The sequence below is a fragment of the Pantoea sp. RCC30.1 genome (assembly GCF_058148845.1).
In genome coordinates, this window is the sequence record NZ_JBXUHX010000014.1 from 45,404 (window position 1) to 129,279 (window position 83,876).

An 83,876-nucleotide genomic window follows, 5' to 3' on the forward strand; every position below is an offset into this window, starting at 1 on the left:
TACCGCCCGCGGATAATGCCTCTTTACGGATTTTCACACAGCCACTGGATCGTTCAACCGATCATTTCTGTCTTAACTGAGCCACCGTTTATCACCTGGCGCAGACCACAAAAAAACCTGCTGGTGAGGCTTAATGCTTGTCAGTTAAGCTTTTAAGAACGCCGCAGCGGGTAACACTGCGGTTTCTTTTTTACCGCCCGCGGATAATGCCTCTTTACGGATTTTCACACAGCCACTGGATCGTTCAACCGATCATTTCTGTCTTAACTGATCGGCATTACGCGAAAGCGGCCTTTTTAGTTGGCTAACCGCGCCAGCTCAGGGAGCATACGTTTATTAGCCGTCTGCGAATGACGGTTTCAGCGGCTTTTCTCTATTCCCACCGGCTTTTTATGCTTAACGCCGGATGGTCTCCTGGAGTGTCCTGATGAGTTGTTCTTTATTGAGTGCCACGCAATAGGCAGGCGTCGCACGCTCGAAACGCCAGCCTTCCGCTAACGCGCCCGCATCCACCGCATCAAACCCAAAGGCATCATAAAGTGACGTGACGATGGCCTTTCCTTCGCTGTCATCTCCCGCCAGAGGTAGCGCCTGACGATTCGCATCGCCCGGTGGCAGGCCCTGGGTTTCCAGATCGGTCATGCGGATGGCATTAAATGCCTTGGTGATGCGGCTGTCAGGAAGCAGGCCGGCAAGCCGTTCACTGGTACTGATGCCGCCACTGAGTAGCTCTTCGATGTCGCCATCGCGGTCGGGATAGTAATTGACCGCATCAAGCACGATTTTTCCCCGTAACTCCGCTGCCGGCAGTTGCTCAGTTGCCGTGAGCGGCACAGCGATCACGACCACTTCGCCGAAATTTGCAGCCTCGATGGTGGTACCGGTTTCGCAACCAATCATCGGTTTCAGACTGAACAGCGTTCGTGGATCGCGCGAGTTGCTGAGCATCGCCTCATGTCCCGCTTTAATTGCCAGTTTTGCAATCGCCCGGCCAACAAAGCCTGCGCCAATAATGCCTATTTTCATGGGTTGTTCCTCAATGAGTTTTCACGTCCTGACCTTAATTAAAAACAGGAGGTGAATAAATCGACAAACGGACGCAATATAAACAACCAACAGGAGGGAATAATGGATCGCCTTACCAGCATGAACGTATTTGTTACCGTCGCGGAATCAGGTTCGTTTGCCGCCGCCGCCGGACAACTGCTCATCTCACCGCAAATGGTGGCGAAGCATATCGCCGCGCTGGAGAGGCATCTCGGCACGCTACTTCTGCATCGCACCACGCGACGACAAAGCCTGACGGATGTGGGCCGCAACTATTACGAACGCTGCAAAATCGTGCTGGCAGAAGTGCAGGAAGCGGATGCGATCGCGCTGGATATGCAGCAGCGGCCGTCCGGTACGCTGAAGGTCAGCGCCCCGGTGACCTTTGGTTCTTTCAGCCTGGCGCCGTTTGTGACCCGCTATCTTGATCGGTTTCCTGAAACGCAGGTCGATCTTGAACTCAGCGATCGGCTGGTTGATCCATTTGAAGAGGGTTATGAGGTGGTGATCCGGATTGGTGCGCTGGCGGACAGTTCGATCATCGCCCATCCATTGCAGCCCTATGAGCTGATAGCCTGCGCGTCGCCCGCCTATCTGGCGCGGCGCGGCGTTCCAGCCACGCCAGCAGATCTGGAGAACCACGCCTGTCTCGTTTATGGCATCTGGTCACCTTCAAAACCCTGCCGCTGGGTGTTTACCCGGGCGGGTAAGGTCGAAGAAGTACATCCGCAGGGGAGAATGCGATCGAATGACTGGAAAGCGCTCCTTCATGCGGCGCTGGAAGGCTATGGCATTACTCTGGGACCGGCCACCATTCTGGCTGAAGAGATCAGACAGGGACGGCTGGTCCAGGTGCTGCCCGATTATGCCGGGCCAGCACGTCCCATGCATGTGCTGATCCCGGCGGGCCGTCGCCAGACGGTGAAAATTCGCAGCTTCGTGAGCGCTATTGTCACCCGGTTTGGCCTCTATCCACCTGCATCAGACTAAACCAGGCGGTTAGCGGCTCAGCAGCGGGATTAACTGGGGCAGCTGCGACAGCAGATAGAGAATCAGCCCGATGGTGCCGCCTACCAGCGTGCCGTTGATGCGGATAAACTGCAGGTCTTTGCCGATATTAAGTTCGATCTGCTGCGACATGTCGCGCGCATCCCAGCTTTTCACCGTGTCGCTGATATGACGCGTCAGGAAGCTGGCGAACTCTGGCGCAACGCTGCGTGCGGCCTGTTCCAGATGCTGATTCATCGAGTCACGCAGCGCCGGATCGGCCGCCAGGGTTTCGCCCAGCCACAAGGCTGCACCACGCACCTTCTCCTGCACCCGTGAATCATCACTGCTGAGATCCGCCTTGAGCCAGTTGCGCATGTCATTCCACAGCTCGCCGATGTAGCGGTTGAATGAGGCATCCTCTTTCAGCCAGCCTTTGATCTCTTCGGCGCGTTCGGCCATTTCCGGGTCGTTCTGCAATTTAACGATCAGCTTATCGACCGCCCGGTTAAAGCCGAGGCGCAGCTCATGGCCCTGATCCAGCGCCACATCATCCAGCAGTGAATCGACCGCGTTCGACACCAGCTCGGCGCTGTGTTCGCCCAGCCACTCGGTCGGCAACATTTTGGCTTTGATCGGATGCTCGCGTTTCAGCCAGCGCACCAGTTGCAGGGCAATAAACTCGCGTGTACTGGGCTTATGCAGCAGCTTCAGCAGCTGTTCGATTGCCGCATCCAGCAGCGCCTGATGACGGTTGTTTTTCGTCAGGCTCTCCAGCAGCAGGGCGCTGGTCTGGCTGAGATCGACCTTGTCGATGGCACGATGCACGGCGCGGCGCATAAAGGTCTGGATTCGCGCATCATCGGTGAGATCGAGGAAGCCACGCATCACCTGCAACAGATGGTGGCCGATGCGGTCCGAGTTGCCCGGCGCATTCAGCCATTGCGCCAGCAGGTTTGAGGGATCGTGACGGCGAATCAGATTCAGCAGGGAATCGGTATCAAGAAACTTCTCCTGCACAAAGCGACCGAGGTTTTCACCGATACGATCTTTGTTGCGCGGAATGATGGCGGTATGGCGCGAGATAAAGGGCACCGGCACGCGCCGGAACAGCGCCACCACCGCGAACCAGTCCGCGAGTGCGCCGACCATCGCGGCCTCCGCAATCGCTTTTACGCCGCTGACCCAGAAGCCGGGCGGCAGGAAAAGGGTGACGATGAAAGTCGCGGCGGCGAGCAGCAACAGCAGCAGCGCCAGACGTTTGGTCCGTTTGAGTTCGTGTTGTTTATCCATAACCTGATCTTAGCAGAGAGCCGGGCTCATCGGCGACGGCCACCCAGCAGGCTGCCGAGTATCCCACGGATGATTTGATTCGTAATCTGACGGGTGGCGCTTTTGGCCATGGTCTGCACCACACCGTCGTGCTTGCCGCCGCGCGGCCCGGTGCGGCCAAACAAAATCTCTTTCAGCCCGCCGAGGATGCCATTGTCGACCGCGACATCGTCGCCTTTAGCCGTTGGCGCACTGGTCTCATCGCTGGCGGCCTGGAAGCCTTTTTGCAACGTCTCAAACGCCGATTCGCGATCGACTTCGGTGTCATATTTACCATACAGCGGGGAATGGTTGATCAGACCGTTACGTTCATCGCCGGTGACCGGACCCATGCGCGAGCCCGGTGCAATCACCATGGCGCGTTCCACTACCGACGGGCTGCCTTTGGCATCCAGGAAGGAGATCAGCGCTTCGCCGGTGCCCAGCGCCTGAATCGCCTCGACGCTGTCAAATGCCGGGTTGGCGCGCAGGGTATCGGCGGCCGTTTTCACCGCTTTCTGATCTTTGGGGGTGAAGGCGCGCAGGGCATGCTGGACGCGGTTGCCGAGCTGGCCCAGCACTCTATCCGGAATATCTGCCGGGTTCTGGGTGACGAACCAGACGCCGACGCCTTTAGAACGGATCAGCCGCATCACCTGTTCGATTTTTTCCAGCAGCACCGCGGGTGCGTCGGTAAACAGCAGGTGCGCCTCATCAAAGAAGAAGACCAGCTTTGGCTGATCGAGATCGCCTGCTTCCGGCAGATGTTCGTAAAGTTCCGACAGTAGCCACAGCAGGCTGGTGGCGTAGAGTTTGGGCATCTGGTAGAGCTTCCCGGCGGAGAGGATGTTGATCACACCTTTGCCGTTGCTGTCGACGCGCATCCAGTCGGCGATATCCAGCATCGGTTCACCAAAGAAATTTTCCGCACCCTGTTGCTCCAGCGTCAGTAAGCCGCGCTGGATCGCGCCGACCGAGGCGCTGTTGATGTTGCCGTAGTGGGTCTGGAAGCTTTTGGCGTTGTCACCGATGTACCGGGTCATGGCGCGCAGATCTTTGAAGTCCAGCAGCAACAAACCCTGATCATCGGCGATGCGAAAAATAATCTGCAGCACCCCGCTCTGCACCTCATTCAGGTTCAGCAGTCGCGCCAGCAGGAGCGGCCCGAGATCGGAGACGGTGGCGCGCACCGGATGGCCTTGCTCGCCAAAGATATCCCACAGCACCACCGGATTACTCTGGGGCTGCCAGTCGGTGACGCCGATTTTCGCCAGTCTCTCCTGCAGCTTTTCGCTGGACTGGCCCGCCATCGCCACGCCGGTCAAATCACCTTTAACGTCGGCCATAAAGACCGGCACGCCAATGTCGGAGAACGATTCTGCCAGCTTCTGCAGCGTGACGGTTTTACCGGTGCCGGTCGCGCCAGTGATGAGGCCGTGGCGGTTAGCCATTTGCGGTAACAGATGAAGTTCGACGTCTGGCGTACGAGCAATCAGTAGCGGGGAAGTCATGATTTTCCACTCTCAGGCTGAAGGTTATGCCTGAAGGATAGCAAGCCGGAGCGGCACAGGAGGAGAACAATTCGTGAAAAACGCGGCCGCTGCCCAGGAAGCAGCGGCCTGAACCAGAGTTATTTCTGCACCTCTTCAAAATTCAGCAGGGTGACACCAATGCCCTGCTGCAGATGGCTAAGGTTGCTACGCACTGCCACCTGGGTCGCACCCTGTAACAGCACGACAAACGGCGAATCCTGCTGGACGCGGGTTTGCAGCCCGGTGTAGAGGTTGCGGCGTTTCACGGCGTCGCTTTCACCAGCGGCGGCGCGGGTCTGGGCGCTGAGTTCCGGAATGGACCAGCCGACGCGCCACGCCAGGGTCTTGCCGCCGCCCGGAACATTGGAGGCAAAGGTACTGGCGTTGGTGTTGGGATCGATGTAGTCCGCACCCCAGTAGGAGAATATCGCCTGGAAGTTACGGCTGCGCATTTTGCTCCACAGCTCTGATTCTGCTACCGGCTGGATATCGAGCTGTACATCTGCTTTAGCGAAGCTCGCCTGCAGCGCCTGCGCCACGTCGATATAAGGCGGCTGATTCACCACCGTCAGCGCGATATGGGTACCCGGTTTGATGCCGCCTTTTTGCAGAATCTCCTGTGCTTTTTTCAGATCGTAATGGAACGGCGTAGTCTTCAGTGCGCCATCGAAGCCATCTGGCAGGAAGCTCTGATGGATGCGGTACTGACCTTTCAGCAGCTGGTTCGCCAGGCTGTCATAGTCGACCAGCCAGCGAGCCGCCTGCCACAGCGCCGGATTCCCCAGCGCCGGCTGCTGCGGGCTTTGGGTGTTAAAGCCGATGTAATAAACCAGGCTGGACGGGAAGGCGTCGACACGCACATTCGCCACATTTTTCAGTGCGGCAATCTGATCCGGGCCGAGCTGATAGGCGACATCCACATCCCCCTGCTGGATCAGCAGACGGCGGCTGCCGGGATCGGCCACGCCCTTGAGTAATACGCGCTTCAGATGCGGCTTCTGGCTGCTGTGGGGATTGGCCTCCAGCACCAGCGCCTGGAGCGGCACAAACTGTTTGATGGCATAAGCCGCACCGCCGGCGGAGTGAATCTTCAGCCAGGCATTGCCGTAATCGTTGCTGCTGGCGTGCTCCTGCGCCAGTTTGCTATCGACGATGGAGGCGACCGGTGCGGTCAGCAGGCGCAGCGCCAGATCGCTGCCGATTTCAGCGGGCCAGCGCAGCTCAAGCTGATGGTCGTTGATCACCCTGAACTGCTGCTCGATATTTTCCGGCGTCCAGCCAAACTCGCCCAGAATAAAAGAGGGTGCTTTATTGAGTTTTACCGCACGGGTTAAGGAGAAGACCACATCCTGCGCGGTCAGCGGGTTACCGCTGGCGAAACGGGCCTGCGGGTTGAGGTCAAACACCAGGCTGTGGGGCGTTTTTCCGGCCTGCCAGCGCGTGGCGGCCAGCGGCGAGAGTTGCTGAGGATTCTGATGATCCGGCTCCAGCAGTGTCTGGTAGATATTGCGCAGGCTGCTAGTGCTGACCGTTTCAAAACTTTCCGCCGGATCGAAACTGATGATGCCATCGAGTGGCACGGCGACAACCAGCGTGTCGGCTGGCGTAGCGGCGTGTGCCAGGTGAACCAGTGCCAGAGCAGTGAATAAAGAGAGTGAGAGTCGCGTTTTGCGCATCGAGAGTTATCCTGAGTCGTTGATAGCTCTACTCTATCGGGCGCCGGATAATCTCAAAATGCCGGTTTGTTATGAGCTTTGCACAATTATTAGCGTAGAGATTCAGGCAAAGAGACAAAATAAGATAATGACGCTCAGTAATTATTTCATGATCATTTTACAAGGAGCGGAATAAAGCCGGTTTTACTCAGCCGATCACAAATTGCGCATAGTCTGATTGTATGACTATCAAAGTCACTATAGTGTTAACAATGAGAATGATTCTCTTGTATGGAAGTATGATATTTTTTTATCGGTTATTCGGCGTGATGATGACAGGGTGAAAATAATAACCTTCATTCCTGCGTCAGAATGGCTAAATACCCGATGTTTATGCGGTTTTACCCCCGATTTACGCGCTGTAAAGCTTTTACCTCTCCGTAACCCTTTCGCAACACCATGATAAACTTTCACTAAGACACATCTTAAATTCAATTTTTACATTCAGACATATCTATATCCCTAAGATTGCCAGGTTATTAACCGATAAGTTCCGTTAGTCACCGAACCATAATTCTACCTGCCCTTGTCTGTTCTGCCGTCGTCTGTGCTGCGTGCATTAATCTCTGCGGGGAGTTTTCCGCCTGCACTCAGCCTTTCAGCTTCATAACAAATAAAGCGGGTATTTAGCAGATGAGAGTCGTGCGGATATGCTGTTAGAAAAACCCACCACCAGGCGTAAATTTTTGCTCGGTTCACTGCTGGCGTTGCCATTAAGTGAACTGGTCTTCAAAGGCATTACTGCGGCACAGGCGGCAGAGATGGCCGCACCGGAGTTAGCCGATTACAAACCGATCTTTTTTAGTGCCTATGAGTGGCAGTTTATCCTGGCTGCCACTGACCGTTTAATTCCGGCAGGCGGCAAAGGCAAAGCGCCAGGCGCGCTGGAAACTAACGTGCCGATCTTTATCGATCAGCAGCTGCACAGCGAAGCGTTTGGCAGCGAAATCTACATGCAGGGGCCTTTCAATACGCAGGCCCCTGCGACCATGGGTTACCAGATCCCGTTCCGCCCACAGAAGATGTATCAGACCGGCATCCGGCTGATTAACGAGTGGTCGCAGAACACCCATCAGAAAGCGTTTCATGCGCTGACGCTGGAAGAGAAAGATGCGGTGCTGACCCAGGTTAACAAAAACGAGATCGACTTTGCCGCGCTGGGCGAAGCCGATCTTAAGCCTGCCCATTTCTTCAGCCAGCTGCTTTCAGATACCAAGCATGGCTACCTGGCCGACCCGATGTACGGCGGTAATAAAGGCATGAAAGCCTGGATCGCCATCGGATTCCCGGGCGCGCGTGCCAGCTTCACCGAGTGGGTGAAACAGCACAACGTTCCTTATCCGTTGGGTCCGGTCAGCATCAAAGGTGAACGCGCATAAAGCGCTTCCACATCAGGTATTTGAAACAGGATTATCATGGCACAGGTTACTAAAAAAGAAGTCGACGTCGTGGTCTGCGGCCTCGGCTGGGCAGGCTCGCTGATGAGCATCGAGCTGGCGCTGGCCGGTCTGGACGTGCGCGCACTGGAGCGCGGCGGCGATCGTGATTATGACGAATTCGCCTACCCGAAACCGGCAGATGAATACGCTTATGCGGTGCGCAACAAAGTGTTTGCAACGCCCGCCGAAGTGGCGGTCACCGTACGCTACAACAGCAGCCAGACGGCATTACCCACCCGTAAATGGGGCGCATTTGCACCGGGCACCGGCGTAGGGGGTTCCGGCCTGCACTGGACGGCGGTATTGATCCGCCCGACGCCGACCGATATCAAACTGAAGACCTATGTCGACGAGGCTTATAAGCCGGGCATTCTGCAGGATGACATGCGGGTAATGGACTTCCCGTTCAGCTGGGAAGAGATCGAACCTTACTACTACAAATTCGAACTGATTTGCGGCCAGTCGGGCAATACTGGCAACCTGCGCGGCAAAATCCTGGAAGGCGGCGATCCGTTTGAAGGCCCGCGTTCTGAGCCTTATCCGCTGCCTGCGCTGGATGACACACTGAACAACGTGATGTTCAAAGAGGTGGCGACCAAACTCGGTTACCATCCGTTCCCGAACCCGTCGGCTTGTGTGTCGCGTGCGTGGAAAAACCCGTACGGCAACCAGATTGCGCCGTGCAACTACTGCGGCTACTGCAGTAAATATCCCTGTCTGAACTATTCCAAAGCGTCGCCGCAGACCGCCGTAATGGATTCACTGAAGCGCATGCCGAACTTCTCCTATGAAGTGAACGCGGAAGTGATCAAGGTCGTGCTGAACGATGATAAGAAAACCGCGAAAGGCGTGATCTATATCGATGCACAGGGCAACGAATGCTTCCAGCCAGCGAAGATCGTAGTGCTGAGCAGCTTCCAGCTCTACAACGTGCGTCTGATGCTGCTCTCCGGCATCGGCAAGCCTTACAACCCGATTACCGAAGAGGGCGTGGTAGGGCGTAACTACGCATTTCTGTCCAACGGCGGCGCAACGTTGTTCTTCAAAGATAAAAACTTCAATCCGTACGCCACGGCGGGCGCCACCGGCCAGATGTTTAACGATATCTCGCCAGGCAACTTCGACGGCCCATCACTCGGTTTCCTCGGCGGCGCGAAGATCCACAGCTCACAGGCGACCGGTACGCCGATCAGCACCGCGCTGCCAAAAGGCACGCCGACCTGGGGCATGGGATACAAGGAAGGTCTGGAGGAGTGGTACGGTCATTCGATGAAGATCAGCATCACTACCACTTGCCAGTCTTACCGCGATATCTATCTGGATCTCGATCCGAACTACAACGATCACCGTGGCCTGCCACTGCTGCGCATGACCTTCAACTGGAAAGAGAATGAGCTGAAGCTGCAGCAGCACCTGAAAGGCATCGTCGGCAATATCGCGAAAGAGCTGAACCCTGACAGCATGAGCATGAGTTTCCTGCCAATGGGCGCGGATTTCGACCTGACCAAATATGTCTCTACCCACAACGTGGGCGGTGCCGTAATGGGCGATAACCCGAAAACCTCGGCGCTGAACAAGTATCTGCAGAGCTGGGATGTGCATAACGTCTTTGTGGCGGGCGGCAACGCTTTCCCGCAGAACTTCCAGGCGAACCCGACCGATACCATCGGTGCGATCACTCTGATGGCGGCACAGGCGATCAAAGATCAGTATCTGAAAAATCCCGGCCCACTGGTACAGGCATAAGCGCATGAATAAGCTGAAACTGAAGTCTTTTATTTTTGCCAACGCGGTGCTGTTAGCCAGCGGATTTGCGCTGCCGGTTCACGCCGAAGATGAAGCGCAACTCATCAGGCAGGGCGAATACCTCTCGCGGCTGGGTGACTGTATGGCGTGCCACTCGCTGCCTGGCAAGCCTGCCTATTCAGGTGGACTGGCGATTGAGTCGAACCTCGGCACCATCTTCTCCACTAACATCACGCCCGATAAGCAGCACGGTATCGGCAACTACAGCGAGCAGCAGTTCTCTGACGCGGTGCGTAAAGGGGTATTACCGGACGGTTCCCACCTCTATCCGGCGATGCCTTACCCTGATTACGCCAAAATCAGCGATGCCGATATCCACGCGCTCTACGTCTACTTCATGAAAGGCGTGCAGCCGAGTGCAGAACAGCCGCCGGAAACCGATCTGAGTTTCCCGTTCAGCCAGCGCTGGGGCATGCGCTTCTGGAACTGGGCGTTCGCGTCTGACAAGCCGTTCCAGCCGATTGGGGGCGCGTCAGCCGAAGTTAACCGCGGTGCCTATATCGTGGAGACTCTGGGCCACTGCGGCAGCTGTCATACGCCGCGCGGTCTGGGCATGAACGAGAAAGCGCTGGACAGCGGTGATGATAAATTCCTGGCAGGCGGCAGCCTGAACAACTGGGATGTGCCGTCGCTGCGTGGTCTGCCACGCTGGAGCGAGCAGGAAGTGGTCGATTACCTGCAGACCGGCCGTAACGATAAAGCGGCAGTAGGTGGTGAGATGACCTCGGTGATTGAGCACAGCAGCTCACACATGACCGACGCCGATCTGAAAGCCATCGCGGCCTACCTGAAGTTCCTGGGCGGTAACCCACCATTACAGGCGTACAACGTGCAGGCGCAGCGGGCCACTGAAGCCAAACTAACCGCCGCGAAGAACCTCAGCGAAGGTGAGCGTCTTTATCTGGATAACTGCGGTGCCTGTCACTTCGTGACCGGCAAAGGCGCCCCGGGGATCTTCCCGGAGCTGGATCAGGCGACGATCGTCAATGCCAACGATCCAACCGGATTGATCCACACCATCCTGGCCGGTGCACAGCAGCCTTCCACCGCTAAGGCCCCGTCGAAGCTGGCGATGCCAGGCTTTGGTCAGCGTCTGAGTGATGACGAAGTCGCGCAGCTGGCGACCTTTATTCGTCAGGGCTGGAGCAACACCGCGCCAGCGGTGAGCAAAGATCAGGTTGCTGAAGTGCGTAAAACGCTGAAGTAATCGGTCCTGAGTTTTCCCCTCTGCCCGTCAGGAGAGGGGAAATCCCGGATTAGTGAAAGGTGCGCACCACTTCCAGCACGCCGTTAATGATAAACTGCACGCCCATACAGACCAGTAAAAATCCCATCAGGCGCGATATCGCCTCAATCCCGCTTTTACCCACCAGCTTCATGATGGCCCCTGAACTGCGCAGTGAAATCCACAGAATCAGACTCACCAGCAGGAAGATCAGCACTGGCGCGACGGTGATGACCCAGGCCGGAAAGTCGACGCCGCTCCTCACCGTTGAGGCAGAGGAGATGATCATCGCAATAGTACCCGGCCCGGCCGTGCTCGGCATCGCCAGCGGCACAAAGGCGATGTTCACCGGTTCTTTGGTTGCCTCCTGCTCATCCAGTTTCTGCTTAGCCTCAACCGAATGGCCCGCAGGCTTAGCCGGAAACAGCATCCGGAAGCCAATAAAGGCGACGATCAGGCCGCCCGCCATCCGCAGGCCAGGAATGGATATGCCGAAAGTATTCAGCACCGCACTGCCCGCGTACCACGCCACCATCATGATGGCGAAAACATAGATAGAAGCCTGGCGCGCCTGTCGATTGCGCTCCTGGAAGTTCATCTCACCTGCCAGCCCTAAAAACAGCGCCACGGTGGTGAGTGGATTGGCGAGCGGCAGAATCACCACCAGCCCCAGGCTCACTGCTTTAATCAGTTCCAGCATGTCCGATCTCCCTGATTAGTGTTTCGGGCGCTCCAGCGCCTCAAGCAGCTCCGGGAAGAAGTCCTGCAGGATTTCGGGCGTCATCAGTTCGGGGTACTGCATCAGATGCTCGCGGATACGTTCGTTGACGTCCGGCAGCAGATGCTGGGCGGCTTCGCTGGCGGTGATTTTGTGCTTCTTCATGGCGTGCAGCAGATCGCCTGGCAACGTGTCTTCATCGTCGGCGTCATCGACCATCTCCAGCGCATCCAGCTCGTCGAACATTTCCATCAGCGCTTCGGTCTGCGGCGTGCGCGACTCATATTCACGCGGATGTTCATCTTCCAGGAAACGCAGCATGGCGCGCATCGGCGTGCCATCTGGCGTGGAAGGCGGCTCGGTAGCGAACCAGCTCAGCAACTGATGCATGGTGACCTGATGGACGCGGAATCCGCTGTCGACCAGCTCATCGGCCAGCAGCTCGGCAGTTTCGTTTTCAATCACGCAGATGTGGGTACGTTTGGGTTCGTACTGCTCCAGCCACTGGTAGATCTCTTCAATCACGCCATCGTCATACTCGAATTTTTTGTTGAGATAGCTGTCGTCCTGTTCGTGAACGCAGGCCTGAATCTGATCGGGGTCGAAGTAAAGTGCGATGTTGATGCCTTTCATGCGTGCTGTCCTGTAGAAACCAAAACAATACTATAGCGCTCAACTCCAGGTTAAGGGAATGTCAGGCATTACAGCAGAGGGGCGTTTAACGCTCCCCTCAGAGCAAAGAGGGGAGAGATGAAGAGAGGGGATCAGGAGATAAAGTTTTTGCCCTGCTTCAGCACCACGTCACAGGCTTTGGTTTTCAGCTTCTCACCCATCGGCGAGTTGCTCAGGCTTTGCAGATTGAGCTGCTGGCCGTTACCGGTATTCAGCAGACCTGCCACGCCCTGGGTGTAATCGGTTTTCTGCTCCTGCGCGGTGGTAGTGTTCAGACCGAGCTTGCTCAGCACCTGATCTTTCACCGACTGCACATTATTTTTCACCACGTTGTGTTCGACACAGTACTGCATCACACCCGCAGCGTTGGTCATACTGTTGGCGCTGACCGCTTTGTCGCCACCGCCCAGCATGCTGGAAATAGAAGAGAGCGACAGGCCGCCATTCTGCTGCGTCGTGCCGCTGGTGCTGCCGTTGTTCTGCTGGCTGAGTTGCGACGCTGCACTGCTCAGCTGATCCTGCCAGCTTGCCGCTGATGCACTGCCTGCGACCAGAAGTGCCGCCAGTCCCCATCCCCACGCGCTGCGTTGTGCTAATTTCATCTCAACCTCGGTATGTGCTTATTCAGTTTTCCTAAGAAAGGTGGAGGAGCAGAAAGTTCCTGAATTTTTTTCATAAATAGTGATTTGGGAATCTTCTGTAATAGAGCCGATGAAATATCCGGATAAGTGCGGGATTTATTATTCTGTAAAGTAATGATCGGGTGTCGGAAATTAATGTGGCCGCTGAAACATTATTTAATATCCTCGTGGCGCTCATCAGGAATTGTCCTGGTTTAAATTAAATTTACCGCTTTGCTTATCGGTGGGTTTATAAGCGATTTTGTCTGGTGAGATAATATTTACCTGATAAATTATTTTTCTATAACTTTATGTATTTTATATTGTTTTTATTTTTAGCGTAGCGGTTGATTAAGCCGGGGTGCTGGTTTTTAACACGGTCTTCTGTACCGTAATTAAATTCATCTGGAGGGTTTTTTTTATTATTCCGGCTTGCGAAATCAGCCAGAGTGTTCATGCTTAATCACTGTGTCAGGCAGTTGTGGACGATATTTAATTTAACGGGAGCGATATTATGGCTGGACAGCCAGAGCACAATAAAAATGCAGACGTCACGCTTAAACTCGCTGAAGAGCAAATAGCCCTGACGAAGCAAAAGATTGTGGATGGACATGTCCGCGTTACCCGTTCCACAACTGAGCATGACGAGGTCATCAGTACACTGCTTAACCGGGAGAAGGTTGAGGTTGAGCATGTAGCAAAAGGGCAGCCCGTTGAAACGATGCCCGAAATCAGGGAGGAGAACGGTGTACTGATTGTCCCGGTAGTAGAGGAAGAAATCCAGATTGTCAGAAAGCTGGTGCTTAAAGAGGAGATCCACATCCGAAAAGTGCAGGAGAATGTTCCTTTTCAGGAAGTGGTGACCCGACGTAAGCAGCAGGTGAATGTTGAGAGAGATGACGATCAAATCAGCTAACAGAGAGGAACCTATCATGGCACACGAAAAAATCGTAACACTGTTCGATTCTGCAATTCAGGCAGAGGCCGCGAAAAGAAATCTCGTGAAAGCAGGCTTTTCTGATCGGGACATCAGTCTTATCAGTGGAGAACGTTTGCAGCAGGAAGGGCAGTCTGTCCGCCATCCGAGCCTGTGGCAGCGTCTGTTTGGGCACGACGTCGATAAAGATGAGGCGGATGTCTACACCAGAGCCATGGATAAGGGCGGCGTCGTGCTGACCATCCGTACTGAGGAGGAGAAGCTGGCCCGCGCCATGACGATTCTCCATTCTCATGACTCGGTGGACGTACCGTCACGTATGCAAAGCTCGGTTGATAATGGCACCACCGCGCCGGGCATCAACCCGACGACGGCAGGCAAGCAGTTTGCCGGTGAGACTAACGACCGTCCGGCTGAGCCGCTGCGCACCTCACTGACCGGTGACGAGAGCGAAGCCGATATTCTGCGTCTGGCCGAAGAGCAGGTAGAAGTGGGTAAACGTCTGGTGAGCGAAGGTTCGACCCGCGTACGCCGCTATACCGTGACCGATACCGTATCTGAAGATATCTCGCTGCATGAGCAGCACGCTGACATCTTCCGTCGTTCGGTGAATGAACCCGCGCTGGCCGGTGAAGTGGACTGGTCAGAGAAAACCGTCGAGGTCGCTGAGACCCATGAGCAGCCGGTGATTAACAAAACGACCCACGTGAAAGAAGAAGTGGTAGTCCGTACCGACGGTAGCGATCGTACCGAGACCATTAACGATACGGTGCGTCGTCAGGAAGTGGATATTGACCATGCACGAGGTGGTCTGGAGCGGGAACTGCCGGGTACAACTGCAGGCGTAAAACCTGCGACCGCAGCAGCAGGCACACAGTCACCAGGTACACATAACCGTGACCACAAAGAGAGCCTGACTGAGAAGGTGAGCGAGAAAGCCAGCGAAGTGAAGGACAAGGTTGAAAGTAAGTTGCATGATCACTCACATTGAGGCGCTCATCCTGACAACAACAGGCGCTGATGGGTATCGCTGATACCCGATGCTGAGCATGCAAGATGCAGGAAGAGCCAACCACGAGGTTGGCTCTTTTGCGTTTGTGGGGAAGGTGAGCGATTAAGGTTGCGGCGTGTAAAGGGGGGGCTGTCTTTACACGCGGTCGCCTCAATTCTGTTTCTGGCCTGCCTGCCATTTACCGGACTGGCGATCATTCCAAAGCTTTTTCAGCCGCCACACTGTGGTTGACCATGACGCTTCTGATGCTGGCGTTGAGCGCTATCGCTGGCGAAAGCTTACTGAAGGTATCGCGCTGGCAGATCCGTGCTTTACCCGAGTGGCCCGCACTGATTGAGGCCGGGCTGCATGCTGGTGATAGAAGAGAGCGATATGCCGCCAGTCCCCATCTCCACGCACTGCGTTGTGCTTGTTCCATCTCAACCTCGTTATGTGCTTATTCAGTTTTTCTAAAAAAGGCTGAGGAGCTGAACGTTCCTGACTTTCTTCATTAAATAGCGCTTTGGGAATCTTCAGTAATAAAAGTGATAAAATATTCAGGTGGTTGTGGGTGTTATTATTCTGTGAAGTGATTTTCTGAAGTCAGTCATAAGGACGCCCCTATGATAAATTATTTAATATCCTTGCTGGTTTTATCATGACTTGTCCTGGTTTAAATTAAATTTTCCGCTTTTCTTATGACATATTTTATTATCGACTGCCTGGGCTTGGTTAATATCTATCTTTAAAATTATATTTGCCGAGCTGTCTTCATTGTTTTTTACTTTTATCGTCACGGAAGTAATAAGCGCGTTGATGAATTTAATGCCGTAATTAAATTGAGGATGAAAGATTTTTTATTATCCTTCCTTGCAAAAATCGCCATATTGACGTCCTGTCTGACCTATTCCGCCAGAGGCAAGGACAGCGTGTTCGACAGGTATCTGGTCTGAAATTATGACGACTCACGCTGGTTGTCCGGGCTTTAGTCAGCACAGGGTTAACGGCGGTCTGGCTTTTCAGCTATCAGCCAGGTCAGACCGTAAACAACCAGTCCCGCGACAAGAACGAGCAGCGGAGCAATGATGCGCATGGCACCTTCATTCAGCGTAGCTGCTAAAAATATGCCCACTACCATAGCCATTAATACCAGACCGCCGGACACTTCGGCGATGAGCTTACGAAGAAGTCTGATAATTTTCGATAGCATTAATAAATTCTCTGGAGGCTGAGGGGTTTTTACGTAACATTTCACCCATTTTGATGAAGTTCTGCAGGGGTTCTTCGAACATGAAATAGAGCATGTCGTAGTCGTTAATCCGCAGTTTTCGCCACAGTTCAGGGTTTTGCATCTGAAGTCGTCTGGAGGCTTCACAGGCGTGGGAAATTACGCCCTGAGCGATGACGCCGCCAGTCAGGCCACCGGTCAGCCCCCTGAGTGCTAAGCGGGAAATTAATGACAGCATGACACCACTGACGACCTTTGATCCCAGGTAAGAAGACAATGTTAGTTGCGTAGTCGTCCGGCTGGTCATTGACGTTGCGTTGCCTATCAGCTTGTCATAAACCTTGCGCAGTGCAGGTTCGGGAAGGTACTGCAGCGAATCATCAATGATGATATTAACGATTTTCGCTATCTTATTTCTGTCCCTGAAGGCCTGATAGACAGCCCGGCCAACGCGGACGTCGTCATGCATATTGCGTGACTGGATGCCTCTGCCGCCATCAGAAAGGTTTAAATCCTGAAAGGTTCGCTCCAGTCCCAGATAAAAATCCATCGGTACTGAAACCACGCCCGATAAGACTGAACTGGCGAGCATTTTTGCGTCTATTGCTTTTCCCCGGAAGCCGTGCCCTCTGATGCGTAAACATTAAAATATTGTAACTGTCATGGCAATCTTTTGAAGGTCAGGGCCGCGCCAAAATGAAAGCTGTTAAAGATTTTATGTAAAAAACTTTCCTTGAAGTTTCCACGGGTAACGGTGACATATTTTCTTCGATATAATCACAAAATATCCGCGCTAGCCGGACAGAAATAAAACCTGAGGAAATCAAGTGAACTGTAAACGGGCACGGCTGATACCCGATGCTGAGAATGCAAGATACAAGAAGGGGCCAACCGCGAGGTTGGCTCTTTTGCGTGTGTGGGCTGGGTGAGCGGTTAGAGGGGAGTGGGAGTCAGGGGTTTTACAGGCCAGCTATCAGATTAAACTTTTCCTGATAATCGCATTCAGCCAGACCTCATTGCTGCGTCCCGCACGTACATCATCAGTCTGCCAGATTTTTGCCGTTTCAAAAGCGAACCTTTTTGCCGTTACGCCCTCAAAGCCAGCCTCTCTTTTTATCCCCTCGATCAGTTTCTGTAACCCACCCTCATCCATATCCGTAAATCTGCGTCCATCCTTTTCCCGTTCGCCGCGGCCATGCTTAAAAGAGAGATACCAGACGCCGCCAGGCTTCAGCGCCAGGGCTAGTTTTGTCATGACGTCAGGGAGTTCAGCTTCAGAAACATGCAGCAGCGATGCGCAGCACCAGATCCCGTCATATGTTTCAACCGCATCAACATCCTGAAGGCGCATCTGCGCTACAGGCTTATCGGACAACTGGCGAGCCAGCGCAACCAGCTCCGCCGATGCATCAAAGGCTTCGACGGCAAAACCCATTTCACTAAAGGCTTTGACGTCACGACCTGAACCGCAGCCTGCATCAAGAATGCGAGCGCCCGGCGGCAGGCAGTCGATAAAAGGCAGGTAAAGCGCAGACATATCTACACTTGCGGTGTCGGCAAAAAACTGTTGAGCGTTCTGACGGTAATAATCTTCGTTGCTCAAAACTGGCTGCCTCCCTGTGCCGCTGGTTGCCACTCGTGGAGCAAGGCACATTTTGCCGTATCCCAGCTGTTTTGCAGGAAGCTATGTCGCAGCACTGGCGTTGCGCCGGTCTGGCGGAGTAACGTCTCCCGCAATGGCAGATGGCTGTTAATAAAGTATTCGTTTCGATCATGCAGTCGCTGCAGCAGCGCTATCGAGGGGATGCGTGCAAACTTACCCTGAGCGCCACGATTACAGGTCTGGCAGGCCAGCACAAGATTCCAGACGCCGTTGAGGTTGCCGATTTGCTCGCTGAGCATCAGCGGCAGAAAGTGATCGACATCCGCCAGGTTCTCTTCGCCGCCCGTCACGCCAATGGCGCGGAAGCAGTAAAAGCACAGGCCTTTCTGGTAGCCGTTCAGGCTGCTGCGACAGCTGGTAATATCGACGCGGCGACCACTCTGGCGGCTGAAAAGCATTTTGTCATTATCGTCATAATCAACCGCAATCAGGTTGCGTGAAACGTTCATCGCCCAGGCTTCTTCAACCAGCCGCCATCTTGCATCCGTTTCCGCTACCAGACTGGCGAACTGTTCGTTTTCCGTCAGCTCATAAAAATTATCCGTAAGTCGGATGCCTTTATGACTTCGCCGTTCATCCAGGAAAAAGCGTTTGTCGATCTCGGCGTGATTCACATTATGAAAAGCATCAATGACGTTAGCGAAACCGCGCTTAACGGTAAGAGCGATCAACCGTTCTTCGTTGATTTCGCCTGCGTTGAATTGCCTGCACGCCTCCAGAAACTCGCTGCTTTTGCTGGTGATCTGCTTTGGCGCATGACGCAGGTGGGCGCATAAATGCCGCGCAAAAGGCACAGCCAGCGCTTCCAGCGTAATCAAATCGTTATCCGGTTGCTTCAGGTCGTATAGCGCATGGGCAAGAGCAAATTTATAGGAAGCGACGTTTTTGCCAAAAAGAATAACGCCGCGCCAGTAGTTTTCAAGGCGGGGATCGGCCTGGTAAAAGCGCATGCAGGATCCTGTTTTGCGAGACAGCTCGAGGAATTCACGTAACAGGATCACATAACAAATGCAGGTAAATGTAAACCGTAAAGGTGGGGAGGGAGTTGGGAGTTTTTAAGGGCGAACAGGCGCTGTAAGACAATCAAGACAACATCAGCGTAAGAGATAAGTTGAGGGAGGATGCTCAGGTTAAAACGTTGGGCCGTAACCGGATTTATTCAGGCAACTCAGTTGTGGGGCTGGCGCTCGGCACTATCTATCGCTGGCACTCGTCAGACAGATCGTAGTGCACTGAAAGATGAGCTGGCAGGGCAGTAAAAACGGATAACGGCGTCATATCTTCTTCGATATAATCAGGAGCTATCCGAACAGGTCGGGTCATTTAAATGCATCAGTTTGTTTATTTTATTTTCTCACTGCTGTCGTTAGTTTTCTTCATTTTGCTCATCTGGTATTGCTTCAAGCCTTTGCCCCTTAAAAAAGGGCTCTCCCCTTCTCTAAGCGAGATGAAAAAGATATCGGCTAATACGCCGATATTAAAAAAATTGGGCATGAATACGGAAGATTATTACTATGACAGCGGCTTCCTGTATCAGCAGCGTGAAGGCGAAACGCTTTGCAAAGTTCCGCTGGAAAATATTATCAGGATAAAAGTCACCGGAACTGAAGTCAGCAGTCGCAGAGTATGGCTGGTTCGTTACGTTACCGGGGCTTATAAAACCGAAAGGGAGTTCAGAATCCTGAATAACTATACCCTTTTCAATCGGGATTTTGCCGGTTTTCTTGCCGCCGTGAAAGAGGCCAATCCAGCGGCCGAGGTGCAGGAAATGACCTTAGGACGACTGTGATATGACAGCAAGGCGCGGAGCGCTTTAGCAGGAGCAAAGATATGAAACCCCCATTAGCTGACGTTATCGCTTTTATTCGAGAGTTTTCAGGATGCAGACGTGAAGCAATCGATGAAAACAGCTGGCTTGAACAGGATCTGGGTATTACCGGCGATGATGGTATTGAATTGCTGGAGGAAGCGGAAAAAGTTTTTGGCGTGAGCTTTTCTGCAGAAGAAGAGGGTTTCCGTAAGGCGTTTTCCCTGAAAGAAAACGAATATCTTTTTCATAGTGAAGGCATCGACTTTTTTGGCATTGTTTATCTTTGCAGACGTCTGCGCGGCATTCCTGCGCCTGTTGTCCGCGATCTCTCTGTCGGTCAGCTGCACAACGCGCTGGTTGAAGCGCGTAACAGAAAAGAGAAGGTTGCCCGATAGCCGGATTGCCCAGGAACGTGGCTTAGCCTTTCGTTAAAGCCTGGCGGCAATAAATAATGGCCGTTGGTTTCCTCTCACTCGTGGTGTAAGAGTGATATCTGTGCTGATATCAGAAGTAAAACATAAGGGAATAAAGTGAACTGTAAACCGATGCTTTTCGTGCTGGCGATGCTCTCCCTGTCGGCTCAGGCCGCCCAGAGCGGAAAAACGCTTGAGCACAAAGACTGGGAAGTTGTCTGTGATAACACGCTGACCTGCCGCATTGCGGGTTATGCCAAAGAAGAGGATCCGTCCGGCTCCATCCTACTCACCCGAGCCGCTGGACCTGGAACGGAGACAGTGGGAGAAGTAACGCTGGGTGACACCGAAGATGACAGCGAACCGGCGGAAAAGCTGACACTGTGGATTGACGGGAAATCAGCTGGCGAGCTGGTGGCGGCTGATGACAACTGGCGCATGTCGGCCAGTCAGACCTCTGCGGTAATCAACGCCGTCAAAGGCAGCGGGAAAGTCGAATTTAAGGGCGGCACAAAGCCATTCCAGCTTTCTGGCGAAGGCGCTTATGCCGTGCTGCTGAAAGCGGACGACGTGCAGGGCCGTATCGGCACGCCAGACGCGCTCACCAAAAAGGGCAATAAGCCGGAAAGCAGTGTAGCTAAGGCTGTGCCCGCACCGGTTATCCAGGCGGCAAAAACCCTCAGCGGCGAACCCCGTTTGCTGACTGCCTCAGAGAGCGATGCGCTGAAAACCCGACTGCTTTCAACGGTCAATCATAATGACGATGATACCTGTGATAGCCTCTATTCACCGGCAGAAAACAGCGATCCGGAAACCGACGGACTTACGCTTACGCCACTGGATGACACCCACGCTTTGCTTTCGGCGCTCTGCTGGCGGGCCGCGTATAACGAAGGCTATGGCTATTGGGTGATTGATAATCAGCTGAAAGGCAAGCCTGAGCTGGTGACGATTTCCGGATCGGATTACGACAAGGGCGAAATCACCAGTGTGCAGAAAGGCCGGGGCATCGGCGACTGCATGAGCCAGGAAAGCTGGGTATGGGACGGCAAGGCTTTCCGCAAAAGCTATGACGGCGGGACCGGCATGTGTCGTTATATCCATGCGGGCGGCACCTGGGATCTGCCGACGCTGGTGACGGATGTGAAGCCTGTTTCGAGTTAAGGCTTTTGTAATGCCAGTGGCGCCTGAGAGCCGAAGCGATTGCTTTTGTGCGGGCGAGGTTAGGTAAGGAATTTCTGGCAAGGATGTGATGCAGTGTCCATGAGGGTCTAAAAGACGTTTTTTTCAGCAGTTGCACCACTGCCTGCGGATAAGGGTTGCGGAAACAGGGGGTAACGGTATAATCCTCAACGTTTTCCGCATACCCTTCAGTGCCGAAGTGGCGAAATCGGTAGACGCAGTTGATTCAAAATCAACCGCCGCGAGGCGTGCCGGTTCGATTCCGGCCTTCGGCACCAAATATGCAAATTAAAGTCGCTTAAGGGCGGCTTTTTTTGTGTAAAAAATTCCGCTTTGCTTAAGCTCTGTCGCACTTTATCACTTACCCCATGTTCACCTGATACGATCCACATCAACTTAGTGATGTTGATATATGTGCAGGTAAATTCCCTTTCGATATGTTTGTATCGACTCCTACCTCTTAAAAGGATACTTATCATGGTCCTAAGTGAAAGTTCGTTCGGCTAAGCCTGAAGCAAAAGCCTGGAAGCTGACTGACGGCGAAGGCATGGTTTTACTGGTTTACCCTAACAGCACAAAAGATTGGCGGTTTCGTTATCGCTTTAGTTGCCAAGAGAATATGGTGGCGCTGGGGAAATATCCTGATATTTTCCCAGCGGATGCTCGAAGTCTGAGAGACAAAGCGCGTAAGCTGTTAGCTAGCGGCATCAATGCTATCGAGAACAAGGAAGACGTTAAAATAGATTAGGAAGCGATAACGTTTAAAGTGGTTGCTCCTTGCTTTTAGGCCTGTGCAATGAACAATCTAAGCAATAAATATTAAGTAAAATTAGCCTCTTGTACTCCTACAAGTATAGAGGCTTTTTATAATTAATTATGCTCTAAGTTCATCTTTTGCTAATGAATCATATAGGATTTTAGTGAGCGGTGATTCTAAATAATCATCGCTGAGCAACTTGATAAAATGCTTTTGTGATCTTTTAGTCTTGACGATTAGTTGCTTACCATCTTCGCTAATGATCATGACTGTAGAGAGGAATGAATGTTGTTTGACATATTCAATGATTACCGGCACATCAATTTTCCCTAATACTGGGGAATGCTTGGATATTTTAGCAAGTTTCCTTGAAAACGCCATTTCAGAAGAGCTTTTTTCAAGGTGTGAAAGATCTTCAATTAAATTTTAAAAACAAGAAAAGGCTCAAAAACGAGTATGACATTCCCAAACCTGCCACAGATGGTTTTTATACCGTCATTTTTTGGGATTTTGGAGAGGGATATAAAGAAACCGATGGTTATGACAGACTTTGCTTTGATGATATGAAAACCGATATAAATTGTATTGATAAAAATTTTCTAATGATGGTGATATACAGTAAAAAAACAGGTTTGTATTTTCGACTGGATAGTGGGAAATATTATGTAAAGGAAAACGGTGAGATGGAAAAAAGAAAATATGAATAACTCCCGCTCTCGCGTAGAGACAGCAACAAAACCATCCCTTCTTTTCGGCTTGCCTCAAGCCATGCGGCACCAGCAAAGTACCAAAGCGGCTATCCCGACAGAGAGAATAGCGGCAATGCCTTACGCTTGCCTCACCTCCTTTCTATAAGGCGATAGGGTGTAAGGCAACGTAGCAGGTGAGCAAATTACAGGGAGTTTAAAAGAAACAACGTTACATTTTAATAATGGGATATTAACGTAAGGCGTCCATTATGCTCCTTGCGCGGAAACGGCCAAAAATCTGAATTCGGGAAAAACAGACTAATATAATGTTTACACCTTCGTCTGTAAGCGTATTATCCTTATGAATATCGTAATGGACTATTACACAAGGAATGTATCACGATGGCTGCACTACAATTTTCCTGTACCCTATTCAAAACTCAAAAATGGATGGACGACTACGGCGCCAGTGATATGCGCTGCGGCGATCTGACCGAAGCACAGTTAAAAACGCATTATCATCTGGATGATGTTTCCACCAGAGTAAACCCTTACACCCTGACGAAAATCACCCCGTTCACTCAGCCACAGTCTATGTTTTATGGCTCCCGTGGCGCAGGTGAGAAAATTACCCGACAGCAGTGCGCTGCAATCCTGTTTGATGAAATGCGCCACTTATCGCACCTGTTCTCGGTTTATGGTCCGTATAAACATCTAATCAAGCATATGATCACCTATATGCAGTACGGTAACGGTTTACCCTTCACCAGTATGTACCTGGACAGTGCTTTGAAGAAGCATATTCTTAATGACAGCTCTGAGAGCAGTACGTTGTCAAAAATCAAGAACGCTTTAATCGAGAATATTGACTGGACAACTAATACCTATCTAAAAAATAAAAAATGTAAACTAAGAGAGGCGATACTTGATGGTAAACTACCTAAATTTGACCGATTTCAGGATAATATTAACGGGATGGGCATAACAGTTCACGATACATGGGCAACCCACATCATCTTAAAATCACTGCATATTGCTAACGATAGCTATCGGGCAGTGGTACATTACAAAGTACAGGATCACTTCGGCTTAGATGTTAAGGATATTTCGAAGCTAAAATTTAACGCTTTTCGTTTTTTTCGTATCTGGTTTGTGTTACAACGATGCAATACGTTTGCTTTTAAACCTTTTATTACCAATATGGAAGCCACCATAGAAATTACAGGAAACCGTAATGACAGTAAAAAATAAAAAAAATTTTTACGCGCTGCTATTAGTTGCGCTGGGGGTTTTTGGTTATTGCTTTTGGTTGTCAGTGCGTCCGATTGATATTGTTGCAGTTCATCACAGAGAGCATGGATTCAGTTCTATTTTAGTAAGAAACTTTCCTATTACCGATAAAGATAAAATAGGTTGGTGGCTAGAAAATAAGGATATGCTAGAAGGAAAGTATGATATTCCTAAACCTGAGAAAGATGGTTCTTTTACTATTACTTTTTGGCTGTTTGGTGAGGGGTATAAAGAAACTGATGGTTATGACAGGCTATGCTTTAACGATATACTGCCACCGCTAAACTGTATTGATAAAGATGCTGTTTTCTCTGTCAGTAAAAGTAAGAATTTGGGTACGATCTTTATAACATATGATGGAAAATATCAGCTACAAAAAAACGGCGATATAGTTAAGTTCACAGAGGAATTCGAGTTTAAATAACATCCCAGCCCGTAATGTAGTAAAATCACCAGGAGGCAATCCTGGTGGAAAGAAAAGCCGTAACAACATACTATTTATAACACTTCCTTCTACACCTACGAAAGAAAACTGGCGGTAGGGCTATAAAGATTGTTACCTGCATTTGGCACTGAATTATCAGGCTCTACAGGATTGGCAGCACGGTGGCACAATAGAAATACAGAAAATATTAGACATATTACTAACTCAGGATTATGTTGAATATCAGGCTCAGGTCATTTTCATTTTAGGATGAGGCATTATAATAAATAATTCTCATCCAGAGAATGATCAAAGTAGAAGGAACCAGACATGGCATCAAAAGGAAAATTCACTGTTAATGATGCAAATTACTCACCTTTACTCATGTATGGAAAAGGGATGTTTGCAGTAGCCAGATTCACTATGCCACTACAGTCTTGCTGACGTTGATACCAGAAGTGTAGTAAGTCAGACACGCAATTTCATTTTCATTGTCAACAACCAACAATCGACTATTTCGAAGAAAAATATCAGGGCCGGGATGCAGGCCACCGTGGCGAAGGACATAGAGTAGAATATTACAGGGAATCTAAAAGGTACTACGTGGCATTTTAATGATGGGATATTAGTGTAAAGCGTCTATTATGTTCCTTGCCCGTAAACGGCCAAAAATCTGATTTTCGCAAACAGATCAAGACAATGTTTACACCTCCGTCTGTAAGCGTATTATCCTTGTGAATACCGTAATGGACTATTACACAAGGAATGTATCACGATGGCTGCACTACAATTTCCCTGTACCCTATTCAAAACTCAAAAATGGATGGACGACTACGGCGCCAGTGATATGCGCTGCGGCGATCTGACCGAAGCACAGTTAAAAACGCATTATCATCTGGTTGATGTTTCCACCAGAGCCAACCCTTACAGCCTGACGAAAATCACCCCGTTCACTCAACCACAGTCCATGTTTTATAGCTCCCGTGGCGCAGGTGAGAAAATTACCCGCCAGCAGTGCTCTGCTATCCTGTTTGATGAATTCCGCGATTTATCGCGCCTGTTCTCGGTTTATGGCCCGTACAAGCACTTGATCGAAAAGATGATCACCCATATGCAAGATGGCAACGGTTCCCCCTTCAGCTGTATGAACCTCAATAGTGCTTTGAAAGAACATATTTTATCGAATAGTACACCGAACAGTACCCGTCTAAGATTACGTGAGGCTATTGAAAAATATATTGACTGGGAAAGTAAATGCTTTCCGGAAAATGAAAAAAATCAACTAATAAATGCTATCCTGGATGGAAAACTCCCTAAATTTGACCGCTTCCAGGATAATTTAAACGGTATGGGAATCACGGTGCACGATACCTGGGCAACACACATCACCATAAAATCGTTACAAGTTGATAATGACCGCTACCAGACGGTGGTGCATTACAAAGTCCAGGATCACTTTGGCCTTGATGTTGACGATATTTCAAAATTCAGGTTCAACCAATTCCGTTTCTTTCGTATCTGGTTTGTGCTTCAACGATATAATCAGTGTGGTTTTAAGCCCTTTATGACCAATATGGAAGCCACTATAGAAATTACTGGAGACCGCAAGTGAGAACAAAAAATAAGAAAATTATGGCTTTGCTCTTCCTCGCTGGCTGTGTAGTGCTGGGCTACTGGCTTTGGTTGTGTCTGCGCCCGGTTGAAATCGTTGCTGTTCATGAGGATGGTAATCATGCTTCTGTTTTGGTTAAAAATTTTCCATTTACGGATAGGGGGAAAATCAACTGGTGGCTAAAAAATAAAGATCGGTTAGCTGGAACATATAATATCCCTAAACCATCACCCTCTGGTTATTTTACAGTTATTTTTTGGGATTTCGGTGATGGTTATAAAGAAGAGGGGAAATATGACAGGAGATGTTTTAGCGATATGAAAACAAAACTGAATTGTATCGAAAAGGATGCTGTTTTTTCCGTAGATAAAAGCAGAAATTTTGGTCTCACTTTCACGGTGTATGATGGTGATAATTATCGCTTAGACCAGAGTGGTAAAATCATAAAAATCGAATTCGATTAAAATTTAAGTCCTCACATAGTGACAGCAATAGAGTCATCCGGTCTATGCTTCGGTCTCGCGGAGAATGCTTATGATCTGTACGTCGAATAAGCGCTTCTTCCCTGCGACATAACGCAACGATTCCGCCACCTGGCTGACTTTATTTTCCGACCCCCATGGAGCACCGATGGGATATTAATAAGTGGATAGCAGGTTAATTAAAAGAGCTTGCCGTCGTTGCTGCCTGAATAACAGGCGCTAACATTCACAGGCAAACGACATAGGGAGATGTAAGTATGAGCACCAGAAGAGAGATAAAGGACGGGACATTATTTGACGTATTTGACAGAGGCATCGTTTACATCGAGTTATTGGGCTGGATTGATATGGGTCATATAGTCACGCTGATAAAGTTTTTGACCGCTTTCAGGATAACTTTAACGGCATGTGTATAACTGTCCAAGATACCTGGGCAACACACATCACTATAAAATCGTTACAGGTTGATAATGGCCGTTACCGGGCGGTGGTGCATTACAAAATTCAGGGTCACTTTGGCCTTGATGTTGACGATATTTCAACATTCAGGTTCAACCAGTTCCGTTTATTTCGTGTCTGGTTTGTGCTACAGCGATATAATCCGTTTGGCCTTAAGCTCTTTATGAACAATATGGAAGCCACCATAGAAATTACAGGAAACCGTAATGACAGCAAAAAATAAAAAAATGTTTTACGCGCTGCTTTTAGTTGCGCTGGGGGTTATTGCTTTTGGTTGTCAGTGCGTCCGATTGATATTGTTGCAGTTCATCACAGAGAGCATGGATTCAGTTCTATTTTAGTAAGAAATTTTCCTATTACCGATAAAGATAAAATCGGTTGGTGGCTAGAAAATAAGGATATGCTGAAAGGAAAGTATGATATTCCTAAACCTGAGAAAGATGGTTATTTTACTATTACTTTTTGGCTGTTTGGTGAGGGGTATAAAGAAACTGATGGTTATGACAGGCTATGCTTTAACGATATACTGCCACCGCTAAACTGTATTGATAAAGATGCTGTTTTCTCTGTCAGTAAAAGTGAGAATTTGGGTACGATCTTTATAACATATGATGGGAAATATCAGCTACAAAAAACGGCGATATAGTTAAGTTCACAGAGGAATTCGAGTTTAAATAACATCCCAGCCCGTAATGTAGTAAAATCACCAGGAGGCAATCCTGGTGGAAAGAAAAGCCGTAACAGCATACTATTTATAACACTTCCTTCTACACCTACGAAGGAAAACTGGCGGTAGGGCTATAAAGATTGTTACCTGCATTTGGCACTGAATTATCAGGCTCTACAGGATTGGCAGCACGGTGGCACAATAGAAATACAGAAAATATTAAATATATTACTAACTCAGGATTATGTTGAATATCAGGCGCAGGTCATTTTCATTTTAGGATGAGGCATTATGATAAATAATTCTCATCCAGAGAGTGATCAAAGCAGAAGGAACCAGACATCGCATCAAAAGGAAAATTCACTGTTAATGATGCAGATTACTCACCTTTACTCATGTATGGAAAAGGGACGTTTGCAGTGGCCAGATTCACTATGCCAGTACAGTCTTGCTGACGTGGATACCAGAAGTGTAGTAAGTCAGACACGCAATTTCATTGTCAACAACCAACAATCGACTATTTCGAAGAAAAATATCAGGGCCGGGATGCAGGCCACCGTGGCGAAGGACATAGAGTAGAATATTACAGGGAATCTAAAAGGTACTATGTTACCATTTTAATAATGGGATATTAACGTAAGGCATCCATTATGCTCATTGCCCGGAAACGGCCAAAAATCTGAATTTTGGCAAAACAGACTAATACAATGTTTACACCTCCGTCTGTGAGCGTATTATCCTTGTGAATACCGTAATGGACTATTACACAAGGAATGTATCACCATGGACGCACTACAGTTCCCCTGCACCCTATTCAAAACCCAAAACAGGATGGATGACTACGGTGCTACAGATTTGCGCTGCGGCGATCTGACCGAAGCAAAGTTAAAATCTCATTACCAGCTGAATTATATATCTGACCAGGTTGATCCTTACACGCTGACCCGGCGTTCTTCAATGGATCGTCCTCAATCCATGTTCTGCTGCAATCTGCGCGGCCAGGGTGAAAAGATTACCCACCAGCAGTGTGCCGACATGCTGTTTGATGAATTCCGCCTGTTATCCCGTAAATTCTCTCTTTGCGGACCGTACCGCTTCCTGATTGAAAAAATGATTACTCACATGCAGAACTGTAACGGTAAATCCTTTTGTGATATGTCGCTGAACAGTGCATTAAAAGAACATATTATTCGGGATAAAACAAAAAATAGTACATACTTGTTATTAAAAGAAGCCTTCGGCATAAATATCGATTGGGAAAATAAATGTTATCCCCGAAATGAATTAGACAAACTGAGAGATGCAATATTAAAGGGTAAATTACCTAAATTTGATAGGTTTCAGGATAATTATAACGGTATGGGTGCCACCGTTCATGACACCTGGGCAACACATATCATCCTTAAATCACTGCACATCGATAATGACCGATGCCGGGCAGTGGTGCATTACAAAATATAGGATCATTTTGGCCTTGATAGTGACGATATACTGAAAACAAAATTCAGTCAGTTTCATTTCTTCCGCATCTGGTTTGTGCTTCAGCGATATAGTCAGTTTGGCTTTAAGCCATACTTGACCAATATGGAAACGATTGTAGATATTACTGGTGAACGCAATGAAAATTAATGGTAAGAAAGTGCTGTGTTCAGCATTATTCATTGGCTGCGCTCTGCTGGGTTACTTATTTTGGTTGTTGTTACGTCCCGTTGAGATCATGGCTGCTCATCAAAAGCGAAATTATAGCGATATTTTAGTGCGAAATTTTCCATTAACTGAGCAAGGGAGAATTAATTGGTGGTTGAAAAACAAGAAAAAGCTAAAAGATGAGTACGACATCCCCAGGCCTGCCAAAGATGGTTTTTATACCGTCATTTTTTGGGGTTTTGGAGAGGGATATAAAGAAACCGATGGTTATGACAGACTCTGCTTTGAAGATATGAAAACAGATATAAACTGCATTGATAAAAATTCTCTAATGATGGTGGTGTACAGTAAAAGAACAGGTTTGTATTTTCGACTGGATAGCGGAAAATATTATGTAAAGGAAAACGGTGAGATGGAAAAAAAGAAATACGAATAACTCCCGCCCTCGCGTAGGAACAGAAACAAAATCATCCCTTTTTTGCGGCTTGCTCCAGCCATGCAGAAGTAGCAAATTGCCAAAGAGGCTAACCCGAGGGAGAGAAAAGCGGCAACGGCTTACGCTTGCCTCACCGCCTTTCTATAAGGCGATAGTGTGTAAGGCAACGTAGCAGGTGAGAAAATTACAGGGAATCTAAAAGTAACAACGTTACATTTTAATAATGGAATATTAACGCAAGGCGTCCATTATGATCCTTGCCCGGAAACGGCCAAAAATCTGAATTCGATTAAAACAGACTACTACAATGTTTACACCTCCGTCTGTAAGCGTATTATCCTTGTGAAAGGCCCAAAGGACGATAACACAAGGAATGTATTCTCATGGCTGCACTAAAGTTTCCCTATACCCTATTCAAAACCCCAAACTCGACCGCGTGCTGCAGAGATACAGTCAGTTTGGTTTCACACCTTTTATGACCAATATGGAAGCCACCATAGAGATTACTGGAGACCGCAAGTGAGAGTAAAAAATAAGAAAACTATGGCTTTGCTCTTCCTGGTTGGCTGTGTAGTGCTGGGCTACTGGCTTTTGTTGTGTCTGCGTCCGGTTGAAATCGTTGCTGTTCATGAGGATGGTAATCATGCTTCTGTTTTAGTTAAAACCTTCCCATTTACGGATGAAGGAAAAATAAACTGGTGGCTAAAAAATAAAAATATGCTGAAAGAAAAATATAATATCCCTAAACCATCACCATCCGGAAGTTTTACTGTTATCTTTTGGGGTTTTGGGGATGGATATAAAGAGGAAGGGAAATATGATAGGCGCTGTTTTGATGATATGAAAACAAAAGCAAATTGCATTGAAAAAAATGCCGTATTTGCTGTCAGACAGTATCACGATGATGATGTTATTTTTGCTACTTACGAGGGTAGATACTCGTTAAAAAATAGCGACATTATAAAAGATGAATTCGATTAGAACTGCGTCCCTCGCGCAAGGACAGCAACAAAATCAACCCTTTTTTCTGGTTTGATCCAGCCATGCGGAATAGGAAAATGCCAAAGAGGCTATCCTGATGGAGAGAAAAGCGGCAACGCCTTACCGCCTGCCTAATTCACGTTATGTAAGGCAATGATACAAATGAGCATGTTACAGGAAATCGTAATGAAGGCTAAAATTCATAAAACGCTTTACGTGCTACTATTGGTTGCTGTGGGGTTTTTTGGTTATTGCCTTTGGGTATCATTTCGGCCAGTAGAAATTGTTGCAGTTCATCACAGAACGAATGGCTTTAGCTCTGTCTTAGTAAGAAACTTCCCGTTCACTGATAGAGGGAAAATTACCTGGTGGCTAAAAAATAAGGCGATGTTGAAAGAAAAGTATGATCTTCCAAAACCTGCTAAAGATGGTGATTTTACTGTTACGTTCTGGCTATTTGGCGACGGTTATAAAGAAGGGGATGGCTATGACAGCCTATGCTTTGAAGATATGAAACCGCTAGCTAACTGTATAGATAAAAATAAGGTTTTTACTGCTGAAAACGACAGGAATAGAGATGTCTTGTTTGTGGTTAAGAATGGGGTTTATCGTATTGATGAAAACGATGAGATCGTAAAAGAGAATTCGTTATAACTTCTCAATCTTTGTCCGTAAAGTAATCATATCCTTCAGGGGCCTACCCCAAAAAAGGCACTTTAATGTATTAGTTCAGACCTGATCTAACAGTTTCCGGCTTTTTCATACAGGTGTCTGTCAGATGAGGTCTGAGCTAATATGCATTAACAGAATCATGCTGGTGATAATGATGAACACCGCATCCAGATTCGAAGGCCTGCAAAGTCTGCGTTCATTCTCATGGTACACAGATAGTGGTTTTAGTGGTGAAGATTTGGTGTCCGATCTGTTCGGGTTTTATCGGGCTATCATACCGGGTCGGTATGGCTATCGTCTCAAGCCAGTCAGCTTTGATTCAACGGTTCGCCGCTGGGACTACTACGGGGCTATCGGCTCCCATAAAAATCATGGATTCCGTCCGATTCTTTTCCTGATCCAGATGAATAATGCGTGCGACATCAGCCGTATAAGGTAAATTTTCCGCATTTTATGACCTGGCTCAGGCCGTGGAACGACTTCACATCTTGAATCGTTAAGGTAGTTACCAATGATGGGACATCACTTTCATTCATGGGGGCAAGACACTGAAAAACCTGTTTAAGTGGTCCGCGCTTGTGTCTGCTACCGTCCTCATTCTCATTGGCTTGTTTGTCTGGCTTGTTGCATCTGGCTCTGATGAAACGACTGTCTATAAAGAAAATGATTTCTTTAACTACCACATACTGACAGACCCGGACATTGAAAACGCCCCGCGTATAACGGACAACTACTACTTTGAATCGCATCCCGGTGACGGTTATTCACCGTCAAATAGCATCGTATTTAAAGGGGCTACAGATACTGCATCGCTTCACGCTTATCTCGAAAAGCTGGGATACGTGAAGCAAAATCGCAGTCTGGGCGAGAAGGAAATATGGGCAAGGCCTGATCAGTTGGATGGGGATCAGTTCTATCTGTACTTTAATCCCACAACCCATGAGGTTGAGCTGACTAAGGTTCTGAATAATTGAGTTACCTGAACGGGACATGGTTGTGGCGATGCCGGTCTCTGCCGCTGGTCATCGCGCTGTTGCTGACAGGATGCGCCCACTCTGACGCACTGTGGACGGTCACGCATGACCTCTGCATGAATAACTATCACTACCGTCGTGATCCGGCACCCTGCCAGCAAATCTATCTGCCGCAGGACAGCAACCAGGGCTACAGCATCATCCAGAATCCTCGCCACAGGCTGCACTTTATTCTGGTGCCCACGGTGGCAATGTCCGGCATTGAGAGCATTGCGCTGACGCGCCCCGGACGTCCCGATTATTTCGGCTACGCCTGGTTAATGCGCTATCGTCTGATGGCGGCCTATGGTGCTGAAGTGCCTGAGGATCGGCTCGGCATGGCGCTGAATTCCGCTTATGGCCGCAGCCAGAATCAACTGCATATTCATCTGACCTGCCTGCGGGAGGATGTCTATCGCCAGCTTCAGGCCGAGCGTCCCTATATTAATAATGACTGGCGACCCTTACCCGATCGGTTGCTGAATCACACCTATTATGCCCGTCGCGTTATGCAGCCGACGGCGATGGGGATCTATCCTGTCTCCTCCGTGGCACGCCATTTCCGGCTGTCGCCACCGCAGCTGGCGGAATCTGGTGTGGCGCTCATCCCGGCGATGTTCTCGGGAGAAAAAGGGTTTATCCTGCTCACCACCCGGCGCGGCTGGGATAAGGGCAATCGGGCGTCCGTTGAGTCACTACTGGATAAACGCTGCGCTATTCTTTCAACGCCGCCAGCTGACGTTTCAGCCGCCGAGTAACCAAACCTCATCACCCTGAATCCTCCACCGACCCAGCCACACTGCTGTAACCAAATCTTCTCCCAGCACGAACCCGGCTGAAGAGGACGATCACCCGCCCAGAAAAACCAGCCCATGGCTCATGCTGCAATGAAAGGCCAGCGCCCCACTTGCTGCCAATGGCATCCTGTTACGCACACGTCATAAATTCCCATCTCTCAAACAGAGTCATCGACAGCGGGAAACTTCTGGTAGAATGCCGATAAAATGAAACAGTGTTTCATTTATTGAAAATCATCGGAGGCAATATGTCCAAAAATGCAGCATTACTCCTGGCTACAGGATTTGAAGAGGCAGAAGCGTTTATTATTCTCGATATACTCAGCCGGCTTGGCATCACAGTCACCACCGTTGCCTGTCAGCCTCAGCGCGAGATCGTCAGCTACCACGGTGCCGTCATTAAAGCAGATAAGCTGATTGAAGAATTACAGGACTCACATTTATTCGATGCACTGATCATGCCTGGCGGGCCTGAAGGTTCTAAGAACCTGGCCGCCAGTCCTGCTGTTGCTGCCTTAATTCAGCGGCATGATGAAGCCGGAATGTTAATTGCGCCCATCTGCTCCGCCGCCGCCCGGGTGCTGGGTGGCAATAACCTTCTGAAAGGCCGTCGCTACACCTGTTCAGGTGAACTGGGGCTTGCGGTAACAGATGGCGAGTATGTGATGGAGGATGTGGTGGAGGATGGCAATCTGCTCAGTGGCCGGGGTCTGGGTGTCGCCTTCGATTTTGCACTAACGCTTGCTCAGCGTCTCACCGGTAATAAAGGCGCGGTCGATTTCCAGGCTGAACATATCTATTACCGTCCGTGGCTGAACAGGTCGCCTCGCTAAACGCCCCTGAATTTCAGTCAGTCGCACAGAGCGCTGATTATTGTGATGCCAGCAAAAGAGACACCGAATCCTCAGTGTCTCTTTGAATCGCAGCCGGGTCCACTAACGACTGGCAACTGGCTTACCGATACAGCGCCGCTTTCCCCACCGAACTAAACAGCGCCATCTTCGCCGCGACCACTTCAATCGCCGCCTGCATCGTCTTGATAAACAGAGAATCAGATTCATATCCGCCCGATATAGTGAGATCTGATAGTGATTTATCAGACCCGTCCACAGGTGACCAGAAGGGTGAAACCAATCTCAGGAGGCTAACAGCAAAATAAGCGCTGATGTTTTTATAGGCAAGCTCATGCTAAACTTAATAAAAGTTATTAAATGTTATTAACCGAGGTGATCCCTATGGGTTCTCTTACAAAACAGACTATTAGCGCACAGATACCCACCGAGCTGGCTAATGCTGTAGAAAATCTGGCTGTAGAGCTGGATCGTTCTAAAAGCTGGATCATTAAGGAAGCGTTAACCACTATGCTGGCTGAAAGAGAACGGCGACATCAGAGCATTCAGGCTGGTCTTGCCGATGTGGATGCCGGGCGTGTAGTCAGTCACGCGGACATGGTTGAATTTGGTCATCGTTTAAAGAAAAGCTGATAAATGGAAATTTACTGGACGCTTAAAACAGGATGACCTGGAACGCATCTACCGTTTTGCTCTGCAGTATAGCCGCCAGCATGCTGACGATGTCCTGGACCGCCTGATAACTGGCAGCGCTGGCCTCAAAGCACACCCAGCAATCGGCATAGAGCAGGTCCGATATGAACCTCGTGAAGTTCGAAAGGTGATACTGGATGACTACGAGATTCACTACGAACGTCGTGACAATGCCATCTACATTGTGGATCCCTGGCATACGAAAGAAGAGCGATGAGCAGATCTCTTTTCGTTGATGAGTGGTGCTTGCTGGCCTGAAATTTTTTAAAACTCACCTCTCAAACTCCGGAAAAAGGCACCGATCCATCAGTGCCTTTCCCAATCTCAACTCCCACACAATCTCTTACCGATACAGCGCCGCTTTCCCCACCGAACTAAACAGCGCCATCTTCGCAGCCACCACTTCACCTGCTGCCTGCATCGGTTTAACAAACAGCGAATTAGGTTCGTGTCCGCCCTGTTTTAGCTCCTGCTCCAGCGCCACGAAAAACGCCTTCTTCATGTCGCTGGAGATATTGATTTTACCGACGCCATAACGGATCGACTCCACGACCTCGCTGTCTTTGTTGCCCGAACCACCATGCAGCACCAGCGGAATATCCACCACCTTACGGATCTGCTGCAGGCGCTCGATATCCAGCTTCGGCTGCTTCCCTTTGGGGTAAAGGCCATGAGAGGTGCCGATAGCGACCGCCAGCGTATCGGTGCCGGTTTCACGCACAAAGGTTTCCGCCTGCTGCGGATCGGTATACAGAATCTCGTTACTGCCGCCTTCACCGCTGCCTTCCGCCACACCGATGGTGCCCAGCTCTGCTTCCACGGAGACATTAATCGTGTGTGCTATCTCGACAATCTTCTTCGTCAGCGCAATGTTCTGCTCAAAAGGATGAGACGAGGCATCAATCATTACCGAGGTAAAACCGGCGTAGATTGCTTTCATTACCTCTTCCAGCGAACGGCCATGGTCCAGATGGATCACCACCGGCACCCGCGCCTGAATCGCCAGCGTCCGCAGATAGCCAATAAACTCCGGGCCGGTGAAGGCCATCTCTTCAGGATGGATCTCCAGAATCAGCGGTGAATCCAGTCGCTCGGCTGTCTCAACCGCCACGCGTCCAAATTCCGCGCTGGCGATGTTGAATGCACCGACACCAAACTGATGCTGTTGTGCAACGCTGAGCAGATCTTTCATGTTGTAAAGCATAGGTTTTATCCTTGTTGTTCAGGAACGGAGATATCTTTTTTCAGAAACAGCAGGATCAGCGCTGTCAGCAGACTGCCTGCAGCAATCGCAAACAGATAAGCCATGACATGACTGATCACATTAGGAATGAAGATGACGAAAATGCCGCCGTGTGGGGCGCGGGAAGCACAGCCCAGCATCATGGACAGGGCGCCTGCGAGGCCGGAGCCCGCCACAATGGCCGGGATGACGCGCAACGGATCGGCGACCGCGTAAGGGATCGCGCCTTCGGTAATAAATGAAAGGCCGAGGATGTAGGTGACTTTGCCAGTTTCGCGCTCCTGCTCGGTAAACTTACGGCGGAACAGGGTGGTCGCCAGCGCGATACCCAGCGGCGGCACCATGCCCGCCGCCATACAGGCGGCAATCGGTCCGTAGATCCCGCTCGACATCAGGCCAATCGCAAACATACAGACGGTTTTATTCAGCGGGCCGCCCATATCAAAGGCCACCATCATGCCGAACAGCAGGCCGAGAAGGGCGGCGTTAGCGTTACCCAGAGAACTCAGGAAGTCGGTCAGCCAGCCGAGCAGCATTTTGATCGGCTCACCAATCAGCAACGCCATCAGTGCACCGGTCAGCAGCACACTCAGCAGAGGCACAATCAAAATCGGTTTCAGGCCGGCGACCGCTTTGGGCAGATGGATATGGTTATTGATCAACAGCGTGATATATCCGCCCAGGAATCCCGCAATCAGCGCACCGAGGAAGCCGGAACCGGTGTGAATCGCCATCATCCCGCCCACGGCGCCCGCCACGATGCCCGCTTTGCCGCTGATAGACTGGCTGATCCCCAGTGCCAGAATCGGCAGCATCAGGGCAAAGGCCGAACCGCCGCCGATGTCAGAAAGCATCTTCGCTATCGGGCTGAAATTCGCGTCCCCTGGCGTGGCCGCCGTAATCCCGAATGAAAAACTCAGGGCGATCAGGATGCCGCCCGCCACCACAAACGGGATCATCAGGTTCACGCCGGTGATCAGATGCACATAAATCTCTGACATCCACGAACGGGAACCCGACGCCTCTCTGCCATGGTTAGCGGGTTCAGACGCATTAGTCTGTGGGACGGAGTCAACCAGCCTGGGGGCCAGCTCACCGTTAACAATCGCGCTGAGCAAGCCTTCAGCATCCTTCGCAGCACGGGTAACGGGCACTTCAATCACATTTTTGTGCTGGAAGCGCGCCATCTCAACTTTCTTATCTGCGGCGATCAACACCACGTCGGCCCGATGAATATCGTCGTCGCTGAAAATATATTCGCTTTCAATCGCGCCCTGGGTTTCAACTAATACATTCAGGCCCAGTTTCTTAGCCGCTTTTTTTAAATTACTTTCGGCAAGGTAGGTGTGGGCGACACCTGTAGGACAGGCGGTAATGGCAATGATGTTCATAAACGTTCTCCAGTGAAAATTTTATATTTATGTTTTTCGGTCTGAAGGGATGGCTACAACCTGGGATACCTCCTTAATTTTTTTTATTTCATAATGCTCTCCGGTTTATTCAGGCTCCCGAGCGGGATAACAGTAAATGAAACATCTCTTCGCGATGCGGGACAGTAAGTAATTGCTCAACCACATCTTCATCACCTAACGCGATGGATATTTTGGCGAGCATTTTGATATGGCCGACATCTTTATCGGACTCTTTCACCGCAAAGAGAATAACCAGCCGGACTTTGGTCCCATCGATAGTCTCCCACGGAATGTCGCGGCGTAAACGGCCCACGGCAATACGGGTCTTTGCCACAGCAGCAGATTTACCGTGCGGAATCGCAATGTGGTTTTCAAATCCGGTGGAGCCTAATTCTTCACGCAGATAAACATCGTTGAGAAATGCAGCTTTATCGGTGACTGCCCCGGTCTGGCAGAGCAGATCGGTCAGCTGAGAAATAATCTGTTCTTTCGTCTGGCAATCGACATCGAGAATAATACATTCTTCTATCAGGACTTCATTAATAGCCACGGCTGTCGTCATTTTGCTTCTCCATTATTAATTAATCGAATTCGATACCAGACACTCCGTTACTCTTGCGATATCTTTCGCCGAAAATAGCGCTGAGACATAGACCACTGGTTTTTCCAGCGGCTCCAGCCGGATAGTGGAAATCACCACGTCACACTCATGTCGTTTCAGGGAATCTGCGATATTTTTCCCTGGCACGATGTCGATAATCTTCCAGTCAGGAAAGGCGCGGATAATCCGCCCGTAAAGCAGCTGCGAGGTGCCCAGCCCGCTGGAGCAGACCAGCAATACCCGTTTTACCTTGATGCTGTTTTCGATGGCGGCCTGAATATGCACCGTCAGGTAAGCCACCTCATCGTCACTGATTTCATCCAGGTTGTACTCCTGCGTCAGTTGGTTGATCACCGCTTTGACGGCGGCGAACACCGTTCCCAACTCGGTCTGGATATCATGCAGCAGCGGATTTTTAATCCGGATGTGATATCTGAGGCGGTTCAGCATCGGCTTGATATGCGAGGATAGTGAAGCCTGCAGATTCTGGTCAGTGGTGATTTCGATGTTGATGCGCTGCGCCACCCGCGCAATCAGCGCCTCAGCGAAGCGGGTTTCACGTTCCGAAATCAGTGCGTCATCGTGCTGGGGCGTCTCGCCGCCCGCCTTACCGGAGGAGACCAGATACTGATAGATAGAGTGAGTCTCCTCGGCCACCAGCACGGTGTTGTATGCGGTTTCGATGCGCTCTATCACCGCCAGCGAAACCTGCCAGGCGTGGTGATCGCTGATCCGACTCATGGTCACCGCGCGGGCATCCGTCCTGTGCATCGGCGAGTGACTTCGGTGGATCAGCACCAGAATATGGGTAAATAAATTAATGTAGTAAGGATCGCTTATCGTATAGTGCAGCTGCTGTTCAATGAAATTAATTAATTGCAGGGTAAAGTGGACAGCCTGCTGACCAAATTTCTCTGAAAGCTCCTGCAACGTGCTTTCATCCAGACGGCTTTCCATCATGTCCTGATGGTTATAAATTGATTTTAACACCAGCGCTTTCATCGCCATGCGAATATTATGGTCGCTGCCTTTTATGCTGGTTCCGACGCGGCTTTTTAATAAGGTTAAATCAAACTGATGTAACCAGGTTTCTAATGTTTTTAAATCATTCACTATCGAAGCGCGGCTGATAAAATATTTATCCGCCAGTTCGCTGATGGAGGAACTTTTTGGCGACAGCATTAATAAATCAGAGGCTATTTTCAGCATCCTGAAGTTACTACTGAAATCATCCACCTCCGTTGAGAAAATCCGGCGAGCGGCAATTTCAGACTGCGCATCAGCGAATTTAATTGTGATCCCTCTCCCACTTTTACCGCTGAGGTTGATTCCCTGCTCAGAGAGTTTCTCGTTAATATCGGCGATGTCACGGCGTAAAGTGCGGGTGGTGATGGCTGTTTTTTCTGAAATAGAGCGCAGGCTCACATAACTGTTATGAGAAATAAGCTGTCGCATAATTGTCAGTTGCCGCTCAGTCAGCGCCTTTATCATCATAAGGTTCCGCTTAATCAGTTATTCACCTTGTCAGTTATCATCTAAGCAAAGGCACTAAGCCATGTAAATATTAAAACATGGCCACAACCCAGTGGACTGACTGACCACCGTGAAGGACATTTTTTAAATATTCTGAGAGGAGGTTAAAGAATATCGGGATAGGGAAGGGGGACAATAGGTTGATTGCCTGATGGGTATGACAGTGCTGTGTGCTGGTGTTTACTGCCCCCTCTGCAGGGGCAGTAAAACTTACTTTACCTCTCCCGCAGCGCTTCCTTCGCGCGGTTAAGCGGCTTCATCAGATACTCCATGATGGTTTTACTGCCGGTATGAATTTCACCCATCGCGATCATGCCAGGATAAACCGGAAACTTTTTGCCCTTTTTATTGACCAGATAATCCTTATCGGTGCGGATGTAGACACGGTAATAGTACTGGTCGCGATGCACTTCATCCTGAATGGTGTCAGGTGAGATAGAGGCTACTTTGCCCTCCAGACCGCCATAGATGTTGTAGTCATACGCCGTCAGTTTCACCACGGCACGCTGGCCCGGTGTGATAAAGGCGACATCGCGCGGGGCAATCTGCGCCTCAATCATCAGTTGTTCATCCAGCGGCACAATCTCCATCAGATTGCCGCGCTGTGGAATAACGCCGCCAACCGTATTGACCTCGATATCTTTAACAATGCCTCTGACTGGCGTAACAATCACCGTGCGAGTCAGCGAGTCAGCGCGTCCGATAATAATCGAGCGCTGAGACGCCGCTTCGGCATTGGCTTTCGCGAGCTCTTCACGTGCCTGAACAATATAGTGATTCTCTGCGTCGTTGAGCTTGTTTTGCAGATCGTTCGCCTGGCGTTTCAGGCGCAGCACTTCCACATTACTGGCCGCGCCTTTTGCCACCAGGGAAGAGGTCAGATTTAGCTCACGGTTTATCAGGCTCAGCGCTTCGGTCAGGCCGCTGATGGTTTTGCTGTAGTTCTCCCGCCGCGAGTGGTAAAGCGCCGTCTCAGCGGCCACTAATGGCGGATCGGCTAATACCTCTTTCGGGAAAATCAGCGGTGTACCAGCGGTCTCAGCCTGCAAGCGCGCCGCGGTTGCCAGCGCAGCCCGTAAATGTGAGGTGCTTTCCTGCACACCCGAGTCAATCTGGGTTGGATCCAGCAGGGCCAGTATCTGACCCACCTCAACCACGTCGCCCTCGTGAACCTTCAGCTCTTTGAGGATCCCGCCCTCCAGCGACTGGATGATCTGCTCGTGTGAGCTTGGTACGACTTTGCCGACACCGACGGTGACTTCATCCAGTTCGAAATTCGAAGCCCAGATAAAGAACAGCAGCAGCATGACCAGCACTGACATAATAATCAGACCGCCGGACGAGGGGCGTTTACGGGAACGCTGATGCTTCTTTTTACGGAATAAGGAGAAAATCATGCCTGTGCTCCCTGCGGTTTAACATTTACTTTGCCCTGATGAGGCGCGGTGCTGGCTTCGGGCCGGGTGACCAGCATCTCTGCTTTCGAGCCATCCCGCGCAATTCTGCCTTTGTCGATCAGCATGATGCGGTCAACCAGCTGCAATACCGCCGGGCGGTGAGTGGCTATGATCAGCGTCCGGTTACCCATCCACGTCATCAGCCGCTCAATCAGATGCTTTTCAGCGACGTCATCCAGCCAGGCAGTAGGTTCATCCAGCAGCAGCACGCTGGGCTGGCGGAGCAGGGTACGCGCCAGTAACAGCTGCTGACGCTGTCCGCCAGACAAGCCTTTCCCTCCTTCCTGCAACAGGTAATCCATGCCTTCAGGCAGACGCTGAATAAAGTCGAGGGCTCCACTGATCTCCAGTGCCTGCTGCATCTCCTCTTCCGTTGCCAGCGGCATGCCCAGGCGTAAGTTCTCGCGAATTGTGCCGTAAAAGAGCGAAGAGGTCTGAGTGAGCAGCCCGACATCACGCCGCACATCCAGCGGATCGATAGAGGAAAGACGCACGCCATCCAGCAGCAGTGCACCTTCGCCCGGCTGCAACAGGCCCGCCATCAGTTGCAGCAGCGTTGATTTGCCGGATCCATTACGCCCCAGCAGCGCCACTTTCTCACCGGCTTTAATCGTCAGATTCTTCACCGTCAGCACCGGGTCAGGGGAGTTCGGGTCGTAGCGATAGATGACGTCGGAGAGGGCATATTCGCCGTTAATGCGCGGGCGATGAACCCGGATGCTGCGCTCTGGCTGATCGACCTCGCTGTTGAGCAGGTTCTCCAGTCCTTCACGCGCCACTTTGGCCTGCTGCCAGCGGCCAAATATCATCGCCAGTTGTCCCAGCGGTGCCATCATGCGTGACGCCAGCATGGAACAGCCAATTAACACGCCGGTAGAGAGGTCGCCACTCATGGCAAAGAAGGCGCCCACCAGCACTACGCCCACGTAAGCAATAGTCTGAACTTCGCTGGTCCAGCTCATTAGCAGCCCACTGATAAAACGCTGCTTTTGCGAAGATTGACTGATTACCTCGTTGAGGTGATTCCACTGGTTCTGAAAGTAGGGCTCTGCGCGCAGCAGCTTGATGTCATCCATGCCCTGTACGGTCTCAACCAGCATGGCGCTGCGTACCGCAGACTCGCGCATGGTCGCTTTAGAGAGCTTCGCCAGTGAACCCTGTGCCAGCAGGCCCGGAATAACAATCAGCGGAATCGCCGCCAGCGGAACCAGCACCAGCCATCCACCCAGTAACCAGAGGATAAAGAGAAAGATGATTAAAAAAGGCAGATCGGCAATCGCAGAAATGGTTGTCGAGGTAATCATTTCACGGATCTGTTCCAGCTCGCGGATCTGGGCAATAAACGATCCGGTCGATTTGGGACGCTGATCGTTACGGATACGTAAAGCGTGACCAAAGACGCGATCGGATATGCGCAGGTCCGCGCTTTTACCCGCCATATCAGAGATATGCGTGCGGATAATGCGCATCACAAAAACGCAGGTCAAGGCTATCATTACGCCACCGAACAGCACCCAGAGTGAGGGAACGGACTGGGAAGGGATTACGCGGTCATACACCTGCATGGTGAACAGCATCGCGGAGAGACCCAGCACGTTGGAGATCAGCGACGCAAACATCACGTTTACATAGGCTGGCCACTCCCGAAGAATCGTTTGCCACAGCCAGTCAGCACGATGCGGTTTGATGTAGTCATCTACCCGAGCATCTGGCACTGAGGACTCCGGCTTCGCCAGCAGTACGCGCTGCGCATGTTGCGACAGCTCTTCAATACTTAACGTGGTCTGCAGCTGTTTTTCACCGCTCAGCATTACGCTGACTTTGCCCTCTTCGCCGATAGTGGTGATGACGCCGACGCCGCGGGAACCAAAATCGACGATCAGCGGCATCCGCCAGGGATTGAGCTGCTCCGGATCAAACTCATCGAAAATGACCAGCAGGCCGAGCTGGCGGGCCATATTTTCAATCAGCGCATCCTGTGAAAGGTGCTGCATATGCCATTCCGCTTCTCCTTTCACCCGTTCAGGTGAACCATCAAGCCGGTAATGTTTAGCCACCAGCAGCAGCGCTTCAAGCCAGGGGGTATAAGCCTTTTTTGCCTCAGGCTGGGCTGAAGCACTCTCCCTGTCAGATATCGTGTTCATTATCATCTTCTCTTCTTAGCTGACAGAATTACGGCGCAATGCGCAGTCCCTGGATCACTTTATTATTTAAATCAAACGCGTCGCGGGCCATTCCGGTCACCACCAGATAATTAACGGAGGAGGCCCACAGATCGCAACGGGCGTTAATTAAATCCTGCCGGGCGCGACTTATTTCCTGTTCGGCATTGAGTAAGTCGAGAACATTTCGATTACCTAAAGATAAATATTGTTCCCGGTACAGGGCGCGCGTTTCCATAATGGTTTTCATCCGGCTGCTCAGTAACGTGATGTTTTTTTGCAATCCCTTAACGCTCTGGAAATAATTTCGTTGCTGATCGCTAATCTCCAGTTTCTTACTGGCAATAGTGGTCCTGGCTGCTTCCAGCGCTCTGGCACTGGCGCTTTCCTGCGCCACTAATGCACCGCCCTGATAAAGCGTGCTATTTACGGAAAGGTAAACGTTCTGGTACTGGCTATGGCGCTGATAATCCGCAATGTCGCCGATATATTTATTGGTGTTGGCTTCAAGCGATAAAGTGGGGTAGCGCTGCGCTTTGTAATTACGTAACTCTGCCAGGGCGACGGCAGCATCTGCCTGGGCCACTAAAATGGTCGGGTTACGGTTTAAATCGATCCTGGCGCTTTGACGCTCAATCAGGGGCAACAGGGAGACCGGCGCGGATATTTTCTTCTCTGCGACCGGCTGACCGAGTAGCGATTGCAGATGGTATTTCTGCTGCTCCAGTTTGATTTCAAGATCCAGCTGTGACGCCTGTGCGGCTTCAACGCGCGCCTGGGCCTGAACCGGATCCACACGGGTGCTGGCACCTGCCTCGGCACGCATTTGCGTCAGAGCCAGGATATCACGCAGGGCTTTGACTTCTTTCTTCGCATTATCGAGCAGCTGCGTAGAACGATAAACTTCATTCAGCGCCAGTGCGGTTTGCTCAATAATGGTATCGATCTGCATCAGGACAGTGGCCTGCTGGCGCAGATATTTCGCGCTGGCCTGATCGACCGCGCTGCCGGTTTTACCAAAGTCATAGAGCATCTGAGACAGGCCTACTGTGGCAACGTGACCACTGCCCTCATCCTGTTGACGGCCCGAGGTGATACCCGCTTTTATGGCCGGAAGATAGCCCGCTTTAGCCCCATCAATGGTGAATTCTGAAGACTCTAAGGTTGCAATGCTGCTGCTGATGGAGGGATGATGATTAACTGCCAGTTGAATGGCTGCCTGCCAGTCAGCTGGAAAAGATTCGGCCGCATGCGTGTCAGCAGGCTGCATATCAATTTCTGCCGGGTTTATCTGTAACTTATCTGCCAGCGCCGATCCGCCTGCCGGCCGTGTTCCAGGCTCCGGTGTTTTTGAGAATACGCCCCAAAAGCCTGAAGGCGCTTCATTGACCGCAGGCTCACTTGCAGAGAATAGTTTTTTATCTGCAGCAAAAGAAGAGTGGGTAATAAAAATACAGTGCAAAATGATAATTATTTTTTTCATGATATTTTAAAAGTTAAATATACCTCAGTCATAAAAGTCGGCTTAGCGCGCGGGGAAAGAGCAGGCTGGTATAAATAACCCAGCCTGCTTTTAATGCGGATTTTAATTATCCGATGGTTACATCGTCTTCAATATATAACTGTACCACGGAGCCATCGGCTGCAGAACTGGTGTAATGGTTATAGTTAACCCCATTTGCCACTAATCCGTCTGCCTGCTCCCAGTTACCATTGAGCGTCACCGTGTCGCCATTTTCCCCTCTGACAAATAACGTATTATCGCTATCAGTTACCTTCAGCAGACTTTCTGCACTAACTACCAGATTGTCTTTTCCGGCATCTGTCATCAGGTCGATGGTTTCAATATTATTGACCCTGGCCGAGATATCACTGAGGTTCAGCGTACCGGTGCCATGCCAGGCCAACGTATCGTTACCATCAGCACCGTTGATTGAGATGAAATCGGTGTCATAGACTTCGAAAACATCCGCACCGCTTGTGCCAGTGAAGGTAATTTCTCCACCCGCGCTGCCATCAACATCAACACCCAGGTTAAAGCTCAGAGAAGCATTGCTGCCGTCTGACAGGGCATAGGTGAAGGTATCAATGTTACCGCTGTGCGCATACGCATCATCCACCACGTAGCTGTAGTGACCCGCCTCATCGATAACCAGCGTGCCATAGGTGCCTTTGACGCTGACGGCACTGTCGTCGGTAATCGCGGTGGTTTCACCATTCAGGCTCACCGATACCACGGTAAGATCAGATGCTGCATCATGAATCGATCCAGAAATCTGCTCTGCTACTTCATTAAAGCTTAAACCTTGCTGGACGTAGAGCTTGACCGTTGTGCCGTCAAGCGTCGTACTGGTGTACAGCTTGTAGATAAGGTTATCCAGCGTTTCCACGCCGTGAGCCACCCATACCCCCTGCAGTGAAAGGGTGTCATTGCTGCCACCCCGCACATATAGCGCGTTGTTGCTATCTGTGATTTTCTCAATATCATCGGCAGTAATAAGCAGCGCTGCTGACTGGCCGTTATACTGCAAATCGATGATTTCGATATTGTTCACTTTATCAGCAACTTCACTGAGGTTCAGGTCACCTTTTCCATCCCAGACCAGCGTATCCTGCCCTGACTTACCATCTACCGAGGTAAACTGGGTGTCGTGAACGGTAAAGCTGTCATCGCCAACGGTACCGGCAAAGATCAGCGCACCCCCTTCCGATCCATCCACGGAAACACCCAGCGTGATCACCAGATTTTTGGTAGTACCATCTGCCAGAACGTAGGTGAACGTGTCTTCGCTGCCGGAGAGTTTGATCACCGAGTCGCTGTTCAGCGTGTAGGTATAGCTGCCGTCATTATGGATAGTCAGCGTGCCATAGGTACCCGCGATAGTGGTTCCGGCTGCCGCTATCAGCGTATAACTCGCTGCACCGGCAACAATGCCTGCCGCTATCGATTTCACCTGCTGCGTGCTATCCACAGCGCTGTCGCTGGCGAAGACCGAACCGGTCGCGCTTGAGCTGGTGCTGACCTTATAGTCGGTGGTGCTGACGATATTCACTGCCACTTTCACGGTGAGCGCGTCGTAGTTGGTTGACCACAGGAAGCCAGGATGTCCGGACTGCGTGCTGTCGACCACGATGCGATAGGTTCCCGCACTCTGGCCTTCCAGCGAGACACTCAGCGGATTACTACTGGTGACCGCCTGAGTGCCGCTGGTCACGTTGTCCCAGCGCAGCGTCTGCTCGTTATAAACCTGCAGCGACCAGTTCACCGAAACGCTGTTACTGGCATTGATCGATTCCCCGGTAACGCTGACGTTAATCTCCTGCAGATCGCTGGCGCTGTTAACCGTAAAGCTTTCACTAGTGAAGCTGCTGGTCGCGGTGTTCATCGTAGTGGACTGCGCCACGCTGTCGCTGAGCAAGGCAACGTTGCCCGTCACGTCGGCAGCATTGTGTTCAGGCACGGTCTCTGCGGTGCTCGGTTTTATATCGCGATCAACATAGAGATTCACTGTCTGACCATCATCAGTTGTGCTGACATAATGAGCGTAATCGACATTGTTGATCACTTCACTACCAGACAGCGTCCAGCTTCCTGACAGTGTCAGCGTGTCAGACGTTGCGCCTTTAACAAACAGCGTGTTGTCAGCATCGGTGATATCCGCCACGTTTTGTGCCGTAATCACCAGATTGTTTGCCGCACTGCTATTCGCCAGCTCAATTTCTTCAATATTGCTGATTTTCGCCTGAATATCACTCAGCGTCAGAGTACCAGTACCATTCCATACCAGCGTATCCAGACCCTCACCACCGTCAATGCTGGTGAAACTGGTATTGCTTACGTTGAAGGTATCATCGTCCGCTGTACCCACGACTTCCTGTGCGGCGGTCACGGTGTACTCCGCACCGTTCTGACTATCCTGATAGGTGGCAGAGGAGAGAGAAAGTCCCTGCTGCACATAGATATCAACCACCGAACCGGCGGCTGTCGTGCTGGTATAGTGGGTATAGAAGATACTATCCACCACTACTGTGCCGCTGTTCACCCAGGTGCCTTCCAGCGTCACGTGATCGCCAGAAACGCCCTTGATATACAGCACATTATTTTCGCTGCTGACATCCTCTACGCTCTGCGCATCGATTACCAGATTGTCGGCACCGGAGGTAGAGGTCAACATGATTGATTCCATGTTGCTGACCTTCGCTGCGACGTCGCTTAAAACCCGTTGACCGTTGCCATGCCACGCCAGTGTGTCGTCACCTGCTGCACCGTCCACAGAGGCGAAGTTGATGTCATAAACATCAAACACGTCGTCGGCTTCAGTACCCTGGAAGACCAGCGCACCGCCGTCGCTACCGTTAACCTCAACGCCCAGGTTGATCGTCACTGTTGCAGTGACGATTTCACCATTGGCACCTTTCAGTGCGTAGGTGAATATATCCTGAGAGCCAGATGGCAACGTCGTAGTGTCAGGGGTATAGGTATAGGTACCGTTGCTATAGATCAGCAGGGTGCCGTACTGACCCGTAATCTTGACGCCGCTCTCGGTAACCCAGGTATAGCTATCATCAATGGCCACATCGCCAACGCTATCACCCGCTTTAGCGTAGATTCGGGTGTAAATTGAACTCAGTTTATCAACCGCACCGTCCGTACCTTCATCTGTCAGTATGTTGCCGCTTGCTACCTCGCTGGTGGTAATGACGTAATCCGTGGTACTGAGCGTCTGGACCGACATGTCCATTTTCACCACGTTGGTTGCACCGCTGGTTGAAATTGCAACACGATAGGTTCCTTTGTCCAGGCCTGACAGCAGCGTTGACATCTCTACGTTCTGAATAACTTCGCCATTATGAGAACCAGCCTCCACAACGGCTGATTGGGTTTTCACTGTGGACCATGAACCATCACTGTTCTGTATCTGTACTTCATAAGTGATGTGAAGTGGTGAATCGAAATTATTACCGAACAGGTTCCACTCGGTACTCAGCGAGAGTGAGCCGGTGACGATATCGTCAACACCGGTCAGCGAGAAGGTCGAGCTGTAGTTCATTACTCCGCCTGTAACCCCGCCTGCAGCCAGCGCAACACCTGTATCGCTGGCGCTGGATGTTACAAAGTTCATCAGTACGGTGGCATCCGCCTCATTACTGGAAGCGATGTCCGTGACAGCTTGCACGGATGGGTCGGTCGCATCCCAGCTCAGATTCAGCGCAGCATTAGTGGTACCAATCTGCACATGAATCTGTGCCGACGAACTTTCGCCGGTGACGGAATCGGTGATGGTATAGGTAAAGGAGTCAACTTTGCCGATACTCTCCATTGCTGAAACCGGCGTGTAGACATAACTGCCGTCGGCGTTAATCACCAGCGTGCCATATTTTCCTGCCAGCGTTGCTGTGCCAGTAGCGTCATCAATAGCAGCTTCAGAAACAATGCCATCACTGTCAGTAAAGCTGACCGAACTGACTGTGGTATAGGTTTGATGCGCGATAGAATCTGCACCATAGACATTGTCAGCGTCCAACATCACATTGCCCGTTGCCGTTGTGTAGTCGGTCGGTGTGCCCTGCTCTGCCAGTTTGTAGATGGTTTTGGTCGCATCCAGACTGAAGCTAACCCCAACGTTAACCCCGCTGGTGGTATAGACCAACTGATACTGACCAGCGGTCAGACCTTCCAGCGTAATGGTTGCTGATGATGCGCCCAGACCAAACAGGCCGAACAGGTTGCCAGTGTTTTCCTCGGAAACGTTGACCCATGTACCCGTAGACGAATCGTACTTCTGCAAAACCAGCGTCGAGTTACTTGCCATGTTAAGAAATGCGGAAGAGGTAGCGGTAACATCAAGGCTTAAAATCGTACCGTCGGCGACAACGATTGGGTCACTCACGATCTGATTATTAAATGCAATTAATCCGCCATCGCTCAGTACCGTTCCCAGATCCTCTGTAGCACTAATAGGATAGGAAAAGCCCACAGCTGCCCCTGAACTAATATTATCTGAGGCTTGCAGGTTAATAACCTGGACATTCAGATCTATTACTGCAGAAGGATCGCTGCTGTTCCCGGCTGCATCAGTTACGGTGAAGGTCAGTTCATGGCTGCCGTCATACAGGCCTTCCTCTGGGATAAGCTGCCAGCTGCCATCCTCAGCCACGGTGGTTTCACCCACAACCTGATCTTTGTCGAACAGTGTAACGGTGGTTCCAGGCTCAAGATCGCTGCCGCTGAAGGTCAGTATGTTATCGCTTTGGATGTCTGCCGTGCTGACAACCTCACCGATTTCATCCGTGATCACTACGGTGGTAATGTCTACACCTTCCGGGGCAACAGAATCCACAACGTAATTAACGCTTGCTGACTCACCACTGTTGTTACCGGCGGCGTCTACTGTTTCAAATGTGAAGCTGTGCTCACCATCAACCAGTGCTTCAGATGGTGTGAAAGACCAGCTGCCATCACTCTCCACTTGTCCTTCACCCAGTACGGCACCATTATCGTGAACAATAACGGTGGTACCAGCTTCCAGACCCGATGCGCTGAAGGTTGGTGTTGTATCAGCAATCAGGCTGCCCGCAGCTAAAATATTTCCTTCATCATCGGTTACCACAACATCGGTAATGTTGAGTATGTCTGGCGCAACGGTGTCGACAACAAAATTGATGGTATCGCTGCTGGTGTTTCCTTCGCTATCCGTTACAGTCACGATAAACGTATGGTCACCCTCAGCAAGTGCTGTCTCTGGGGTAAAGCTCCAGCTTCCATCAGCATCAACCACGACAGTGCCCAGCACGTTTTCGCCATCGGCAATCGTTACTGTAGAGCCTGGCGTCTGATCATGACCACTGAACGTTGGAGTACTGTCATTAATTGCATCGCCATCAGTAATGATGCTGCCTGCATCATCCGTGATCACTACGCCGGTATTGATCCCTTTAGCTGAAGAAATCGACAGATCTATCGCTGCGGATATGCCGCTGCTATTGCCGACGGTGTCTGTTACTTCAAAGGTAAACTGGTGTTCACCATCGTCGAGTGCATCCGAAGGCGTAAAGGACCAGCTGCCATCCTCATTCACCGTGGTTTCACCCAGTACTTCATCGCCGTCGCGAATAATCACCGTTGCTCCCGCCTCAAGGCCTGAGCCACTGAAGGTCGGTGTACTATCAGCAGTAACGCCTGCTGCGGTAATTGCTGCGCCATCGTCATCAATCATGGTCACGGTACTGATATCCACACCTTCCGGTGGCGTGCTATCGATCGTCAGTTCGATGAACCCATTGTTTGTATCACCTTGCAGATTGGTAATGGAGATACCGAGAACGTGCGCGCCATCAGCCAGAGGGGTATCTGACGTAAAGGTCCAACTGCCATCTTCACCGACAGTCAGACTAACCAGCGTCGTCTCTCCATCAGTAATAGCAACTATCGTACCCGGCTCAAAGTTCTTACCGTTGAACGTAGGGGTACCATCGCTGGTGATATCGCCATTCAGAAGAGCAGTACCGTTATCATCAACGATCTCAACAAATGGCTGTGTATTTACCACAATATTGATTGTGTCATTCACATGGTTGCCGCCGGCATCGGTGCCGTCGATGACCAGGGCATGATCGCCGTCGGCCAGCGGGGCGTCGGGGGTGACGCTCCAGCTGCCGTCGTCATTAACGGTGGCCTCGCCGATCACCGCGTCGCCGTCGGAGACGGTGACGGTGGAGCCGGGCTGCATGCCGCCGCCGCTGATGGTCGGGGTGCTGTCGCTGGTGCTGCCGCCGTCGGCGATCGGGTTGCCGGCGTCGTCGGCCAGGCCCGGGGTGGTGCCTGAGGTGTCGATGCTGATGTTGGCGGTGTCGCTGGTGGCGTTGCCGTTCGCGTCGGTGCCGTCGATGACCAGGGCGTGATCGCCGTCGGGCAGCGGGGCGTCGGGGGTGATGCTCCAGCTGCCGTCGTCATTAACGGTGGCCTCGCCGATCACCGCGTCGCCGTCGGTGATCACCACGGTGGAGCCGGGCTGCATGCCGCCGCCGCTGATGGTCGGGGTGCTGTCGCTGGTGCTGCCGCCGTCGGCGATCGGGTTGCCGGCGTCGTCGGCCAGGCCCGGCGCGGCGGCGCCGGTGTCGCCTTCCGCTGGATTACCTGTGTCGTCGCCCGGCACAGCGGCACTGTCATTGTCTTCTGCCGGGCTGCCTGCATCATCACTCGTGCCCGGCGTCGTGTCGCCGGTGTCGATGATAACGTCGACGGTGCTGCTGGCAGGGTTGCCGCTGGCGTCGGTGCCGTCAACCACGAGCGCGTGGTCGCCGTCGGCCAGCGGGGCGTCGGGCGTGAAGGTCCAGTTACCGTCGGCATCCACGGTGGCGGTGCCAAGTTCGGTGTCTCCGTCGGTGATCACCACGGTGGAGCCGGGCTGCATGCCGCTGCCATTGATGGTCGGGGTGCTGTCGCTGGTGCTGCTACCAGTCACAAGGTTACCCGCATCGTCGACAAGAGATGGCGTTGTGCCAGGAACAACGCTGGCAGCGCTGTTGTCCTCATTGACTGCTGCCGTATTGTTATTTCTTGAGGAAGAGCCACCTGAGTTTGATGCTGCAGCCACACCAATTATCGCGGCCAGACCACCTAAAACACCACCCGCCAAATAGACATTGTCAGCAATGAGCGGATCCGCAGTCGTTGAGGCGAGTTCATATACGCCATTAGCCGCATCATAGTTATACGCATAGGCCACACCATCCGGCCCAGAGGCAGTCATGATCGGGAGTTCATCTGCGGTGACGTTTTGCAGGACGATGTCGTACTGTTCACCCGTTACATCATTCACCAGCTTAAATTTCATCTGGCCGTTAGCTTTTGACGCAACGATCTTCTGCGGAGGCTGCCCATCAACGCTGTGAACTTCATAGGACGCAGCCTGTGGCGTGGACTTCAATGCCAGCGACTGCCCAGATTTTAAAGCATGCTTAGCAATGATATTGCCATTGCTGTCTTTAATAATTAATTGAATTTTCATTTTTCACCCATAGATGCCGAAATGAGCCAGGCGATTAATTAATCACCAGGCGTTGCTGTGCTTATTTAAGAAGAATATCGCTAAAACAATTAATTAACCTCCATGTGGTCGTTAACAATTGCCATCTGCTGTGGCGTAATAAACATGGCTGAAAAGTATTATTTTCTGTAATAAATGGTGCCATTTAAGACGCTGCATTAATAATGTGGAACGCTTTTTCCAGTGCCCTGCTGTAAGGTTAAAGATCGTTTTTCAGGGTAAGGTTTTATCCTGTTTTACGATTGATTTGCTTATCCTTAATTTTTATTACCCCGGTCATATTGCTCATAGAGTGATATCTGCTAACGGACTGCCTCACCTGGCGGTAATACTATTCGGTATAACTTCAATCACCTCTGTTTTATCAAAGAAGCAGGGGTGATGGTTTAATTGTTCAGGTAACTGCAATCCGTATTCTTACAAATAAAATCATAAAATGGAATTCGCTGAGCGCTGGCGAGATATAGTATCGGTCATAATCAAAATGCAGCTAATTTATGGATATAAATTTTTTAATATTTCTTTTTTTTGGCTGTAAATTCTAATTTTAAACGTTATTTCAGTTTTTATCGGATTTTTCTGTCAGTTCAATGTAAATATGGGTAATGCGCTGCTTTGTGCATGCAAAAAAGGGTTTCAAAATAGAATGAATAAAAATAGTCATTAAAAACAGTTGGTTGTTGGCTGGTTCTGGATTTGAAAGGGGTTGTGTTTAAAAGGTAGAATGGTTTTTTAACTCCAGGTGTTAATATTTCTGAAGCGCAATAAAAACTTGCGTTTTCATATGGCAATAAAAAAAGGGGGTTATTTTTAGCAATAAATGTACTTTTAATTAGCTGTATGTGTGGTACGGGGAGTGATGTTAATTTTATAATCCATGTTAAAAAATTTCGCGTGTTGCTGCTTGCTTGCGTAGCATGATGAGATAAATATCTTTGGCCAGTTAAACGGAGAGGGTTGTTATGCTTTCATCTTCTATGTCGGTTTCCCAGGTTTATGAATAAGTATGATTATTCCCCGTTATTCTGATAATGCCGGTTTATTGTACCTTAACGGCTGTGCTGGCTGTTATATATCACTGGATGCTGGCAGGTCGCCTGTAATCCGCAGGCGTTGTTAATGCCTGCAGCAAAGTTCGGTTTCAGCAGGAAGTGGACTCAGAAGGGTTAATCGGAAGGTGGATAGTTATCGTTGAAACACATTTCAGACTCTATCGGGAATGAGTCTGTATCGTGTCTTCTGCAGCAATCTCTCTCTTCATTTTTGCAAAAAAAAGCCCGGCTTACGCCGGGCCTGATTTTATCTTTACGCCATCTTCAAACGCTGTAGCCGTTTCTCGCGGCGAATCTTGCGCTCTTCCATCACGGCAACCAACGCCATCAGGCAGATACAGGCGATAGCGGCAGCATCCAGTGCGGCAAAGGTGCCCGCCCAGCCGGTCAGGCCAAATATCGGTGTGCCGTCGGCAATCATGCCCAGGCCCAGTTTGGCGAAGCTGTCGCCTATCAGATAAGCGAAGGTGCCTTTGATGCCATCGGCTGCACCAATCGCTTTTTTCGGCACAAAGCCGACCGCGGCGACGCCGATTAACAGCTGCGGGCCAAAGACCAGGAAGCCCAGTGCGAACAACGATGCCAGATAGACATACTGGTTGCTGGCATGCTGATAAATCCCGAGCGTGGCAATAATCAGCGCCAGTGCGACGCAGGCCACCAGTGCACGACGGCCATTGGCCAGATCGGATAGCCAGCCCCACAGCAGCGTACCCACCAGTGCACCCACCTCAAACAGGGTAAAGCCCTGAATCGCCACCTCTTTAGAGAGCTTCAGCTCCTGGAAGGCGTAAACCGTTGACCACTGATCGATCCCGATGCGCACTACATAGAGGAAGATGTTGGCGAAGCAGAGCAGCCAGATCACCTTGTTCTTCAGTACGTACTCGACAAAGATCTGCCATTTGGTCATCGACTCATCTTCAGCTTCTTTGTCCTCATCGCTCAGCTCTTCGTCAAACAGCTCTTCAGCCTTGCCCAGGCCATAAGACTCCGGGGAGTCGCTGCCATAGCGCAGGCCGATAAAACCAACAATCAGTGCGATGATTGACGGGAAGATAAACATGCCGATGACGTGACCGTCGAACAGCACATTGGCACCGAACAGCGCGACACCTGCCGCACCGGCACCGCCGAGGTTGTGGGAGATATTCCACATCCCCAGATATGTGCCACGCTTGCGGCGCGGCGTCCACTTCGTGATGGTGGAGTAGCTACAGGAGCCGCCGGTACTCTGGAAGAATCCGCTTAAAGCATAAAAGGCGATCATCAGGAACAGGCTGACGGAACCGGTGCCCATGCTGGCGCTGAAACCCAGCATACAGATGGCCGAGAGAATCAGCATAAACGGCAGGAACTGCTTGGTGTTTTTGCCGTCCGCATAATAGGAGACCAGGGTTTTCCCGACGCCATAGGTGATGGAGAAGCCCAGACCAATCATCCCCAACTGCGTCATGCTCAGTCCGTAGGTGGTGATCATATCGTTCTGCGCGATATTGAAGTTTTTGCGGATCAGATACATGGTCAGGTAGCCGATAAAGACCACCAGATAGGATTGCATAAACGGCTTGAACCACATCTTGCGCCGCAGTTCAATTGGCAGATCCAGCGTTGGTCTGCGCACCTGTTTGAGGAATGCCAGCATGGAAGGGGATTCTCCTGGTTGGAATAGCTGCAATGGGCAGCGAATGGCTGGCATTGTAAAAACCTGCCGCCAGACTGGCCTGAGACAGCATCCAGGCGAAACCAGGAAAATTTCTTAGTTTTTCCCCAATTGAGGCAAAAAGGAGAGACGTATCACGCTTCAGGCAGAGGGCGCGGCGCCTGAGCATTTAAAAACGGCAGCAGCAGCAAGGCAGATATCCCCGCCGCCGTGGCAATCACCGCAAAGAAGCCGCTCCAGTGCCAGACGTCGATAACCCACGCCAGCGGCCAGCCGGAGAGTGACGCGCCGAGATAGGCGAAAAGACCGACGAAGCCAGTTGCCGCGCCCGCCGCATCTTTATGGGAACACTCGGCTGCCGCCATGCCGATCAGCATCTGCGGGCCGAAGACAAAGAAACCGGTAGTAAAAAAGCAAGCTGCCTGCATCACGTAACTGGTAAAGGGCATCAGCCACAGTGAGCCGACGGAAAGCAAAATCCCGGCTGCAAAAATCAGGTTCATCGGGCCACGGTTGCCGTTAAACAGCTTGTCCGAGCCCCAGCCCGCGACCAGCGCGCCTATTACACCGCCCAGCTCAAACAGGGTGACTACCGAGTTGGCCGTCACCAGATCCACCCCCAGCGTGTCGGAGATGTAAAGATTTCCCCAGTCATTGAGCGCGGCGCGAACCACATAGACCAGCACGTAACACAACGACAGCAGCCAGATATAGGGATTGAATAACACATAGCGGGTCAGGATCGCTTTGCGACTCAGACCTGCGCCTTCCTGCTGCTGCGCCATCTCCATCTCATCCTGTCGCCAGTCGCCTACCGCGGGCAGGCCGACAGTCTGAGGCCGGTCGCGCAAACGCCAGCAGAGAAACAGTCCGGCGAGTATCGCTAAACTGCCCGCAATCATCATTCCGGTTCGCCAGCCATAGTGCAGCGCCACCGCGCCGATAACGATCGGGATAACCGCACCGCCGACGTTGTGTGCGGTGTTCCATAATGCCCACCAGCCGCCGCGCTCGTTACGCGAATACCAGCTGGTCAGCAGGCGCGCGCAGACCGGCGCGCCCCAGCCCTGGAAAAAGGCGTTGATGGTCCACAGCAGCGCAAAGGCCCACAGTGAGGTGGAGAAGCCAAACAGGATATTGACCACGCCGGTAGCGATCAGCCCCAGCCCCATAAAATAACGGGCATTGGAGCGGTCACTGACGATGCCGGAGAAGAACTTCGACAGGCCGTAGGTGATGTAAAACAGCGTCGCCAGCAGGCCGATATCGGTGCGCATCATCACACCGCTGGCGATCACTTCCGGTGCTGCCGCGTTGAAGCTTTTGCGGGTAAAGTAGAACAGGGCATAGCCGATCCAGATGGTCGACATGATGTGCCGCCGCCAGTAGCGATAGCGGCTGTCAATCTCACTTTTGTCCTGCAGCGGGGCGGCGTTAGTGGGCGTTTTCAGAAAGTTAAACACGGTGATTCCTCAGGCCGAACGCAGCGGCAGATGCACGCTGACGCGGGTTCCATGGGTGCAGGAGATAGTCAGGGATCCGCCCAGCGCACTCACGCGTTCGCGCATCCCGACCAGACCAAAGCTCTGCTGACCGGAACCTGGCGGCAGACCGCAGCCATCATCTTCAATCACCAGCAAAACGCGACCATCCTGTTGCCAGCCTTTCAGCATCACGGCACTGGCGCTGGCGTGTTTTACAATGTTGTTCAGCCCCTCCTGACAGACGCGAAACAGCGTGACGCGCTGCGCTTCGCTCAACAGCGTCTCATCAATACGCCACTCAAGGTGGCTGACGATGCCGCAATCCTCCAGCTCCATCTCACGCATCAGGGAACGAACCGCCTGTTCAAGTGACAGGTCATCTAACTGACGGGGTCGCAGACGTCCCAGCAGTCGCCGCACTGAATCGTAGACACCCAGTGAGAGCTGTTCAATGTGGACGCCGCTCTGGATCACCCGGCCATTATCTGGCGCAAGGCGCTGTACAATGCCCGCCTGAGTGCGGATTGCCGTAATCGTCTGACCGATATCATCATGTAGTTCGCGCGCCACCTCCTGCCGTACATTCTCTTCTGTCTCGACCAGCCGTTCCGCCAGGCGCCGGTTGCGCGCCAGCTCACTCTGCAGCGACTGATTCAGCTCGCGTAGCCGCTGGATACCCGCACCCAGCAGCAGTCCGGTCAGGCTTTGGGCCAGTAGCGAGAGGAGAAGATCGACCGGGTGATCGTGCCAGGTCTGGCTGGCGATCAGCGCGATTGCGTTCATCAGCGTCGCGATCAGCGCACCCTGCCAGCCGTAGTGCCAGGCCAGCGCAATAATCGGCAGCGCCAGACAGAATGGCGTAAAGCGCGACAGTTCAGCGGGCAGGCCAAGCTGCAACCAGAGACTGATGACAAACAGCAGCAGATACCAGACAAGATGCCGGGCGCGCCAGTTTACCGGGTGTGAGACCAGCGACGGCCCCAGCGGCTGCCAGCGGGTGCTGGTGAGATAGTGCCAGATTACCAGGCAGGTTGGAGCCAGCGTCAGACCACCGGTAAGCGTAAGCAGCAGGGCGTTCAGCATCTCTTGTTGTCCCACCCACGCCAGGGATTGCAACAGCGCCGCGGCGATCAGTGCCGCACCCTGGCTCAGCAGCGTGCGCCAGTCGCGCTGATGGCGGTAATGGGAGATCAGCGCCACCGGCAGCAGCGTCAGTACACTGCCCGCCATTAACAGCGGCAGATGGGCCAGCGCGACCACCTTCGCCAGCCAGATCAGCATGATCCACTCAGCTGCCAGCAGCACCGGCCAGTAAGCGCGTGGACATTGCAGCATCAGCCCCAGACGCAGGCCAAACGGGAATAGCAGCACCGCCAGTTCCGGGCGTTCCACCAGATGCAGACTGATACTCCACAGGCAGAACCAGGCCGCCGAGAAGATGAAAAAGCTGGCGACAATGGAGATCAGCCGCGAAACACAAGAACTCATTGCCAGCCATCAAACATGCGGCGCGCCAGCTCCACATCATTGCTGACGCCGAGCTTCTCCATCAGATTCGCGCGATGGACATGTACGGTTTTCGGTGACAGCGCCAGCTCAACGGCAATTTCTTTTACCGCCATGCCCTGTGAGAGTTTTTCCGCCACCTGACGTTCACGTCGGGTAAGCGGGTCCTGCCGACCGGCGGCCAGCTTGATCGCAATCTCTGGCGTCAGATAACAGCCGCCTGTGGAGACCGTGCGCACCGCCGCGATCAGCTCATCGGGACGACAGCGTTTAGAGAGAAATCCGCGCGCACCGGCATTAAGCGCCTGCTCCACCAGAGCCGGACTGTCATGGACTGACAGCATGATGGTGGCCAGGCCCGCCGGCAGCTTGCTCAGCAGCGCCAGCCCGGAGAGATCCGGCATCGAAATATCGCAGATACAGACCTGAACGCCACAGCCCGGTAAACCTGCCAGCGCCTCACGGCCAGAACCAAATTCCGCGACGACCTTGAAATCCGGTTCCAGGCCCAGCAACTGGGCAAAGCCGGAGCGGACGATAAGGTGATCGTCAATAAGCGCGATGGTGATCATGTCTATTCCTGGCGGGTAAAATCGCGCTTACCTTAGCGATAAGCACGAAGCTGTTCAAGTCGTGAGCAGTCTATTCAGGTAAGCATGTGGGTAGAGTGATGCAGGTCAAACTGTCGTGGATAGTCAGATAAAGCATGCCGGGTCGAATAGCCGCCCGGCAGGTCGTGAGGCTAAGCAGTTGATCAATGCAGACAGCACTGCTTGTATTTTTTGCCGCTGCCGCACGGGCAGGGATCGTTGCGGCCGGGCAGCTTCTCTGCCGCGACAGGCTTCTGGGGAGCGGGAATAGCTTCTGGCTGGGAGATCCAGTGATCGTGCAGCGCCAGCGCAGCAGGACGAATAGCTTCAATACTGGCTTCCATCTCGTCTGGCGTCATAGCATCGATCTTTTCAAGATTCTCTTCCACGCCGTGCAGAGCGATGGCGTCCAGTGCGGGTTGCAGGTCCTGCGGCAGGGCAGACCAGTCGGTCAGCGCGACACCGCGCATGTAACCGAAGCACCACTCTTCCACCACGGTAAATTCCAGACCTTCCATCTCGCGGATGCCAAACAGCGGTTCGAACTGCTCCGGGAATTCAGATAAGCGGTCAGCCACATCATTCATATGCTGGAAGCAGAGCGACATAAAGCGCGTCATTTCACGCTCGTTGCTCCATTTTGGAATCTGCTTCTCGCCACCCCACAGGGCAACCAACCACTGGCTGGGCTCAACGGTAACGGGACCAGAGAGGACGGCGGTCAGCAGGCCGTCGAGCTCGGAGACATCAATAATCGATGCTTCGCTGCCATATTTTTCCAGCATATCTTCCAGCCATTGCAGCTCTTTTTCGGACAGTGGGCCTTCTTTCATGCGGTTGCCTCCCGGGCATTTCAAAATTTCAGCGCGGCGTTGAGCCTTAAAACCGCAGCAGTGTACACCCTTGTGGGCCGCAACACAGCTAACCATCTTCGGGCGACACGCAGTGGCTAAACCGCGTTTAACACCACTTTAACCCTGTTATGCATGCGATAGCCTGCAGCACTTTATGGTACATTTTTGCGCTATTGCTGGGCTGCTGCGTATTAAATAAAATTAACCTAATGATTATTAAATGAAAAATGGATTTTCCGGCAGCCGGGCTGTTGTGCTATATCACAAACTGATTCCCCAGGCTGGTCAATGGATCGGCAGATTAATGACGCAATTCCTGCCAGCCGTGGTCTTCCTGCTGGCGGGCTGTGGAACCCTGTCGCAAACCTCCGCGCCGGTAGGCGACCGCGTTTATCTGACGCACCCCACCTTTCACGAAAATGTCGATGACATCGTGCAGCACTTCATGCAGCAGAAGCAGGTTCCCGGCATCAGCATTGCGGTGATTCATCGCGGCGGCCCGACCCGTTATTATCCATTCGGCGTCACCGATCGGGTGCATCGCTATCCGATTACGCCCGATACCCTGTTTGCGCTGGGCTCGCTGAGTAAAGGCGTGACGGCAGAAGTGATTATCCAGCTGGTGGATCAGGGCAAGCTGCACTGGAGCGATACCCTGGCGGATCTGCTGCCGAAAGATGTTCCTCTAAGTGCTGACGCGCGGCGCATCACGCTGCTGCAGCTGGTGACGCATACCTCGGGTCTGCCGCGTCAGGATATGGATTTGCCGATGCTGCTGCAGTTCGTTCATTATCTGCACACGGGCGAGAACTTCTATGGCAATCTCGACAGCGATAAATTGCTGAGTTATCTGGCGGATTTCACAGCACCTGCGGTACGCCTGCCACACTACTCCAACCTGGGCTATGCGCTGCTCGGTTTTATCGTGCGCACCCGTTTTCATCAGGACATTCAGACGCTGGCGTCACAGCTGATCTTCACGCCGTTAAAGATGAACCAGAGCAGCTTTGTGCCGGAAACGCTGGCGGGCTATCCGCTGCGTGCGCTGGGCCATGCAGGCGATCAGCCGAAATTTATCCGCCGTGGCACGCTGACGCCTGACTGGCATTTTCACGGCAACATGGTGGCCGCTGCCAGTCTTTACAGCAATGCGCGCGATCTGAGTGCCTATCTGCGCGCGCACCTCAATGCCACCGGTGATACGGCGCAGGATCGGGCTTTTGCGGCGGTGAACCAGCCGTGGTATCAGAAGGGCGCGCAGGTGCAGAATATCGCGTGGGTCACCGACACCATCGAAGGGCAGCAGATCACCTGGCAGGTGGGCTATATTGGCGGCTACGCCAGTTTTATCGGCTACGATAAACGTCACGGCAATGCGATTGTGGTACTGCAGAACGGCTTTAACTGGAGCAATTATTTAGGCATTGCGTTGTTGGTCGATCTGGCAACTCAGGATAAAGTGGTTCCACAGTGATCCGTTACCTGAGCTGTGTGCAGTAAAGTGAATAGCGCTGTTTTTCCTTACACATAGCATCAGCACACCGGAACTGAAGTGCGATAAAAATTGTCTTTAGCCTGACTGTCAAAATTCAACGTGGAAATCATTATGCGCAGGACTCAACGTGTACTTTTATCAATGGGATTACTGGTTGGCTCGCTGAGCCTGATCCCCGGTGTACAGGCCGCTGGCGAAGCAACGGATACCGTTCCGCCACCGCCGCAGATTCAGCCCGCTAATCCTGGTGCCCAGCCCGCTACGCCTGATACCGGCAGCGTTCAGCCGGACGCCGGTGCCGCGCAAATCCAGCCACAGACCAGCTCACAATCTAATGATGGCATTACGCCGACGACGCCGACTTCCCCGGCACCGTCCAACGGCTCGCGCCCTAATTACGAACTCAGCACCATCATCATCGACTACAAACAGTACAAAATCGGTGACATCGTGCCAGAGAAATACACCGATAAAACGTACACCATCACTGAATGGCAAAAGCGTAATCTGCCCGCTCCGCAGGCGGATACCCACTGGGCCTATATCAACGCCAACTACATTCTTATTACCAATGACACCGGCAAAATCGTCATGGGTAAATCGGGCGATATCTTCTTCCGTGGCTAAATAAAATCAGCCGGTCGCAATGACCGGCTTTTTTTTAGCTGAAACGCTCCGCACCAAAGCTTGCCAGCATCGGATGCTTCTCACCGCTTACGATCTCCTCCGCCAGTAATTCCCCGACAATCAGCGCCAGCGTTGCGCCCGAATGCGTGAACGCCACATAACAGCCCGGCACCTTCTGCAGTTGGCCCAGCACCGGATCGCCATCACCGGGAATCGGCTTCAGGCCGATTTTCCAGCTCTGGGCGCTGAGCGGCTCGCTGCCACGTAATAGCTTGCTCGCTTCGTCCGCCAGCTTCGCCACCACCTGCTTATCAATATGGTAACCGCCTCCGGCCAGCGGCTGGATATCTTCCTCGTACCAGTCATGATCCAGGGCGTAACGGTTGCCGGGGTTGGGCCGGATAGCGGCGCGTGGCGTGTTGAGCACCGCTTTGAGTTCATGTTTGCCTGGTTCAGTGATCACCAGCATGGAGACGGGCGAGCCGTTGGGGATCGATACGCCCAGTGGCGCAACCACATCCGGAGTCCAGGGGCCGCAGGCGACTACCACCGCATCTGCCCGCAGTTCACCCCGCTCACTGTGGATGCCGCAGGCACGGCCATGCTCGGTGATCACACTGGCTTTACCGGCGTGTTCTATCACTTCACCACCGCGCGCCCGGAACTGATTGATCAGATACTCTGTCAGGTGCGGCAGACTGACCCAGCCTTCACCGGGATTGAATATCGCCTGTGACGGCAGCGCATCGGGATCGATCGTCGCATCTGCCTGCGCCACGGTATCCGCGGTCATGAGTTGTGAGTCGTAGCCGTGTGCTTTTTCATAGGCATGCCGCGCCTGCGTTCCGGCCTCATCGTCGCTGAACCAACAGACCCCGCCATCAAAACGCAGCCAGTCGAGGTCAGGATGTTGAGCAAACAAGGTGCGATAGCGATCAATGCCCGCCATGCGCAGCGCGTGATAGGGCAGGGAGCGTTCACCCGCCGAGTTAAGCCACGACAGCGAACGTCCCGATGCCCCGGAACAGAGTGCGGCTTCTGTCACCAGCGTGACTGCGGCACCGCGTTTTGTCAGCTCCAGCGCCGTCGACACACCGATGACACCACCACCCAATACCACCACTTTCATTTCAGTTTTTACTGCCATTATCAGGTTCCTTACTCAGTTACAGCACTTCAGAGAGAAAACGTTGCAGCCGCGGTGACTGCGGTGCATCAAAAATGGCGCCCGGCGGCCCGGCTTCAACAATCTCGCCTTCGTCCATAAACACCACCTGATCCGCCACTTTGCGCGCAAAGCCCATTTCATGAGTCACCACTACCATCGTCATGCCGCGACGACAGAGATCCGCCATCAGCGTCAGGACACCTTTCACCAGTTCGGGATCGAGCGCGGAGGTCGCCTCGTCAAACAGCATGACCTCGGGATCCATCGCCAGCGCACGGGCAATCGCGACACGCTGCTGCTGGCCACCGGAGAGATCGCGAGGCCGGTGGTCCGCGCGCTGACCCAGTCCGACCTCTTCCAGCCGCTGACGCGCAATCGCCATCGCCTGCGCTTTGGGCAGCCCTTTGACCCGCCATGGGGCCAGCGCAACGTTCTCCAGCGCGCTGTGATCGGGGAAGAGATTGAAGTGCTGAAACACCATGCCAATCCGCAGCCGCAGCGCATCAGGCTTGTCGTGCAGCACGGATCGGTCAGCCAGCAGGACATCTCCGGATTGCGGCTCATGCAGCCGGTTGATGCCGCGCAGCAGCGTCGATTTACCCGAGCCGGATGGCCCGATGATGCAGGTGGTGCTGCCAGGCGCGACCCGCAAAGAGACTTTACGCAGTACTTCAATCGGGCCATAGGCCAGCGTCAGATCGCGCAGCTCCAGGCTGGCACCGTGCCAGGTCGCGGCAGTTGTGCTGTTCAGGTTATTCATGGTTGCCTCCGATGCGGGGATGCGTGATCAGTGCGCCGCTGGGCGGCCTGACTTCATCCACCTCTTTTAAGCCGCTTTGCGGAGCCGTCAGGCGACGGCGACCAGTGCGATAACGCACATCGACATAGTTGACCATGTGCGTCAGCGGCACGGTGATGATCAGATAGAACAGCCCGGCCAGCATCAGGGGCGAGAGATTGCCGGTGAGTACCGCCGCATCCTGACCCACTCGGAACAGCTCCCGCTGCTGGGTCATCAGGCCCAGTAAATAGACCAGCGAGGAATCTTTGATGATGGCGATAAACTGGTTAACGATGGCGGGCAGCACGCGACGGATCCCCTGCGGGATCACCACCAGTCGCATTGCCCGTCCATAACTCATCCCCAGCGCGCGGCAGGCTTCCATCTGGCCGCGTTCAACACTCTGAATACCTGCGCGGAAAATCTCGCCCATATAGGCGCTGGCGATCAGGCTAAGCGCGAAGATCCCCAGCGGGTAGGGTGTCGGACCGAACAGCTGATAGCTGAATCGCGCCAGGCCCTGACCAATCAGAAGAATGGTCAGAATAGAGGGCAGACCGCGAAACAGATCGGTATAGAGCCGGGCAGGCAGTCGCAGCCAGCGTGAGGGCGAGATGCCCATCAGCGCCAGCAGAAGACCAAACAGCGTGCCGAGCAGCGTTGCCGCCAGTGAGATAATCACCGTGTTGACCAGTCCGGTGGACAGCATCTGCGGCAGCACTTCCATCATTGATGGAAAATCAAAGAAGGTGCGGGAAAGAATTGTGAGCAAGTCCATCGCCGTCTCCATGCAGGGCGGGGGGTTCCCCGGTTAACTCAGGACGCGAACGTCCGCCTCTTTACTGGCCGCCAGGCAGATACTGTTTTGGCATCGGCGATCCGGGGAACCACTTCTCATAGAGCCGTTGCCAGGTGCCATCCTGCATGGCGGCTTTGATGGCCTTGTCCAGCGCGGCCTTGAAGGCGGGCTTGCCTTTGGCAATGGCAATACCGGCCGGTGCATCAAACGAGGGGATGTCGGCGGCAGAGACCAGCCTGAAGCGTTCGGCATAGCTTTTTGCCGCCTCATAGTCGAGGAAGATGGCGTCTAGCGTGCCGTTGTTGAGTGCGGAAACGGCGCTGTTGTTATCCGGGAAGCGGACGAGATCGGTCTGTGTGAAGTGTTCAACGGCATAGCTCTCCTGCAGCGTGCCCTGAACGACGCCAAGCCGGTGTTTCGTCAGGCTGGCGACATTCTTCACGCCGCTGTCAGCGCGGGTGAGAATGGTGAGAAATCCCGCCAGATAGCCGGTCGAAAAGTCGACCGTCTTTTCACGCGCCGGGGTGATGCCGATAGCCGCTACCGCCGCGTCATACTGACCGTTGGCCACGGCTGGCATAATCGCCGAGAAGTCCTGACCAATAAAATCGACCTTATCGATCCCGATTCGGTGGGCGACATCTTTGAAGAATTCGACGTCAAAGCCGGTGAACTGACCGCTGGCATCCGTGAAGGTATAGGGTTTTGAGTCGCCGACGCTGGCGATGCGTAGCTGACCCGGTTCGATCAGCCCATAGGGATTGTTATCGCTGGCTGCCAGCGTACAGAACGACAGTGAACAGAGTGCGAGCAGGGTGCCGAGCAGGGTGCCCAGGGGGGTTTGCGATTTCATAGCTCATCCGTTTTTGCAGGTTTAAACATCAGAGACTGTTGAGCCAGCGATTATAATTGAGACCGGTCTCAACACAGGTTGCACCTTAAGACGTTGGCATTGTGAGACCGGTCTCAAGGGGTTACAATGAGTTTAAGCACAGCCTTTTTTCGGCGTCAATATTCCTGTCATCAACCTGTGATTCAAAATAATTATGACGAGTCAGAAACGACAATCGAAAGCGCCTACCGTGGCGGATGTGGCACGCGTAGCAAAAGTCTCTAAAGCTCAGGCGGCGCGTGCGCTGGGAGGCTATGGGGCGGTCAGTGATGAAGTGCAGGAGCGGGTCAACAGCGCCGCCACCGCGCTGGGCTACCGTCTGAATGCTCTGGCCCGCAGCATGAACACAGGACGTTCCAATACCATTGGAGTGATTGTGGGCGATATCGAAAATCCCCACTTTGGCCTGGCGCTGCGCGGCATGGCCGATGTGGCGCGTACGGCCGGTTACCATCTGCTGCTCAGTAACAGCGATGAAAAGCTGCAGGCTGAGCAGGATGCGGTGCGGGTGATGCTGGAAAAGCGGGTTGATGGCATTATCGTTGCGCCCTGCTGTTCAGAGCACCATCTCAACAGTCACCTGACTCAGGTACTGGAAGAGGGCAGAGCACTGAAATTGTTTGATCGCGCAGTTAATGATCTTGATGTGGAGGCGATCTGCTGCGAATTTACTGATGTCGCCGCAGAAGCCACCGCCCGGTTACTGGAGGCCGGCCACCGCCATATCGCCTATATCACCAGTATGGCACTGGCAACCGACTACAGCACGCCAGGCGATTTTGGCCTGACGCCAGTCGCCCAGCGCGTCGGCGGCATGATGCAGGCCTTTGCCGCCGCGGGTGTGGAATTTGATCCGACGCTGGTGAAAGTGAACGCGCTGGATGAAGTGGAAATCGCCCGTATCGTGGCCGAGTTGTGGCAGCGTCCGCAGCCTCCCACGGCGCTGGTTGCCTCTGACAGCGTGGTCGCGATGTGGCTGCTGCGTGAAGTGACGCAGCGCGGACTGCGAATCCCTGCCGATCTCTCATTTGTTATGTATGACAATTTTCCGTGGAGTGAGATTGTCACCCCGCCGCTGACGGTGGTGGCGCAGCCGGTGTATGAGATGGGCCGTGAAGCAGCACAACGCCTGATTGCGGAGATACGCGGCGAAGCCGTCGGGCCGATGCCGCGCTTTGATGCCCGTCTGATGATCCGCCAGTCGATTGCCGCACCGGCCAGCCTCATCAGCGCGAAATGATCACGTTAGCCGGGCCAGCCAAGTAACCGACTTAGCTGGCGTGTGGCTGCGGTAATCTGTGTGTCGCTGCAGTTACCATATCCAATAACCAGCCCCTGCTGCACCGGTTCAGTCAGATAGAAGGTCGAGAGGGCACCAGGCGCATAGCCAGCCTGGAGCAGTTTGCGGGTAATGGCGACGTCATCCCGATGAGGCTCGAGTGGCAGCACCAGATGCATACCGCTGTCACCGCCCAGCAACGAAATCGCCTGACCCGCAGCCCGCTGCAGTTCGGTTCGCAGTAGTGCCTGTCGCTGACGATAGAGACGACGCATTTTGCCCAGATGGCGACGATAGTCACCATTGAGAATAAAACGGGTCAGCGCCTGCTGCTCCGGACGGTTTCCGCCGCGCAGGATTTGATGCAGTGCCGGTTGCAGACGCTTGACCAGCGGCGCGGGCAGCACCATAAAACCGATACGCAGCGCAGGGAACAGGGTCTTGCTGAATGAGCCGAGATAGATAACCGGGGCATTATCGGTCATGCCCTGCATCGCCATAATGGGCTCGCCGTGATAATGAAAGTCGCCATCATAATCATCTTCAATAATCCAGGCCTGGTGCTGCTGCGCGGCGGCAATCAGCGCCAGACGTCGGGCCGCGCTCATCACTGCTCCGGTGGGATACTGATGAGTAGGCGTCGTATAAATCAGACGGGGCGGAGCCTGTTTCCAGTGTCCCGGCTCGGGGGCCATTCCCTGGTCATCGGTGGGGATCGGGACGATGTTAAGCTCTCCGGCCTGCAGAGCCGATTTGGCATTGCGATAACCCGGCTCTTCAATCCAGCCATGATCGCCCGGATTACTCAGCAGGGCGACACATAGCGTAAGCGCCTGCTGCACACCGTCAGTAATCACAATCTGTCCGGCGTCACAACGTACACCGCGCGTGATACGCAACTGTTGCGCCAGTACGGTACGCAACTCTGCTTCGCCAAACGGATCGCCATAGCCGAGCAGCTGCGGTGGCGCGTAACTCATCACCTGACTCAGCGCCCGGCGCCATGCCGCCATCGGGAAGTGGTTCAGGGCGGGTATGCCTGGACGCAGGGGCAATGAGCCAGTGTCGACCCAATGGCTCTGCTGAAAGGGCTCAATCCGTTTTGCCAGTGACCAGCTGGCTAACGAGTCGTCATCCGCCTGCGTTGCAGGCAAAGCCAGTGAGCTGATGCGGCTGCCTTGCCGATCGCTCGTCAGATAGCCCTCAGCCTGTAGCTGTGTCCAGACGTTCAGCACGGTATTCCGCGAAACCTGTAGCTCAAGTGCCAACTGTCGAGTAGCCGGTAACATCGCACCGGCAGCAAGCTGACCCTGCAAAATGCCCTGCTTTATCCGCTGATAAAGTTGCTGCTGCAGCGTTGTCCCGGCGGCTGGTATCAATGGAGCCAGCAGCAAAGAGGGGATCTGTGGCTTCATCGTCTGCTCCCGTGGATCTATCATTTTTCATGATTGTGGTACTTTTTAACCCACCATGATAGTGGCAATCTGCGGATATCATCTGCAGCCGGGAGGCGATATGTCACAACTTCAGAATCAATACGGTCAGCCGGTCGGTCAGTCTTTACCTGACTGGCAGCCCCGTCCTTTACCGCAGCATCAGATTTTTACCGGCGAGGCGTGTCGGCTGGAGCCGTACAGCGTGGCACGGCATAGCGATGCCCTGTCTGATGCGTGGTCACTGGCTGAGGATGGGCGAGACTGGACCTATATGTTTATGGGGCCATTTGATGACCGGCAGGCGTTTCAGGATTATGCAAAGCAGCTGGAAGCCAGTCGTGACCCGCTACATTTCGCCGTGATCGATCTCGCTACGGAGCAGGCGGTGGGCAGCCTGTCGTTGATGCGTATCCAGCCTGAACATGGCGTGATGGAAGTCGGGCATGTCACGTTTTCGCCCCGGCTGAAGCAGACCCGCATGGCGACGGAAGCGCATTTTCTTCTGATGCGTTACGCTTTTGAAACCCTGGGCTATCGCCGCTATGAATGGAAATGTGACAGCTGCAATGCGCCTTCCCGTAAGGCCGCGGCCCGCCTCGGTTTCCGTTATGAAGGCGATTTCCGCCAGGCTATCATCTATAAAGGCCGTTCACGTGACACCAGCTGGTTCTCGATTATCGATAGCGAATGGCCGGAGGTGAAAAAGGGCCTTCAGCGCTGGCTGGCGGAGGATAACTTTACCGCCGACGGTCAGCAGCGCGAGAAGCTGGAGGCGCTGCGCGACAGACCCTGATTGAGTTATGGCATCAAAGTAAAATATCTTTCAGGACCGCCACCAGCAGGGTGGTGGTCATGAGGATGGATAACCGTTTGAGCCAGCGCATATCGGTGGTCAGGGTCACAACGTCATTTCTGAGGCTGTCGACAGCGCCAGTTAATCGGAAATTCATTTCACTGAGCATAACTTCCATCTTATCCACTTTGATTTCCAGGTGATTAAAACGGATGGCCAGTTTGTCGGTTTTTCTTTCAACATGGCCGAGCCGCTCGTCGATCTGATTGACTTTTGTGGTGAGATAGCCGAGCCGCTCGTCGATCTGATCCACTTTTATCCGGAGCTGACCGAGCTGCTTCCCGACCTGTGTGCCTGGCTGCCTCTGCTGCATATCGGTAAAGACCTCCACCATCGCCTCCGCTTGCTGATCGTCGATTCCTGCCTGTTGCAGAGCTTTAAAGGCTTTGTGGGTACTCATCATGGCGCTTGTCATCCTGACATCTCCCTGTGTACTTCGGCGATAACGGTATCATGACAGGCAAAAAGCGTATCACCACTCAGTCGGTTGTATTTTGCGCGCCTTTCCGAAAAATATCAATTAGTACAACAAGTAACGTGCAGGCGAGTGCGAGCTGTCTCGCAACATGTCGCCGAGGGCAGGATGAGGTGCCTCTGCGGTAATCCGCAGAGGCGTGAAGAGAAAAAACGGGAGTTAAGGCTGTGGCACGATTTTAATTTCAACCATGCCGATACCCAGTTTGCGCGGATCCTGACCGGTGATATTGCCGGTGTTGCTCAGCTGCGGTTCAGGTGGTGCAATCACCAGACGATGGCTGGCGCCTGGGTTGTCGAAATGCAGGGTATGTGTCGATATCTCTTCACCCAGAGACAGCAGCTGCTGCTGCTGGTCGCCGACCCGAACCGGAATCGCGCGGTGTGCGTTGGGGCCATATGCGCGCGCGGTGATCACCAGATCGAACTTCGCGGGCAGCGCATCGACATAGTCGATATGCACTTCTGGTGCGAGATTGGCGTTGGACCAGCGCCCCCAGCTCTCTGGCCGTGAGATGCCACTGAAGCTTTTAACGTTCTCCGGCGCGCCAGGCACGTCGAGCCGGAAGCTGTCTGCGCTGTAGCGAATGTTGTTATCTTCAATACGGATCTGCGCCAGGTTCTGCTGGTAACGCGCATCGCTGACGGCGCCGTCCGGGAACTGCACTTTGCCTTTCCACTGAGGTTTGTCGACGTGCGTCACCGACGGCGTACCGCCGAGCTGCCCCATCGCCACACAGAGATCGCCGGAGAGGGCCAGCGAAGGCTGCCAGAGTCGCGCCATTTTAAAACAGCGATCGACCCAGAGGAATTTATCGGCTGAGGCGAAATCGGCCAGTTGATAGCGCAGCGGGGCCGAATATTCTCCTTCCGGCATCGGCTCCACATGCTTATCGCTGATACTGAACAGAATCGGCAATTTAAAGGTGGTGCCTGAGAAGCTGAAAGTATTCTTCGCCTGATCCACCGTGAAGTTGTCTATTTTCTTCGGGAAGTTCCACAGCTGGATGATGTCGGGTTTCCAGCTCGTCACCTTGCTCTTCATATCGTCGAACTGGGTGGAGAGTGATAGAGAGGAGAGGCTGCTGCGGCCCAGGCCAATCGCATTGTCACCGCCGAGAATATCCAGCAGCGTGGCGCCATTATCCAGCGTGCTGCGCTTCGCCTCCATCAGCTCCGCCTGCGGTTTATCGCCACGGATCACCATGAACAGATTGCGACGTGGCTGTTTTACCAGCCACGGATGCGCCGTGTTGTTCATCGCCAGATGATCGGAGCTGACCACAATCACGGTGTTTTTGAACCAGGGCGACGCTTTAATGCGCGTAATCAGGCGCGCCACGTGCTCCTGCGAGCAGGCGACCGCACTGAAGGACTGGTTCGGTTTGCCCTCAATGCTGTAGCTCCTGCGATCGCAGCTGCGTGAGATAAATCCGTCAGGATGATGAGTGTCGACGGTCAGCGTAAACAGCGCAAAAGGTTTACCGGCTTTAGAGAGTTCCTGATACTTCTCAAAGACTTCATCCAGTACCGTATCGTCGTAATAGCCCCAGTTATTGCGGTAAGCAGTATCGGCAACGCGGCTTTTCAGCTCCTGCGAACCATATAGATTTTCGGGATCGAAACCGTGTGATTTCAGGAAAACATCTTTACCGGCAAAACGCAGATCGGCACCCTGAATAAACCAGTTCTGGTAGCCGGAGTTTTTCAGGATGTCGCCCAGACAGACGTTTTGCGGATAGAAGCTGGAGAGCGACGCCGACGCATTACCGTCAAACGGGGCAAACAGCGGAATGCCGCACTGTGAGGCAACCATGCCCGCAATGGTGTAATCGGTACCTGGCAGTTGTTCGGTTTCGCTGAAGTCGATGCTCTGCTCTTTCTGCCGGTTCAGTTCGGGCGCTAAGCCAGGAAAGGCGATAGGGTCAAAATAGGTGCGCTCTAAGCTTTCACCATAGATGTAAACCACGTTGAGGCGCGGCTGTTCAATGCGATTACGCGGCACTTTATAGAAGTTGTCGAAGTCAGAATCTGCCAGTTGGGTATGCGACACAATCAGGGTCGCGACCTGGCGAAAGGCTGGGGTGGTCTGCACCGAGCCGAGTGCGCAGGCGGCCGCCAGCAGCGACCAGCCCATGTGATGGGGACGCTTACGCCGACGCAGAATCCACGACAGCAGGCAGAACAGCAGAAACAGTACGATGATCAGCCCAATCGCGGGCACCACATATTTACTGACGCCCGCACCGGTCAGGCTATTGGTCAGGGTATAGAGCACCGCATCGTTGATGCCGTCACCGGTAAAATAGTTGCTGGCATAGAGGGTGGCGTTCAGCACAACGAAAAGCACCAGCAGGATAAGAACAATAATAAACCAGTATTTGTTACGCCCGGCTTTACAGGAATAAATAGCAATAGCGGCCAGAAACAATGCGACGGACACCAATTCGGACAACGGCAAATCCTCTCTTCAGGGTTACGCGAGGCTTCACGCAACCGGCCACCTTCGGGGGATGGTTTTTCGACAATCTATATTGGCTGTAATCCGGCTGCAACATATCCGGCCCGATTTGTGCGGTGAAGAGCAGATTGGTTTATTGTCATTTCAGAAGTGAGGTTATCAGGCGTGACGGTGGCTGGCGCGCACCGTCAGCAGAACAGATGTCCGGGCATTTTTCAGAGTTTGCCGGTGAGGTATTGTGCTTCGCCGTCGGCAAAACTCCAGTCACCTTTGTCGTTGGTGATAAAACTGATCATTAAATCGTTGCCCTGCACACCACAATGCTCCCGCAGTTCCCGCGCCAGCTCCGCCATAAACCGCTGTTTCTGCTCGCTGCTGCGTGGGCTGGTATAGACCCGCACCATCACCAGATTGTCGCTGCGGGTGAATCCCAGCCCGGTATCCTGAAACACCATCTGGTAACGCTTGTTTTCCTGAACAATCTGGTAGCGGTCACGCTCAGGCACGTTAAAGGCCGTAAGCACGGCGCGGTGTGCCGCATCCAGCAGTGTACGTAGTTCTGATTCTGAACGACCCTGAATAACATCAAATTGCAGCAGTGGCATAGCGAGCTCCTCACAGTGATTAATGACTCTATAGTGAAGACTTTATCCGCCAGGAAAAAGCGCGTAGCCTGAAATGATTATTCACTATAGTGAACAATTATGATGAAAGAGATGAAAACGGATGCGCTGTGGGATCATCTGCACTGGCTGACCGTTCTGGCCGAGCAGGGCAGTTTTACCCGCGCAGCTGAGCGGCTCGACGTCAGCAAGGCTGCGATGAGTCAGAAAATCAAAGAGCTGGAAGAGATGGCGGGTGTATTGCTGGTACAGCGTACCACGCGCAGCGTGCGGCTGACGTCAGCGGGTGAGAAGCTGGTAGAGGAGCTGCGCGAACCTTTTGCCCGCATCGAACAGAGCTTTTTCAGCGTGCGCGATACCGCCGGGCCGGTGCGTGGCCTGGTGCGAATTACCGCGCCAGTGGCGTTTGCCCGTCAGCAACTGGTGCCAATTATCGGTGAGTTTCTGCGTGACTATCCGCAGGTGCGTCTGCAACTGGAAGTGACCGACCGCATCGCGTCACTGAGTAGCGAGGGATTTGATCTGGCGATTCGTCACAGTGACACGCTACCGGAAACGCACGTGGCGCTACCGCTGTGCGACACCCGGACGTTGCTGGTGGCCTCACCCGCTTATCTCAACCAGCAGGGTGTGCCGCAGTCGCCGCAGGATCTGTCGCAGCATAACTGCCTTTACTACCCACGCGGTGTCGAATCACCGCGCTGGCGGTTTGCCACCACTGCGGATAGCGAACAGGTCCAGGTACGGATTCAAGGCAGCTTTGCCACTAACAACAGCGAGTCGATACGCGATGCGGCCCTGCAGGGATTAGGGATCGCTATGCTGCCCGATTTCAGCGCCCGGGAGGCGCTGGCAGCGGGGTCATTGCAGCAGGTGTTGCCTGCGTGGCAGCCAGTTGAGGCCTTTGCCGCCCGTCTATGGATCGTCCGGCCGTGGGCGGCGCAGGTGCCACGCGCGGTCACCACGTTCACGCACTGGCTACGCGCGCGCTTTGACCGCTGATGGCAATGCCAGCGCAGGCGGTGCGGTCTGCATCATCTCGCCAATCAGGCTGCTGCGGTTATACAAACCCAGCCGCAGATTGAAGTCGAGATGCAGCCTCTCGTTGCCGGTTAGTTTGATAATCGGTGGCGGCGTCTGTGGTCGCTGATGGAACATCACGGACTGCGCAAAGGCGCTGCTGCTGTCGGCGTGCAGGCGCTGATAATACCAGGCACTGGCTTCACCTTTACGCAGATAGAGATTAGCCCGCCGGTGTTCGCGCATCGCCACCTGCTGCGCCAGCGACAGGAGCTGACGTGACGGATTCTCCATATTCTGTACAATCAGCGAAAAATCATCACGCTTCTTCAGCTCATGGAAATAGTTGCGGATACCGACGTTTTTAACCGGAGCCAGTTGTTTCAGCCATTCACGAATAAACGGGTTTTGCGGCGGCGCGGCAAGAAACCAGCTCTCAATGACCGGCGCAAGCAGGTTCTGCGTCGATTGCTCGCGGTAGTAACCGATGATATCCATTGACCGCGCTTCGTGAACGCGATGCACCCAGGCGAGATCTTCAAACAGCAGGGTGCTGCAGTCGATGCCGATACCACCATAACGGTGAATCAGCTCAAGCCGGATGATTTCACTTTTATGTGCCAGCGTCAGATCGGAAGAGATAAAGTTGAGTTCGGGCAGCCACTGCGACAGTGTGCGCTGCGTGATCAGATAAACCTGGTGGTCGGGGTTGTCCCGCCGGATTTTACTGATATTCAGCGCCATCGAGGTCGGCAGATGATCGTTATGCCAGACCATCCAGACAATTTTTGGAATCTCTGGCAAATTTTTCTGCTGCGCAACTAATACGATATTATCTTCCTGCCCCGGATCATATTCCGGTGCCTGACAGAGTCTCTGCTGTTTCTTATTCCATAACATCTGGCTACTGAACGATATTCTTTTCCAGTTACGCCAGATTTTATGCGCTGGACGTTTGCGATGTGAAGTCATGGTACACCTGTTATTTTTATTTTCCCGTCATCGTGCAGGCTCTGCACGTTCCGCCAGAGGCGGGAACGGCCGGGATTGCAGAGTGGCTGCAATCCCGATGAGTGCGGGAATTAATGAATAGTTTTCCCTGGTGGCGACGCAGTGCTTAAGTGCGCGATAGTTTCCTCACGGCTGTTTAATTGCACTGCACCTTTTTAATAAAACATTATTTACACATTAGCTATATCTTTTTTCGACTTTAGGATAATACGGAAACAATCCGGTCATGTTATGGAAATAATAATATCGCTGCTGTTAATCATTTATTTAAATGCGACGGAATCCAGTATTAAGGAATATCTGAATATCATGCTGCGCAGGGGGGTTAGCGTGCGGTATGGACCACGGCAGCCGTGAATATTGTGCTTAATGCGTGGCGTAAGCCCGGCTCATCAATCCGCGGAATCAGACAGCCCGAAGAGGATTGTCTACGCTTAAGAAGAACTTACTGAGAAAGGAGCGCGCATGCAGAGTGAATCCTACGGTTTACTGGCGGTAGATAAGCAGGGCAATCGCGTCCTGTTTCTTAATCCGGAAACCTTCGCGGTCGAGCGGGAACTGAACGCTTTTCCACCGCGACCGCATGAACTCCTGATACTGGCCCAATGGGGTAAAGCCTATGTGCCCATTTATGGCGACGGCGTTCATGGTAATAACCCGCATCCGGGGCATAAAGTGGCGGTCATTGATTTACAACGTCGTGAGATCAGCGGCTTTATCGATCTGTCACCGCTGCGGGCACCACACAGCGGACAGCTGGGCCGCGATGGCAAAGTCTATCTCTGCTGTGAGCAAAGTGCTGCCGTGGCGGTGATCGATCCGCAGACCGACAAAGTAGAAAAAATCATCCCGATTCCTTCTCATAACGCGCATCGCCTGACGCTGTCACCCAGCGGCCGCAAGCTCTTCACCGATAACGAAGAGGATGCCACTATCACCGTGGTGGATCTCTGTGAAGCGGAGGGGCGGGTGATCGATACCATCCTGCTGCCCGGCCCGATTGCGGGCATTGCTGCCTCACCGAAACATCCTTACCTGGTCGCCAGCGCTGCTGACGCGCCGTTGCTCTATTTGATCGATCGACAGAGCCACCGCATTCGTCAGCGCATCACGCTGCCGGGTCATCAGCAGCCCTGTCAGGTGGTTCGCTTCAGCGCCGATGGCGAACAGCTGGTGGCAATCGGGGATCAGGAACCGCTGGTGACACTGTTTGACGATCTGCTGAATCCGCTTGGTGATATCAGCGTAGGCAACATGCCGATGGATGGCTGCTTCACGCCAGACAGGCAACAGCTGCTGATTGCCAATCAGGATGATGGCACGCTGAGTGTGATCGATCTGGCGCAGCGTAAAGTGATTGCTACGCCGCGTGTCGGAACAGGCTGTGAAGTGCTGGGCTATTTTCCGATCGGTCAGATAAACGGACGATGATAGATCGCAGTGCTCCAGTGGCGGCTGCTGGCGTGCTTCTCCGCCTGCCAGCCGCGTTTACGTAATTCGCGCGCAATCATCTTATTCATGATGCCGTGGCCCAACAGCAGCACCGTGCCTTGCTGTGAGTGCTCTATCAGCTTCTCTGCCGCCGCCGAAGCGCGGCTGCGCGCATGTTGCAGCGACTCCGCGTCGCCCGCATAACCGCAGAGCCATAACAGCCGCAGCAGCGCCAGCCAGCATAGGGTCGGCAGCTGCACCGCGCCGGTTCGCAGCAGCGGTACGGCGACTTCGCTGAACAGCGCATCAACCTCATGGGGCTGCAGACCGAGCTGGCTCAGGGAGGATTGCGCGCGGGGCAGGGGACTGCAGACAATAAACGTGGCCTGACGGGCTATTTCGATGCTGCGCGGCGGCGGTCCGTCACTGACCTGTGACAGATCGTAGGCTTCGCACCAGTCAGCCAATGCCTGCACGCTCTGGCGACCCCCCGCCTGGTGGTCAGGTTTACCGTGTCGCATCAGAATAATTTTCATAGCATCTCTGTCCGCTCTTTTTGTCAGGGTAACGCATTGCCCACGCTTACCGCGACTTTTCAGAATAAACAGGAAGTGTCATCTGCAGGTAACCGACGTGTGCGACAACATAACGTGATGAAAGGATCGTTGTCCCTCTTATCTCGCTTAATGATTAGAGAAAATGGTAACTTACCGCTGTGTGTGACTTTTTTTTGTGCGACATGATGCTGTTAACTGGCTGAATTCGCGCTAAAAATGTGTGGTGACGGAATGTGATAGTGAAGCTTTTCTAACAATTTTCGCCAGAATCTATTGATTTATCTACGCGCGTAGATACACTGGGACCCAGTGATTACTCACGGTGCCCGACGCACAGTAGACTCCATTGATAGTTAAGTTACATTCGCTCAGTTTAAGCGACCGATGAAAAATACATCGGCGAAATGGGGCGAAGAACAAGATTCCAACACCAGGGAATCCTTTAACCTTTCATCATGGTTAGCCAACTGAACGTCGCCACCGGGGGAATTCCGCTTTCATCAGGGGATTGACCCATGGAGGGGCGTTTATCAATCTGCATACTCATTCAGGGATAGGGTTATGACGGCACAAAACTCCGTTAAGCAGCAGGCATCACTGTCATCCACTTCTGCCGCCGATGAGCGGTTTAACACCTCCTCAGGCCGCAAAGATTTCTGGCGCGCCACTTTCTCATGCTGGCTCGGAACGGCAATGGAGTACGCAGATTTTGCGCTCTATGGCCTGGCTGCCGGTATCATTTTTGGTGACGTCTTCTTTCCGGAATCAACCCCGACCATGGCACTGCTCTCCAGCTTTGCTACCTGGTCAGTCGGCTTTGTTGCCCGGCCTATTGGCGCACTCTTTTTCGGCTGGCTGGGCGACCGCAAAGGCCGAAAGGTAGTGATGATCTCCACCATCATTCTGATGGGTGCTTCCACAACGTTTATCGGCTTAATACCGAGCTATGCCTCTATTGGCGTCTGGGCGCCTGCCTGTCTGGTGCTGTTGCGCTTTACGCAGGGTTTCGGCGCTGGCGCGGAGTTGTCGGGCGGCACGGTGATGCTGGGTGAATATGCGCCGACAGAGCGCCGCGGACTGGTCTCTTCCGTGATTGCGCTGGGTTCCAACAGCGGCACACTGCTGGCATCGCTGGTCTGGCTGTTGGTGGTGCAGATGGATCAGCAGAGCCTGCTGGAGTGGGGCTGGCGTATCCCCTTCCTCAGCAGTGCGCTGATTGCACTGGTTGCGCTGTGGATTCGACGTCACCTGCGTGAAACGCCGGTGTTTGAGCGCAGGAAAGCGGAGATGGAAGCAGAACGTGCCGGCGTACTGGCTACCCCGGTGGTCGATCAACGGCCTTTCTTCCAGCGTACCCGCGCCTTCTGGACCATGGTTGGCCTGCGTATCGGCGAAAACGGCCCTTCCTATCTGGCTCAGGGCTTCATCGTCGGTTACGTCGCTAAGGTGCTGATGGTTGATAAGTATGTTCCGACTACCGCCGTATTCCTCGCCTCGCTGCTGGGTTTCCTGATCATTCCATTAGCGGGCTGGCTTTCTGACCGTTTTGGTCGCCGGATCGTTTATCGCGTCTTCTGTCTGTTACTGATGTTCTACGCCTGGCCTGCCTTTACGCTGCTGGACACGCGTGAACCGATCCTGGTGATCCCGGTTATCGTGGTTGGTATGGCACTGGCGTCATTGGGTATTTTTGGGGTGCAGGCAGCATGGGGCGTGGAGATGTTCGGCGTTCACCATCGCTACACCAAAATGGCGGTAGCGAAAGAACTGGGCTCGATTTTGTCCGGTGGTACCGCACCGCTTGTTGCCGCTGCTATGCTTTCTTATACCGGTCACTGGTGGCCGATTGCGGTCTACTTCTCGGCCATGGCCGCCATTGGATTCTTTACCACCTTTGTTGCTCCTGAGACGCGAGGGCGGAATCTCAATCTGCCTGAAGATGCCATCTAGATTTGCCTGAGGATGACATCTGCCAGGAGAGAGCGACAAGCAGCAGGCCGTGTAAAGCGGCCTGTTTTTTTATGGAGGAACGCGATGTGCCTAAGTCGTTAACGGGAAAAGCGACCCGCAGTGAAGTTGCGAAAGCGGCAGGCACCTCAGTGGCAGTTGTCAGTTATGTCATTAATAACGGGCCTCGTCCGGTCGCCGATGCAACCCGTCAGCGGGTACTGGAGGCAATTAAAGCGACCGGTTACCGGCCTAATGCGGCAGCACGCGCACTGGCATCCGGTAACACCAAAACCTTTGGACTGGTGGTGCCCAACATCGGCAATCCTTTTGTGGCCTCAATGGCGCACGTGCTGTTGCAGGAGTCGATGAATCACGGCCACGTCATGCTGCTGGGGGATGCCGGAGATGACCGCAAGCGCGAACTGGAGTTAATTCAGGGACTGCTTAACCGGCAGGTGGATGGACTGTTTTACAACAGCGTCGATCGCCATCCTTACATAGATTTGATTAAAGCCAGCGGTACGCCGCTGGTCATGCTGGAGCGGGTTGAGCCTCAGCCGGGCGTTAACATGCTGCGGGTCAATGAGCGTCAGGCCGCCTGGCAGGTGACGGCGCATCTGCTTAGTCACGGATATCAGCAGGTCGGCATCATCAGTGGCCCGGTCGATATGCTCAACGCGCAGGATCGTATTCAGGGCTGGCGTGATGCCATGCAGGATCGTGGCCTGCCGATTGATGAATCGCTGATGTTCCCCGCCAGCTACACCCCACAGGGCGGCTACGAGGCGGCTCAAACTATGATCGCCCGGGGTTGTGTGCCGCGAGCGCTGTTTACCAGCAACGAAGGTCAGGCGATTGGCGCACTTCGCGCCTTTTCCGAACATCAGATCCGTGTGCCGCAGGATGTGGCGCTGGTCTGCTTTAACGGGACCAATCACTCATCGTTTCATGTCCCGACATTAACCACCGTACGCCAGCCACTGCGTGAAATGGCCCGCTCTGCGATTCAGATGTTGAAAGAGGGAGAGAGCAAAGCGCAATTAAAGGAGTTTCCACACTATCTTGAAATCGGTGAATCCTGCGGCTGTCAGCCGCAAAGCCAGAGTTAACTTATAAAAATATGAAAAGAATCATTATTGACTGCGATCCCGGCAACGGTATCGCGGGTGCCAACACCGATGATGGGCTGGCGATTGCGCTGGCCTTAGCTTCACCTGCACTGTCGCTGGAATTAATCACCATCGTGGCGGGTAACACGCCATGTGAAGTGGGGGCGCGCGTTGCCAAAGATCTGATCGTCCGGCTGGGATTATCTATCCCGGTCGTACAGGGTGCGACGCAGGCGCTTCAGGAAGATCCTGCGCCGTGGCGCGAAACGCTGGATAACCGGGTCAACCAGCTGGCACTGGGTAAACTGTGGCAGGATGTGCGCCAGCCCGCAGATATCCCGGCGGATGCGTTTGATGCGGCTGACGCTATCGGCAAATTGATTTGCGACAATCCGGGCGAGATCACCCTGGTGGCGATTGGCCCGCTGACGAATGTGGCGCTGGCGATGCAGCGCTATCCCGCCATGGCAGACTCTGTGGCGGAGATTGTGATCATGGGGGGCGTGTTTACGCTGGATGATTATATCAAGGACACCAATTTTGGTCTGGATCCAGAGGCGGCGCATCAGGTTTTGCACAGCGGTGCGTCCGTGACGCTGGTACCGATGGATGTCACCACGCAGACGCTGCTGACCCAGCAGGATTTGACCCGCCTTACCGCCGTCGATCATCCGCTGACTGATTTTGTGCGCGAAACGCTGCGTCCGTGGATCGACTATTCGATGGAGACGCGTCAGCTGGCAGGATGCTGGATCCATGATGCGATGGTGGTGGCCTGGCTGCTGAATCAGCGCGTCGCGTCAGGCACCGATTATCGGGTTGATATCGAACTTCGTCCCGGTGCGACGCGCGGTAAAAGCTGGCGTTTTCGTCACCCTCTTCGGCTCACTGTCGGGGTGCCTGAACACTGTGGCGCATCAGTGCATGTGCTGCATCGTGTCGATAATACGGTGCTGTTGTCGATCATCGAAGAAGCATTTAAACGCCTGAAATCCTGAGACTCCGGGCGATTAACCCGCCAGCCTGGGCTACGCCGGGTCATTTCCATGATGCGGCGATGGCCATCAAGGCGGAGAAACGCTGTCAGATGATCAGCAGCATCAGGGCACGGTCAGAAGTTGCAGGTGCTGGCCTGGGTGAGCAAATGCAAAGCATTAAATCGTTTCGCACACGTCGATCCAGCGGGCGTTAGTCAGTTCAGCCATCTGCTGTGGCGAAATACGGACGGCGCTGTGGATAGCGCCAGCGGCGGGTAACACTTCGTCGAAGCTGCGCAGTGAGACATCACAGTAAACGGTCAGCGGATTTTCCAGTCCGAACGGACAGACGCCACCCACCGGATGGCCGGTCCAGTTAATCACCTCGTCTACGCTTAGCATCCGCGCTTTCGCGCCTAGCGCCGCTTTCAGCTTGCGATTATCCAGCCGGGCATCGCCGCGTGTCACAATCAGCACTACGTCGTTTTTCACTTTCAGTGACAGGGTTTTGGCAATCTCTCCTGGCGTCACGCCATGGGCGCGCGCAGCCATTCCGACCGTTGCAGTGCTTTCTGCCAGTTCAATAATTTCAATTTCAGGGGCGTGTTCGGCAAAGAACTGGCGCACGGACTCCAGACTCATCTTTCTCTCCAGGCTGATCGAAGGCGTAAAAATTGCCACAAGCCCCAGTGCCTGTAAACGAGATAAACGGAGAATTCGACGTAATTAAGTCTGTTTAGCTGCCGCTCAGGGTGCAGTTGCCGCATTGTTCGACATCAGGAATGCGATAACGCTGGCAACAGCTGCGACGGACCAGTTCGCCATTCCGCGGGATCATGGTGCGGTAGAGTGGGTTTTCGCTGCCATCCAGCAGTCGCTGGTTAAAGAACAGCGACTGCTCCAGTTGCAGCACCAGCATCTCATCAACCTGGCTTTTCAGCTCACCGAGGAACCACTGGAACGAGTAGCCCATATTGTTCCAGATGAGTCGGGCGTTGATATCACCATGCTGCGTAATACCATTAACCACCGGGATCAGATGCTGCTGAATTAGCCGATCAATACGTTGCTGAGGGTTAAGATAGCGCGCTTCTTCATCCTCCTGCACATCAATCCAGAACGTGGCCGGATGGCCATTCTCATGAAACCCGACACGAATATGCTCTGGCGAGCAGTCCAGCGCGCGTGACTCCTGCAACAACGCCATGATCAGCGGTGGCAGCAGCAGGCCAAAATACCATTGCGCCCAGAGTGACAGCACCGGCTTGGCTTCACGAACCGCATCAGGATGATCGCGATAGAGATAATTACTGTAACGCTGGATGAGCGGGGCAAAGGCCTCTGATTGTGACCAGGCAGCGAGAGTCTGCGTGTCGCGCGGAGCAGACTGGCTAAATTTAGTAGAATCAAGGAGATAGCTACGCTGTTGCTGCAGCCGCTCGTGCAGACTTTCCGCCAGTGGACGGTCATTCTGCCGGAAGATCATCGACTGAGCGTTGAAACGCTGTTCCTGAGCTGAAACGGTTGCCATGACGACTCGCGAAAAGTGTAGATAAGAAAGCAAATGATAATCGTTATTGATTAACTCTACAAGTCGCGTAAAAAATCGTCGCTGCTGGCGGGAAAATGGCAGGCGTTAAGATTTGTTATCTGACCGGATCGAGCGGCAAAGAGGCGGGCTTAGCGCGGTTGAGCATCGACCGTGTCAGGCTGAATCAGGCATGTTCGCTGGCAGTCTGATGCTGTTTTCGGGGTAAGTCTTCCCAGGCAAGAATGGTATTCCGGCCCTGATTCTTAGCCACATACAATGCGCTGTCCGCATTGGCGACTGCCAGATCAAAGTCATTATCGTAAATAGGCGCGATACCCGCGCTGATGGTGACGTGGGTTGAAACGGTTTCATTGAAAAGATGGGGGATTTCTAAATCCAGCACATACTGACGGATTCGCTCTGCCAGTTTCATGGCAATGGAGCTGTTCACATTGGTCATCAGCACCAGAAACTCTTCGCCGCCATAGCGGGTAACGACATCGCGCGAACGCACCGCATCTCGAATAGCCACAGAGACCCGTGCCAGCGCCTGGTCGCCCATCGCATGCCCATAATTGTCGTTGTAGGCCTTGAAGTGATCGATATCCAGCAGCAGTACATAATGGCTGCCAGCGTGGTTTTCCAGAATATTATCGAGCCGGTTCTTCAGGCCACGACGATTATAAAGGCCGGTCAGCGGATCAAGCATGCTGAGATCGCTGAAGGTCTCTTTCTCTTCGTAAAGCTGATGCATCAGTCGCCGGGTAAAGTTATCGGCACGACGGCGCATCAGATGCTGGAGTGAGAAACCAATCAGCGGCAGGGTAATGGTCAGCAGGATCAGCGGCAGATGTTGCGCATTGTCGAGTAGTAATACAGTGAGTACGGGTGGGGCGACATGCAGACAAAAGGCCCCCAGATAATCGCTCAGGGCAATGGCACTGATAAATAACACACTGATCAAACTGATAATAAGATAGCCGCCATCGAAATAGAATACCTGATGAAAGCGATAATTAATGTGCCACGCCCAGAGCATTCCCAGTACCAGCGCCACAGGATTTAAAAGTGGGAGTTTTACTTTAGGCAATATTAAATGGGTAATTAGAATTACACCGCTAAAAGCCGCGACGCATATTACCGGCAGGGTGGTATCGCTTGTCTCTTTGTTCATTATTGGCAGAAGATAAAATAGCGAAACGGCGATATTTAAAAACAGAAAAAGCATCACTGAAAGCCGGTATTTACTTTGTTTCAGTTCTTCATATGATTGTAATTTCATTATAAATACTCGTGACGACCCTGAAATACCAAAGCGCAAGCCGGCATAAAGCATAAAGAGGGTATGCCAGACAGTGAGCAAATTATTGCTGGTGCGGTTATTAAAGGTGTTATCGGCCGCAATCTAGCATTTTCCAACCGGTCTGTCATCTTCGTTGCCGGGCGTGACAAAAACAGGCTGCAAGGCGGGCAAAACTATCATATGATAATGGGAATGCTTATCATTTGAGGTTGGCGTCATGGGGATAGCGATTATCGCGGCCTGCGGCCTGTGGGGAGTCAGTTGGGCACTGGGTAAAAAACTGGATAGCGCGTGGGGTGTTTTGCTGCCGTGTGTTGCGCTGCCGCTGTTCGCCTTATGGGAACCGAGTTTCAGCCAGTGGCGGCTGGTAATGACGGTTGCGCTGCTGCTGACGGTCGTGATGCTGTTTAACCAGCGTCTGCGCCATTATCTGCTGCTGCCATCGTGTCTGGCATTAGCGGGTGGACTGGCAGCGGTCTCTGTGAATTTTCATCTGATTTAATACAGGCGGAAAGGGTTAAAACGGGTGTGCAGGTCGAAGCGACTGCAAAACGTAATGTAACCGGGAAAACTAAACTGAGCAGGGGATAAAACGAATCTGCAATGGAAGCAGAAGAGACGAGCGGGAAAAACCTGGGGATGACAACGTTGGTGCGAAGAGAGGGACTTGAACCCTCACGTCCGTTAAGACACTAACACCTGAAGCTAGCGCGTCTACCAATTCCG

The 83,876-nt window shown here is 52.6% G+C and carries 70 protein-coding genes, 1 tRNA gene and 8 pseudogenes; 40 read left to right on the plus strand and 39 right to left on the minus strand.

What is annotated here, in order from left to right:
* Nucleotides 1-396: 396 nt before the first annotated feature.
* On the minus strand, nt 397-1,026 hold the full coding sequence (locus tag AC2LB6_RS13800) for an NADPH-dependent F420 reductase (RefSeq protein ID WP_490093939.1): 630 nt from the start codon (nt 1,024-1,026) through the stop codon (nt 397-399).
* A 102-nt stretch (nt 1,027-1,128) separates the two neighbouring features.
* Between AC2LB6_RS13800 and AC2LB6_RS13805 the strand changes: the two genes are divergently transcribed.
* A complete protein-coding gene (locus AC2LB6_RS13805) occupies nt 1,129-2,037 on the plus strand; it encodes a LysR family transcriptional regulator (protein WP_490093940.1) in 909 nt (302 codons plus the stop codon).
* 9 nt (nt 2,038-2,046) lie between these two features.
* Here the strand turns inward: AC2LB6_RS13805 and AC2LB6_RS13810 are convergent, their stop codons facing one another.
* From AC2LB6_RS13810 to AC2LB6_RS13820, 3 genes are all read right to left on the minus strand, one after another.
* Nucleotides 2,047-3,327 (minus strand): DUF445 domain-containing protein, encoded by a 1,281-nt coding sequence (locus tag AC2LB6_RS13810; RefSeq protein ID WP_490093941.1) that lies wholly within the window; start codon nt 3,325-3,327, stop codon nt 2,047-2,049.
* Nucleotides 3,328-3,353: 26 nt separating this feature from the next.
* On the minus strand, nt 3,354-4,856 hold the full coding sequence (locus AC2LB6_RS13815; protein ID WP_490093942.1) for a helicase HerA-like C-terminal domain-containing protein: 1,503 nt from the start codon (nt 4,854-4,856) through the stop codon (nt 3,354-3,356).
* A 119-nt stretch (nt 4,857-4,975) separates the two neighbouring features.
* Complete coding sequence (locus tag AC2LB6_RS13820) at nt 4,976-6,553, minus strand: ABC transporter substrate-binding protein (protein ID WP_490093943.1); 1,578 nt, start codon at nt 6,551-6,553, stop codon at nt 4,976-4,978.
* A gap of 689 nt (nt 6,554-7,242) precedes the next feature.
* On the opposite strand from AC2LB6_RS13820, the gene AC2LB6_RS13825 reads away from it, so the two are divergent.
* Genes AC2LB6_RS13825 through AC2LB6_RS13835 form a run of 3 tightly spaced genes read left to right on the plus strand, consistent with a single transcriptional unit; the run spans nt 7,243 to nt 11,044 of the window.
* Nucleotides 7,243-7,971 (plus strand): gluconate 2-dehydrogenase subunit 3 family protein, encoded by a 729-nt coding sequence (locus tag AC2LB6_RS13825; protein WP_490093944.1) that lies wholly within the window; start codon nt 7,243-7,245, stop codon nt 7,969-7,971.
* Between the two features lie 36 nt (nt 7,972-8,007).
* On the plus strand, nt 8,008-9,777 hold the full coding sequence (locus AC2LB6_RS13830; protein WP_490093945.1) for a GMC family oxidoreductase: 1,770 nt from the start codon (nt 8,008-8,010) through the stop codon (nt 9,775-9,777).
* 4 nt (nt 9,778-9,781) lie between these two features.
* A complete protein-coding gene (locus AC2LB6_RS13835; protein ID WP_490093946.1) occupies nt 9,782-11,044 on the plus strand; it encodes a c-type cytochrome in 1,263 nt (420 codons plus the stop codon).
* Nucleotides 11,045-11,093: 49 nt separating this feature from the next.
* Here AC2LB6_RS13835 and AC2LB6_RS13840 read toward each other — a convergent pair whose 3' ends face one another.
* The 3 genes from AC2LB6_RS13840 to AC2LB6_RS13850 form a co-directional block, all read right to left on the minus strand.
* On the minus strand, nt 11,094-11,762 hold the full coding sequence (locus AC2LB6_RS13840; protein ID WP_490093947.1) for a MarC family NAAT transporter: 669 nt from the start codon (nt 11,760-11,762) through the stop codon (nt 11,094-11,096).
* Nucleotides 11,763-11,777: 15 nt separating this feature from the next.
* On the minus strand, nt 11,778-12,413 hold the full coding sequence (locus AC2LB6_RS13845; protein ID WP_490093948.1) for a hypothetical protein: 636 nt from the start codon (nt 12,411-12,413) through the stop codon (nt 11,778-11,780).
* A gap of 131 nt (nt 12,414-12,544) precedes the next feature.
* Nucleotides 12,545-13,054, minus strand: a complete 510-nt coding sequence (locus AC2LB6_RS13850; RefSeq protein WP_490093949.1) for a YjjA family protein — start codon at nt 13,052-13,054, stop codon at nt 12,545-12,547.
* A gap of 532 nt (nt 13,055-13,586) precedes the next feature.
* Between AC2LB6_RS13850 and AC2LB6_RS13855 the strand changes: the two genes are divergently transcribed.
* Nucleotides 13,587-13,988: a YsnF/AvaK domain-containing protein gene (locus AC2LB6_RS13855; protein WP_490093950.1), complete on the plus strand. Its 402-nt coding sequence runs from the start codon at nt 13,587-13,589 to the stop codon at nt 13,986-13,988.
* Between the two features lie 16 nt (nt 13,989-14,004).
* Nucleotides 14,005-15,000 (plus strand): YsnF/AvaK domain-containing protein, encoded by a 996-nt coding sequence (locus AC2LB6_RS13860; RefSeq protein WP_490093951.1) that lies wholly within the window; start codon nt 14,005-14,007, stop codon nt 14,998-15,000.
* A 214-nt stretch (nt 15,001-15,214) separates the two neighbouring features.
* Here the strand turns inward: AC2LB6_RS13860 and AC2LB6_RS13865 are convergent, their stop codons facing one another.
* The 5 genes from AC2LB6_RS13865 to AC2LB6_RS13885 form a co-directional block, all read right to left on the minus strand.
* Entirely contained in the window at nt 15,215-15,439 is a 225-nt protein-coding gene (locus tag AC2LB6_RS13865) for a hypothetical protein (protein ID WP_490093952.1), read from the minus strand.
* A 561-nt stretch (nt 15,440-16,000) separates the two neighbouring features.
* On the minus strand, nt 16,001-16,210 hold the full coding sequence (locus AC2LB6_RS13870; protein ID WP_490093953.1) for a hypothetical protein: 210 nt from the start codon (nt 16,208-16,210) through the stop codon (nt 16,001-16,003).
* On the minus strand, nt 16,179-16,820 hold the full coding sequence (locus AC2LB6_RS13875) for a hypothetical protein (RefSeq protein ID WP_490093954.1): 642 nt from the start codon (nt 16,818-16,820) through the stop codon (nt 16,179-16,181). The genes AC2LB6_RS13870 and AC2LB6_RS13875 overlap by 32 nt, the downstream gene beginning before the upstream one ends.
* A gap of 381 nt (nt 16,821-17,201) precedes the next feature.
* On the minus strand, nt 17,202-17,831 hold the full coding sequence (locus tag AC2LB6_RS13880) for a class I SAM-dependent methyltransferase (RefSeq protein WP_490093955.1): 630 nt from the start codon (nt 17,829-17,831) through the stop codon (nt 17,202-17,204).
* Nucleotides 17,828-18,841 (minus strand): HNH endonuclease family protein, encoded by a 1,014-nt coding sequence (locus AC2LB6_RS13885; RefSeq protein WP_490093956.1) that lies wholly within the window; start codon nt 18,839-18,841, stop codon nt 17,828-17,830. The genes AC2LB6_RS13880 and AC2LB6_RS13885 overlap by 4 nt, the downstream gene beginning before the upstream one ends.
* A gap of 377 nt (nt 18,842-19,218) precedes the next feature.
* Between AC2LB6_RS13885 and AC2LB6_RS13890 the strand changes: the two genes are divergently transcribed.
* The 5 genes and pseudogenes from AC2LB6_RS13890 to AC2LB6_RS13910 form a co-directional block, all read left to right on the plus strand.
* Complete coding sequence (locus tag AC2LB6_RS13890; RefSeq protein ID WP_490093957.1) at nt 19,219-19,680, plus strand: hypothetical protein; 462 nt, start codon at nt 19,219-19,221, stop codon at nt 19,678-19,680.
* 41 nt (nt 19,681-19,721) lie between these two features.
* Nucleotides 19,722-20,096 (plus strand): hypothetical protein, encoded by a 375-nt coding sequence (locus AC2LB6_RS13895; protein ID WP_490093958.1) that lies wholly within the window; start codon nt 19,722-19,724, stop codon nt 20,094-20,096.
* A 150-nt stretch (nt 20,097-20,246) separates the two neighbouring features.
* Nucleotides 20,247-21,278 carry a DUF1176 domain-containing protein gene (locus AC2LB6_RS13900; RefSeq protein WP_490094008.1) on the plus strand — a complete coding sequence of 344 codons (1,032 nt, stop codon included), beginning with the start codon at nt 20,247-20,249 and terminating at the stop codon, nt 21,276-21,278.
* Between the two features lie 211 nt (nt 21,279-21,489).
* Nucleotides 21,490-21,574, plus strand: a tRNA-Leu gene (locus AC2LB6_RS13905).
* 209 nt (nt 21,575-21,783) lie between these two features.
* Nucleotides 21,784-22,041, plus strand: a pseudogene (locus AC2LB6_RS13910) (Arm DNA-binding domain-containing protein); the annotation flags it as partial.
* A gap of 129 nt (nt 22,042-22,170) precedes the next feature.
* On the opposite strand, the pseudogene AC2LB6_RS13915 reads toward AC2LB6_RS13910, so the two are convergent.
* Nucleotides 22,171-22,479 (minus strand): annotated as a pseudogene (locus AC2LB6_RS13915) (Kiwa anti-phage protein KwaB-like domain-containing protein); the annotation flags it as partial.
* On the opposite strand from AC2LB6_RS13915, the gene AC2LB6_RS13920 reads away from it, so the two are divergent.
* The 18 genes and pseudogenes from AC2LB6_RS13920 to AC2LB6_RS14005 all read left to right on the plus strand — a co-directional run bounded on the left by AC2LB6_RS13920 (nt 22,422) and on the right by AC2LB6_RS14005 (nt 34,983).
* Complete coding sequence (locus AC2LB6_RS13920) at nt 22,422-22,760, plus strand: DUF943 family protein (RefSeq protein WP_490093959.1); 339 nt, start codon at nt 22,422-22,424, stop codon at nt 22,758-22,760. The pseudogene AC2LB6_RS13915 and the gene AC2LB6_RS13920 sit on opposite strands and share 58 nt — an antisense overlap.
* Nucleotides 22,761-23,144: 384 nt before the next feature.
* On the plus strand, nt 23,145-23,993 hold the full coding sequence (locus AC2LB6_RS13925) for a DUF3289 family protein (protein WP_490093960.1): 849 nt from the start codon (nt 23,145-23,147) through the stop codon (nt 23,991-23,993).
* Complete coding sequence (locus AC2LB6_RS13930; RefSeq protein WP_490093961.1) at nt 23,977-24,456, plus strand: DUF943 family protein; 480 nt, start codon at nt 23,977-23,979, stop codon at nt 24,454-24,456. Before AC2LB6_RS13925 ends, AC2LB6_RS13930 begins: the two co-directional genes overlap by 17 nt.
* Before the next feature lie 775 nt (nt 24,457-25,231).
* Nucleotides 25,232-26,068, plus strand: a complete 837-nt coding sequence (locus tag AC2LB6_RS13935) for a YPO3983 family protein (protein ID WP_490093962.1) — start codon at nt 25,232-25,234, stop codon at nt 26,066-26,068.
* On the plus strand, nt 26,065-26,532 hold the full coding sequence (locus tag AC2LB6_RS13940) for a DUF943 family protein (RefSeq protein WP_490093963.1): 468 nt from the start codon (nt 26,065-26,067) through the stop codon (nt 26,530-26,532). Before AC2LB6_RS13935 ends, AC2LB6_RS13940 begins: the two co-directional genes overlap by 4 nt.
* Before the next feature lie 394 nt (nt 26,533-26,926).
* Nucleotides 26,927-27,232, plus strand: a pseudogene (locus AC2LB6_RS13945) (DUF3289 family protein); the annotation flags it as partial.
* Nucleotides 27,216-27,687, plus strand: a pseudogene (locus tag AC2LB6_RS13950) (DUF943 family protein). The pseudogenes AC2LB6_RS13945 and AC2LB6_RS13950, both read left to right, overlap by 17 nt.
* Before the next feature lie 772 nt (nt 27,688-28,459).
* Nucleotides 28,460-29,305, plus strand: a pseudogene (locus AC2LB6_RS13955) (YPO3983 family protein).
* Nucleotides 29,295-29,759 carry a DUF943 family protein gene (locus AC2LB6_RS13960; RefSeq protein WP_490093964.1) on the plus strand — a complete coding sequence of 155 codons (465 nt, stop codon included), beginning with the start codon at nt 29,295-29,297 and terminating at the stop codon, nt 29,757-29,759. Before AC2LB6_RS13955 ends, AC2LB6_RS13960 begins: the two are co-directional and overlap by 11 nt.
* A gap of 436 nt (nt 29,760-30,195) precedes the next feature.
* Nucleotides 30,196-30,282: pseudogene (locus tag AC2LB6_RS13965) on the plus strand (DUF3289 family protein); the annotation flags it as partial.
* Nucleotides 30,279-30,740: a DUF943 family protein gene (locus AC2LB6_RS13970; protein ID WP_490093965.1), complete on the plus strand. Its 462-nt coding sequence runs from the start codon at nt 30,279-30,281 to the stop codon at nt 30,738-30,740. The pseudogene AC2LB6_RS13965 and the gene AC2LB6_RS13970, both read left to right, overlap by 4 nt.
* Before the next feature lie 186 nt (nt 30,741-30,926).
* Complete coding sequence (locus AC2LB6_RS13975) at nt 30,927-31,394, plus strand: DUF943 family protein (RefSeq protein ID WP_490093966.1); 468 nt, start codon at nt 30,927-30,929, stop codon at nt 31,392-31,394.
* A gap of 145 nt (nt 31,395-31,539) precedes the next feature.
* Nucleotides 31,540-31,904: pseudogene (locus tag AC2LB6_RS13980) on the plus strand (hypothetical protein); the annotation flags it as partial.
* A gap of 56 nt (nt 31,905-31,960) precedes the next feature.
* Complete coding sequence (locus AC2LB6_RS13985) at nt 31,961-32,386, plus strand: hypothetical protein (protein WP_490094009.1); 426 nt, start codon at nt 31,961-31,963, stop codon at nt 32,384-32,386.
* Entirely contained in the window at nt 32,383-33,183 is an 801-nt protein-coding gene (locus AC2LB6_RS13990; protein WP_490093967.1) for a CDP-diacylglycerol diphosphatase, read from the plus strand. The genes AC2LB6_RS13985 and AC2LB6_RS13990 overlap by 4 nt, the downstream gene beginning before the upstream one ends.
* Nucleotides 33,184-33,470: 287 nt before the next feature.
* Nucleotides 33,471-34,055, plus strand: coding sequence for a DJ-1/PfpI family protein (locus AC2LB6_RS13995; protein WP_490093968.1), 585 nt, complete (start codon nt 33,471-33,473; stop codon nt 34,053-34,055).
* A gap of 402 nt (nt 34,056-34,457) precedes the next feature.
* On the plus strand, nt 34,458-34,706 hold the full coding sequence (locus tag AC2LB6_RS14000; RefSeq protein ID WP_490093969.1) for a CopG family ribbon-helix-helix protein: 249 nt from the start codon (nt 34,458-34,460) through the stop codon (nt 34,704-34,706).
* A 3-nt stretch (nt 34,707-34,709) separates the two neighbouring features.
* Nucleotides 34,710-34,983 (plus strand): annotated as a pseudogene (locus AC2LB6_RS14005) (type II toxin-antitoxin system RelE/ParE family toxin).
* Nucleotides 34,984-35,109: 126 nt separating this feature from the next.
* Here the strand turns inward: AC2LB6_RS14005 and AC2LB6_RS14010 are convergent.
* The 13 genes from AC2LB6_RS14010 to AC2LB6_RS14070 form a co-directional block, all read right to left on the minus strand.
* Nucleotides 35,110-35,970 (minus strand): ketose-bisphosphate aldolase, encoded by an 861-nt coding sequence (locus tag AC2LB6_RS14010; RefSeq protein ID WP_490093970.1) that lies wholly within the window; start codon nt 35,968-35,970, stop codon nt 35,110-35,112.
* A 5-nt stretch (nt 35,971-35,975) separates the two neighbouring features.
* Nucleotides 35,976-37,400: a PTS fructose transporter subunit IIC gene (locus AC2LB6_RS14015; RefSeq protein WP_490093971.1), complete on the minus strand. Its 1,425-nt coding sequence runs from the start codon at nt 37,398-37,400 to the stop codon at nt 35,976-35,978.
* A gap of 109 nt (nt 37,401-37,509) precedes the next feature.
* Complete coding sequence (locus AC2LB6_RS14020) at nt 37,510-37,983, minus strand: PTS sugar transporter subunit IIA (protein ID WP_490093972.1); 474 nt, start codon at nt 37,981-37,983, stop codon at nt 37,510-37,512.
* A 15-nt stretch (nt 37,984-37,998) separates the two neighbouring features.
* Nucleotides 37,999-39,516: a BglG family transcription antiterminator gene (locus AC2LB6_RS14025; protein WP_490093973.1), complete on the minus strand. Its 1,518-nt coding sequence runs from the start codon at nt 39,514-39,516 to the stop codon at nt 37,999-38,001.
* A 254-nt stretch (nt 39,517-39,770) separates the two neighbouring features.
* Entirely contained in the window at nt 39,771-40,952 is a 1,182-nt protein-coding gene (locus AC2LB6_RS14030; RefSeq protein WP_490093974.1) for a beta-barrel domain-containing protein, read from the minus strand.
* Nucleotides 40,949-43,156, minus strand: a complete 2,208-nt coding sequence (locus AC2LB6_RS14035; RefSeq protein WP_490093975.1) for a type I secretion system permease/ATPase — start codon at nt 43,154-43,156, stop codon at nt 40,949-40,951. The genes AC2LB6_RS14030 and AC2LB6_RS14035 overlap by 4 nt, the downstream gene beginning before the upstream one ends.
* A gap of 28 nt (nt 43,157-43,184) precedes the next feature.
* On the minus strand, nt 43,185-44,444 hold the full coding sequence (locus tag AC2LB6_RS14040) for a TolC family outer membrane protein (RefSeq protein ID WP_490093976.1): 1,260 nt from the start codon (nt 44,442-44,444) through the stop codon (nt 43,185-43,187).
* A 319-nt stretch (nt 44,445-44,763) separates the two neighbouring features.
* Nucleotides 44,764-52,185, minus strand: coding sequence for a BapA/Bap/LapF family large adhesin (locus AC2LB6_RS14045; protein WP_490093977.1), 7,422 nt, complete (start codon nt 52,183-52,185; stop codon nt 44,764-44,766).
* 1,344 nt (nt 52,186-53,529) lie between these two features.
* On the minus strand, nt 53,530-54,921 hold the full coding sequence (gene uhpT, locus AC2LB6_RS14050; RefSeq protein WP_490093978.1) for a hexose-6-phosphate:phosphate antiporter UhpT: 1,392 nt from the start codon (nt 54,919-54,921) through the stop codon (nt 53,530-53,532).
* Nucleotides 54,922-55,073: 152 nt separating this feature from the next.
* Entirely contained in the window at nt 55,074-56,402 is a 1,329-nt protein-coding gene (locus AC2LB6_RS14055) for an MFS transporter (protein WP_490093979.1), read from the minus strand.
* A 9-nt stretch (nt 56,403-56,411) separates the two neighbouring features.
* Nucleotides 56,412-57,911 (minus strand): signal transduction histidine-protein kinase/phosphatase UhpB, encoded by a 1,500-nt coding sequence (gene uhpB / locus AC2LB6_RS14060; RefSeq protein ID WP_490093980.1) that lies wholly within the window; start codon nt 57,909-57,911, stop codon nt 56,412-56,414.
* Nucleotides 57,908-58,501 carry a response regulator transcription factor UhpA gene (gene uhpA, locus AC2LB6_RS14065; RefSeq protein WP_490093981.1) on the minus strand — a complete coding sequence of 198 codons (594 nt, stop codon included), beginning with the start codon at nt 58,499-58,501 and terminating at the stop codon, nt 57,908-57,910. Before uhpA ends, uhpB begins: the two co-directional genes overlap by 4 nt.
* Before the next feature lie 182 nt (nt 58,502-58,683).
* Nucleotides 58,684-59,352, minus strand: a complete 669-nt coding sequence (locus AC2LB6_RS14070; RefSeq protein ID WP_490093982.1) for a YecA/YgfB family protein — start codon at nt 59,350-59,352, stop codon at nt 58,684-58,686.
* Nucleotides 59,353-59,593: 241 nt separating this feature from the next.
* Here AC2LB6_RS14070 and AC2LB6_RS14075 point away from each other — a divergent pair, with 241 nt between their 5' ends.
* Together AC2LB6_RS14075 and AC2LB6_RS14080 are read left to right on the plus strand one after the other, a co-directional pair.
* The gene (locus AC2LB6_RS14075; RefSeq protein ID WP_490093983.1) at nt 59,594-60,847 is read left to right on the plus strand and encodes a serine hydrolase domain-containing protein; all 1,254 of its coding nucleotides are present in this window, start codon (nt 59,594-59,596) and stop codon (nt 60,845-60,847) included.
* A gap of 132 nt (nt 60,848-60,979) precedes the next feature.
* On the plus strand, nt 60,980-61,495 hold the full coding sequence (locus AC2LB6_RS14080; protein ID WP_490093984.1) for an RcnB family protein: 516 nt from the start codon (nt 60,980-60,982) through the stop codon (nt 61,493-61,495).
* A gap of 34 nt (nt 61,496-61,529) precedes the next feature.
* Here AC2LB6_RS14080 and AC2LB6_RS14085 read toward each other — a convergent pair whose 3' ends face one another.
* The 4 genes from AC2LB6_RS14085 to AC2LB6_RS14100 all read right to left on the minus strand — a co-directional run bounded on the left by AC2LB6_RS14085 (nt 61,530) and on the right by AC2LB6_RS14100 (nt 65,096).
* The gene (locus AC2LB6_RS14085) at nt 61,530-62,642 is read right to left on the minus strand and encodes an NAD(P)/FAD-dependent oxidoreductase (RefSeq protein ID WP_490093985.1); all 1,113 of its coding nucleotides are present in this window, start codon (nt 62,640-62,642) and stop codon (nt 61,530-61,532) included.
* A 19-nt stretch (nt 62,643-62,661) separates the two neighbouring features.
* Entirely contained in the window at nt 62,662-63,423 is a 762-nt protein-coding gene (locus AC2LB6_RS14090) for an amino acid ABC transporter ATP-binding protein (protein WP_490093986.1), read from the minus strand.
* Entirely contained in the window at nt 63,416-64,222 is an 807-nt protein-coding gene (locus AC2LB6_RS14095; protein ID WP_490093987.1) for an amino acid ABC transporter permease, read from the minus strand. Before AC2LB6_RS14095 ends, AC2LB6_RS14090 begins: the two co-directional genes overlap by 8 nt.
* 61 nt (nt 64,223-64,283) lie before the next feature.
* A complete protein-coding gene (locus tag AC2LB6_RS14100; RefSeq protein WP_490093988.1) occupies nt 64,284-65,096 on the minus strand; it encodes an ABC transporter substrate-binding protein in 813 nt (270 codons plus the stop codon).
* 193 nt (nt 65,097-65,289) lie between these two features.
* Between AC2LB6_RS14100 and AC2LB6_RS14105 the strand changes: the two genes are divergently transcribed.
* Entirely contained in the window at nt 65,290-66,375 is a 1,086-nt protein-coding gene (locus tag AC2LB6_RS14105; protein ID WP_490093989.1) for a LacI family DNA-binding transcriptional regulator, read from the plus strand.
* 5 nt (nt 66,376-66,380) lie between these two features.
* On the opposite strand, the gene pdxR is transcribed toward AC2LB6_RS14105, so the two are convergent.
* Nucleotides 66,381-67,829 carry a MocR-like pyridoxine biosynthesis transcription factor PdxR gene (gene pdxR, locus AC2LB6_RS14110; RefSeq protein WP_490093990.1) on the minus strand — a complete coding sequence of 483 codons (1,449 nt, stop codon included), beginning with the start codon at nt 67,827-67,829 and terminating at the stop codon, nt 66,381-66,383.
* A 100-nt stretch (nt 67,830-67,929) separates the two neighbouring features.
* Between pdxR and AC2LB6_RS14115 the strand changes: the two genes are divergently transcribed.
* A complete protein-coding gene (locus tag AC2LB6_RS14115; RefSeq protein WP_490093991.1) occupies nt 67,930-68,643 on the plus strand; it encodes a GNAT family N-acetyltransferase in 714 nt (237 codons plus the stop codon).
* Nucleotides 68,644-68,656: 13 nt separating this feature from the next.
* On the opposite strand, the gene AC2LB6_RS14120 is transcribed toward AC2LB6_RS14115, so the two are convergent.
* From AC2LB6_RS14120 to AC2LB6_RS14130, 3 genes are all read right to left on the minus strand, one after another.
* A complete protein-coding gene (locus tag AC2LB6_RS14120; RefSeq protein ID WP_490093992.1) occupies nt 68,657-69,118 on the minus strand; it encodes a hypothetical protein in 462 nt (153 codons plus the stop codon).
* A 219-nt stretch (nt 69,119-69,337) separates the two neighbouring features.
* On the minus strand, nt 69,338-71,632 hold the full coding sequence (opgB, locus tag AC2LB6_RS14125) for a phosphatidylglycerol--membrane-oligosaccharide glycerophosphotransferase (protein ID WP_490093993.1): 2,295 nt from the start codon (nt 71,630-71,632) through the stop codon (nt 69,338-69,340).
* Nucleotides 71,633-71,853: 221 nt separating this feature from the next.
* Nucleotides 71,854-72,243 (minus strand): tautomerase family protein, encoded by a 390-nt coding sequence (locus tag AC2LB6_RS14130; RefSeq protein WP_283546341.1) that lies wholly within the window; start codon nt 72,241-72,243, stop codon nt 71,854-71,856.
* A gap of 102 nt (nt 72,244-72,345) precedes the next feature.
* Here AC2LB6_RS14130 and AC2LB6_RS14135 point away from each other — a divergent pair, with 102 nt between their 5' ends.
* Nucleotides 72,346-73,263, plus strand: coding sequence for a LysR substrate-binding domain-containing protein (locus tag AC2LB6_RS14135; protein ID WP_490094010.1), 918 nt, complete (start codon nt 72,346-72,348; stop codon nt 73,261-73,263).
* On the opposite strand, the gene AC2LB6_RS14140 is transcribed toward AC2LB6_RS14135, so the two are convergent.
* The gene (locus tag AC2LB6_RS14140; RefSeq protein ID WP_490093994.1) at nt 73,240-74,253 is read right to left on the minus strand and encodes a glycosyltransferase family 32 protein; all 1,014 of its coding nucleotides are present in this window, start codon (nt 74,251-74,253) and stop codon (nt 73,240-73,242) included. The two genes, AC2LB6_RS14135 and AC2LB6_RS14140, sit on opposite strands and share 24 nt — an antisense overlap.
* A gap of 504 nt (nt 74,254-74,757) precedes the next feature.
* Between AC2LB6_RS14140 and AC2LB6_RS14145 the strand changes: the two genes are divergently transcribed.
* Nucleotides 74,758-75,723, plus strand: a complete 966-nt coding sequence (locus tag AC2LB6_RS14145; protein ID WP_490093995.1) for a YncE family protein — start codon at nt 74,758-74,760, stop codon at nt 75,721-75,723.
* Here AC2LB6_RS14145 and AC2LB6_RS14150 read toward each other — a convergent pair.
* Entirely contained in the window at nt 75,705-76,259 is a 555-nt protein-coding gene (locus AC2LB6_RS14150) for a histidine phosphatase family protein (RefSeq protein WP_490093996.1), read from the minus strand. The genes AC2LB6_RS14145 and AC2LB6_RS14150 overlap by 19 nt on opposite strands.
* A gap of 582 nt (nt 76,260-76,841) precedes the next feature.
* On the opposite strand from AC2LB6_RS14150, the gene AC2LB6_RS14155 reads away from it, so the two are divergent.
* From AC2LB6_RS14155 to AC2LB6_RS14165, 3 genes are all read left to right on the plus strand, one after another.
* Complete coding sequence (locus tag AC2LB6_RS14155) at nt 76,842-78,230, plus strand: MFS transporter (RefSeq protein WP_490093997.1); 1,389 nt, start codon at nt 76,842-76,844, stop codon at nt 78,228-78,230.
* An 86-nt stretch (nt 78,231-78,316) separates the two neighbouring features.
* Nucleotides 78,317-79,339, plus strand: a complete 1,023-nt coding sequence (locus tag AC2LB6_RS14160; RefSeq protein ID WP_490093998.1) for a LacI family DNA-binding transcriptional regulator — start codon at nt 78,317-78,319, stop codon at nt 79,337-79,339.
* An 11-nt stretch (nt 79,340-79,350) separates the two neighbouring features.
* Nucleotides 79,351-80,337 carry a nucleoside hydrolase gene (locus AC2LB6_RS14165; protein WP_490093999.1) on the plus strand — a complete coding sequence of 329 codons (987 nt, stop codon included), beginning with the start codon at nt 79,351-79,353 and terminating at the stop codon, nt 80,335-80,337.
* 156 nt (nt 80,338-80,493) lie between these two features.
* Here the strand turns inward: AC2LB6_RS14165 and AC2LB6_RS14170 are convergent, their stop codons facing one another.
* The 3 genes from AC2LB6_RS14170 to AC2LB6_RS14180 form a co-directional block, all read right to left on the minus strand.
* Entirely contained in the window at nt 80,494-80,958 is a 465-nt protein-coding gene (locus AC2LB6_RS14170) for a YbaK/EbsC family protein (protein WP_490094000.1), read from the minus strand.
* A 94-nt stretch (nt 80,959-81,052) separates the two neighbouring features.
* Complete coding sequence (gene fhuF / locus AC2LB6_RS14175; protein ID WP_490094001.1) at nt 81,053-81,847, minus strand: siderophore-iron reductase FhuF; 795 nt, start codon at nt 81,845-81,847, stop codon at nt 81,053-81,055.
* A 184-nt stretch (nt 81,848-82,031) separates the two neighbouring features.
* Nucleotides 82,032-83,129: a diguanylate cyclase gene (locus AC2LB6_RS14180; RefSeq protein ID WP_490094002.1), complete on the minus strand. Its 1,098-nt coding sequence runs from the start codon at nt 83,127-83,129 to the stop codon at nt 82,032-82,034.
* A gap of 63 nt (nt 83,130-83,192) precedes the next feature.
* On the opposite strand from AC2LB6_RS14180, the gene AC2LB6_RS14185 reads away from it, so the two are divergent.
* Both AC2LB6_RS14185 and AC2LB6_RS14190 read left to right on the plus strand, forming a co-directional pair.
* Entirely contained in the window at nt 83,193-83,357 is a 165-nt protein-coding gene (locus AC2LB6_RS14185) for a hypothetical protein (protein ID WP_490094003.1), read from the plus strand.
* Nucleotides 83,358-83,367: 10 nt separating this feature from the next.
* Nucleotides 83,368-83,652, plus strand: coding sequence for a DUF1435 domain-containing protein (locus AC2LB6_RS14190; RefSeq protein WP_490094004.1), 285 nt, complete (start codon nt 83,368-83,370; stop codon nt 83,650-83,652).
* Nucleotides 83,653-83,876 lie beyond the last annotated feature (224 nt).

Excerpts from the sequence above, each read along its gene's own strand:
- AC2LB6_RS13925 (WP_490093960.1), top strand. The coding sequence starts at position 23,145 with ATGGCTGCACTACAATTTTCCTGTACCCTATTCAAAACTCAAAAATGG.
- uhpT (WP_490093978.1), bottom strand. The coding sequence starts at position 54,921 with ATGCTGGCATTCCTCAAACAGGTGCGCAGACCAACGCTGGATCTGCCA.
- AC2LB6_RS14190 (WP_490094004.1), top strand. The coding sequence starts at position 83,368 with ATGGGGATAGCGATTATCGCGGCCTGCGGCCTGTGGGGAGTCAGTTGG.
- AC2LB6_RS14035 (WP_490093975.1), bottom strand. The coding sequence starts at position 43,156 with ATGAACACGATATCTGACAGGGAGAGTGCTTCAGCCCAGCCTGAGGCA.
- AC2LB6_RS14130 (WP_283546341.1), bottom strand. The coding sequence starts at position 72,243 with ATGCCACTGCTGCAATTTGATGTTATTCAGGGTCGTTCAGAATCAGAA.
- AC2LB6_RS13870 (WP_490093953.1), bottom strand. The coding sequence starts at position 16,210 with ATGCTATCGAAAATTATCAGACTTCTTCGTAAGCTCATCGCCGAAGTG.
- AC2LB6_RS13855 (WP_490093950.1), top strand. The coding sequence starts at position 13,587 with ATGGCTGGACAGCCAGAGCACAATAAAAATGCAGACGTCACGCTTAAA.
- AC2LB6_RS14165 (WP_490093999.1), top strand. The coding sequence starts at position 79,351 with ATGAAAAGAATCATTATTGACTGCGATCCCGGCAACGGTATCGCGGGT.
- AC2LB6_RS14015 (WP_490093971.1), bottom strand. The coding sequence starts at position 37,400 with ATGAACATCATTGCCATTACCGCCTGTCCTACAGGTGTCGCCCACACC.
- AC2LB6_RS13820 (WP_490093943.1), bottom strand. The coding sequence starts at position 6,553 with ATGCGCAAAACGCGACTCTCACTCTCTTTATTCACTGCTCTGGCACTG.
- AC2LB6_RS14010 (WP_490093970.1), bottom strand. The coding sequence starts at position 35,970 with ATGCTTTACAACATGAAAGATCTGCTCAGCGTTGCACAACAGCATCAG.
- AC2LB6_RS14120 (WP_490093992.1), bottom strand. The coding sequence starts at position 69,118 with ATGACAAGCGCCATGATGAGTACCCACAAAGCCTTTAAAGCTCTGCAA.
- AC2LB6_RS14045 (WP_490093977.1), bottom strand. The coding sequence starts at position 52,185 with ATGAAAATTCAATTAATTATTAAAGACAGCAATGGCAATATCATTGCT.
- AC2LB6_RS13810 (WP_490093941.1), bottom strand. The coding sequence starts at position 3,327 with ATGGATAAACAACACGAACTCAAACGGACCAAACGTCTGGCGCTGCTG.
- AC2LB6_RS14145 (WP_490093995.1), top strand. The coding sequence starts at position 74,758 with ATGCAGAGTGAATCCTACGGTTTACTGGCGGTAGATAAGCAGGGCAAT.
- AC2LB6_RS14115 (WP_490093991.1), top strand. The coding sequence starts at position 67,930 with ATGTCACAACTTCAGAATCAATACGGTCAGCCGGTCGGTCAGTCTTTA.
- AC2LB6_RS14135 (WP_490094010.1), top strand. The coding sequence starts at position 72,346 with ATGAAAGAGATGAAAACGGATGCGCTGTGGGATCATCTGCACTGGCTG.
- AC2LB6_RS14095 (WP_490093987.1), bottom strand. The coding sequence starts at position 64,222 with ATGGACTTGCTCACAATTCTTTCCCGCACCTTCTTTGATTTTCCATCA.
- AC2LB6_RS13865 (WP_490093952.1), bottom strand. The coding sequence starts at position 15,439 with ATGGAACAAGCACAACGCAGTGCGTGGAGATGGGGACTGGCGGCATAT.
- AC2LB6_RS13895 (WP_490093958.1), top strand. The coding sequence starts at position 19,722 with ATGAAACCCCCATTAGCTGACGTTATCGCTTTTATTCGAGAGTTTTCA.
- AC2LB6_RS13900 (WP_490094008.1), top strand. The coding sequence starts at position 20,247 with ATGCTTTTCGTGCTGGCGATGCTCTCCCTGTCGGCTCAGGCCGCCCAG.
- AC2LB6_RS14170 (WP_490094000.1), bottom strand. The coding sequence starts at position 80,958 with ATGAGTCTGGAGTCCGTGCGCCAGTTCTTTGCCGAACACGCCCCTGAA.
- AC2LB6_RS14105 (WP_490093989.1), top strand. The coding sequence starts at position 65,290 with ATGACGAGTCAGAAACGACAATCGAAAGCGCCTACCGTGGCGGATGTG.
- AC2LB6_RS13845 (WP_490093948.1), bottom strand. The coding sequence starts at position 12,413 with ATGAAAGGCATCAACATCGCACTTTACTTCGACCCCGATCAGATTCAG.
- AC2LB6_RS14075 (WP_490093983.1), top strand. The coding sequence starts at position 59,594 with ATGAAAAATGGATTTTCCGGCAGCCGGGCTGTTGTGCTATATCACAAA.
- AC2LB6_RS14085 (WP_490093985.1), bottom strand. The coding sequence starts at position 62,642 with ATGGCAGTAAAAACTGAAATGAAAGTGGTGGTATTGGGTGGTGGTGTC.
- AC2LB6_RS14155 (WP_490093997.1), top strand. The coding sequence starts at position 76,842 with ATGACGGCACAAAACTCCGTTAAGCAGCAGGCATCACTGTCATCCACT.
- AC2LB6_RS13995 (WP_490093968.1), top strand. The coding sequence starts at position 33,471 with ATGTCCAAAAATGCAGCATTACTCCTGGCTACAGGATTTGAAGAGGCA.
- AC2LB6_RS13860 (WP_490093951.1), top strand. The coding sequence starts at position 14,005 with ATGGCACACGAAAAAATCGTAACACTGTTCGATTCTGCAATTCAGGCA.
- fhuF (WP_490094001.1), bottom strand. The coding sequence starts at position 81,847 with ATGGCAACCGTTTCAGCTCAGGAACAGCGTTTCAACGCTCAGTCGATG.
- AC2LB6_RS13825 (WP_490093944.1), top strand. The coding sequence starts at position 7,243 with ATGCTGTTAGAAAAACCCACCACCAGGCGTAAATTTTTGCTCGGTTCA.
- AC2LB6_RS13875 (WP_490093954.1), bottom strand. The coding sequence starts at position 16,820 with ATGCTCGCCAGTTCAGTCTTATCGGGCGTGGTTTCAGTACCGATGGAT.
- AC2LB6_RS14020 (WP_490093972.1), bottom strand. The coding sequence starts at position 37,983 with ATGACGACAGCCGTGGCTATTAATGAAGTCCTGATAGAAGAATGTATT.
- AC2LB6_RS14090 (WP_490093986.1), bottom strand. The coding sequence starts at position 63,423 with ATGAATAACCTGAACAGCACAACTGCCGCGACCTGGCACGGTGCCAGC.
- AC2LB6_RS13850 (WP_490093949.1), bottom strand. The coding sequence starts at position 13,054 with ATGAAATTAGCACAACGCAGCGCGTGGGGATGGGGACTGGCGGCACTT.
- AC2LB6_RS13885 (WP_490093956.1), bottom strand. The coding sequence starts at position 18,841 with ATGCGCTTTTACCAGGCCGATCCCCGCCTTGAAAACTACTGGCGCGGC.
- AC2LB6_RS13815 (WP_490093942.1), bottom strand. The coding sequence starts at position 4,856 with ATGACTTCCCCGCTACTGATTGCTCGTACGCCAGACGTCGAACTTCAT.
- AC2LB6_RS13830 (WP_490093945.1), top strand. The coding sequence starts at position 8,008 with ATGGCACAGGTTACTAAAAAAGAAGTCGACGTCGTGGTCTGCGGCCTC.
- AC2LB6_RS13930 (WP_490093961.1), top strand. The coding sequence starts at position 23,977 with ATGACAGTAAAAAATAAAAAAAATTTTTACGCGCTGCTATTAGTTGCG.
- AC2LB6_RS14000 (WP_490093969.1), top strand. The coding sequence starts at position 34,458 with ATGGGTTCTCTTACAAAACAGACTATTAGCGCACAGATACCCACCGAG.
- AC2LB6_RS13800 (WP_490093939.1), bottom strand. The coding sequence starts at position 1,026 with ATGAAAATAGGCATTATTGGCGCAGGCTTTGTTGGCCGGGCGATTGCA.
- AC2LB6_RS14070 (WP_490093982.1), bottom strand. The coding sequence starts at position 59,352 with ATGAAAGAAGGCCCACTGTCCGAAAAAGAGCTGCAATGGCTGGAAGAT.
- AC2LB6_RS13935 (WP_490093962.1), top strand. The coding sequence starts at position 25,232 with ATGGCTGCACTACAATTTCCCTGTACCCTATTCAAAACTCAAAAATGG.
- AC2LB6_RS13840 (WP_490093947.1), bottom strand. The coding sequence starts at position 11,762 with ATGCTGGAACTGATTAAAGCAGTGAGCCTGGGGCTGGTGGTGATTCTG.
- AC2LB6_RS13805 (WP_490093940.1), top strand. The coding sequence starts at position 1,129 with ATGGATCGCCTTACCAGCATGAACGTATTTGTTACCGTCGCGGAATCA.
- AC2LB6_RS14025 (WP_490093973.1), bottom strand. The coding sequence starts at position 39,516 with ATGATGATAAAGGCGCTGACTGAGCGGCAACTGACAATTATGCGACAG.
- AC2LB6_RS14150 (WP_490093996.1), bottom strand. The coding sequence starts at position 76,259 with ATGAAAATTATTCTGATGCGACACGGTAAACCTGACCACCAGGCGGGG.
- AC2LB6_RS14100 (WP_490093988.1), bottom strand. The coding sequence starts at position 65,096 with ATGAAATCGCAAACCCCCCTGGGCACCCTGCTCGGCACCCTGCTCGCA.
- AC2LB6_RS14080 (WP_490093984.1), top strand. The coding sequence starts at position 60,980 with ATGCGCAGGACTCAACGTGTACTTTTATCAATGGGATTACTGGTTGGC.
- uhpA (WP_490093981.1), bottom strand. The coding sequence starts at position 58,501 with ATGATCACCATCGCGCTTATTGACGATCACCTTATCGTCCGCTCCGGC.
- AC2LB6_RS14185 (WP_490094003.1), top strand. The coding sequence starts at position 83,193 with ATGCCAGACAGTGAGCAAATTATTGCTGGTGCGGTTATTAAAGGTGTT.
- AC2LB6_RS13835 (WP_490093946.1), top strand. The coding sequence starts at position 9,782 with ATGAATAAGCTGAAACTGAAGTCTTTTATTTTTGCCAACGCGGTGCTG.
- AC2LB6_RS13960 (WP_490093964.1), top strand. The coding sequence starts at position 29,295 with ATGAAAATTAATGGTAAGAAAGTGCTGTGTTCAGCATTATTCATTGGC.
- AC2LB6_RS14030 (WP_490093974.1), bottom strand. The coding sequence starts at position 40,952 with ATGATTTTCTCCTTATTCCGTAAAAAGAAGCATCAGCGTTCCCGTAAA.
- AC2LB6_RS14180 (WP_490094002.1), bottom strand. The coding sequence starts at position 83,129 with ATGAAATTACAATCATATGAAGAACTGAAACAAAGTAAATACCGGCTT.
- AC2LB6_RS14040 (WP_490093976.1), bottom strand. The coding sequence starts at position 44,444 with ATGCAGCCTGCTGACACGCATGCGGCCGAATCTTTTCCAGCTGACTGG.
- AC2LB6_RS13975 (WP_490093966.1), top strand. The coding sequence starts at position 30,927 with ATGAAGGCTAAAATTCATAAAACGCTTTACGTGCTACTATTGGTTGCT.
- AC2LB6_RS14140 (WP_490093994.1), bottom strand. The coding sequence starts at position 74,253 with ATGACTTCACATCGCAAACGTCCAGCGCATAAAATCTGGCGTAACTGG.
- uhpB (WP_490093980.1), bottom strand. The coding sequence starts at position 57,911 with ATGAGTTCTTGTGTTTCGCGGCTGATCTCCATTGTCGCCAGCTTTTTC.
- pdxR (WP_490093990.1), bottom strand. The coding sequence starts at position 67,829 with ATGAAGCCACAGATCCCCTCTTTGCTGCTGGCTCCATTGATACCAGCC.
- AC2LB6_RS13890 (WP_490093957.1), top strand. The coding sequence starts at position 19,219 with ATGCATCAGTTTGTTTATTTTATTTTCTCACTGCTGTCGTTAGTTTTC.